Origin of the sequence: Pedobacter sp. N23S346, from assembly GCF_048515415.1 — a bacterium.
Lineage (GTDB): Bacteria > Bacteroidota > Bacteroidia > Sphingobacteriales > Sphingobacteriaceae > Pedobacter.
Window position 1 is genome coordinate 1 of record NZ_JBLYEE010000016.1, and the last position, 96,096, is coordinate 96,096.

Genomic DNA, 96,096 nt, shown 5'->3' on the forward strand with positions numbered 1-96,096 from the left:
TGGTGGTTTGAAAGTTTTTGCAGAAGCTTTAACGTTTTCTCCTTCCATCATCTCCTATGCCGGATAGCAGGGTGGAAATAGCATGGTGCTTAATTAGATCTATGATGTTTTTTAATTTGAATATAGGCTTTTAGGGTATTGCATGAACGATGGGTTAAAGCGGTCGTCATCCTGAACTTGATTCAGGACCTATGTTTTAATATTATTAATTTTTTTAAATTGTTAGCAGCGAAGAATGCTTTTTCCTGCGCCCTTTCCCATCTGGGGAAAGGTGCCGGCAGGCGCATAGGGGCTGTCTTTTTTCCGCTGCGCTGGCTTGCCTCGGCTAGCCGCCGAAGGGCTCTTACTTTTTTGCTTGATCAAAAAAGTAACAAAAAAATCAAGGCTTGGATCTGATGTCGGATAAATTCGTCAAAGCTTTATTTCGGCAGCACAAGCCGCGATGAAAAATCGCAGAGTACGCGCTGCCTTGGGTAGTGGTGGTTTGAAAGTTTTTGCAGAAGCTTTAACGTTTTCTCCTTCCATCATCTCCTATGCCGGATAGCAGGGTGGAAATAGCATGGTGCTTAATTAGATCTATGATGTTTTTTAATTTGAATATAGGTCTTTAGGGTATTGCATGAACGATGGGTTAAAGCGGTCGTCATCCTGAACTTGATTCAGGGCCTATGTTTTAATATTATTGATTTTTTTCAATCGTTAGCTGCGAAAAATGCTTATTACACGCCCTTTCCCATCCGGGGAAAGGTGCCGCCAGACGGATAGGGGCTGTCATTCAGAACGCCAGCGAAGAATCTTCAGCCCATTTCCACTAAAATCAATATGAACCACTATTCTAAAAAGGTCTCAATTAATTTTCAGCCTTCCACTTCAGCTTTTAACTTTCAGCTTTCTGCTTAACCTTAACTTAACACTCAAGCCCGTTCTTTGCCGAAAAACTATTCTATAACATGCTTAAATATTGGTGTATCTGTTTACTATTCAGTCTTTCGTTATCAAATGGTTATGGTCAGGAGGAGGAAGCATTTCCGCTTTTAGATCACGAAACCAGGAAACCAATTGAATCCCTCATTGAGTTGAAAAAAATATATGCGCAGTCGATAGAAAATGGTAATGCAATTTTGGAAGGGAAATGTTTGCAACAGATGGGGAAAGTGTGTTATCGTCAGGGACACTTCAGGCAATCTTTAGATTTTTTTCTAAAGGCAGATAGAATTTTTAATGTGTCTGATAAACCTTTATTGCTTGCTGCAAACCTAACAGATATCGGCGTGCTTTATTATTATGTGAAACAACCTGATAAGGCATTTAAGTTCTATTCCGCTGCATTGAAAACCTATCAGCGTTTGCAAAATCTGCATGGACAGTCAACCGTTTACGGCCATATTGGTCAGCTTTACGAAAAGCGCAGGAATTACGATCGGGCTTTTTATTATCAAAAAATTGCTTTAAAAATGAGCGAAAAAACTGATGACAAGAGCGGGACAGCAAAAATTTATGAAAATATTGGAAGCATATATGAAGATCTCGAAAAGTACGATCTGGCTCAACTGAATTTCAGAAAGTCACTCACGTTATATCAGGCAGATAAAAACCAGATTGGTAGCATCGAAGTGATTAATAATCTGGGTGATGTTTTACGGAAAACAGGCAAGTACCAGGAAAGTATTACACAAACAGAAACCGCGATGAATCTGGCGAACAAAATGGGCAATATCTATCAATTGGCCTCCTGTTGCAGAGATTTAGGAAAAGCCTACGAGCTATTGAAGCAGATGGATAGTGCTTATTATTATGTGAAGCTTGGATACAAACATACCATCGATTTATATTCAGAAGATGGCGCCAGGCAGGTGGCATTTTTGCAGGTGCTCTATGATATAAATAAGAAAACCGATGAGATTAATAAATTACAAAACGATAAAAAAATAAACAGGATCATTACTTTTTCGGCTACCATAGTAGTTGTGCTACTTGTTATTTTGGGTTTTGTCATCTTCAGCCGGCAACGTTTTAAATTGAAAGATCAGCAGATGCTGGCAAAACAAAAAGAAATTGAGCATGATTTAACCAGTCTGGAACTTAAGAACCTTCAGCTTGAAGAGCAGAATCTAAAGCAACAACTGGAAGTTAAAAGCAGGGAACTTTCTAACCACACTTTAAACCTGATTAAGCACAACCAATTTCTCGAAAATCTTAGAAACACCTTACAATTGATGGTGAAAGATGATAAGCGTGACCAGAAAAAGCAAATGAATCAAATCCTGACGGAGATTAATCAAAGTTTTAATCACGAACGCAATTGGAAAGAGTTTACACAAGCATTCGAACAAGTCCATCACCAGTTTCTGGAAAACCTTAAAAAGTTCAGTAATGCACTTACTTCAGCAGATATGAGATTGATCGCTTTGCTTAAAATGAACCTTGATTCTGCAGATATTGCCACGTTACTAGGTATATCAACAGATAGCCTGAGGGTTTCAAGATATCGGCTGCGTAGAAAGCTTAATCTTGCACAAGGTGATAATTTATCAGCATTTATTCAGGCACTTTAAACGTTACAGCTTACGCTGTTTGACCATAAATTTTTATCCTTTTTTCGACTTAACAATTTGTTAATGTAACGGTAATAAAAGCATAACGGCGTTTTTTAATTATAATAAATTACTGTTAATGAGTACATTGTGTATGTATGTTGCCTTTTGGTTGATGGCTTCAGTAACGGTGTTGCCTTTATGTAACCCAAGTAATTTCTTCGTGTCGGTTTCGTGATACACCTTTGTGCCGTCGATAATAAAAGACACACCAAACACAATGAATAAACTGTTACAAATTTTATTTTTCGTTCTCATTTGTGCGGGCACAGCCAACGCCACAAAAATAAAGGGACATGTTTACGACAAGCAAACCGGGGAAGCCATAGTAGGTGCAACGGTAGTGATGGAAAATCCACGGCAGGTAACCAACACCGGGCTCGATGGTACATTTGAATTTAAGGCGGTGGCCATGGGAAGTACCAAAATCAGCGTAAGCTACATTACTTATAAAACCATTACCCAAACAATTGTTGTGGTGAAGGAAGATAACGAACACCTGAAGTTTTACATGGAAAGTGACTCTAAGAGCCTGGACGATGTAATTATTAAATCAAATCCGGTGAGTTCAACTGATCAGGGTGCCAGAAGATTGGAAAAAAATGCCACACAGATTATGAATATTGTTTCGGGGAAATCCATCGAAATATCTCCTGATTTAACCGTGGCGAATGTGATGCAACGGATTTCAGGTGTTTCAATCGAGCGAAACAGCAATGGCGATGGACAATATGCGATTCTGAGGGGGATGGATAAGAGATACAATTATACACTTGTAAACGGTGTAAAAATTCCAAGTCCTGATAATAAGTATCGCTATGTTCCGCTGGATCTTTTTCCATCCGATCTGTTGGATCGTTTAGAAGTATATAAAACACTTACCCCTAATTTAGAGGGTGATGCGATTGGCGGTGCAATCAATATGGTAATGAAAAATGCGCCAGGTAAGTTTCAGGTAAATGCGAATCTTGCTACAGGTTACAGCCAGTTATTTTTTGATCGCAAATTTGCCAGTTTCAACTCATCGGGGATTCAAGCTAAATCACCTTCAGAACTAAACGGGAAGAGCTATAACGCTACTCAAAATGATTTCACAAAAGGAACACTAGATTATAAGTACAAAAGCCCGGCACCAAATCTTATTGGTAGCTTGTCTTTAAGTCAGCGGTTTTTAGATAATAAATTAGGCGTGGTCTTAGCCGGAAGTTATCAGAACACTTATCGCGGCAGCAACAGCACATTTTACAACAATGCGGTTACTGGCACCGATGCCTATGCAGTGATTACCAGCAAAAGTTACCGTGAATTTTCTGAGCAGCAACAGCGCACGGGTCTGCACGGTAAGGTAGATTATGCTTTTAATAAAAATCACCAGCTAACACTTTACAATGTGTATGTTAATCTTAAAAATCAGCAACTTAGAGATGCGGTAACTACTACTTACAATAGTGTTTACAATCCGGTTGCAGGAAATGCAGAACTGGTTTATAACACAAGAAGCCGCTTAACGGAACAACAGATTTATAACAGTACTTTACATGGCGATCATAAATTTTTTGATGAAAAATTCTTGGTACAATGGTCGGCGGTTTACTCTTCGGCAAAAAATGAAGTGCCGGATAATACGAGCATTAGTCTGAATGGATTACAACAAAACTTTCAAAGCAGAAGAACCAGTTTAGTTAATACTTCGCCGGTAAACCGCAGGTGGGAGCGAAATACAGATGAAGATTTGGCAGGCTATCTTGATCTGACCTATCGTTTTAACATTGGAGAGGATAAACTGGATGTAATGGCTGGTGGTTTGTATCGCGATAAACAACGGAGCAGTTTTTTTAATAATTATACCCTTGCACCTGGTGCTGCAGATGCTGGTCGTTTATATGGCGTGGATTTTCAGAACTATACAGATCTGAATTTAATCGTCACTAATCCAACCGGCGCAGTGGCTAACCCATTGACTTATGATGCCTCAGAAAAAATCAGTGCAGGTTATGCCATGTTTAAATATGTTTCGGCAAAGCTAGAATTAATTGGCGGCGCAAGAGTAGAGCATACCAATCAGGGATATAATTTGCTTTTCCCGGCAGGCGAAACTTTTCCAAAAGGTGGGCAGGTGTACACCGATGTATTACCAAGTTTAACGGCGAAATATTTTTTAACCAATAAAGCACAACTTCACGCATCTTATTACAAGGCACTTAATCGTCCTGGTTTTTACGAAATTGTACCTGGAAGAGTAGTAAACGAAGAGTTTCAGGAACGTGGAAATCCGAATTTAAGACGTGCCCTGGCCGATAACTTCGATTTGCGTTATGAGCTTTTTCCTGGCGCATCTGAGCAATTAATGATTGGTACATTCTATAAGAAAATTAAGGACCCAATTGAATATACATTTCAGGCCGATGCCGTTCGTGGACAGGACATTTATTACACACCTGGGAACTTTGGTACCGCCAATAACTTTGGTGCTGAGGTAGATTACATTAAATACTTCAGCAAAATTGGAGTAAAAGCAAATTACACTTACACCCATTCGCGCATCACCACGCCAAAAACCATCAGAACCATTAACGCCACGACAGGTGATATTCAAGCACTTTCTGTTGATCAGGAACGTCCGCTTTACGGGCAGTCTGAACATATTGGAAACCTATCGTTATTGTTTAAAGACACTAAAAAGGGTTGGGATGCTCAGGTAGCTGGTGCTTACACAGGTCCGCGGATTAATACCGTTTCGCAATTCCTAAACAATGATTTATGGCAGGAAGGCTTTGTTCAGATGGATGCATCAGCAGAGAAACGTTTTAAAGGCGGAATCAGTGTTTTTGTTAAAGCAAACAACATTTTAAATACACCTACCAAATTATTCATTAAAGGAACCAACCCGGAGAATGATAAAATTAGCGAAGATCTGATTAAAGATGGACGTACACTGATCAGAAGTGATTACTATGGTCAAAGTTATTTACTGGGCTTTAGATATAAGTTTAACTAATCGAAATTTTAAAACAAAAAATATGAAATCGAATCAGATTTTTAAATTATTCATCCTTTTGGTGCTGGCCCTTGCCGGATGTGAAAAAGCCAATATTGATGTAGATACTTCCGTTGTTGATGGTTCAGCCATTGGAGAAGTTTCTGGTGTATGGGCAAAAGGAAGTACGCAGGTAATAAAGGGCGATATCATTATCCCGGAGGGTAAATCGCTCACTATTGAAGAAGGTGTAACCATATTAATGGATACGGTTGCCAAACCGGAAATTGTAGTGAAAGGTAATTTGTACGCTTTAGGAACAGCAGAAAACCCGATTAAATTTACGGTAAATGAATTCTATAAAACTGCACAGAAGAAGTTCGGAAAACTTTGGGGTGGGATATTAGCCGGGCCAACCTGCGAAGAGTTAGTGCTGGATCATACGATTATCGAATATGCGGGTTCTACTACTTCAGATGCTTCCACTTCAGTTAAAATGGGATTATATAAAGCTGTAGCTGGCGAGAACCTTCCGGCTTTGTGGTTCGCCAATGCAAAAGGCAAATTAGTGGTGCAAAACAGTGTGTTTAGAAATCTTCAGGAAGATTGTACGTATATTGAAGGAGGAAGAATTATTTTCGCCAATAATGTTTTTTATACCACTGGCGTAACGGGCGGCGAGGCGATGAATTTCAAATCTGGCTGTTTGGCAGATATTGCTTATAATCTGATTTACAGCACCAATACCAATGCTTTAAAACTTTCGAACACTGGCGATAAAACACCTCAAACTTACATTATTGCTTATAACAATACGATGGTAAATACAGGTTGGAGAAGACCAACTGCTAAGGGAGGTTCTATTTGGCTGGAAAGTACCGTACGTGCTGATTTGTACAACAACCTATTCGCTAATACGCGTTTTGGTGTAAAAAGAGACCCGAAAAAACCTGAAGATTCCAGATCTGCATACAGCAATAACTGGTACTATGGTTTTGATCAGGTTACCGTAAACCAATTTCAGCCAAAAGGCGATATAGTTGGCGGTAAAAACGATGTGATCGGTACTACTGCGGGTGCAAATGATCCAAAATTTGTAAACTATCCGGTAAATACAGCGGTAACCAATGCAGATTTTAATACGGCATGGGATTTTCATTTACAGGGTAATTCTCCAGCTCTGGGCAAGGGAATTACAAACTTTACCCGTCATCATCAAGCAGGTATTGTCATGAAAAACGGCATCACCTATACTTCACCAGCACCATCAACTTTTATTGGTGCATATGGCATTAAATTATAAAATGAAGAACAAAAATTTAATCAACATCGCAGCAGTTGCGGTGTTAATCTTAATCATTTCTTGTAATGGCGGAGCACAGCAGACAGATGTGACTGCCATCAAACCATTATACGTTTCAGAACCTGTTGATTTTGATACCGATGACCCTGCAATTTGGGTTAACCCGGCAGATCCGGCTAAATCCTTAGTAATTGGAACAGATAAGGATGCCAATGGCGGATTGTATGTATTTGATTTAAAAGGTAAAACAATCAAGTCGAAAACCGTTAAGGGCTTAAAAAGACCTGATAATGTTGATATTGCCTACGGACTGAGCCTGGCTGGTAAAAAAACGGATATTGCCGTAACCACCGAACGCCTCACCCATAAACTGAGAATTTATTCTTTACCAGATATGAAACCTGTTGATAACGGTGGGATTCCGGTTTTCGTTGGCGAAACTGGAGCAGAGTTTCGCGATCTTATGGGTATTTCGATGTACACCGACTCTAAAGGACAAATTTATGTAATTGTTGGCCGCAAATCAGGCCCGAAAGAAGGTGGTTATTTATGGCAATACTTGCTCAAAGATGATGGAAAGGGTAATGTTAAAGCTGATTTAGTGCGGAAGTTTGGAAGCTATAGCGGCAAAAAAGAAATTGAGGCAATAGCTGTTGATAATGAGTTGGGCTTTGTTTATTACTGTGATGAACAATATGGTGTACGCAAATATTATGCAGATCCAGCGAAAGGAAATAAAGAGTTGGCATTGTTTGGTCAGGGCGATTTTGCTGTAGATAATGAGGGTGTTGCCATTTATAAAACTGCTGGTAATAAAGGATATATTTTAGTTTCTGATCAGGGTGCGAGACAGTTAAAAGTGTATAGCAGAACAGGGAAGGCGGATGCTTCTAATCAACATCCATTGTTAACCACTATAAAATATGCAGCCAATCAAACCGATGGGATCGATGTGGTTTCCGTTCCGTTAAATGCAGATTTTAAACATGGGTTGCTGGTAGCGATGAGTGATGATAAAACTTTTCATTTTTATAGATGGGAAGATTTAGCTGGTAAAAAGCTTGATATTAATCGCTAAATGCATCGGCCATCCAGTGGTTGTTGGCTCACTAAGCATTTGTGTTTTTTAATGCGTTTGTTATTAATGAACCCATGGCATGGTGGCTCACCAACCATTTTGTATTTTGTGGCGATAGCATAGTGTCGATCGCTAGGTGAGAAGAATTTTTTTTCTTTCGCCCTTTCCCTCCCGGGGAAAGGTACCGCTAGGTGAATAGGGGCCATTTTTTCCGCTGCGCAGGCTTGCCTCGGCTGGCCGCCGAAGGGTTTTCTTCTTTTCCTTGATGAAAAGAAGCAAAACCGAGCTTTTCTGCGAGCTCATGAATACCTTAAAACATAAACAACTTATGAATAAATCAAGGCTTGGATCTTTGATGTTGGATTAGCACGTCGAAATTTAAATAGCGGTAGCGCAAGGGCTCGATTTGGTTTGTAATAAAGATTTATTTTAAGGAGCCGTTCGCACTACCTTGGGTTTCGGGTATTTGAAAGTGGGTGCAAAAATTTCAACGGCTTCTCCTTCCATCATCTCCTAGGCCGGAGAGCAGGGTGGCGATCCCTGCGTTTCTATACACCACCTTCGTTCAGCACCGAACCCTTTTTCGCATTTGCATGAATGGTGGGTTAAAACGATCGTCATCCTGAACTTGATTCAGGACCTAAAGAAAAACCGTCATTGTAGGGTCTTCATCAGCTGAAGCAATCTCCATTGAAGAATCTTCAAAAAAGATTGCTTCGTCTTACTTCCTAGCAATGACGATTTTGCTAGTAGATTCATCCTCCAGCATAATGCAAAGGTAGGTCCCGCAGATCTAAATGATTACCGCAGATTTTTGCCGCTCGCTTCTGCGGAAATCTTCTTAATCTGCGGGGAAATTATTTAAGCGAGCAGGGCGGCAATAGCAAGGTGCTGATCACTAGGTGCGAAGAATGTTTTTTTCTTGCGCCCTTTCACTCCAGGGAAAAGGTGCCGTTAGGCAGATTGGGGCCGTCTTTTTCCGCTTCGCTGGCTTGCCTCGGCTGGCCGCCGAATGGCTTTCTTCTTTTCCTTGATGAAAAGAAGCAAAAATCAAGGCTTGGATCTGATGTCGGATTAGCGGGTCGAAATTTAATGAGCGGTAGCGCAAGGGCTCGATTTTGTTTTAAGCGAGGATTTATCTTAGGGAGCCGTTCGCGCTACCTTGGGTTTGAGGTATTTGAGAGTTGGTACAAAAATTTCAACGGCTTCTCCTTCCATCATTTCCTAGGCCGGAGAGCAGGGGGCAGATAGCGTGTTGGGAATAGCAGGTTGCTTGTTGCAGGATGTGATTAATATTTTGTCTTGCGCTCTTTCCCTCCCGGGGAAAGGTGCCGCTAGGCGGATAGGGGCCGTCTTTTTTTTCAATCGAAATAAAGCTATGGGACTTTTGACTCCAGAAAGTTATAGATTTTTTACAATTGAAATCTATCATGATTGATTACTTTTACCCGATACGTAAAAAATTATGAAGAAGGATAGCAGTTGCGATCTTAAGACTTGTTTCATGTGCCAGCTCTCTTTACCAGAATGGCACCCTGCAATTGCAAATAATAGAAATAACTTTATAGCTAAGAAAGGCGAAACAATTTTTAATGAGGGCGAGCCTGTTAAAGGCGTTTATTTTGTTACCTCAGGAAATGTAAAAATCCATAAAAAATGGGGCGACAAAGAATTAATTCTCCGCTTTGCCAATGATGGTGCAATATTCGGTCATCGAGGCATTACTACTAAAATCGATGCCTATCCAATCTCTGCTACCGCTTTAGAAACCACCCATTTCTGCGTGGTGGACCTCGAATTTTTTAAGACTACACTGAAAGTAAATCATGATTTTGCATACAACATGCTGATGTTTTATGCAGATGAGCTTCATTCTTCTGAGCGGAAAATGAGAAACTTAGCGCTCATGTCAGTAAAAGGACGTTTAGCCGTAGCTTTGCTTGAATTGAAAGAACAATTTGGTCTGGATCAGGATGGTTTTTTATCGCTGGAACTGAGCCGACAAGATTTGGCCGCTTTTACAGGAGCAACATATGAAACAGTCTTTAGAACCATGAACGAACTTTTAGCAGAACAGCTTATTAAAGTAAATGGCAAAGCCTTAGGTATTTTAAATGAAGCTGGCTTAATCGAACTGGCAACAAGATAATGATAGGCATGGTTTTTTGCGGTGGAAAGAGCACCCGAATGGGTACAGATAAAGGCCTTATTCCTGTTATGGAAGAAAATTGGGCTTCGCTTGCTTGCAAAAAATTAAGCGCATTAGGTATTCCGGTAAAGGTGTCTATCAATTCCGGTCAGGAAAAAGATTATCTAAAATTTTTCAACAAAGAACAACTATTGCCAGATAACCTTTCTCTTAGTATAGCCGGACCATTGCTGGGACTTTTATCCACACATGTTCAATATCCAACAGAAAATATATTTGTTTTAGCCTGCGACCTTCCCTTAATGAGCACCAGCTTATTGAGTCGTTTACAATCAGCGGAAGAGAAAGTACCAGATGCAGATGCCATTGTTTACGTCAATGCAGGTAATATGGAACCGCTTTGTGCTATTTATAAAGCAAAAGGTTTAATCAAAATTATGAATGAACTGAAGGCTGAAAAATTAACCAGACACAGCATGAAGCATATTTTGAGTCTTCTTAAAGTGCATCGACTCGAGATTCCCGAAGGGGAAGAAAAGGCTTTCACTAACTTCAATGTTCATGGCATTACGTAATTGTCGGTCGATTTCGTGACTTTGGTAAACTCATTTTTACTGCTTTCGCATACCGTACAGCAATAGTCATGACGTAAATTTTCAAATGGCGTATGAGGTAAAATACCAGATTCTATCTCCCCAATGGCTTCGCTATAGATGGTAAAACACTTGCTGCACTGATAAAGATTTTCTTGTGCTATCGGGTTAGATTTCTCTTTGTCAGGAGTATTGCTCACTTTTTTGTCCTGTTTAATCTCTTTTCTGAAAACATAAAACTTCATAATCACCCGCCTCAACTGCTCCGGTAGCATCGCTTTTGGGTTACCACTGCTAAAGATTTCTTCCGTTCGTTCATTGGGGTTAAAATCTTTCGCTCTTAAAATATCGTAAACTGGCAAAAGCTTAATTCCTGGCAAATTAATCAGGTAACGTTTGCGAATCAGAATACTGCTAAAAATTTCACTTTTTTTCCTGGTTTTAATACCGAAACAAATGCCGTAAGTGCGGATGTCATCAATACTCAGGTACTTAACCAGATAATTTTTAAGGTCCAGACTTTCAGTGGAATTATCTTCAATCTGAAAATTCAGTTCATTAGCCGCATGCCGCATGTTGATGTTGAATTCTTCCAGCAGGCTGTTCCAAAGTGCTTTATCTTTTTCGTCGATCCCTTTAATAATAATGCTCTTCCAGGATGTACAGCAAATCTGGCCAACTTTAGTTTCGGTACAAAGCAGACAAAGTTTCTTTAAGAAGGTAACCCTAAACAACTCATCTCGTCTGTAAATTCCAAGCCAGTATTTGTTGTTGTAACGGTTAAGCCCTTCATAGTAAGGGAGATTAAACGGCGTAGACGGAGCCCGGTTTGTTGCTGCTTTTGTAATGCAATCATCTGTTAGAATCTGTTTAAAGAGTTCAGCACCACTTGCATTAATATTATCGATAAATTCATCACTGTTCGAGGTAATGAGTGCTTCAATTTGCCTGGTTATCTTCGAAATGCTGTTTGTGTAGCAAAGCTGATCCCATTCGTAAACCACATTGGTTTTAGGGAAACGAATGACCAGGTGCCAGTAATGTTCCGCTTCAACCGAAGCAATCCAGTTAATATTGCCCGTTAACATCGGTGTGAAACTTTGGTTATTGTCGCAAATGTTCACTTTTAAACGCGGTTTAAAATCAATCGCTTCCAATACATCCTGATACACACCTTCCGTAAGCCATGAATTTCTTACAAAAATTTCTTCAGCAGGATAGGAGCTTACGATATTAGGATACTGGCTCTGGTCTACTTCATAATCAATAGCTAAACGGTCGAGCTCATTGGTAAACGTTTCTGCATTGTAACTGATGGTATCTAAAAATAACTGTTGCCGCAAGCCAAACCGTACATATTGGATTTTCGCCTTCGAAGCCGCCACCAAAATGTTATATAGGTTTCCGGGAGAGATAATCCCGCCGGGAAAATTAATGATGATTGTTATTGCTTGCATATCAGTTGATTAACAATCCAAATTCTTTTACCGCTTTGGGGAAATTTTTATTTTCATGCCCGGGTCTGCAAAGTTTTAATAAGGCAAACCTTTGGATATCAGTAAGCCTTTTCCATTGATTTAAAGAAAGATTCAGCTCAATTTCACTCGATTTTTCCATCAACATTTCCGGAATCTGCTGTAAGTTGGCCCAGGCGGGTTGTGTATCTATATCCAGTTTTGTAGCCGCGTTTCCAGTATGTTTTGCAATTAATGCAATTAAATATTGATGATAATAGTCTACCGCTTCGCTTTGATCAATCGGCATTAAGGCCAGTTTTACCCTTTCCTCCGGATGAAATTTGCTCCACTCGCTTAGCTTAAGTTTCACGCCGGCAGCATCCATTTTAAAACGGACAACCATTGGGATGCAACGAACATTATCTTCCATAAAATCTTCTTCAAATTTGAAGTACTCTATTCCCTGTACGTTGATAAATTCAGAAGGCGTGGCGTTGGTGTTTCTTCTCATCTTTTTTTTTTCTTAATCCTGTTCAACCGGAATCTGTATCGGAGCATCTTTAAGCACATTTACAAAAGCATCCAGAATGTTTTTAACTTCTGGTCTGCAACTGCCACAACCCATTCCGGCTCCTGTTAACTGACAAAGCTGTAAATGATCTTTACAACCCTCCTTAATTTTGTTAATTATATTTCCTTCGCCCACATTGTTGCAGCTGCAAATGGTTTTTCCAATAATCGGCTCTGCGGTTTTTCCACTTCTTAATAACTGAAGCCGTTTTTCGCTCAACTCCATTTTGGTCTCAATTAAATTTCTGAATTCCAGAAATTCGCTTTTATCACCAATCAGGATGGCGCCAACCAGTTTGTCCTGATGCACAATGCATTTTTTGTAATAGCGCTTTGCTTTATCTATGAAAATAATTTCCTCGTAACCTTCACCATTATTCGGGATTTCTGCCAAACCAAGTGTACACAGTTCCAAGCTGTGCATTTTGAGAATGTTCATCAGCAAACTCCCACTGTAATATTTTCCAATATCGCCACAAAGGAAACGGGCTACTATTTCGGCTTGTTGCTCTGCGGCGGCGGTAATGCCATAAAGCTGATCATTAAATTCTGCAATTTCACCAATAGCAAAGGTGTCTTTAGCATTGGTTCGCAAATATTCATCTACAATAACACCTCTTTTGCAATCGATGCCGGCCTGTTTTATCAATTCAATATTAGGAACGGTACCAATGGCGATGACTAAAGACTGGCAATCTATCAAACGACCACTTTTTAAACGTATACCGGAAATATCTTTGTTACCTAAAAAACGGTCTACTTCATCATTGTAAATAATTTCGATGCCTTTACCGATGATCTCTTCATGCAGCAGCTGGCTTCCCATCATATCCAGTTGCCTGCCCATTAAACGGGAAATCCTTTGTACAATGGTAACTTTTGCTCCGATTTCGCTAAGCGAGGTTGCCAGTTCAATCCCAAGTAAACCGCCACCTACAATCACTACCTGTTTGTTCGTGCGGTCGATGTGCGCTTTGAAAAGATCGGCATCTGTTCTACTGCGCATGGTAAAAATCCCATTCATTGAGGGCATATCTTTTAAAACGAATGACCTGCTTCCTGTTGCCAGCACCAATACATCGTAATGGTGGGTAATGCCTTTACTATCAGTTACTGTTTTTTCATCTTTCGATATTTTGCTGATTTCTACTCCGCGATGCAATTTGATATGGTAATCATTTTCCTCATCATCGCTCATTTTGATCAGGTTGTGCCAGGGTAAAGTACCAATAATGTAGTCGGGGAGGAGTACCCGGTTGTAAAATGGAAAATCTTCCTTACTAAAAACTTCAATTTCATCATCTACATTTAAAGCACGGTAGCTTTTTACGAAGCCGCATGCGCCTGCACCCGCACCAACAACGATGATTTTCTGCCTTGGCTTTTTGTATAGCTTTACCTCAACAGCGCTGTATTTAAAATCGGGTTCTTTGCTGATAGGATCAACGAGGTTATTGGTTAAGTTGTTTACCCGGTGGAGGTCATAATTATTGATTAATCCCCAGTGCATGGGCATAAAAACCACACCTGGTTTAATGTCTTCAGAGTATTTCACCTTTACCCTTACGTCACCACGCAGGCTGGAAACTTCAACAAGATCGTCATTCTTAATATTTCTTTCTGCGGCATCTGCCGGATTAATTTCTAAAAATGTTTCGCTCAGGTGCTGGTTCAACTTCGTCACCTTACCAGTTTTACTCCGGGTATGCCATTGATCTCTGATTCTTCCCGTAGTAAGAATTAGCGGATGCTCCGGACTCAATTTTTCAGATAAATTCTCATCAGAAAAGGTGTGGATGTTCGCTTTCTCGTCAGCCGTATAAAATTTTAAGTCAGTAAATAATCTGGCGGTTCCGGCTGGAGGAGCATTTTGAGGATATGGCCACTGAACGGCTCTTTTTTCCTTTAAGATATCGTAATTTAATCCACTGATATCGATGTTTGTGCCAGCGGTGAGTGCGGCATGTTCCAGGTAAATCTCCGAAGGATCTTTAAAATCAAATCCGGAATAACCCATTTTCTTCGCGAAACGACAAATGATTTCTGCATCAGGTAAAGCCTCTTCTGGTGCATCAACAATTTTGCTTAGGTGCGAAATGTATCGGCCTGCATTGGTCATGGTGCCTTCTTTTTCGGCCCAGGCCGCTGCGGGCAAAACTACATCAGCATATTTTAAAGTCTCTGTTTTATTGCTAATGTCTTGAACCACCACAAATTTAGCTTTTTTAAGTCCGGCTTCAGCCATTCTCACATCGGGTAAACTGATAAGTGGATTGGTGCATAAAATCCAGATGGCCTTTAGTTTGCCTGAATTTAATTCATCAAACATTTCAGTAGCCGTAAGGCCAGGTTTCGAATTAATGGTGCCCAGCGGAATCTTCCAGAAAGTTTCTACTTCATTTCGGTCTGTCTCATTTGCTAAATTTCGGTGTGCCGGAAGTAAATTGCTTAATCCACCAACCTCTCTTCCACCCATGGCATTGGGTTGGCCTGTTAATGAAAATGGTCCGCTGCCAGGTTTTCCTATATGTCCGGTAATGAGGTTTAAGTTAATTAAAGAAAGGTTTTTATTCGTACCCACTACACTTTGGTTCAAACCCATTGTCCACATGGTAAGGAAACCATTTGCATGGCCTATAAAAGATGCGGCCGTGCGGATATCAGTTTCGGTAATGCCACAAATAATAGCTGCTTCAGTGATGGAAGTATTTAGCACATTATCCCGGTAGGCTTCGAATCCGTTAGTATGCTGATTAATAAAGGTATTGTTAGTTTTACCTTCAGTAATTAAACAATTCGCAATGGCATGATGTAAGGTGATATCAGTACCCGGATTAATCTGTAAGTGTAAATCTGCAAGCGCACAGGTTTGCGTTCTCCGCGGATCGCTTACTATAATTTTCAGATTCGGATTCTTCGCTTTCGCAGCTTCTATCCGTCGCCATAAAATTGGGTGACACCAGGCAGGATTAGCACCAGCTACAAAAATACAATCGGCCAGTTCAATATCATCATAGCTGATGGGCACGCTATCTTCACCCAAGCTCATTTTATAACCAACAACCGCACTGCTCATACATAAGCGGCTGTTGGTATCGATATTATTACTACCGATAAAGCCTTTAATTAATTTATTTACAACATAATATTCTTCTGTTAAGCATTGTCCGCTGGCATAAAATGCCACACTATCCGGACCATGCTTTTCTATCAACGCCTTAAAAACTGCTGCGGTTCGCTCTAATGCAGTATCCCAACTCACACGCTGTAAGGGCATATTTTTATTGTACCGCATCTGCGGATAAAGCAAACGATCGCTTTTATCGTTAACCGTATAATGCAGATTCATCCCTTTGCTACACAACATGCCGCGGTTTACCGGATGCGTTTGATCGCCTTCGACAGTAAGGTTATCCTGCGCATCTTTATTGACCACAATTCCACAGCCCACACCGCAATAGCAGCAGGTAGTTGTGTTTGATTTTAATATGGGCTTTTCTTGTTTCAAAAGGCGACTGAATATAACGGATGAACTATTTTGACGGGTTTAATACTAAATCTTCTACCTGACTTTGTTTTTGTGCCATAACAGTTCTAAAAATGAACACTGCAATGCCAACGGCAAAAATAATATAACCAAGTAAGGTAAAGGCACTGGTATAGTCAATTAAATCTTTGTGCAGGTTAGCACTTTGGCCAGCAACATTTTTGGTGAGGTGACTCGCCTTCGCTTTAAACATAAACGCAATAAGCATAGCGCCAATATTACCACCAGCACCTACAATTCCGGCTACACTTCCTACTGCTTTTGGATTGATAAAGGGAACCAGGCTATAGGTTGCTCCATTTGCCATTTTTAAACTCAGGCCGAAAACAAACATCATAAAAATAGCCATACCGATATTGCCAGATTTGGCGAACCAGATCAATCCAACTCCTTCTAGTAATAATAGGGAAGCTAATAGCAATGTTTTCCCATCAAATCCCCAGGTTTTTCCAATTTTATCTGCCAGTATACCACCCAACGGGCGTGCGAAAATATTAATCCATCCAAAAATCCCGGCTACCATTCCGGCAACGGCAATTGTTGCTCCAAAAGAATCGGTAAAAAAGATTGGAACAAAGTTGTCTACGGTAATCTCTACCCCAAAACAGGCGGCGTAGGCGATGGTTAAAATCCAGGTGCGATAATCTTTAGCGGCAAGAAGAAAGGTGTTTTCTTTAGATTTTTCTTCCATGTCCAGGTTTTTAAAATCTCCTGCGGGACTATCCAGCGTATACCGATGGTAAAGAAATGCACAAACCAGTAACATAATGCCAGGAAAAAGCATCGCATAACGCCAGCTATCTGCAGAAGTACAAAGCCCAACAGCGGTAAGGCCAGATGCAATTAGTGGCATAAAAAAGTTTGCCGCACCTCCGCCTGCGTTTCCAAACCCACCTGCGGTAGCATTGGCGGTTCCTTTAATATTTGGCGCAAACATAATTGAAGTGTGAAATTGCGTAATTACAAATGAAGCACCAATCAAACCAATGGCTAACCTGAAAATCAAAAATGACAGGTAAGACTGGCTGGTGCCAATCAGGATAACAGGTATGGCGCACAACACCAGCAACCAGGTGTAAATAAGTTTAGGACCATACTTATCAATCAATCTTCCGATTAATAAACGGGCAAGAATGGTGGCAGATACGGAAGCAATCTGAATATTTCCAACCTGATCTTTAGTCAGGTCTAATTGCTCTCTGGCTATTTTCATCAGTGGAGCCATTCCGAACCAGGCGAAAAAGCAAAAGAAAAAAGTTAACCAGGTAATGTGAAAGGTTTTCATTTGAACGCCTTTCAAAGAGAATATGTAGAGTTTGCTGAGGGGTTGATTAGTTAAATTCGACATTGCTGATAGTTTGTTTGGTTTGCATGAATACTGTATGCCTATGCCAGGCCTATTTTCCTTTCTGCACGTAATTCGGCTTTTTTTCTACCTCCAGAAAAACGATCCCGATTAAAATTTATCGAAACATCTAAGCTTTTGAATGATAGACGAAAAGTCTTTTATTTGGGTTCGGTTCCGATATAAACTGTTCCGTTTTCTATTTTTACAGGATAAGTTTTAATCGCGCACTCGTCGCCACTTAAACATTCTCCTGTTATTAACGAAAAGTTTTTTTTGTGAAATGGACAGGCTACCTTAGGTTCATCGGTAGCTGTACCAATCATTCCGCGACTTAATGCCATTTGTTTGCGGTGCGGGCATTCATTCTGGGTGGCATACCATTCATTTCTTCTGGTGAAATAAAATAATGCAATTTGATCTTCACCATTCTTTACACAGACACCGCCATTTTCTACAGCATCCTCTACTCTGCAAGCGGCCAACCAATTGTTCGATGTTTCTATCATCTTTTTTGGATAAGGGTTAATATTAAACAATAATATATTTGGCTAGCGTAAAATATGTTAAGTTAATCTCAAACCATTTAAGTTTCCGAGTTCTTACCTAAATGTTTGTTTGTATTAACTATTAAAATCTTTAAATGTGATTTTTGATATTCAAATATACTATAATAGTATATAATTATTAGTGTTTAAATGATTTTTATCATATATATATCAATATAATTAAAATTTTTATATCAATTTTATGTGTATTTATTGATTTAAGTAATTTTTAAGCTTATTAATGTTGTTATTTTTTAATATTAATAAGTTTAATAGGTATTTTTTTTTAGGTTGGATGGATGTTTTTTTTGTTATTATCCTTGTTTATGACTTTTTATTTGTTTTTTAATGTAAAAATTAATGTTTTGTGTTTGATTTTTTTTGATTTTTAATTTTCTAAATTCTAAATCATAGTTTTTAGTATCATTCATCCAGACCGTATTTAAGTAATAATTTAATTCAGATAAGTCTGGTTGCCTAAGTGGTTATTAAAGGGATGGTTGATGAATCAGTTTCCTGTAGATCAGTGTTATGAAAATGTTGTACGTTTCTATAAAAACGTCAAAACAATTCATACATAAATAGGCTTATAAAAGGAAAATATATAGAATGAGCACACAAAAACCAATTGCAAAAGACTTACAAAAATTTATAGATCGTTTTGAGCCTGCTAAATTTAAGATCATGAGATCTGGAATTGAAATAAGGGGGGTAAGCAATATTCACCAGGCCATTCAAACGGCTAAAGATATTATTGAAAAATTAAAGCTTAACCTCAACATTTCGCATAGTGCAGATATGGTGAGTTATGGTGGTTTTGAAGTGAACCTTCGTTAATTACACTTTTAAAGAACTGAGTAGGACAAGCCAGTCCACTCAGTTTTTTACTCGAAGAATTTTAATTCGCTCGCTAATTAATTTCCTGGCTAACATTTAATAGGCCTGCTTAATTACTGTTATTAATCAGATTAAAAGAAAAGCAATAACACCCAAACATGCTTTTTGTACATTGGCTATCTTTTCCTTCTTTATTGTGATGTTACACAATAAAGTCATGTTTAATTAACGAAAAACCTAATCTTCTGTTTATATGTTCTGTTCGTAATAAACCTAAAGGGTATTTTGAAATAATTACATTAAACAGCTTATTATTTATGAATGATTTAACATCTGATAAACCCCAAGATACAATACCTCATGTTTCCCAATGGTCAGCATTTCTGCATGCTAAGTGTCCGCGATGTAGACTTGGATCTGCTTTTACAGGTGCGATGTACGGATTTAAGATTCAGAAAATGAAGGAGGTTTGTGAAGTTTGTGCACTAAAGTTTGAGCGTGAGCCAGGATACTTTTACGTATCGATGTTTGTGAGTTACGCCATGAATGTTGCAGAAATAATCTTCCTGGGTGTAGCTGCCTATGTATTAGGTCTCGATATTATTTATGAAAATTTATGGTATTTTGTGATAATTATCTTCACGGGTGTATTGTTATTCTCTCCGCTAAATTATCGTTATTCGCGTATGGTATTGCTTTACTGGCTTTCTCCTGGCTTGCATTATGATCCTTCAAGAATTAAAAAGCGATGAATCGGTTAGTGGATCCCTCAAGGGAATCCCTTTTATAACAAATCGTCCTGCTGAACTTGATTCACTGTTGTCCGGTAAAACTTTTTGAACAAATTTTTACCGGACAGCCTAATCACAAATGGCTGCAATATTCCTTAACCAAAAGAATATTTTGCAGGATATAGAAGCTATGAGCGGTTTAAAATATTAAAACCTCTGAAAATGATAGTTTTTTACCGGACAGCCGAATTAGTGCAAGATTTTTAGGAAACCTATAAAACAATGGGCTTACCTTTTAAAAATGAGATAAAAACAGCTTTTTTAGCTTGATTTAAAGGATTTAATGGATCGTTTAAACTTTAACCGGACAACAGTGAACTTGATTCAGGATCTTACCTGGATAAGTGTTGAACTAAATTTACTGCGTAGCTTTCCGCTGCGCTACAGGTCAGCATGACGAATCGGTTAGTTTATCCTATGATAAAATTGTCTTTGCGAAGCAGATCATTCATCTGCTGAAGCAATCTTTATCAAAGAAACCTATAAAATAGATTGCTTCGTCGTACCTCCTCGCAATTGCGAGAAACGATTTTTCTCCTTTTCGTGGCAACCTCATTGCTGCTGATGCTGTAGCAATGAGGTTGCCACAAACATTACCGATGAAAAATCGGAGCATGTTCTCGCAAGGACGTTCAAATAGTATAAAAACTAGCAGTAAAACTTACACTTGTTTGCTATTTCATGAAAAAAATGATTATCCCTTTCTCAAATACTTAGTCAAAATTACAATGGTTTGTCCCTCAACTTTACCTTCAATTTGTTCGGTATTGTCGTGTACTAAACGGATATTTTTAACAACTGTGCCTAGTTTTGCACTTAATGTTGATCCTTTCACATCTAATGTTTTAACTAATACAACCGTATCGCCTTCATACAAGCGGGTTCCATTGCTATCCTGATGAAATTCTACTGTTCCATCTGATTCATGGTCGCCGGTTTTTTTAGCCCAATCGAGTGTTTCCTCGTCAAGGTATAAAATATCCAGACTGTCTGATGCCCAACCTTCATTTCTCAACCTGCTTAACATTCTCCAGGCTACAACTTGTACGGGAGGGAACTCAGACCACATGGTGTCAGTTAAAGTTTTCCAGTGATTAATATCTAATTGCTCTGTTTTTTCAACCTGATCTAAACAGGTCTTGCAAACCAAAATACTATTATCGGCATTGGCATTGCTGGTTGGTGGAACTTCATATACGCTTAAACCTGTATCTGCTGTGCATAATTCGCATTTGTTCCCTGACCGTGTTTGGAGTTGTTGTACTAAAGACATAATTGGTGTTGTAATTTTCCGCGAAAGTACTAAAACTTATTGGAATGGAATGTTGGTTGGTGTGTCACCAACAAGGAATAAGAGATTACAGGCCCCTGGGCGGCGACACGCCGAACAGTTTAGTTAAATTTGGATAGTTGTTTGGTGAGAGTTACCAACCAAGGATTCGGATGAAGCTTATTTCTTTGGTAAATGAATCTCGGCCAACATACATCTTGCACTGCCACCACCATTTTTTTCGATCGTATAAATCGGTGCATAAATGATTCGGCTAAAATGCTCCAGGGTGGCAACTTGCTCTTCCGTAAGTGATAAGTAGGCTTGTTCTGACATCACTAATAAACTTTCGCCATTTTGGTTAGCCACCTGCAACATATTACCTGCGAAGTGATTCATTTGATCGAGTGTAATCTCGATAATTGTTTTTCCACTGTTAGTGAGTCTTAACATCACTGCTAATTTTTCTTCTTCATTCCGAATAGAATCGAGGCAAATCACTGCAAATAGATCTCCAATACACATCATCACATTGGTGTGGTAAATTGGGAAGTTTGTATCGTCTACCGCTTGAAATGAAACGGACTCATAACCAGTTAACATGCAAAAGTTATCCAGCACTTCCTGGTCGGTGCGTACACTTAAGCAAGCGTATGCGATTTTATTTACGCGATCTAATACCATGCTTCCGGTTCCTTCTAAAAATGCGTATTGCATTTCATAGAAACTTAAGTCGCTCACATGATTCACTTCAAACTTTTCTTTTAAGCCCTCTAAAATATCTTTTCTGCGTTCCAACCGGCGGTTTTCAGAAAACATCGGGTAAAGGTAAATCGAGCCATCATCGTGAAAGGAAACCCAGTTGTTTGGAAAGATAGAGTCTGGTGTTTCTGGCTGTAGGGTGTCGTCAATAACCGTAACATCAACATCATTTTTCCTGAGCAATTCAACAAAGCCATCAAATTCTTTTAAAGCTTGTGCTTGGATGTCACTCTCAGTAGAAGCAAACTGGAATTTATTATTGGCGGCCGTTTGCTCATTAAATTTGAAATCAACCGGACGAATCATTAAAAGGTGGTTGGTGGTTTGCATTTTAGTATCGAGTAATTAGTATCAAGTATTCAGTATCAGGTATCAAGACATGCAGGGTGCCTTAATAAATAGTTCATTAGTCATTAGTTCAAAAGTTCATTAGTTATTAACTAACTATTAATGTTGTTGTGCAAAGGTTATACACAATGCACCAATATCCAAATTAACCAATGACTAATGAACCAGGTTGTCTCTTAAAATCGGTAAACTCATGCAGTGGAAACCTCCACGGGCACGTGATAATTCTGCTGATGGCATCAAAATCAATGTATCGGTAATGGTTTCGGCATTTGCTTTGCCACTTTCCAGATCCTGAATTAAATCTTTAACATCTACCACATCAAATCCTGCTGCTTTAAATGCTTCAACTGTTTTGTCGTTTCTATCATAACCTAAAACAACACCTTCTTTTATGGCTAGGAGGTTACAGGAATCGGTCCATTGTTCTCTAGAATCGTAAGGGAACTGATTATTTCCACTGTAAATAATTTTAGTTGGTTCAGTGCTTTTTAAATCATTCTGACTAATGTCATTCAACAATGCCTCCACATGCTCAAAATATTTTGGTTCCTGTGGATTTGCTTTTGTAAATTGAATGGCAGTCGTCGATTCTAACTTTTCAGGTTCTTTTAAAAAGTTGATCGGCTCGTAAGGATTGTATTTTGGCGAATGTGCAATAGAATTCAAGATTACCCAAGTGTTGCGCTTCACTTGTGTGAACACGGTGTCGAGGTGCATGTAATCTCGTTTGCTCGGGATTTTTACCACGGTTACTTTCTCTACCACATCATGATCGAATAACAATTTAATGGCTTCATTTGCGCCATGCTCAGAGGTTCTTTCGCTGCAACCAATTAATACATGATTCGGACTTACCATCATTACGTCGCCACCTTCTAACGTAGTGCTAAATGCCGGCTCATCTCCCGGACGCAAGAAATGCATGGTTACATCAGGTATTTCCAATACATTATTACTATAATCAGAAAATAATGGGTGATTGAAGAAAATATAACGCATTAGCAAAGTTTCGCGAACACGTGCTTTCTTTGCTGGTTTGTTTAATAAGATGTGGTTATTGATGGTTATTCCTACATCCCGGGTGAAGATTAAGTTCGGAATGGGTGCAAAAATCATGGTGTCGTTTGCCAAAGTTCCAGAAATGAAAATTTCTGCCAGTTCTTTAGGATCGGTATTCGTTAACTCCATCTGCACTTTATACGTACAGCCTTCTATGGCGCAAACCGCTGCAACCAATTTTTTTCTGATTGATTCATTCTCCAGCATTTCGCTTAACAGATTCTGAATTTCTATTACCGAAGTTGAATTGTGGAAATCGGGGTGGTTTGGCTTGTAAAAGTTTCTGTTTTCTTCAGCTGAATCTATTTGAGCCAGTTTTCCTTTAATTTTCTCAGGATCCAGAAAGTACATCAAAAGCTTAATATAATAATCGTATTCGCCTTTGCGGATGGTATCTAAATGGACAATATCTTCGAAAAGCCAGTCTTGCGCTTTTGATGGCACCACTTTGCCCAAACCACTATCAGGACTATGAATTAATAATTTGCGTAACCGACCGATCTCGGTGCTTACGCTCACATTGAAATTTTGATTTTCTACGCTCATGAATATTTAGTTATTGCAAATCTATTTAATTTTAGAATAGTATCAAGTAGTAAGTATCGAGTAGTAAGTATCAAGTATCAAGATTGAGTCAGCTTCATCTTTAGTCTTTCCGCTTTGGTCTTTCCGCTTTGATCTTTCTGCTTTAGTCTTTCTGCGAAATGAATAATAGTCTTTAATTTTCTTGAAATCTCGGCTATGGAATTAAACCTCCGACTTCTGACTTCTGACTTCGGACTTTTTCCCTATTTTTACCCCATGAATTTTATTATTTCCGAAACACAAAAAGCCATTCTCGAACTTTATCAGGAAGAAGTTGCTGAAAGTGTGATCAATATACAAGAAACCCGTAAAGAATTTGAGGGGCAGGCAACGATCGTTGTTTTCCCAATTACCAAAATTTCTAAAAAATCGCCGGAGCAAACCGCTAATGAAATTGGTGAATACTTGGTGTCTCATGTAGAAAATGTTACGAAATTCAACGTTGTTAAAGGCTTCTTAAATTTAAGTATTGCTGAAAGTTATTTCTTAAATCAATTTAATGAAGAGATTTTAGCTGCTGATTTTGGTGTTTTCCCATCAAATGGAAAAAAAGTGATGGTAGAATATTCTTCTCCAAACACAAACAAACCACTTCACCTGGGGCATGTACGCAATAATTTATTGGGTTATTCGGTCTCTGAATTGCTAAAGGCTTACGGTTACGATGTGGTGAAAGTGAACCTGGTTAACGACCGTGGAATTCATATTTGTAAATCAATGCTGGCCTGGCAAAAATGGGGGAATGGCGAAACACCAGAAAGTTCAGGCTTAAAGGGTGATCATTTGGTAGGAAAATACTATGTGATTTTTGACCGGGAATATAAAAAAGAAATTGAGGCTTTAAAAACTGAAGGTCAGACGGAAGATGAAGCGAAGAAAAATGCGCCTCTAATTAAAGCTGCACAACAAATGTTGCTGGCCTGGGAGCAGGGTGATGAAGCAGTAGTTTCGCTTTGGAAAACCATGAACGAGTGGGTTTATGCTGGTTTCCACGTTACTTATAAGAACCTCGGCGTAGATTTCGACAAATTTTATTATGAAAGCAATACCTATTTATTAGGAAAGGGTACGGTTGATGAAGGTTTGGCAAGCGGTGTTTTCTTCAAAAAAGAAGATGGCTCAGTTTGGATTGATTTAACTGCTGATGGCTTAGATCAGAAATTGGTTTTACGTGCAGATGGGACTTCGGTTTATATCACTCAGGATTTAGGAACTGCAGAGATGAAACACGACGATTTCAATATGGATGAGTCGATTTATGTGGTAGGTAATGAGCAAGACTATCACTTCAAGGTGTTGTTTCTTATACTAGAAAAGCTTGGTAAAAGCTGGGCAAAGGGGTTATACCATTTATCTTACGGCATGGTTGATTTACCAAACGGTAAAATGAAAAGCCGTGAGGGTACTGTGGTAGATGCTGATGAATTAATCGAAAGTATGATTACTACCGCACGTGAGAAAACCGAGGAATTGGGTAAAACAAACGATTTCGCGGAGGCAGATAAAGAAGAATTATATAAAAATATTGGCTTAGGTGCGCTGAAATACTTCTTGTTAAAGGTTGAGCCTAAGAAACGTTTACTGTTTAATCCTGCAGAAAGTATCGATTTCCAAGGCAATACGGGTCCGTTTATTCAATACACACATGCGAGGATAAAATCGTTGTTAAGCAAGGCTGAGTATAAGTCTGAAGTCAAAAGTCCTAAGTCTGAAGATTTACTGCCGGTAGAATTAGAAATGATTCTGCAATTGGCTAAATATCCATCGGAAATTGCCATTGCGGCGAAGGCTTATAGTCCGGCGAGTTTGGCGAATTACTTATATGAACTGGCGAAGCTTTTTAATAAGTTCTACCATGATGTTCCACCAATTGTGAAAACAGAAGAAGGTGAAACCAAACAATTTCGTTTAAATCTGGCTAAAAAAACTGCCGATATTATTAATGCTGGAATGTTGATTTTAGGGATTACTTCGCCGGAGCGGATGTAGTTGAGATGGAAAAAGGAGGATGTAAGATGGGAAGAGGTGGGATGTAAAAGGGAAATAGAAAACAGGTAAAAGGGGAAATGGAAGAGGGGAAATAAAATAGATGATGCAATTTAAAGATATGACCTTAAAATCTGGTGATTCTAAAAATCCTGGCATTCATGTATGAGCTAGTTTTACTTTGCCTAGTTGCTTTTGCAGCGGGTTTTATAGATGCTATTGTAGGTGGCGGAGGTTTATTACAAACACCTGCCACCTTACTTATTTTACCGCATTATCCGGTCGCTACGCTATTGGGAACCACAAAAATCCCATCAATTGCAGGCACCACTTTAGCTGCTTTTAAATATTCCAGGCAAGTTAAATTCAATTTTAAAGTTTTAGCGGCTTGTGCTTTTACTGCCTTTTTAGCGGCGCTTTTGGGTGCTTTCCTGGTGAGCCAGATTGATAATACGGTGATCAAACCAGTGATTCTGATTGTGCTGATTTTGGTGGCACTCTATACTTATTTTAATAAGCAATTCGGCATACATCAGGAGAAGAATCATTCCGTAAAAAAGCAGGTGCTGATGGCTACATTATTTGGTTTGGTTATTGGCTTTTACGATGGCTTGATCGGGCCAGGAACAGGATCTTTTCTGATTTTGGTTTTCATTGCCGTGTTGGGCTTTGATTTTATTGGCGCCAGTGCACATGCGAAGATTGTAAATATCGCCACCAATTTAGCAGCGATTATTTATTTTAGTTACACAGGCCATATTCTTTTTCAGTACGCCATACCAATGGCTGTTTTTAATTTATGTGGTGCTTATTTCGGAACGAGGTTAGCTTTACTTAAAGGAAATAAGTTTGTAAGGATATTTTTCTTAATTGTTGTTTTTGGAACGATATTGAGGTTTGCTTACGATATCTTGCTAAAATAAGGAGATCATGTTTGAAACATTTGATAAAGAAAATTTTCATCAACTTTGTGATCTGCTGGCCAAAAAAGATCCTGATTTAGCTGGCATTTTGGATCGATATGGTTATCCGCCATTTTGGTCCAGACCAAATACTTTTGAATCGCTGATTCACATTATTCTGGAACAACAGGTTTCTCTGGCTTCGGCATTAGCAGCTCTAAATAAACTCAAAGAAAAAATAGGGGATATTACGCCGAAAGCATTACTTCAACTTACTGATGAAGAGTTAAAGGCTTGTTATTTCAGTCGGCAGAAGACTGTTTATGCCCGCGATCTGGCACAGAAAATAGTGCAGGGAGAGTTGTCATTAGCGAAGTTAGCATTACTTCATGATGATGAAATTCGCGCAAAACTCAAAAGCGTAAAGGGCATTGGCGATTGGACAGTTGATATTTACTTGTTGTTTATCCTCCACCACAATGATGTTTTTCCGTTAGGTGATCTTGCAGCCGTAAATGCCATGAAAAGTTTGAAAAACCTTCCAAAGGGAATCATCAAAGAAGAAATGCTAGCCTTAACTGTGATTTGGAAACCTTACCGAACGGTAGCTGTAATGATGCTCTGGCACTTTTATCTTGAAGAAAGAAAGGCTCGTTATTTGCATCATCCACTGAAGGCATGCAAATAAAAAAGCATCGCTGGAATTAACCAACGATGCTTTTAAGTATTTAAAAAGATTTAATTCTTAATTGATCTTAATCTTTAAACTGTCGCTCACCACAATTCCACTAATGGTTGACGAATTATATTTAATGGTATAATTTCCAGCTTTAGTAATTGCATAAGCATCGGCAAGGTTAAAATCAGCACTGGTGCTATCACCCGCATTCAGTTCTTTATAACTATCAGCAGGAGGAGGCATAATTCGTTTTGCCATCGGGCCTTTGTAATCTATTGGTGTATAATCATCCAGCGCAACATCTAGGTATTTGCTCATCAGTTTCTCAAATGGCGTATGCCAGATACAAAATTTAGTTACGGTATCTGTATTATTGTATACTGTGAACCTCATATTAATCGCTCCGAGTTTTGGTTCTCCAATTACAGATAGTTTTCCAAGTATAGGATCGACTTTCTTTTCTGCCGTGGCTTGCGACAAAAGTGTGGTATCATTGTTTCCGCCAGCTTTTTCTTTATTTTTTGAAGAGCTACAGGCGGTAAATAAACCCAGCCCAAGGCCAGCAATAATTATTAATTTTTTCATCATTTATAATTTAATTTTTATCTGTTCCTGATCTGGTTTCAACAGGTTTCTTCTTTCTGAATGCAGGGAAGGTCATCGGGCTCTTAGCCGGACGCTCATCACCTAATAAAACACCCCATTGTTTAAATGAATCTGTACGGTCGAAAATGATTTTTAATACTGCCACAATTGGGAGTGCAAGAAACATCCCGGAGACGCCAGCAATACTTCCGCCGATAAATACCCCGAGGATGGCAAATAAGGCATTAATTTTAACTTTCGAACCTACAATTCTAGGCATCAAAATATTATTATCCAAAAATTGAACGAATGCAATTACACCCAAAACGGTGATAACGGGCCATAATTCCTGAGAAGAAGTAAGTGTTAACAACACGCCAATTAAGTTACCAATCAGTGCACCTACATATGGGATCAGGTTTAAGATGGCGAAAATTACACCAATTAACAGGGCATGTTTGATCCCGATGAGCATCAAAATTCCACCCAATAAAATGGTCATATAAGTGATTTGAATTAACAATCCAATCAGGTAACTTTTAATGATGGATTCCGTTTCATAAATGGCATCTTTCACTTTCGGGTGGTCATCTGTTTGGAACCACATGAAGATGAACCTCAGCAAGATATCTTTGTAGAAAAGCATCAAATAGATATAAATTGGGAGTAAACCGATGAAGACAAAAATACCACTTAAGGTAACTGCGGCGCCACCAGCTAAAGAGGTGCCCATGTTCATCAGATCTTCGCTTTTATCCTGAATAAATGCTTTCTGCTGTTTGTCATCGTAATGCGTAATTTTGCTTACCCAATCACTTAACGAATTGATATGCTGGGTAACGTTGGCTTTAATTTGAGGGAAATCCTGAACCAGCATGCCGATTTGATTCGAGAAAAACCAAACCACCAGTGCAACAAAAAATGCAACCAGTAATATGGGTAAAATGATAGATAACGTTTCCGGAACTTTTTTCCTTTTGAGAAAGCGGTAGACCGGAAGCAGCATGATACTAATGAAGAAGGCCATTAGCATGGGCATAATAATATCTTTTGCGACGACCATAACGGTCACCAGCGCAATCAAGCCGAGGAGTTCTATTGATCGCTTTACAGTTAGTGGAAAATTGTTTATCATATATGGTTTATTTGATTGAGTTTTAAACACCTTCTTCCTTAAAATGTTTTTAAATTAGGATTAAATGGTGTAGAAGGGTATTGGTTTAGCGGGTTAACAGGGTTATAGGGTTTAAGGTATGCTTTAAAAATTACTTCTCTTCCATGATAAAGCCATTTATAAGCCTTAATTTTACGTTTTTGAAATTAAACATGAACGATCAAGATACCATCATTGCTTTATCTACACCATCAGGATCTGGTGCAATAGGCGTTATTCGCTTATCCGGACCGGATGCCATTTCCCTGGCCAACTCAGTTTTTGCAGGGAAAGATCTGGAGAATCAAGCTTCTCATACGCTTCATTTCGGCTTGATTAAAGATGGAGATCATATTGTAGATGAGGTAGTGGCAGGATTATTTGTAGCACCAAAATCGTATACGAAGGAGCATGTTGTGGAGATTTCTTGTCACGGTTCAAATTACATTATTCAGCAGATTATTAACCTGTTGATTAGCAAAGGTGCGCGGGCAGCTAAGCCGGGCGAATTTACCCTCAGGGCATTCCTTAACGGAGCATTTGATTTAAGTCAGGCCGAAGCCGTGGCTGATCTAATTGCGTCAAACTCCAAAGCTTCGCATGATGTAGCGATGCAGCAAATGCGTGGCGGTTTTGCCACTGAATTGAAGGCATTAAGGGAACAACTGATTCATTTTGCATCCATGATCGAACTGGAATTGGATTTTGCAGAAGAGGATGTAGAATTTGCCAATCGCGAGCAGCTTACAAATCTGGTAAACAAGATAAATCACGTTTTAAGAAGATTAATTTCTTCTTTCGAAATGGGGAATGTGATTAAAAATGGGGTTCCGATTGTAATTGCAGGGAAACCAAATGTGGGGAAGTCGACACTCTTAAATGCCTTATTAAATGAAGAACGAGCGATTGTTTCTGATATTGCCGGAACCACCAGAGATACGATTGAAGATGAATTGACCATTGGTGGCGTTGTGTTCCGTTTCATTGATACTGCCGGAATCCGCGATACGGCCGATATTATTGAGGCGCTAGGCGTGGAACGCACTTTGGAAAAAATGAAGCAGGCTAAACTCATCATTTATATGGCAGATGCGGCACAAACCACTGCCGAAATCGAAGAACAGGTGAGGGGCTTAAAACAACTGGAAATTCCTTATCTAATTTTGCTTAATAAGGCTGATCTGATTTCTGCCGAGCAACGAAAAGCTTTTGAAGCTTTGGATGTTTTTTTCCTATCTGCGAGAGAGAAGGTTGGGATTGATGAATTGAAAACCACCCTACTGGAACAGGTAAACCTGCACCACATCAACACCAGCGAAACCCTGGTGACGAATATCCGCCATGTGGAGGCTTTAAAGCAAACGGAAAATGCGTTGCAAAGGGTGCTCAATAATGTCGACAATCCGGTAACTTCTGATTTTCTGGCGATGGATATTAAGCAAGCGCTCCATTACCTGGGCGAAATCACCGGTACGGTGACTACGGATGATTTGCTGGAAAATATATTTACGAAGTTTTGTATCGGAAAGTAATCTCAACTATTAACACATAATAGTCAACCCATGAAACTAATCGCTAATTTTTATTAGTGTTTTTTTTGGTGTCCTGATTTTTTGTCATATTGCACTGCTTTACATAATTGTAGTGCGTATTTAGTCGCGTTTTTAAAGTTTGAAGAAATAATTTCTCAAAATCCTTATTGACCTAATAGCATAGTGTATCCCTTTTTGGATAAAATCTTCAATTGACAAACTGTTCAGAAATAACAGTTGAAATAAAACTGGCAGATAATGAACACCATACAAACATTTTATTTTCTATTGGTTTGAAAGGTTCAATTTTTGATTAGGGATTCAACTTAATTGTAAACATCGCTGGCAGCAAGATAGGGGTATTTGAAATTGCAGGCGGAATTAAATCATATATCAATATACAAAATGGAATTTTATAGAAACAAAAGAAAAACGGTAAATCTAATCCTGATTTGCACAGGCGTATTGTTAGTTTTGGTAGTGATATTTTTATACAGTATTGGCTTATTTACGAATACTTTAAGTGCCAAATTAGCAGCTATAACCGGAGTATTTAGTCTCATCTTAGCTATTGTAATTGTCAATAAGTTACTTTCTTTAAGAGATACCTCGCCACTAATCATCCTCAGCAATGAAGGAATTATTGCAAAAGTTACTGCAGTAAGCAAAGCGGCAGGATTAATTTTTTGGAAGGATATTATAGACATCAGCTTAGAAAAGGTGGGCGGTGATACGCTGGTTACACTTACAGTAGATAAGCCTGATCATTATATCCCGATTATTAAGAAAAAATTATCTGCTATGGTTGTAAACGGAATAGAGGATGCAAATGGAAATTTACCCATTAATCTTACCGCGTCTGAACTCAATTTTGATGCTCAGGAATTATTTACCGTAATTACTTCTTTCAAAAAAGAGGTAGATAGCCCGAAACAGGTAAAAGTTTAATCTATCTAAGATGAGGTTAAAAGGTGTTGATTCATAAATAAAGCATGATGCTTCGAATTAAAATCTAAAACCTATTGCTAAGAATTTGGTTAGAAAGGAAATAATAAATAGATATGGGATTTAATAAAATGCCATTATAGGTCTGGCGATTTTCGAAGTCATTAAATATTTTACCAAAAAGGATGCATTGGTCAATTCAAAGTTTGATGAGATTAAAAAACAGGCTATGTTATGGTTTGATAAAGCAAAAGCAGTGACTACTGACAGTGAAGCCAGGATATTGCTATAAATTTAAGTTATAATATGAGTACAATTGAAAACGCAGCAATGCTTGAGAATTTTATAACAAGCGAAAAAATCCTTAAACTGGAAGCTGCAGCAGCCCGACATAAAGAGCAATCTAATATTTCCTTCACGGTCACAGCTATTAAAGACCATACAATTGAAATTTTAACCGTTCAAAACGAAACACTTTCAGGAAAGTATGCTAGCGAGGCGACTTTGATCAAACGAACAGAAGATCTTTTTAGAAAAATTTCCCCGGAATTTAAGATAGTCGTCTCTGCAGAAACGCATCTGCCTTCACCAGCCAACTTAGTTAATGTGCCATGGATAGAAAAGAAAATGCAAGAAAAAGGCGTGAGAATTAAACAGATTGCTTTTGATTCAGGGATTGACCGCGAAAGTATAGCTGAATGGGTTACCGGAAAGCGGTCGATGAGTCAAATTGTTAAGGCAATGTTTTACTTTTATCTTTCTAAATAAAGAAATACTCGTCACCACGGCTGATTTGTAGCAAACAGGAGATTGCTAATAACATTACCGATGAAGGATCGGGAAATGTTTTCGCAAGGACGCTCGGGGGTTAGGAAAACTAAGCGCTTAACTAACCCAGTCGTCATTGCTGCGACGCATGAAGCAATCTTAATGCTATCGATATATGAGTTAAGTCTTAGCGAGATGCTACAACCAGATTTTTAAAAGATATTCGCAACACATCGTCATTGCAAGAAATTGTTTTTCTCTGTTTCGTGGAAATCTCCTTGCTACTAATCATGTAGCAAGGAACAAATTACAACAAACAATACCGATGAAATCCTAGCATGAAGCTATCCAGGAGAATCCCCGATATCAAACTTTTATCTATTGTATAGTGTTGTTTCAGCATCTATTCAGTATAGACATATTAATTCAGGATAGAAAAATTTAAATTAACGTTGTAGGATCATGAGCATACAGCTACTTTTCCTCATTAAAAAAATACCAGAAATGCATTTTCGCTCTGCACTTTAATGTCAACATTATTAACTCTAAGTATCAGCAAAAAATTATCTTACAGATAGTTGTAAAAAATTTTATAAATGGCGAAACGCGGATTAGTTTGGTTTAAGAATGATTTAAGACTCCATGATAATGAGGCATTATTTCGGGCTCAGGAAGAATGTGACGATCTGCTTTTTTGTTATTGTATGGAGAAAAAAGACTTTGAGAAACTGGAACCTGGCTTCAGAAGGATAGATATAAACAGATTTAAGTTCACGCAGCAGTCTGTTCTTAATTTAAGAGAAAGTCTGGAATCCCTTGGTGGTCATTTAATTGTAGGTGAGATTTCTGCACTTGAAACCATACCTGAGCTGATTGAAAAATATGATATTACAGACGTTTATGCAGAAAAGGAGTATGCGAGTTATGAAATTAACTTAGTTGATCAGGTTGTTAATTCGCTTTCTGATGTAAAGTTTCATTTTTTCTGGGGTAAAACACTTTATCATAAAGATGACATTCCTTTTGAGATCGCAAAGATTCCGCTCACCAGCAAGGCCTACAGGATTCCTGTTGGAACTCATGCCGAACCCCGGACAACTTTTAGCCTTCCGATCAAACTAAATGCTGTTGAAAAAATAAAAACCAAAAAAATACCATCCTACAGTGTTTACGGGTTCAATAAAGATGAATATGAAAATTCTAAACCATTTGTTAAGGGGGGCGAAACCGCGGCATTGGAAAGATTAGAATATTATACCTTCAAATCTGAGCTTTTAACCGGATACAGATGGAGTAGAAATAAATCAGATGGCTTAGATTACAGTTCAAAATTTTCTCCTTATCTGTCCTTAGGCTGTATTTCTGCACGAGAAATCTATAAAAAGGTAAAAGATTACGAATCGAAAATCAAAAAAAATCAAAGCACATGGTGGCTGGTTTTCGAATTGGTATGGAGGGATTATTTTACGTTTAAGGGCATGCGTTTTGGAAATACTATCTTTCAAACAAATGGCTACAAAAATAAGGATATCGTATGGGAAAATGATCCGTTGAAGTTTGAGAAATGGTGTCAGGGTATGACTGGAATTCCTTTTATAGATGCGCACATGCGGCAATTGAACCAGACCGGATATATGAGTAATCGTGGTCGGGTAAATTGTGCAAGCTATTTTGTGCACGATTTAAAAATAGACTGGACCTGGGGCGCAGCTTATTTTGAAGCTAAATTAATTGATTATGATGTCAGTTCCAATTGGATGAACTGGCACATGCAGGCATTTGAGATCTGGTACACTAATCCCGTGCATCAATCTAATAAATACAAATCGCAAGACTTTATTCGTAAGTGGATCCCTGAGCTTTCGGATAGGAGCGATGTAGAAGTTTTAATCCCATGGGAATTCGACATTCCGGCTTATCCAAAGCCTATTGAAGTATATAAAAAGTGGAACAGGGCAATTAACCTGATACAAAAACCAGCAGTTTAATTGGCAGCATCAGTATAATAATAATTCGTAGCAACAAATTCATAATTAACAGCATACGGTTTATTTGCCAATAATTACTTTACGATGCGCTAAGCCCCATTCGGTCAGGTTATTAATGATGGTTTTTAACGTCATGCCATATTCTGTTAGCTGATATTGAACAGATATAGGCTGAGTTTCTAATACCGTTCGTTTTATTAATTTATTGATCTCCAGCTCTTTCAATTCCTTACTCAGCATTTTGTTCGATATTCCTTGTACATCGTTCAAAATATCAGAAAATCTTCTTTTATTATAATAACAGATCGATGAAATGATGGATATTTTCCATTTTCCATTCAGTACGTCCATTGCATCATGCACAGCCATGATCTCTTTTGTGTGTCCTAATTGACAATCATTTTCATTCATAAGTTACTTTGTTACCCAAAAGTTACTGTTACTTTTGGTTACAAAGTAACTGAAATAAATTGATTCGTGATAGCTTTACAGCTTAAACAATTAAAGATTATTATGGATTTTACAAATAAAAACGTCGTTATTACAGGAGGAACTACTGGAATCGGATTTGCAACAGCGAAAGCATTTATTAACGTGGGGGCAAACGTTTGGATAACAGGTAGAAATGCCGACAACCTCCAAAAAGCATCCGCAGAAATAAATCATCCTCAATTACAAACTGTAGTGTCAGACACTTCAAAACTTGCTGACATTTCTGTCCTGGAAAAAGCAATTGCAGCAAGAGGCATAAAAGTAGATGTTCTTTTCCTGAATGCCGGAATTGCAACATTCGAGCCGATAGAAAAAGTTACTGAAGCAAATTTTGATGCACAATTCAATACCAATGTAAAGGGGCATTTTTTTACATTGCAACAATTACTTCCTCATTTGGCCGATGGAGCCGCAGTATTGTTCACTTCTTCAACAGTTGCAACAGCTGCAAATTTAGGATCGAGTGTATATTCTGCCACTAAAGGAGCATTAAATAAAATAGCCCAAATTGCAGCAAACGAACTAGCAGGACGAAAAATTCGCGTTAATATTGTTAGTCCGGGACCGGTGGCAACACCAGGTTTAGAAAATGCTGTACCATCAGAAGCAAAAGAGTTTTTAGCGGCTGCTACAGCTTTACAAAGGCTCGGCGATGCTGATGAAATTGCAAAGACAGTATTATTCTTAGCATCTGATGCGGCAAGCTTTATTACAGGAACAGAGATTATAGCTGATGGCGGTTACCTTAATTATGCACTAAAATAATTTGCAACATCATTTCTGAATAACATAAAATAGAAGAAGCGGCATTGGCTGCTTTTTCTATTTTAAATAATTGATCAATATCTTACCTTAAATACTTCATTTTTTAAGACAAAATTTTTCTTTATTGTAATTGGGGTTCAAGTGATGAAGCCTTAATTAATTATTCTTCAGGAGCTTACCAAGATAGGAGCTGAACTAAATTTACTGCGTAGCTTTCCGCTGCGCTACAGGTCAGCATGACGAATCGGTTAGTACACCACTCGAGAAATACATTTTGCGACGAATCGTCCTCCTGAACTTGATTCAGGATCCACCAAGATAGGTGTTAAACTAATTGTGCCTGATTATATTATTGTTCATTTTCACGGGCATCTTCTTCCAAATCTTGCCTTTCCGTTTTTGTTAGTGAAGCCACCACAAGTTCATATGATTTTTTCAATAAGTCTTTGATGATTTTATCCGGAACATTTTTGTTGAAATGAACACTGATCCAATGTTTTTTATTCATATGATAACCCGGCGTGATATCCTCATATTTATCCTGAAGTTTCTTTGATTCCCCTGGATCACATTTTAAGGTGCAAAAATCAAACTCATCTATATTAAAAAAACAGAACCATTTTTCTTTCACATAAAAAGCCAATAGGTTTCTATCATATTCTGATGTAGCCTTGGTAAATGCCATTTTATCAGTAACTCCCTCAAAGGAAAGACAATATTCTCTTAAACTTTCAGCATTCATATCATTCTTTTTTATCATTCTTCAAAATCTAAACTATTGCTGCTACATTAGAAACGGTAGACAATAAGTAATGGTGTTTAGGGTTTTTTAAAAGTTTAAGGATTATACAACACTTTTTGTTTCATCGAAATTTTTATCCATCGGCCGGATAAACGACCAGGTAGAATGAATAACCCGCCACTGTTCATCTGCTTCTTTCTGGTATACTTCGATACAGTTATATTCCATGTTTATGAGCGTGGTTTTTGCGAAAACCTGAAAAGTAAGCACAGCCATGTCTTGACCTATTTGTACTCGGGGACTACGAAAATCATAGGTGTCGGCAAATAACTTGCCCTCAATCGTTTCTAGAAACTTGGCAATAGTGGCATGGTCATCTACTCGTTCGGTTACAACGGCATCAAAATAAGTGAAGCTTCGCTCAGACCAAAGTTGTTCGTATCCTGAGGTATCACCATTGAACCATTTGTCTAGTGCTGATTTTTCCAGCCCGATGATGTGTTCTGCAATTTTGCGTTCTTCTTCTGTGTAATTTTGCTCGTAAGCAGGTTTTTTTTTGTCATCGTCTCTGTGTTCAGAATTAATTTTCAAGAAACGGATAATCTGTGTATCCTTTTTCACCTCCACCGTACATTGTTGCCGGGTCTGGTTGGTTCAGTTCGGCATCCTGCTCAAATCTTTCTGGTAGGTCTGGGTTGGATACAAACGGCGAGCCAAAAGAAATTATTTTAGCTATTCCTTTTTCCAATTCCGCTTCTCCACTTTCTTTGGTGTAGCCAGCGTTTGCGATTACCAAATGGTTGCTCACACGGCCAAAAGTCTCTATCACATTCTTAGGGTAGTGCGGATAATTATCCAGTGGGAACATTGCGTTCATCAGGTGAATGTACGCTAATGGCAACTCATTTAATGCTTCGATCAATGGTTTAAATTGTGATTCAGGATCATTGTTCTCGATATTGTTATAATAAATGGTTGGTGATAGTTTGATTCCAACTTTATCACTGCCTGATGCATTAACCAATTCCTGCATTACTTCCAGTACGAAACGGTTCCTGTTCTCTACGCTTCCGCCATATTCATCCGTACGGTTGTTTGCACTCTCTGATAGAAACTGATTGGGCAAGTACCCGAAAGCGGCGTGCAGTTCGATACCATCAAAACCGGCTTCAATAGCATGCTTAGCAGCTTGTCCGTAATCTTTAACTATTTGTTTAATCTCCTGGTTGGTTAATTCCCTGGGCGTTTCATAGTCCTTCATTCCCTGGGAGGTAAAATGCTGCTGTCCTTGTATGCCGATTGCCGATGGTGCAACAGGAAGGTTTCCATTTTTATCAACTGAATGACCTACACGGCCAGTGTGCCAGAGTTGGGCATAGATTACGCCACCTTTATCATGAACAGATTGGGTTACTTTTTTCCATGCCTCAATTTGTGCCTGATTATATAAGCCAGGTGTGTATGGGCTACCAATTGCCTGCTCGGATATATTTATCGCTTCTGTAATGATCAGTCCGGTACTAACACGTTGTGTATAGTATAATACGGTTAAATCTTGTACAACGCCTTCGCTGTTTGCACGGCTTCGGGTCATTGGTGCCATTGCTATGGCGTTTTTTAGGGTTTGATTTCCTAATACTACTTCATTTAATAATTTCATGTTTTCTATTTTGATTAACGGTGCTAAACACCATTTGATTTTTGAACTATAATTTTTGATAGCGGTTAACCGCTTTTTAATGCCTCTGACTTAAATTAATCCACGATCACGGCAATAATGGCTTACGCTTTCCTCAACGGTTGGCAGTTCTCCAAAAAGTTTTTTTTGTCGTTGGGGATTACGGCTGACGTAAACTCCTGTATTGATCCACTTAATCATCTCATACATATCGCGTATGTTCCCACTGAATAAAGAGATGACAGGAAAGATAACTTTAAGGATAAAAGATGGGATTACTGGTTTAGGTTTTATTGGCCTTCCCAGAACCTTTGAAAAAGCCTGAGCCAGTATCTTTCCGTTCACGGGTCTGTCCCAACCAATATCAACAGGTTTGTTTAATTCTGTGTCTGGCAATACAACAGCGGCCATTGCAGCATATTTTGCCAATTCTGAGGTATAAACCGCACCATATGTTCCTGTCAGGAAGGTTGGGAAAATTCCTTTTTTTATCTTATCTGGGATATAATCCGGAACCTGATCAAGGAATGCCCCTGGCCTAAGGGCGATAAAGGGTTGTTTCTTTTCTTTGAGATATTGTTCTATCAGGTATTTATTGTGGAAATGGGGCACCGATTTGGCCTTATCAGATTCTAGGATAGAGATTAGGATAAACCGCGGAATACCTGCTGCTTTGGTTGCATCTACCAAGTTTTGAACAGTATCAGTGATCGGACTATCGCCCTTTGTTTTTTTAGTGTATCCGGCTGCACTCGCCACAATAGCGTCAAACCCATAAGTAGGAGTAATGGCTTCAGCTAAAGAAGGTGCATCCATCATGTCGCCCACTACAAAGTTTTTTACACCCATCTCTTCAAGCTTGGTTCTATTGCTGCTTGCCCTCACCATTGCGGTAACTTCAGCACCAAGTTGAATGAGTTCGGCAACGATTTTATTTCCGAGGTATCCGGTAGCACCGGCCACCAGGATTTTCTTTTTATTCATTTTTTTAATCTTTAAATTATGAAATACTTAATCGACTGTAAGGATAACCTTACCATTTATGCCCCCAGCTGTTAAAAAATCCTGCGCCTGGGCAGCTTCTCCCAGCTTGAATATTTTGGAAACAACAGGTTTGAATGTTCCGGCCTTTATTAGGCTGATGCCATTTTCTAAGGTTTGAGCGGAGATGTTGGACGCTACAAAACCGGCTTTGATGTGGTATTGTGCTGCCAGTTCCTGTGATGGTGGAATCACAATACTCAACAAGGTACCACCTGATCTTAACACTTTAAAAAGCTTTGCCTGTGCTTCGCCGCCCGCAGTGTCTGCTACCAGATCCACATCCTTTACCAAAGCCGTTACATCCTCTAGCTTATAATCAATTACTTCATCGGCACCCAGGCTTTTTGCCAATTCCACACCTTTTCCAGATGCTGTAGCAATCACATATGCACCGGTAGCTTTGGCCATCTGCACCATCGCACCTCCGGCTGCACCTCCTCCGCCCTGAATCAATAATTTCTGTCCTTTTTCCAATTTTCCGGCTTTAAACAAAACTGATTGTGCAGTTCCTATATTCACGCCGATTGATGCGGCCTCTACAAAGGATAACCCCTGTGGTTTTGGCAGTACGAAGTCTTCACTTGCTGTTACATACTCTGCATAACCATTTGTTTTGGTTAGGGCAATTACTTCATCACCTACTTTAAATGTTGTTACTGCATCTCCAATGGAGACAATTATTCCCGCAGCCTCACCGCCTGGAATAAAAGGCAATTCCACAGGGCGGGCCGCCTTCATGAAGCCCATCCGGATTTTAATGTCTATTGGATTTACTCCTGCTGCTTTAACCAGAATTAACACATCATGTCCATTCTGGATTGATGGTACCGGAACTTCAACCTGTTCTATTACTTCTGAACTTCCGTAGTCTTTGTATTGTATTGCTTTCATTTCTTTGATATTATGTATGAATAATCAGTACATTCCATCAAAGTGTGATTAACCTTTCTGCTATACTAATTATATAATCAAAGTTATTCGATATTGATTGGGTAAAATAACCCTAAAAGACGAAAAAATAGTCCTATCCGACAAGTGACAGGGTAATATTAAAGATAAGGAGCGCTAAGCTGAGTATGAGAATTTCTTGGGCGTAATGCCGTACTGTTTTTCAAACAGCCTGCTAAAGTGGCTCAGGTTGGAAAATCCCAGTTCATATCCGACCTGGGAAACAGAATGTTTGGCCTGCTTCAATAAAAAGGCAGCCTCTTCCATTCGTGCGCTTTGGTAATAATTATAGATTGTGTCGCCAAATGTCTGCTTGAATAGCTGTTTCAATTTGGTTTCGCTCATTGCCGCGATAGCTGCAAGCTCTCTAATTACTGGAGGAGTGCTAAGATCGCTCAGTATCTCATTGCGGATGATCAGAAGTTTCTCTGCATCGTTGCTATTTATACTTTTAAAAGTAGTGTTCTCCCTAAGTGAAAGCTTGCTGAAAAGCAGATACATCAATTCCTGAACCTTGATTTGTACATAGAAATTACTCATAGAGTTGTTCATATCAACGGATACTATGTTTTTAAGAAGCAATTGCATTTCAGTATCCAAACTTTCGAAAAAGAGAAACGAAGCGTTTTCTCCTGTGATCGTTTTTATAGTACTATTGGGGTTTTCAATGGAAAGAATCGAGCGCAGTCTATCGGCAGCAATTGCAACTACTACATATTGGATATTACTGTTGGCGGGAAAACGGATTTCCGTCTTCAGGTCATTGGTAGATAAAAGTATAGAAGCGTCATTTTTTTGTGAGAATGGTATATTCTCTTCATTCTCATATTTAACTTCAAGATCTTGATTGGTATTATAAAAGAAAAAAGTACGCACGCTACTCGTCTCTGGGGAAGGATTTCGCTTAATGATCAAATCTTCTTTTAACGTGTAACGATGAATGGTTAATTTAAAATCGCTCCCAAAGCCAACTTTACGCACATAGCCTTCTCCCGTTTTACTTGGGATTTCCATGAAATTATCCCTAACAGTTGCATTGATATGCTTTGCGAAAAATGTAATAAAGTCAAAGCCAGGGGCCGTTGTAAATTCAAAAATCATGTTAAGAATGATTGAGCTTAAGGTTAGATAATTTTTTAGTTGATGCCATTTTCTGCCAATTTTTTCATCATTAGAAAATATTTTATTTGAATTTGATTAAATTATAAGAAGCATTTACTTTGATTGTAGCGGGTAATAAAGATGCAGTTTTTTTATTTAAATCGTCGTAAAAAAGTGTTCTGCTAAGAGACTAATAATTGATGTGTATTTTAAGTTTATGGTAGACTGATATCCCTTAATCAATCAATATGACTTTTTGTTGTAATCTTCTTTTTAACCTGAGTTTGATTGATAATATGTATTAGAATACCATGTAGAAATAATTAATTTATAAGATTCTTTTGCCCGCTCTTTGCCACGGGGGCATGGTAATTTTTCACAGTTAATATTGTTTTTAGCGTTGTTCAAGAATGCTGCGCATTTTGGAGCGCCAAAGTACCCAAAGCGCTTTGTCAATCCAGCTATGGGCCTTTCACACCATCCCGTACACATCAAAAAAAGTGGCACTTTGTTTTGTGTTCAAAATTCTTTTAAAAATTGAATTCTTTGTTATTAACACAAAACCACTGGGTTTTAGGTTTGTTAGTGGTATTTATACTATTGTACAACTGTTTTTTTGATTTCTCTAGCCCTTGGGATTGACGGCGTTCTTCGGTATAGACTGTGTTTTATTAAAGTTGGTTTAGCAAAATGTATAAAAAATCATTCCTGGAAAATGTTTTATACTTGATAGTCTTTCAGGGGGAATGGCGATCGCTATAACTAATTAGCAAGGCCAAACCACTGTTTCTTCGTTCTGCTTTTGGACCGGCATGGTCAATTTTTCGGGATGGCACTGACAGAGCCAACCTACTGACTTCCACAGAAAAACGGCGCAGCCCTCATGAATGCAAATAAAAATATAAAAACTATATGAATAATTGCGAGCCGGCAACTTTGCTTCTTTGGTTGCCCAAAGAAGAGAGCCCGTCCGGCTAGGACTAGATAAATCTATTTGAATAAAAATGACAAGATAAATTAATGCTGTATGGTGACCAACCCCGCCTTTCCCGTTCTCCTTCAGCGGATTACCATGTTGATACCATAGATTTATAAAGATTTCTTTTCCGCTCTTTGCCGCGGGGGCATGGTAATTTTTTACAGTTAATATTGTTTTTAGCGGTGTTCAAGAATGCTGCGCATTTTGGAGCGCCAAAGTACCCAAAGCGCTTCGTCAATCCGGCTAGGGGCCTTTTGCAAATCCCACACACATCAAAAAAAGCGGCACTGCATTTTGTGTTCAAAATTCTTTTAAAAAATTAAATTCGTTGTTATGAACACAAAACCACTGCGTTTAAGGTTTGTTAGTGGTATTTATACTATTGTACCTGTTTTTTTGATTTCCATGGCCCTTGGGATTGACGGCGTTCTTCGGTGATTAAAGTTGGTTAGCAAAATGCATAGAAAATGTGCCATACAACAATACTAGAGTATGGAATTACGATCGCTATAACTAGTTAGCTAGGCCAAACCACTGTTTCTTCGTTCTGCCTTTGAACCGGCATGGTCAATTTTTCGGGATGGCACTGTCCAAGCCAACCTACTGACTTCCACAGAAAAACGGCGCAGCCCTCATGAATGCAAATAAAAATATAAAAACTATATGAATAATTGCGAGCCGGCAACTTTGCTTCTTTGGTTGCCCAGAGAAGAGAGCCCGTCCGGCTAGGACTAGATAAGTCTCTTCTACTAAACATAAGGGTGGCAAGATAAATTTATCCTATAAGCTTGACCACCCCGCCTTTCAGGCACCCCTCTGGATGGAGGGGAATTGCGATCACCATAGTTTTCTTCATAGAAAGAGAATGGCGATCGCACTATGACACATCTTAATTAATACACTACAAAAACTTTAAATAACAAATTACATCTATCACTGCAACAAGCTATAACACTGACTTGCAATTTCAAACTCTTCATTGGTTGGGATTACCAGAATCTTTACCTTAGAATCATCTGTACTAATATCCATCAAGCCACCATTGTATTGTCTGTTACTTTCGCGATTCATTTCGATGCCTAAAAATTCCAGTTCTGTACAAACCGCTTCACGCATATCCTTATCATTTTCACCAACACCGGCGGTAAAGATGATGGCATCAATTCCATTTAATACGGCTGCATAGGCACCGATAAATTTTTTAATCCGATAGGCATAAAGTTCTAATGAAAGCAGGGCATGTTCATCACCAGATGCCGCCAGTTTCCGAATATCACGCATGTCGCTGGAGCCACCAACGCCCAATAAACCAGATTGTTTGTTAAATAATGTGCTTAACTGATCCAGGCTGTACCCAGCATGTTCTATTAAATGAAAAATAACGGATGGATCAATATCTCCTGATCTTGTGCCCATCACTAATCCACTCAGCGGACCAAAACCCATACTCGTATCAATAGATTTTCCGTTTTTTATGGCGGTAATGCTGCAGCCATTCCCAAGGTGAATGCTGATCAGTTTCGAATCTTTTTTATCGAGCCACTGAATGGCTTGTTCGCTCACGTATTTATGGCTGGTGCCATGGAAACCATAAACCCTGATTCCCTCTTCTTTATAGTAGCGATCTGGAATGGCATATCGGAAAGCTTGTTGAGGAATGCTTTGGTGAAAAGCGGTATCGAAAATAGCAACCTGTTTGGCATTTTGAAAAGTTTCTTCTGCTACTTCAATGCATTTTAAATTAACTGAATTATGAAGCGGTGCAAGGGAGAAAAGTTTTTTAATCTTTTCCTTTACTTCTTCGGTAATCAGCGTGGCGCCAGAAAAATGTTCTCCGCCATGTACCACCCGGTGGCCAACGGCATGAATATCATCTGGTGAAGCAATTATGGCAAGTTCTCCTTCAGTTAATAAAGAAAGTACCTGTTTTAAGCCTTCGCCGTGATCTGCTATAAACGCAGATTTCTCTGTCACAAATTTTTCGTCTCCTTTGAAAACGGTATGTTTAATGTAAGAGCCTTCGATACCAATCCGTTCAACCAGGCCACTTGAAATGGGCGATTTTACAGGCATTTTAAAGAGTTGATATTTAAGGGAACTGCTTCCTGAATTAATTACTAAAGTGTTCATTTATACTTATTTTATATCCTGGCATTGAATTGCCGTAATCACCACGGTGTTAAAAATGTCATCCACCGTACAGCCACGGCTTAAATCGTTAATGGGTTTATTTAAACCTTGCAACATCGGCCCGATTGCCAATGCGCCTGTTTCCCGTTGTACTGCTTTATAGGTGTTGTTTCCGGTATTTAAATCTGGAAAAATCAGTACACTCGCACGTCCGGCCACTTCTGAGTTTGGCATTTTTTGCTTACCCACTTTTGGATCTACGGCAGCATCATATTGAATAGGTCCTTCGATTTTTAACTCCGGATATCTTTCCCTCACAATTGCAGTGGCTTCGCGCACGCGTTCCACATCTTCACCTTCTCCTGATGTTCCGGAAGAATAAGATAACATGGCAATTCTGGGTTCGATCCCAAACTTTGCACTGCTCTCTGCTGATGAGATGGCAATTTCTGCCAGTTGCTGCGCGGTAGGATTTGGATTTACAGCGCAATCGCCAAAAATTGCTACCCGTTCTGGCAAGCACATAAAGAATATCGAAGATACCACTGAAACGCCTGGTCGGGTTTTTACAAATTGCAAAGCCGGCCTGATGGTGTGCTGTGTGGTATGTACCGCGCCAGAAACCATTCCATCAGCATCTCCTTTATATACCATCATGGTACCAAAATAAGAAACATCAGTCATCATATCCCTTGCCATTTCGAGGTTTACATTTTTAGCCTTCCGAAGCTCATGCAAGGTTTCAACATAATTATCGTAATGCTTCGAATGGGCTGGATTATGGATATGAATGGCATTTATATCCAGGTTTAGACCAAGTCGCTTAATCGAAGTTCCAATCTCAACCGGGTCACCTAGCAAAGTGATTTCAACAATATCCTGTGTAATTAGCTTTTCTACTGCTTTTAAAATTCTTTCATCATTTCCCTCCGGAAGGACGATATGTTTTTTCTCCCGTTTAGCCCATTTCACCAATTGGTACTGGAACATATGCGGGGTAATCCCCTGGTAACTAAAAGTGATAATTTTATCGTCGAGTGCTTTCAGATCTACGTGTCTTTCAAAAATATCGATTGCCAGTTCAATCTTCTTTTTATTGTCGATGGTGATTTTTGAGTGAATAGAACCAATAGTAGTGGTGGTTTCGAAAGTGCCTTTCTGTACAGAAATGATCGGAATAATGGTTTGTAAACCTTCAATCAGGCGAATCATTGGCTCATCGGGCAAACTTCCGGCGGTGAGCACAATCCCGGCTATTTTAGGATAGTTGGCAGATAAGTTGGCTTGCAGCGAACCAATGATGATATCGCCACGGTCGCCAGGCGTAACAATAAGCAGGTTATCTTTAATGTGCCTTAAAAAGTTGGGCAACATCATGGCACCGGTTACGAAATTATCCACCTGGTTATCCATTAAATCTGCTCCGAATAATACTTCCGCATCCAGGGCAGCGGTAATTTCTTTCATGGTAGGGCTTTGCAATCCACTTTCTACGGGGATCACTGCAATTAACAGTTCTGTTGGTAACTGATTGGTTAATGCCTGCTTAATACGTTCGGCTTCTTCGGGGTTAACCATATTGGCCACCACACCCAGCACCTGAACATCACGAAGCAAAAAGTTTTTATAAATATTAATAGCCGATTTAAAAAGCTGACTGGCTGATTTCCCTTTGCCTGAAACCACAATGAGAACCGGAGCACCAAGGTTTTTAGCCATTAAGGCATTAGATTCAAATTCAAAAGCACTTCCTTCACCCAGGAAATCGCTGCCTTCAATCACGGTGAAATCGTAATTATCCTCCAGTTTTTTATACTTGCTGATGATGGTATTAATCATGGCGCCATGATCATCAGACTGCTGCAACATATCCTGCCTGGTAAAAGCAAAGGCATCTTCATACTTCACCGGAAGTGAAAAATAATCCAGCATGGCTTCTACATGTTTGTCCCGTTTTTCGGGATCTTCCTGTGCAATGATGGGTTTAAAATAACCTACCTTTTGTGTTTTAGCAAGTAACATGTTAATCATGCCGAACGCGATCACTGATTTTCCAGTGTATGGCTCGGCAGATGCAATAAAGATATTTTTAGTCATATATAGAAAAGAAGGAACTGAATAAATAACGAAATCGTGCCAATATAGTTGGAAATTTTTTAAATAAATAAAATAGCCATTCAGTTTTAAAAGAATTATGAAAGTTTTAATACACTAATCTCAGGGCATGAATTTCTACAGTAAGCTATTACGATTTAGTTGATGGGAAGGACGTTTTAAGATCAATTGTTAACTGAAAATAAAAATTTCAGGTTGACCAATCACCAGTAAGTCATTTATGTTTTGTTACGCAGTTACTTGGTCTTTTTAAGAATACTTTTGTAACCTGATTAAATTTAAATCTATTGTAATGAATCACAATTCCCTTAAAAATATACCTTATTCAGTGCTCGATCTGGCAACCGTGCTCGAAGGATATCACGCTGCCGATACCTTTAAAAACAGTTTAGAAATTGCGCAACAATCAGAAAGTTTAGGTTATAACCGCTACTGGTTTGCAGAACACCATAACATGGCAGGTGTGGCCAGTTCTGCAACTGCCATTCTTATTGGCTTTATTGCTGGCGGTACCACAACCATTCGTGTAGGTTCTGGTGGGATCATGTTGCCTAACCATGCACCATTAATAGTGGCAGAGCAGTTTGGTACTTTGGCCTCACTTTATCCAAATAGAATTGATTTAGGATTGGGAAGAGCGCCTGGAACGGATCAGGTTACGGCCATGGCTATTCGTGGGGAGAACTTTAATGCTGCTCATAATTTTCCAAGAGATATTGAACGCCTTCAACGGTTGTTTTCTGCCGATAACAGTGGTTCCAATGTAAGAGCGATTCCTGGTGAAGGCCTTGATATTCCAATCTGGGTTTTGGGTTCCAGTACCGATAGCGCAAGGTTAGCAGCCGAAAAAGGATTGCCTTATGCTTTTGCAAGCCATTTTGCCCCAGCTTACTTTGAACAGGCCATTTCCATTTATAAAAATAACTTTAAGCCATCTGAGTTTTTGAAAGAACCTTATGTAATGGCTTGTGTGAATGTGGTGGCTGCAGATACTGATGAGCAAGCCGAGTTTCTATCCAGTTCTGTAAAACGCATGTTTCTGGGTGTGATTACAGGTAAACGGGAGTTATTAAAACCAGCATTTGAAAACATTAATGGTTATTGGGATAGGATGGAAAAGGAAGCCGTAGAGCAAATGCTTTATTATTCATTTATTGGTAGCAAGGAAACGATTAGACAAGACCTGGAAGCTTTCGTTGAAAAATATGGTGTAAATGAGGTAATGAGTACTTCTCATATTTATGATCAACAGGCAAAACTTCATTCTAATAAATTGTTTTCGGAGGTTTTTAAATAATATTTGCTGCCTGAATTAAATCTGTAATTGAAGTAAAACTATCCAAAACCTTATCTCTTTTTTTATTGTTGGTTTTTCTAAAGAATCTATGATGAAAAGAAATACTACTAATCGATTTGAAAAGGGGATAGTGCTTGAGGGAATAAAAGCTGTTGGACATGGATTAGGTATTCACGCAACCAAGCCCGCTATTAGAAATACCGTTGCTAAAAATATGCGTCTGGTTGATGGATTGATGCGAATCGCATTTTCTCCAAGGAATACACCAGCCACAAAAAGTAAAAGGGTAATTGAACTGGTAGGGCTTGGTGCAATTGCTGCCTATACTATTCTTGAAGGTGTTGAGCGTAAAAACAAATCACTGCTTATTCAGGGTGTATTTTTAGGTACGGCATTGGTAGCCGCCAGTTTTGCTTCAGGGAGCTGGAGTAGTAGGATTACCAGGCGGAGAATCAATTAGGCATTGGCTTCAACCAGTAGCTTTAGCATTTTTAAACGGTGAAGAAGCGGCTGATTTACTTTGGAATCTAAATTTAATTTTAACGGTAAAAAATGACTTTCTAAAAAATAGTCGTAATCCGTAATTACAGTCGCTTCATTGAGGTAGATGGGCACTGGTTGTTTGCCTGCATTTGCGAAAAAATCTTCCAGTTGCTGTAATTCTTGTAAGGTCATGCTGCAAATTTACGATTCAAAGGCGATGTATTGACCAGCAAAGCCGATCTATTTTTCATTAGCTTAATTCTCAGTCGAGTAAAATACTAACCCACCCTGCATCGGTCAATGGCCTTCACCCATTCCTGGTTTTTACATTTTTTGCAACTGTGTTTGCCATCGGTAGCTATTTTTTCTACCGTTCCGCAGAAAGAACAGGCATAATGGTCTTCCGCTGTTATTAATTCAATTTTTCTCTCAAATAGATCAGGGAGGATGGGTAATCCGAATCTAACTTCTTCATCAGGATAAAAGTAGACACTCAATACACCAGAAGTTTCCAGAATGGCTGTTTCGATCTGGCCTAAGTGCGAAACACTTTGCTGGCGTAGCTCTGCAAAAAATTCATCTTTTGCGAGTGCTTCCTTTTTAAAATCTTCTATATTAAATTTTCCATCTCGAATCAGGTAAACGCTTTTTCCTTCTATTAGATCATCTATTTTTTCACTTTTTGCCGTTAAGTAGGTGGTGAAGCGATAGGCGCCGACGATAATGAGGAAGATCACAACTGGCGTAAGTAATCCGATTTCTTTATAAAACATAGGATCGCCGGCTGCAGAACCAAGACTTATAATTACAACCAGTTCGAAGACCGAAAGCTGCCGGATTCCACGTTTTCCTAATAACCTTAATCCGAACAAGATGATGAAGTACATGATCACTGTACGGAGTGCAATCTCGATTAAAAATTCAAATTTCTCTTCTCCAATAAGGAATTGTTTCCAGTCTATGTCCAGCAAGTTCTTCGTTTTTAAATTTAAAGGTAAACAAAAACTGGCAAAGGCTTAACGAACATTTGTTCCTTAAATCTTTGCCAGTGGTTGGGGTTTGAAATTCAAACCGCTTTTAGATGCCTACAGAAACAAGTAACGATCTGTAGGGAGATCACGATGCCTGTAAGCAGACAGTCATCTGGTCAAATCGCTTTCTGCGTTTTGAAACTTCGCTTCAAATTCTCTTTGATAATCCTTGGCCTTCTCTTTCCATTCTGGTGCCTTCTCTTTTAAATCATCCACTACCGATTTTCCGGTAATTGGATCTTTTTTGGTGATGTATTTGAAGCCCGCATAAACTGCAGCGCCTATCAATGCTGTTTTTAAAAATCCCATATCTTCTTCTTTTATTTAAAAACAGTACTGTGTCTTAAAGGTTTTAGAAAATAATACAACTTTCTGGTTTTTATTTTATGGCTTTTTAAGCTTTGACAACTTTGCTGGAGCGTTAGAAAAAAATTGTCAAAGCTAATTGGTAAAAAGTGACCCACATCATTTTATAAGGTAATCTAAATCTGCTGCTGGTTTAGCTACATTAAATAGGTTTGTGCATTAAAGAAATTACTATGCCACATACCTTTCATATCCCGGTTTTAGGCCTGGGATATTCTATAGACACCCCCTTAAAAGTTGCCCGATATGGCATTTCCTCTGTATTATCTGTCGTAGACGATGAATTAATTGAGCGAATCCGCGAATACCATACCCGGAAGACGGATCTAAGTTTTTTACCTATTCCAAAATCTTCAACTGATAGCAGGGCATCCAGAATTACCACTTATTTAAATTTTTTAAGCGATGCCATCGCAAACCAAGTATCGGAAATAAAAAAGCAGGCTTTCGAAGCCGGAAACGATATCTGCAGGTATTTTGAACTGTTGCCAGAAGGCTCTAGTTTAAAAAACGGCTATGAATTGATGATGGATTATCCCGAGGGTGAACATAAAATCAGGTTTCAACAGGTGCTCCGCGGCAAAATTAAACCGGGTGCAATTGATGTGAACATCATGGCCAAGGTAGATAAGATGAACTATGTGGATTGCGAATTTTCAGGAGATGAAAATACTGATGCGCTTGCGGCTTTACGTGGCTTTGCACAGAGTAAACTTTCCTCATCGGTAATTTTATCTGCGGGAATGAATCCGCGTTTATACAGTTACCTTACGCAGTTTAAAGATTTCTTTCCCAATGAAAATGGACACATCAATAAGAAGATTATATTAAAAGTTAGTGACTTCCGTTCAGCATTAATTCAGGCTAAATTTTTGGCTAAAAAAGGATTGTGGGTGGCAGAATTCAGAATTGAATCGGGTTTAAACTGTGGCGGTCATGCATTTGCAACTGATGGCTATCTACTTGGCCCAATTCTAGAAGAATTTAAAGCGAAGCGAAAAGAAATGCTGAGTGAACTTTTTACGCTTTACCAGCCAGCGTTAAAGCAAAGGGAATTGGATGTTGATCAAATGCCTCAGCAAAGAATTACAGTGCAAGGTGGAATAGGCACTGCCGAAGAGAACCAGTTTTTAATTAATCATTACGGTTTAGATGCAACAGGCTGGGGAAGTCCATTTCTCCTGGTGCCCGAAGTAACCAATGTAGATGAGGCAACCTTAAATACGCTTGTACACGCCGGAGAAGCTGATTTCTATCTGAGCAATTCTTCTCCATTAGGCATTCAATTTAATAACTTTAAAAATAGCAGCATTGAAAGCCAACGATTAGTAAGGATAGAGAAAAGCAGGCCGGGGAGTGCATGCACCAAGAAATTTCTATGCAATAACACCGAATTTACCGAGCAGGCCATTTGTACAGCATCCAGAGAATATCAGCATTTAAAGATCAAACAGCTGGAATCTCTTGAGTTATCAGAAAACGAATTTAAGCAACAGTTTGATTCGGTAACCGAAAAAATCTGTCTGTGCGAAGGATTGTGTTCCTCAACTTATATAAAATATGGGATCAGTAAACCTAAAGAAAGCAAAGCGGTAGCCATTTGTCCCGGACCGAACCTGGCTTACTTTTCAGGGATTTATTCTTTGGAAGAGATGGTAGGGCACATTTATGGCCGGTTAAATTTGCTTGAAAAAGTGGAGCGACCGCATTTTTTTGTAAAGGAACTGGGCTTGTACATCGACTATCTGCAAGGTGAGTTGCAACAATTATGCAACAATTTCACTGATAAAAAGAAGAAGCAGCTTAATCATTTTAAATTGCAGCTATCTGAAGGGATTTCATACTATAAAGGGCTTTTCAACGAAATTACAGATGATGCTGATCAAACCTTCGAGTTGATTCAAACGCAGTTGAATGTTTCAAAAGAGCGGTTAGATTTGCTTCAGATTGATTAAATTATTGATAGCGGTGCCGATTAAATTTATATTTATAGCCACACAAAAGGCAAAATGGACAGATCGAAATTTTTAGATGCAATTATAGAGAATGCAATTGATGGAATCATTACCATCGACGATAAAGGGATTATTGAACATTTAAACCCTGCCGCATTGCTGCTTTTTGGCTATGAAAGGGCAGAGCTGGTGGGGCAAAATGTATCTGTGCTGATGCCTGCACCAGATAAGCTTCGGCATGATGGATACATCGATAATTATAATGAAACGGGTAAAAAACACATCATTGGAATTGGCAGGGAAGTGCATGGTCAAAAGAAAGATGGTTCTACTTTTCCTTTCAGGCTGGGGGTAAGTGAAGTGAAATTCAGCGACCGTAAAATTTACACAGGCTTTATTCACGATCTTTCGAAAGAAAAAGCAAATGAAGAACAGATTAAAAGCTACACCGAAAAACTGGAAGTGAAGATTAGAGAACGGACTCAGGATTTGGTTAAACTGGTTTCTGAACTAGAAATGGCCAAAGAAAATATGAGTGCACTGTTTGAGAAGGAAAAAGAATTAAACCAACTAAAAACACGTTTCGTTTCTATGGCTTCGCACGAGTTTAGAACGCCATTAAGTTCTATGCAATTATCAGCTTCCCTGATTGATAAATATACGGTGAAACAGGATGCGGCCAATGTAGAAAAACATACGGCTAAAATCAAAAACTCGATTAATAACCTCACTACTATTCTGAATGATTTCCTATCGCTTGAGAAACTCGAAGCCGGTAAAGTAGAAGCCAAAGCACAGGTGTTTAATATCATCAGCTTTGCTGAAGAAATTACAGAAGAGATGCAGTTGATGACCAAGCAGAATCAGCATATCATTTACGAGCATACCGGTACCAAAGCTAATGTATTACTTGATCAAAATTTACTTAAGAACTGTATAATCAATTTAATATCAAATGCAATTAAGTATTCTGGTGAAGATACTTTAATTCAATTCAACACCATTTTGAAAGATGACGAACTGATTCTGGAAGTGAAGGATAACGGAATTGGGATCCCCGACGTTGATCAGCATAACCTTTTCGAACCTTTCTTCAGGGCGCATAATACTGGAGATATTCCAGGAACCGGATTGGGATTAAACATTGTTCGGCGATATGTTAGCCTGATGGATGGAGTAGTCACCTGCAAAAGTGAACAACATTCTGGAACGATCTTTACGCTTACCTTTCCATCTAAATAAACCAGCAATCATTTTATAATATTCCGATGAGTAAAAAAGTACTAATTATAGAAGATAATGATGATATCCGGGAAGGAACAGCAGAAGTGCTGGATTTGGCTGGCTACGAAACTTACACAGCCAAACATGGCAAAATTGGGGTAGATCTAGCCCTGAAGCATTTACCTGATGTGATTCTTTGCGACATCATGATGCCTGAACTTGACGGTTACGGGGTTTTATATCTGATTAATAAAAATCCTCAAACGGCCAACATTCCTTTCATTTTCATCACCGCCAAAACGGAGCGGGCAGACATGAGAAAGGGGATGGAAATGGGTGCTGATGATTATTTGACCAAGCCATTTGATGACCTTGAGCTTTTCAAAGCTATTGAAAGCAGGTTTAAGAAGAAACAACAGTCTAAAACCATTGGTGCCTCCGTTGCAAGTGTTGAAGCTGTTTTGGACGAACTTAAAGCGAAAGGTAAAGTAAGATCGGTTTCGCCCAAGCAAATTATTTACGTGGAAGATGATGAGCCGGCGCATCTTTATTACCTCGTAAAAGGTCAGGTGAAGACCTATAACCGATTTAAAGATGGCAGAGAGCTATCTTCAGGCTTGTTTCATGACGGAGACTTCTTCGGTTACGAAAGCCTTTGTAGCGGTGTGCTTTATAATGAAAATGCAGCTACACTTGCAGCATCAGAAATTATCCAGATTCCAAAAATCGATTTCCTGGAATATCTGCTTAGTCACCAGGCCGTATCCAAAACATTCCTTGCTTTGTTATCTGAAAGCGTTCAGGATAAAGGGAAGCAAATGCTGCAACTGGCTTATTCTTCTGTACGGAAACGTGTGGCAGAGGCATTGTTGCAGGTTGCAGAAAAATTCGGTGGGGCGGAAAGTGATAGCTGTACCATCAAAATCTCCAGAGATGATCTTGCGGCATTGGTGGGTACAGCCAGCGAAACCATTAGCAGGATGCTGGCTGATTTTAAAGATGAAAAACTCATTGATAAGACCGGGAACGCGATTAATATCTTGTCGATTAGTAAATTACGAAATGTAAAACAGTAACGTCATTATTCTATTTCTAATAAAAGTAACTAACATCACTTTTTAGTCTAAGCAGCCTCATCCTATCTGGACGATGGCTGCTTTATTTTTGTGTACAAGAAAATTTGTACATGAAAGCAATCGCATATAACATTAAAGCTGCCGAGAAAGAATGGCTGGTTCTCGCCAATTATAAAAAGCATGATATTACAATAATTGCCAATAGCTTAACAATAGATACTTTATCTTTTGCTACAGGTAAGGAGGCATTGCTGGTGTTCAATCAAGACGACCTGACTGCAGAGATGATAAACGGCTTGAAGGCAATTGGCATCAAATACATTGCAACTTCATCCTCAGAAACCAATCACCTGGATTTGCTGGCTGCCGGGCATGCAGGAATGAAAGTAGCCAATGTGCCTTTGCTTGATGGAAACCAGGATCCGAAGACAAGAATGGAACAGGTGATCAAAAATCTCGATCAATGGTCATCTGGTAAATGTGTAGGCAAAGCCTGCTGTTGTCAAAACAATTGTGGTGTAGCTAAAGCATTGAAATAATGGAAAAAGCTGCACTTCTAAAGAAATATAACGTCGCTGCACCACGATACACCAGTTATCCAACCGTACCCTATTGGGATCAGGAGAATTTTAGCGCAGCTAAATGGGAGAAGTCAGTTCAGCAAATCTACGCGAAGCATCATGAGGAAGGGATAAGCCTTTATATTCACCTGCCATTTTGTGAAAGTTTATGTACTTACTGTGGTTGTAATACCCGGATTACTAAAAATCATGCAGTAGAATTACCTTACATCAAAGCAGTTTTAGCGGAGTGGAATATGTATTTGAACCTGTTGGGGGAGCAACCGAAAATAAAGGAGCTGCATTTGGGTGGCGGAACGCCTACTTTCTTTCAGGCAGAAAATCTTCAGATATTAATCGAAGGCATCTTAGATCATGCCGCATTAACTGCCGAATCTTCACTTTCTTTTGAGGCCCATCCTGCGAACACCACTATAGCGCATTTGGAAACTTTGTATCAGTTAGGATTTAAAAGGCTGAGTCTGGGAATTCAGGATTTTGATCCGAAGGTGCAGTTAATGATCAACAGATTTCAAACGCCGCAGCAGGTTTTTACGGTTACAGAGCAGGCCAGGAGCATTGGTTTTAATTCTATCAACTTTGATTTGATTTATGGTTTACCTTGTCAAAATATCAGTGGCTTAACGAGTACACTTCAAGAAGTAATTCAGATGAGGCCAGACCGGATTGCCTTTTATAGTTATGCACACGTGCCGTGGCTCAAACCCGGCCAGCGGCATTATACAGAAAAAGATCTTCCCGTTGGTGATGAGAAATTTGCACTTTATCAATTGGGTAAAAGGATGCTGATGCATACTGGCTATCACGATATTGGTATGGATCACTTTGCCCTTAACAATGATTCGCTTTTTTTAGCCAGTCAGAAACATCAGCTCCACCGAAATTTCATGGGCTACACCGATCAGCATACGCATTTGCTTATTGGATTGGGTGTTTCTTCTATTAGCGACGGCTGGAATGCTTTTGCCCAAAACCCTAAAACAGTAGAAGCTTATCTGGAGCGTATAAACCTTGGCGAGTTGCCTGTAGAAAAAGGGCATCTACTTTCAGATGAGGATTTGATGATCCGTCAGCACATTTTGAACGTGATGTGCCGGGAAATCACCTCCTACACAGATGGGATTCCAGAGAAAGTATACGAGAGGCTATCTCCGCTAATAGAAGACGGGTTGGCTCAGGTGAATGGCGAAGAAGTTAGTGTAACCCATGCTGGTAAATCATTTCTGAGGAATATCTGTATGGCCTTCGATGAAAAGCTATGGGCTAAACAACCTGCAACCAAAATATTCAGTGCTGCCATTTAAAATATAAACTATGGAAGAACGACATGAAACCGCCATAAAATCGATCTGTTATCATTGCGGAGAGGATTTGCCTGAGGTTACGCATCAACTTGATGACAAAGAATTTTGCTGTGCCGGATGCAAAGGCGTTTACCAGATTTTATCAGAAAATAACCTTTGCAATTATTATGCTTACAATCAAAATCCAGGTCAGCGGTTTAAGCATGAAGCCAGGTTAGAATATTTAGATGAGCAATCTATTATTACGCAATTAATTGACTATAAAGAGAAAGATTCTAGTATCATAACCTTTTATATTCCAGCAATTCATTGTAGTTCATGTATCTGGCTACTTGAACATCTATATAAAATTAATCCGGCTATTTTCAGTTCGAGAATAGACTTCATCAGGAAGCAGGTGACCATCACTTTTAACCATGAAGAAATCTCGCTGAGACATTTGGTAGAAACATTAATTCAGGTTGGTTATGAGCCATTAATCAGTCTTCAGGATGTGGTGAAAGAACACCAGAAAGGATTGGATAAAACCCTGATTTTGAAAATTGCTGTCGCTGGCTTTTTAATGGGAAATGTGATGCTTTTTAGTTTTCCGGAATATTTTGGGTTATCTGGCTTAGAGCAACAGTTTCAAAGTTTATTTGGTTGGCTCAACCTGGCTTTTGCCATCCCGGCAGCTTTTTATTGCGGTAAAGATTATTTCGTATCGGCAATTACCAGTATCAAACACAAACACATTAATCTCGATACACCGCTGGCACTTATTATTGCTGTGTTATTTTTAAGAACTGCATTTGAAATCATTTTCAGCACCGGGCCGGGTTTCGCAGATACGCTCACAGGTTTGGTTTTTCTGCTCTTGATGGGTAAATGGCTGAAACAACGTACCTATAACCACATTTCTTTCGATCGGGATTATCGGTCATATTTTCCTATTGCGGTAACGACTTTAAATGATGGTAAAGAAAAGCCAGTCTCCATTAACGACGTCAAAATTGGAGATCGGTTGTGGATTCGAAATGGCGAACTGGTTCCGGCCGATGCCATTTTAATGAAGGGCGATGCCTGGATGGATATGAGTTTTGTAACGGGCGAATCTGATCCGGTACACAAAGTTTTGGGCGAAATTATTTATGCTGGTGGTCGCCAAACAGGTGAGGCCATAGAACTGGAAGTGATCAAACCCGTTTCTCAAAGTTATTTAACTGGATTGTGGAATAACGAACATTATAAAAATAATGTTCAAAAGCAGAACTTTAACGATAGCATTGCAAAATATTTCAGTTTAGGCGTGTTTTTAATTGCTTTTTCGGCTACAGCTTACTGGGTTTTTCAGCAGGATAGCCATAAGGCCTGGTCGGCCTTTACGGCTGTGATAATTGTGGCTTGCCCTTGCGTACTGGCATTGAGTACGCCATTTACGCTTTCAGCAATTTTGGCTGTGTTCGATAAAAAAGGCTTTTATGTTAAAAACACTGATGCTATAGAGCAATTGGCAAAATGCGATGCCATTGTTTTCGATAAAACCGGGACCCTTACCACCACGAAAAATGCTGCGGTTTCCTTCAACGGATCAATCAATGATCTCGAGAAACAAATTGTGGCTTCTCTATTTAGAAATTCTTCGCATCCGTTGAGCCGGCACATTTTAAAGGAATTGAATATTAAGGATTTCTTTTCGGTTAAAAATTACGTTGAAACTCCCGGAAAAGGCTTATCTGGGATGATTAATGGTGCAAATGTTTATGCAGGAAGCCTGTCTTCGAATTTAAAAGCTTCCCGTCAGCAAGCTATTGGTGGTGTACACGTGGTAATTGATGATGTTTATGTCGGGAATTTTGTAATTGAACAGGAGTGGAGGCCAGGATTGGGTACATTGATGGGCGGATTAGGTCAGTCATTCGATCTTCAGGTACTCTCGGGTGATACCAATAAAGATGAACAACAATTGAGAACAATTTTCCCGGAGAAAACCACGGTCAGGTTCAGGCAAAGTCCGCATCAAAAACTAGAGGCAATTTTGAAGTTACAGGCCAACGGGAAAGCCGTGATGATGCTGGGTGATGGTTTGAATGATGCAGGCGCGCTAAAACAGAGTGATTTCGGTATTGCCATTACAGACGACATCAATAATTTTACGCCGGGCTGTGATGCCATATTAAAAGGGGATTCGCTCAGCCTTTTACCAAATTTTATCAACTTAAGTAAAGATGGAATCAAGATTATCAAAGCAAGTTTTGTCATTGCTTCGCTCTACAATAGCATCGGAATTTTTTATGCTGTTCAGGGTACGCTTTATCCATTGGTTGCTGCGGTTTTAATGCCAATCAGTACGGTAACAATCATTTGTTTTACCACCTTCGCTACGCGGATTCTGGCCCATAAAAATAAGCTGTTTACCTGAGTTCGACTAATGATATACGTTAAATGCTATTTTAATAGGCTTTTTTAACGTTTAAACCACCCCGCCCTTTGGGCACCCCTCCAAAGGAGGGGAATGGCGATCGTAATTCCCCTCTTTTAGAGGGGTGGTCGCAGACCGGGGTGTTAAAATTAATTAATAATTATCCAACTCATATTATTATGAATATTCTCTATTTTTTGGTGGGTTGCAGCGTCTTAATGGCACTCATCTTTCTTGGTGCTTTTATCTGGGCTGCTAAAACCGGGCAAAATGATGATGTTTATACGCCAGGCGTGCGCATCCTTTTTGATGATGAGGTTACGGAAGAAAAAAGTGAAGAAGATCACTTTTCCAGCTAAGCCGCATCATCCTTTACCTGCTCCTCGCAGGATACCTTTGAACTATAAATACAAACAAAACATTTCTGTTTATGCAATTAGAGCGATTTACTTACGATAACAAAATTGTCAGAAACTTCGGCATCGCCACTCTCGTATGGGGGATTATCGGGATGACGGTTGGTTTGCTGGCCGCCATGCAGCTGTTCAAACCTGCAATGAATTTAGGCAACCAATATACCACGTTTGGGAGAATCAGGCCCCTACACACCAATGCCGTAATTTTCGCCTTTGTGGGGAATGCCATCTTTATGGGCGTTTACTATTCCTTGCAACGCCTGCTTAAAGCCAGGATGTTTAGCGATGTTTTAAGCAAAATTCATTTTTGGGGTTGGCAACTCATTATAGTTTCGGCCGTAATTACGCTACCATTGGGTTATACCACCTCACATGAATATGCCGAACTCGAATGGCCTATAGATATTGCCATCACAGTAATCTGGGTGGTATTTGGGGTGAATATGTTCGGCACGATCTTGAAAAGGAGGGAACGCCATTTATACGTAGCCATCTGGTTTTATATTGCCACCTTCGTTACCATTGCGGTATTGCACATTGTAAATTCATTTGAACTACCAATTTCTTTCCTGAAAAGCTATTACGTTTATGCAGGTGTTCAGGATGCGCTGGTACAATGGTGGTATGGACATAACGCAGTGGCTTTCTTTTTAACCACGCCTTATTTGGGGATGATGTACTACTTTCTGCCAAAAATGGCCGGAAGACCGGTGTATTCATATAAATTGAGTATTCTTCATTTCTGGTCGCTGATTTTTATTTACATCTGGGCAGGTCCACACCATTTATTATATACCTCTTTACCAGGTTGGGCGCAATCTTTAGGCGTAGCCTTTTCCATCATGCTGATTGCACCAAGCTGGGGTGGAATGATTAACGGTTTACTCACACTCCGTGGTGCATGGGACAAGGTTCGGGAAGATGTTACCCTGAAATTTATGGTAGTGGCTTTAACGGCCTACGGTATGGCAACTTTCGAGGGACCATTGCTTTCCTTGAAACAAATCAATGGCGTAGCGCACTTTACCGACTGGATCGTGGCACACGTACACGTTGGAGCATTGGGTTGGAACGGGTTTTTAACCTTCGGCGTAATGTATTGGTTAATCCCAAGAATTTATAAAACTGAGTTATATTCTAAAAAACTGGCTGGATTTCACTTCTGGATTGGTACGCTCGGGATTCTTTTTTATGCCATCCCGATGTATTGGGCAGGTTTTACTCAAGGTTTGATGTGGAAAGAGTTTACTGCTGAAGGATTACTGAAGTATCCAAACTTCCTGGCCACCACGTTACAGATAATTCCCATGCATGTATTGCGATCAATAGGTGGTGCAATGTATCTGGCAGGTGTAATCGTAATGACTTATAACCTGGCCAAAACCATGAGAAGTGCAAAACTGGTTGCCAATGAGCCAGCTGAGGCCATGCCATTATCGAAAGAAATTGTAGACCATTCTGCTGCCGACAAAGCATGGCACAGGGTGCTGGAACGCAAACCAATAAAGTTTATGGTGTTCTCATTGATTATTATCCTGATCGGCGGAATGGTGGAAATGATGCCAACATTTACGATTCAATCGAATGTGCCTACTATTGCCAGTGTAAAACCTTATTCAGCGCTGGAGTTGCAGGGAAGGGATCTTTACATCCGCGAAGGTTGTGTAAACTGCCATTCTCAAACCGTTCGCCCATTTCGCTCAGAAACCGAACGTTATGGCGAATATAGTAAGGCTGGGGAGTTTGTATATGATCACCCTTTCTTATGGGGAAGTAAACGTACCGGACCAGATTTGCATCGCATTGGTGGCAAATATTCTGATGCCTGGCATTACAATCACCTGGTCGATCCGACGTCAATGTCGCCGGGAAGTATTATGCCACCTTACCCTTGGTTAGTTGATCAGAAACTGGATATCAGCACTACCGCAAGCAAAATCAGGGCAATGCAAACGCTTGGTGTGCCTTATGCAGCAAATTATGATCAGCAGGCAAATGAAGATCTTAACATTCAGGCAGAAAAAATTGCTGCCGAGTTGAAACAGAATAACATCAAAGTGAAAAGCGATCGGGAGATCGTGGCCATCATTGCCTATCTGCAACGTTTGGGTACGGATATCAAAGCGAATAAAGAGAAAATTCCAACAAATTAAAATTATGTTCAATCAAATAAAAGACCTGGCCGGAGGGGAGCTTTACCTCATCAGTTCGCTGATTATGTTTATGGTATTTTTCATTATCGTAGGCATTTACCTCCTTAAATTAAATAAAAAACATATCGAAGTGATGAGCGAATTGCCACTTACAGAAAATCAATCTACCGCGCATGAAGAAGATTAGCTTATTTATTTTATTGCTTGTTAGTCAGCTTTCAGTTTTTGCTGCTGATGAGAAGGCGATGGTCGAAACTGTTCAGCCGTCAAATCCCTCATTGGGTTTAACGCAGACCGAAATGTTGATTGTAATTCTATTATTATTCCTTGTGGTTCTGGTGTTTGTGTCTGTTACCTTACTCAACGCTTTCAAGGTCATGTATCAGGAACAGCTCAATCCGACACCCTACCTTGAGCCGCTTAAAACAAAACCGTTGAATTACGACGACTGGTTGAAAGATCAGAAAAAGGGTACTTCGATCTGGGAAAAGTTATTGAGTTTAAAGCCAATGGCACAAGAGAAAGAACTCGAAATCGATCATGCTTACGATGGTATCAAAGAACTGAATAATCCTGTTCCGGCCTGGTTTAATTACCTCTTTTTTGGAACGATGATTATTGCTTTTGCTTACCTTTTCTATTACCACATTGGCGGTTATGGCGATCTTCAGGATCAGGAGTATGAAAATGAAATGGCTCAGGCAAAAATCGAAAAGGCTGCTTATCTCCAAAAATCTGCAAATGCGATTGATGAGACAACAGTAAAAGTTGACAACACAGAGGCTGTTCTGGCCGAAGGTAAAAATATCTTCGATGGAAATTGCAAGGTGTGCCATGGCGACAAAGGCCAGGGAATTATTGGTCCGAATTTAACAGATGAATTCTGGATTCATGGCGGCGGCATTAACAATGTTTTTAAAACCATTAAATATGGCGTGCCCGAAAAGGGGATGATCAGCTGGGAGAAAAACCTCAGTCCGAAACAAATCAGCGCCGTGGCAAACTTCATTCTATCTCTTGCAGGCACGAATCCGGCAGGTGCTAAAGCAGCTCAGGGCGAAAAGTATGAAGAGAAAAATCCACAGGATAATGCAATGAAAGAACCAGCTGATAGTTTAAAAGCCAATGCTACAGAAAGAAAATAACAGCAAGCTTAAAGGTTTTTTATATCCTAAAAAGCCTTCAGGAAAACTATATGCTTACCGCAAGTGGGTGAGTTATACGTTGCTCTTGCTTTTATTTGCTTGTCCGTTTTTAAAAATGAATGGTGAGCAGTGGGTGTTGCTGAATTTCATTGAGCGGAAATTCGTATTCTTCGGACTCATTTTTACGCCGCAGGATTTTTATTTATTTGCCCTGGCGATGCTCATTTTCGTCATTTTTATTGTCTGTTTTACGGTGGTTTTGGGCAGGCTTTGGTGCGGTTGGGCCTGTCCGCAAACCATCTTTATGGAAATGGTGTTCCGCAGAATAGAATATTGGATTGAAGGCGATGCCCCACGTCAGAAAAGATTAAATGCGCAAAACTGGAATACAGAGAAGATTTTAAAAAAGGGTGCTAAACATTTTATTTTTCTGGTGATTTCTTTTGCCATTGCCAATACGTTTCTGGCATACCTCATTGGTTCTGCTCAACTTTTCAAAATTATCATAGAGCCTGTTAACCAACACATTTCTGGTTTTATTTCCATCTGGCTTTTTACCTTCATCTTTTATGGTGTGTTTGCCTATTTAAGAGAAACAGTTTGTATAGTCATCTGTCCTTACGGAAGGTTACAAGGCGTTTTGCTGGATAATCAGAGTCTGCTAGTGGCATATGATTCGAAGCGGGGAGAACCCAGAGGGAAAATTCAACGGCATGATGCAGAAGAGAAAAAAGGCGACTGCGTAGATTGTGGCCTGTGCGTACAGGTCTGCCCAACGGGTATCGACATTAGAAAAGGAACACAAATGGAATGCGTAAACTGCACCGCCTGTATTGATGCCTGTGATGAGGTAATGTTCAAAATTAATAAGCCAGAAAGGCTGATTGGATTTTATAATCAGGATTATATCAGCGAACAGAAGCCTTTTAAAATTGGGTTAAAAGCATATGGTTATGCCGCTGTGCTGTTTGTTGTTTTTATGGTTTTTTCTGCACTGATTTATAAAAGAGAGGCGATAGAAACTACCGTTTTAAGAGCCAGCGGCACGCTTTATCAAAGCAGAGGTACAAATCAAACCAGCAATCTGTACAATGCAGAATTGATTAATAAAACCAATAAAACAGTGCGGTTTGAATTCAGGGCAAAAAATAAGGAAGATAAAATTGAGTTTATTCAGGCCGCCAGTGTGCTTCCAAAGGATGGCTCAGCACAGATCACTTTTTTTCTGATCAGGGATAATAAAACCATTACAGCATATAAAATGGACGCTACCTTCGAAGTTCTGGTAGATGGAAAAGTATTAAGCAAGGCCAATACGAGCTTTTTCGCACAGCCGGATAATCATTAAAATAATTGACAGATGAATATGAATTGGGGAAGTAAGATCTTATTGGGAATGGGTTGTTTTATGCTGTTCATTATCGCAATGGTGGTTTACATGTTTGCTAAACATGATGGCGATGCATTGGTAGACGAAGATTATTATGAAAAAGGAATTACCTATAATTCTATTTATAACGCAGAACAAAATATGCTGAATGAGGATGCGCAACCTAAAATTGTAGTGAACGAAAAACAATTGATCATCAGCATGAAAGATAGTGCCAACTATCATTTAGTCTTCATGCGTCCCTCAAATAAAGCCGAAGACCTGAAACTGGAAGGGGAAACCATCGAACCTGAGCATTTAATTTTAGTTAGCAGGGCGCATTTGCAAAAGGGCATCTGGTTTTTAAATATTCAATGGCGTATTAAAGGGAAAGATTATTTGTACAAAACTAAGCTTACACTGTAATGGATTTCTTGCCATTAGCATTTTTAATGGGCCTGTTTGGCAGTTTGCATTGTGCCGTAATGTGCGGACCCATTATGCTGGGCATGCCTTTTCAAAAACAAAACCTGTCTGCCGCGGCCTTCCAATTGCTCTTATATCAGTTCGGGAGGGTTTTTGTTTACAGTTTGCTGGGAATGTTAGTTGGCGTACTGGGAGAGAGTATCACTGTTTTTAGTAACCAGCAGACACTCAGTACTATCATCGGTATTTTATTGATTGTTTTTACCTTATTGCAGCTTGTTCCAAATTATGTAAGGCGATTTTCTGCCTTACAGAACCATTTAATGCATCCCATCAGTAAACTCATGGGCTACGTTTTCAAGTTGCCGCTCTGGGGATTTTTTGCCGGCGCTTTAAATGGGATCATTCCCTGTGGAATGGTTTATCTGGCGTTGGCCACCGCCCTCAATACAGGAAGTTTCAAAGACGGAGGGGTATTTATGTTTTTATTCGGAATCGGCACCACTCCATTGATGTTAATGGTTTCCCTGGGCGGAATTTTTATTAAAAGATATATTTCCTTTAACACACAAAAACTCATTCCATGGTTTATGTTTGCCATGGGATTATTGTTAATTATCCGTTCTGCAAATCTTGGTATTCCATATTTATCTCCGGCCCCAACAGGGTTATATGGTCAGGCAGTGGATTGTAAATAATTTTTTGTGTCCATTTCTCAAAAATTCCGTATGCTTCAGGAAACTATTTTTAATCGTTTTCGAAAAAAATAATCTTTTGGATTGATTGTCTGCTGATCGACCTGCCTTAATAATTTTTCTCCTAAAATTATTAAGTATGTAAGTGTATGGATACGATTTTAATGAGCATGTTTTAAGTGATGTGGCGAACAGCTATGAGTTGAAAGTGCTGTTTTTCTGTGTTTTTTGCAATACTAAAGGGTTTAAGGGCTGAAATAAGTCTAGGCCTTATTTGGACTTGATCTAAATAAGATTTATATTTGAGCCATAAAAAAATGCCACACGGTTCAGACCCGTGTGGCTACCGGAAAACCGGCTCACCTTTAATCTCCATTAAAAGTTATGCAAATTAAGAAAATTTTGCTATTGGGCATGCTATGTGCCTGTGTAATTTTTGCCTCCGCCCAAAACCGAATTTCCGGTATCTCGGGGCAAATCAAAAGTGCTTCCGGCCAGCCCATTTCAGGGGCAACCATCAAGATCCATAAAACCAATTATGGAACGGTATCTGATGAGAACGGAAATTTCAAAATCACTCAAGTTAAAGCCGGAAATTATCAAATTCAGATTTCTGCCGTTGGTTTCAAAACGATTAGAAAAGAAATCATCGTATCCGAAAATCAGGAAAACAAATTGAGCTTAAATCTTACCGAATCATCAGAAGATATGGAAACGGTAAACGTAATCGGCAGAACGGCGAATCAGCAGGTAAACCGACAAGCCTTCAATGTCACTTCAATTGATGCTAAGAAATTGCACAACAGTACACTTGATATTTCTCATGCCCTGGATCGTGTATCTGGCGTTCGTGTGAGAGAGGCTGGGGGACTAGGTTCGAGAATGGATTTTTCTTTAAACGGATTTACTGGTCGGCAGGTGAAGTTTTTTATCGATGGTGTACCTATGGATAATTTTGGATCTTCCTTTCAGATAAATAATATTCCGATCAACCTGGCGCAACGTGTAGAAGTGTATAAAGGGGTGGTTCCGGTATGGTTGGGTTCAGATGCTTTGGGTGGCGCCATCAACATTGTAACTGATAATACTACAAAAAGTTACCTGGATGCTTCTTATTCTTATGGTTCCTTTAATACCCATAAAACGGCCATCAATGCTGGTTATACCTCGCCATCTGGATTTAAGGTGCAACTGAATGCTTTCCAGAATTATTCTGATAACGATTATAAGGTAACTACCGATGTGGCTTCTTTTGATGGTCGTTACTTTAGAAATCAGGTGGTTAAAAGGTTCAATGATACTTATCACAACGAAACCTTAATTGCAAGTGCAGGCGTGGTTAACAAATCATTCGCAGATCAACTGATGTTCGGTTTAACCGTTGGAAAAAATTATGCTGAAGTGCAAACGGGTGCCAGAATGGTAAGTGTTTTTGGCAACTGGCACAGAAGGGGAAGCATTTTAATGCCAACTGTAAAATACCAGAAGAAAGATTTATTTACTAAAGGGCTTGATCTTCGCGTAAATGGTAATTTTAATTTTGGTACTGAGCAGAATATCGATACGGTATACCGCCGCTACAACTGGTTTCAGGAGTATAAAGAATATCCGGGTGCCGGAAGTGAACGTGAGCGTTCAATGTATAAATTTCGCAATAATAACGGTTTAGCAACAGCAAACTTAACGTATACCATTAACGAGCAGCATTCCCTGTCATTAAATAACGTTTACAATTCGTTTAACAGAAAAGGTGCTGATGAGCTTTTTCCACAGAGTCAGAACTATGAGCAGCCGCGTAAAAACAATAAGAACGTTTTAGGTCTGGGTTATAAATTCAGTCCTTCAGAGAAATGGAATACCTCCGTTTTCGCGAAGCAATTTTATCAATCTAATAAATACGCCCAAAGTTATAATCCAAGCGGGAACTGGGGTGATGTGGCTTATCTTCAGCAGGAAAACAGCTACAGCAAAACAGGCTACGGCATTGCATCTACCTATTTCATTGTGCCAAATCTACAACTGAAGGCTTCTTATGAGAAAAGTTACAGACTACCGGAAACGGATGAACTTTTTGGTGATTTGTTAAATCTTGATGGAAACATCAGCCTGAAACCAGAGCAAAGTAATAACTATAACCTGGGCTTTAGCTATCAGGCACAGTTAAATCAGATTCACCGCTTTAGTTTTGATGGGAACGTGATGTATCGCGATGCGAAAGATTTCATCAGGCCGCAATTAAATAACAACCAGACCAAACAGGTTATGGGCAACCTGGCTGATGTAACCAATTTGGGTTTCGAATCTGAAGTAAGGTATTCTTATAAGCAACTATTTACTGCAGGGGTAAACCTGACTTATCAGAATTTAAGAAATAATACCCGCTTTGAGCAGGGGCAAACGATGGAAAGTCCATTATACAAAGATCGCATTCCAAATATGCCATATCTTTTTGGTAACGCAGATGCATCACTTTTCTTCAATAACGTAGGCAAAAAAGGTAACACGCTAACCCTTGGCTATAATGTGCTTTATGTTCATGCCTATTATTTATCATGGCCAAGCCAGGGAACTGCAGATACTAAATACGACATTCCAAGACAGTGGATGCAAGACGTAAATGCAGTGTATACGCTCGGCGGTGGAAGATACAATATCGGTTTAGAATGTAAAAATCTGGTGAATAACCGCATTTATGATAATTTCTCTTTACAAAAACCGGGCAGGGCATTTTATGCCAAAGTGCGATATTTTTTCAGTAGCAACAGATAATTAAATTTCAAAAAATACGAATATGAAAACTAAATATTTACTACCATTTTTAAGCTTATCGTTGGTTGCTTTGTTTGCAGCTTGCGATAAAGAACTGGATTCATCAGAAATTGTTGATGTGGATACAGAACTTACCGGCGCAACAAAATACATCATTTCAGCAACCCCAATTGGTACTACTGGCATTGCAGATTATTTGCTAACTGCCAATAGCCTGGAATCTGGTGTGGTGACCACACAAGGTAACGGAATTGAGCAAGATGGTTCTTATCGTTATTATTTAACCCATAAAAACCGATTTTTTAGCTTGTTGTACGGACAAGGAAATCCTGGGGCGGTAACCACTTATCGATTAGATGGAACAGGGAATCTGAATAAGCTTACTAATTTTCAAACGGAAACGGTACAGCTTTTTGCACCAGCAAAGGATGATATTTTTATTGCTAAAATCCCAAGATCGGGAAATGAATTTTCAAGTTTTTTTCGGATTGACGCCCGCAAGTACCAAATCGTTGGCGAACAGCAGGTGAACATTGTAAAATTGGCTGGAAACAGAGAGCGTGCACATTTTACCTGGGCAACTCAGGTAGGTGAGAAACTTTTTATCCCTTATATGAGCATCAAAGGTGTTGCACCTGATGTTTTCGGTACTGCTTATCCGGATAGTTCATGGGTGGCTGTTTACAGTTATCCGGAATTAAAACTGGAAAAGGTAATTAAGGATAACCGAACCAGCTATATAGGTGCCTACTTTACCAACGGTTTAGTGGAAATTGAGAATGGAGATGCCTATGCTTTTTCTTACGCATCAGCCACAAATTCCGGAACGCCAAGTTCTAAAAATCCTTCTGCGGTGATTCGTATTAATAAAGGAACCACAGAATTTGATAAAAGCTATTTCTTTAACGTGGAGGAGCTTTCTGGAGGATACCATATGGCAGGCCAGAGTTATCTGGGGATGGGGAAATTTGTATTGCAAATGTATGCACAGCCCCGTTCAGTTACCGGTGCGGCCAGAAGGTTCGCTATTGTAGATGTAATTAATAAAACATTTAAATGGGTAACAGGCGTGCCTAATGATGTAACCAGAACAACAACAATTAACAACTACGCACCGAAAGATGGCAGAACGGGATATATCGGAATCACAACAGCCAGTGAGGGAAGTTATGTTTATGTTTTCGATGCAGATATCGCTGTTGCGAAAAAAGGTTTAAAGGTTGAAGGCGGAACAATTACCGCAATCAATGCGCTTCAATATTAATTAAGGATTTCTCATTTCAATTAACAAGACAATGGCAACAGTAAATAACACCAACCCGGCGAAGAAAAAAGTGAAAGATTCGCAATTTACCAGAATTAACAAGTGGCTTCATCTCTGGCTCGGTCTTGTATCTGGCGTCATTGTTTTAATTGTTTGTATAACAGGTTGTATCTGGGTTTTTAATGAAGAAATCACAGGATTACTTGAGTCTGAAACTAAAATAGAAAAGCAAGATAAACCGGTAATTACGCCAGCTCAACTCACATCAATTGCAGCAAATCTTTTTCCAGATAAAACGCCAACTTACGCAAACTATCAGCAAGGCAGGGCAATTAACCTGAACCTGAAAGGGGCTAAAGAAGAAGGACGCAGGGGTGGAGGAACAACTTTAACTATTAATCCCTATACAGGTGAAGTGATCAGCAAAGTGGTTCATAAAAAAGGTCAGGTAGATTTCTTCCGCTTTATTCTGAACGGACACCGGTTTCTTTGGTTGCCTTATGCTATCGGGCGTCCGATTGTAAATTATGGTACGCTGATATTTGTGGTTCTCTTGATTACGGGTTTGATTTGGTGGTATCCTAAAAAATGGAACAAATCTACCCGCGATAAAAGTTTTAAAATCAAATGGGGGGCTTCGTTTAAGCGTGTGAATTTAGATTTGCACAATGTATTGGGTTTCTATTCCCTTATATTTTTACTTTTTATTGCATTAACCGGAATGGTCTATGGCATCAGGTGGTATAGCGAAGGCTTATACTGGGTAACCAGTGGTGGCGATAAATTAGGTGAATTCGACAGACTAGAATCTGATTCTTTACAGGCCGGAAAGTTCTACACGCCTGCAAAAGCAATGGATCTGGCTTGGAATACGGTGATTAAGAAGCATCCAAAATCAGAAGGTTTCTACTATACTTTTCCCGATTCTTCTAAAGCAAAAGCAGTGATTAACATTACTGTTTACCCGAATAAAGGCCAGTTTTATAATAACCTCAGTTATGCTTTCGACCAACATACGCTTCAGGAATTGAAAGGCAAAGGTGTTTACGCTGTTCCTTATGAAGCTTCTGGTTTCGGCGGAAAGCTAAGGAAGATGAATTACGATATTCATGTGGGCAGTATTTTGGGTTTCCCTGGGAAAGTGCTGGCTTTTCTGGCTTCGCTGATAGGTGCAAGTTTACCGATAACGGGTTTCCTGATCTGGTATGGACGAAAGTTTAAGAAAAAAGGGAAAGCGAAGGAACCTTTAAAAACAGAAGGTGCAAATCTAATTCAAAATAGTAAGCCAAGAGCTAAAATTCCAGTTCGAAAAATAGAAAATGTTATAAATTAAGGTATCCTTGATCGTCCTCCTGAACTGTACAGGTTGTAGCGTCCCGCTACGATCAATACGTCCTCCTGAACTTGATTCAGGATCTATTTTCATATTACAAAGACAACATCATAAAAAGGCTGCAAAATCAATCAAAATTAGATCTTGCAGCCTTCTTCTCCTAAAAACAAACGTTACGCTTGTTTTACTTTTTTCGCCCGGCTGCCTTCGGCTTTTTCGGGTTGTTGTATAGATAAGATCAAATCGATGCTTTCAGAATTAACTTCATATTCAGCTGCAATTTTTTCCCATTTTACTAATTCTGACTGCAGATTTTCAATCTCCTTACTTAAAGATTCTATCTTGGTTTGTATCGATTTTCTCACGTTTAAATTTGCCATAACACAAAATTATCATTTGAATATTAATTGAATAATGCTTTTATCAACACCGCTCGAATAAATATGATTATCTGCTGGTTTCCAGTTGATTAGAATTGTAAAGAATTTTCAACATTTCAAATTTTCCTGGTGTGGGTATTTTTATTCCCTGTCACACAGTGGATAAGCATCTTTACTGCACAAAATCGACTTTGAAATGTCTAATGCATTGCGGCAAAATGTTAAATTTGAGCTTTGCTTTGATATTGAAAATATCCTGGTATAAAAGAAACCGAACAACTTTACTATTGCAACTTTCTATTTTATCTTTTCAGCAAGTGGAACATACGCCTACGCTCGATCTCCGGTATTTTGTTACTGAGGCGGCACATTATGTTATGGCGTTAAATTTTCAGCAGGAATTTGAACTTTTATGTATAGATCTTAATTTCAAATCAGAAGGTAAAAAAGGTATCGTTGGATTAAAATTCATTAGAGATGCTAAAAAGACCATGCATCCTAATATTTACGATCACCTGGCCTTAATTGATATCTCCTCCGTTTGTGCAGCCAGTATTTATAAACATGGAAAGGACATCATCGGCATAGAAAAATTTAATTTTCCGGCAGATGCGGCCATGATGGTTACGGAGGGTTGTGGTGAAGATTACGAACGTTTCAGTAAACACTTGCTTCCGGTTTCCAGGCACTTTTTGCTTCGTCCACTTCATACCCAATGGAACACCATTTTAAAAGCATTTGATTTTTTTCTGATGGATGGTGTTTGGGATGCCGTGATTTTTATTGCCGAATTAATCGCTGAAAATAAAAGCCTCAGTGTCATTAGTCATGCTCAAATGTTAGAAAATCTAAGCAAACAGGCCTGCTATCCAACATTTTGTGCCGCTATGGAAAGTTTCTTGTTGGCTCGATATCCCCTCACAAAGAAAAGCCTGCAATTAAATAGCTAATTCCCTAAAAATACTTGTCGATACTTAATCCATAAGTAAGGTTAAGATTCTCCCGACCGGTAATATTTAACCTGTTGTAATTTAAGGCTGTAGTCAGGCTGATCCATTTCCTTAATTTCAAACCAATCGATGTCGTCGATCTGATAATGTGATCACCTTTTCTGTCAAATGAATTCTGAAGGAAGTGGCTACCGTCAATTACGATAATTTCTTTGATTGCGAAATGATATTGTAAACGTAAAGAGTTACGATAGGTATTATAGCTTTCGCCAACAATGAGGCTACTCTGATCAAACAAAATTCCATCACTCAAATTCACGTAAGCATCTGGTTTATCCAAAATGCTATAGGCAATTCCACCGCCGGCAAGCAATTGATTTTTAAGTTTCAAGGAATAACTCGTGTTATAATTTACCAATCCCCAGTAATAAAAGTGAGGAAATGTTTTGTAAAGATTGAAGTTTAACGTGCTTGAAAAATCATTATTGCTCAGGCTACTATTTTGTTTTCCATAGAGCCAGCTTGATGATGAATTCAGAACGAAAGCCTTTTTTTTCATTCCTAAATTCAAAACATTATTTAACAGATATGCCTTGTCTTCATTGGTTCGGTTAATGGAGCCGGTAGAAGAGAGTAGGATATGATACTGTGTAGAATCGCTGTATTGTGCTTTTAGTTCGATGTGGAAAAGCATGCCTAAGATCAGGAGTAAAGGTAGCCGCATTTAATTCTAACAGCATTACGCATTCGATGTTTGGGATTTTTAAAAATGATTGATGTTTAACACTACTGAAGAAATTATAACTAAAAACCATGTTTTCAGTTTCTATGTTATTTTATCATCAGAATTTATCAAAAACCAAATAAAATGGAAAAAGCAGAAGGCGCCTGCAAAACAAGATAGGCAAAACGGCTAGGTTTATCCATGAAAAATAGCTAACATTATATTCAAGGGGAAAAATCTTAAAGGTTTTTCCCCTTTTTAAAACTTCTTGAAAACATAAATTTTTAAATTAAAAGTGAGCAAAGAACATATCAAGCCAGATTCAAATACCGACTGGCGATTTAAACTTCACGAAATTATATACGAATCGAATACACCTGCCGGAAAAGCTTTCGACATTGGTTTACTTCTTGCCATATTTACCAGTATTATCATCATTATGCTGGATAGTGTGCAAAGTATCCATGCTCACTACGGCCCCTTATTTAATACGCTGGAGTGGATTTTTACTGCATTGTTTACTGTAGAGTATATTTTAAGATTGGTGAGCATCAGAAAGCCATTCCGGTTTGTATGGAGCCCACTGGGCGTTATCGACCTGATTTCGCTGCTGCCATCATATTTAAGCATCTTTTTCGTTGGTGCGCAATCGTTACTTGTATTCAGGGCGTTGAGATTGCTCCGGGTTTTCAGGATTTTTAAGCTTGGACAATTTTTAACAGAGATTAATTTCTTAACGCATGCATTAAAAAATAGTTTAAGGAAAATTAGCATTTTCCTGCTCACCGTACTCACCATTACGGTAATTTTAGGGTCGATTATGTACCTGGTCGAAAAGAAAGAGAATGGTTTTTCTAACATTCCTGAGAGTATTTATTGGGCCATCGTAACCATTACAACTGTTGGTTATGGTGATATTTCTCCAATTACACCAATGGGAAAATTTGTTGCTTCAGTAGTGATGCTAATTGGCTATGCCATTATTGCGGTACCTACAGGAATCATTACCCATGATATTGCGCTTGCAGCAAGGCAAAAAAAGGAAATGCCAGAATCTTGTCCAAACTGTAGCAGGGAAGGGCATGATAGCAATGCATTGTTCTGTAAGTTTTGCGGCTCTTCTTTATATCGGTAGCTTCTACCTGTAAATTAATTGTTTTAAATAGTTTGTGAGCGATAGGCAGTTTAATTCTGCCTCAATATTGCTGAAACTTTTTTTATCTGAACCCGGTTATCATTTAAGATTAAAGAAAGCAATTATGAAAAATATCATCTCTACTCTGGCAAAAACCGCTGTCGTTTTATTATCCATTACCAGTTTTGATCAAATGGCATTGGCCAATGATCAGCAACCAGTTTATAAATCTGCAGCAAAAGCTGATATAACTGTAGAAGATTTCATCAGGCAGGCCAAACTAATGGGCATGAAAGAAGTGCAGCTAAGTGGTGTGGCGAACGAAAAATCTACAGATCCGAAAATAAAAGCTTATGCGAAGATGATTATCGATGATCATACCAAAGCGAACGAAGAATTGAAAACTTTAGCTAAAGCCAAGAATGTAACTTTACCAATGAGTACCCTTCCGGGTAATTTAAGACCGGATGGTCGGGTTGATTCTGCACCTGAAAATATGAAGGATACGACCAGGAATCAAAATCAGCCAGAGGCAGCAGGTAATGTGAAAAGTGATGCACCCAATCAGGAAAGTGAAATATTAAGATCGGTAGATGATTTAAAGAAATTGAGTGGTTCTGCTTTAGATCAGGCCTATATAGTTGCAATGATTGCTGATCATCAGAAAGCCATTGCTTTATTTGAAGAGGCTGCAAAGTCATCAGATGCTGCGGTAAGAAAGTATGCATCGAAACAACTCCCAAAATTGAAAGCACATCTTAAACAAGCCAATACTTTCAATCTATAATTAACATAAAAGAATTTATTTTTCACTAATTATCTGCCGTTCAGAATAATGTTTGATATACACAACCTAGTGTTTTGCATTAGCATGAACGGTGGGTTAAAGCGGTCGTCATCCTGAACTTGATTCAGGACCTTTGTAATAAAACATAAATGGCGTGCATCAATTGCACGCCATTTATGTTTACTCATCATTATCTTCGTCTTCTTCATCAATCCATTCATCCAGTTTAGTTCCCTCACCATCCGCAAAAGGGATCTCCTCTTCCGTATATTCAGAATCATCCTGTTCTTCCCCAGCATTTCCTTCAGCACTATGAATTTGAGACTGATCTGAATCTTCATTTTTTTTCTCGTCTTTCGGTGTTTCTTCCTGATCTCTCATACCTTAAATCTTTATTTTGAGAACAGCATAATCTTGCAATAAGTTTTTGATTTCTATAAAAATGAAAGTCATTAGAAAATCTTTTTATGTAGAAAGCAATCCGTTTACTTAAACATTACGTTGTTATTTAACATATAAAACTTTTTGATTAGATATATTTTTGCTTTATTGCCAGATATTATCAACGTTCCACTAAATGAAGAATCCCTCCATCAGTTTAACTCCGGCTAAATGTGAGCTTTTGGATAATATCCTAAATGAATTTGATGAAGAAGTTTACATCAAATCAGACCGTGTGCTTAAAATATTCAGAGGTAACGGCAGCCTGGCTTCTGATTATTTAGACTTTTTAGTGCAGATGAATTTAGTGATACTGGTTGGGCAGGTTGATGGGATTTTCCTGCCTGCAATGGTGGGTAAACAGGCAGGTGTTGACATGTTTATTAGTGAAGGTGGATTCAAGCGTCGTTATGCACTTAAGAAATTAGAAGAAGATACAGGGAAAAGCGTTTTTGATTTGCAGAATGAAAACCTCGATCTTAAAGAAAAAACACTGAAGCAAGATCAGTTGCTTAAAAGTTTGGAAGAAAGCATCACACAGCAAGGCAAGAATATTTTAAACATGTGGTTAATAAGGATGTTGTGTTTTTTTGCAGGCATTTTAATTACCTACGCCTATTTTAAATTATTCGGCGAACTTTAAAAAAGCGTGCTTGCACCAAGAAACTCATTTACGATTTTCAAAATTTCTCTTCCTAAATCTACAGCATTTCCAATTCCAACACCTTTTACTGCAGCCAGTTGATCAGTTGATCTCGGCGGTTTAGCGGCAACATTCAATAGGGCAAGGTCTGATAAAATGGTATGCGCCGGAACGTTACGCGCTTCGCTGACGGTCTTTCTCCAGGCCACCAGACTTTGATATAATTTTTGGTTAACAATTTCTTTCGGAAGCACGGCTTTTACCACGCTCGTTTTTTTAGGGCGTTGATCGAATTTATTTGTGGAGGCCAGGTAAGTCTTCGTGTATTCATCAAGCGAAAACGGGCTCCAGTTAAATTTAAAGAGCGAAAATTTAACATTCAGTGCATTGGCACAATTGCTCAGGGTAGCCAAAATTTTTTCCGATTGTTCGTCCAGGTAGATGCTCAGACCTGCAAATTTGCTCATTTCGTTAATTACCGTCTCCAGTTTTGGAATGAAATATTTTGCTGCTTTAGCCAGTCGTTCTAAAAATATTTCATCATCATCCAGATTTGTATTCTTATTTATTTTAGCAAGTTCCTGATCTTTAAACTTTCTGGCAATTCGGATAATATCTTTTTCTAAAAGATCAGTAACGGCCATTTGCAGGTTGTTTAATGCGGCGTTTTCATCATTTGCCCTAAATTTCGATATTTTTAAAATCTTCCAATAAGCCTCAATAGCATTAAAATCAAACAAATCATCGACCAGGTTCCATGCATATTGTTTCTGGAAAGATACCAAATCATCGGTTACGGGTTTCCTGCTTACCGCATCTGCCGTGAAAGCAATAATCCGCTTATCCGTCATAATGTTTTCCATTTTAACCGGAGATTTTAGCAGCAGGCCCTCTAAACTCTTACATCGGCTTAAGGCCACATAAGCCTGGCCATGCGTAAAAGATGAACTAATGTCTACAATGGCTTTTTCGAAAGTCAGGCCTTGACTTTTGTGAATGGTAATTGCCCAGGCAAGTTTGAACGGATATTGAGCAAAAGTCCCGGTATTAGTTTCATTTATCTTATTTTCCTCCTGATCGAGGGCATATTTAACATTTTGCCATTCTTCCCGTTCTACTTCAAAAGCCTGACTATCATCTAAAAATTGTACCCGAACACGATCATTTTCAATCCCGACAACTTTAGCGGCTTTTCCATTGTAATACAGCCTTTTTCCTGATGAATCATTTTTAATGAACATCACCTGGGCACCGACCTTTAAATGAAGGACATCATCAACCGGATAAGCATCTTTAGGGAAATCGCCTGTAATTTTCGCCTGAAAGGCATGGGTTTGGCCAGCCAGTTTTTCAAGGCATTCCGTATTAATCTGGCCAACAAGATTATTATGGGTGGTCAAGGTAATGTAGTCCTCTTTCCAGGCATCAGCAAGCGTAGGATCGTAGTGCTCGTTTAACTGATCAAGGAGGGCAGGAGTGAGCGTATTTTCTCTGATCTTGTTTAAAATATCCAGAAATAGTGGATCAGACTGGCGATAAACTTTTTCAAGTTCGAAGGTTACGAGTGAAATCTGCTTAAGAATTAAGCTATCAAAGAAATAGGGGCTGAGGTAATAATCTTTCAGTATATGCCAGGCATCATGCGCTATTGGCGAAAGTTGGTAAAGATCACCAATCATCAATACCTGAACACCACCAAAGGGTAAATTAGATGCCTTAACATTCTTTAAGGTATAATCAATAAAGTCGAGCATATCTGCCCGCACCATACTAATTTCATCGATAACGAGCAGTTCAAGGCATTTAAGTAACTTAATTTTATCTTCAGAATATTTTAAATCTTTAGCTGCCTCTCCAGATTGCTGAATTGGAATAATCGGCCCAAAAGGCATTTGGAAAAAAGAATGAATGGTTACCCCGCCAGCATTTATCGCTGCTACCGCAGTAGGCGCCACAACTGCGAAATTCTTTGCAGTCGTTTCTTTGATTTTTCGGAGTAGTGTTGTTTTTCCGGTACCTGCCTTACCTGTTAAAAAGATAGGTTGGTTGGTGGATTTAATAAAATCGAGGATGAGCTGGTTATCTTGATTCGAATTTTCTGAATGATTATTGGTGTGCATCTTTACTTACTGATCTCCTAAAAAAAAGCCTTTGCTTAACTTCTGCAAAGATGCATAGAATTGAGATGAACTAAGTGCTGTTTGCGGGAGATGTTATTCACAATTTGGAACTAAAACGTCCTTCAGAAATTAATTCTATTGTTTATTTTTCAAGATCTCATTTTTTTTTATTTCACTCGCCAGATAAAAAAGAGGCTTTTGTATTAGTATGAACGGTGGTTTAGCACGGCCATCCTCCTGAATTTGATTCAGGATCTATTTAAATAGCTATTGATTCATTCTCTTTGGCTTAGAACAGCACTGGCTAACTCGCTATCTCATTGACTTACAGTACGGTTTTTCAAAATGACATTCAACTAAAAAAAATAACAGATAATATTTTTGTTTGCTAATTATTTTAGTATAAATTTGTTTGTCTCACATGGAGATTATATTGATTATTAAGCGAAGAAAGCAGGTTTTCTGTTTTTGAAGAATAGGGAATAATATGACGGTTACAGTTTTAGCGATATTAGAAACAGATTTTCGACCAGATCTTTCGCTGGGCAAGATTATGAATGAGCGACTTCGGGTAGCGGCAGATGATTTACGCGATATTCATTTACAAGCGCTCGAAACTGTTGGTCAACGTAGTGATGATTTAGTGGTTTACATTAGCTACAATCCCAAATATAAAATCAGGTGGCGTATTGTTAATGATGTGCCGGAGGAAATAGAACATTTTGTTGGTCGCGTGTGTGGCGATTTAGGTTACATTCAATGGAAAACTGCGGTAATGAATGTTTTTAAGGGTAATGAATAGTAGTTTTTTCAAATGCAATATGCATTATTAGGTGGCGATAAGACTGCGGCAGCAAAAGGAGCCCATGGAATTTGTATTGGCTGCGGCAAAAAGGTAATCGCAAAATGTGGTGCCATCAAAATTCACCATTGGGCGCATGCCGTTGCTGCCAAATGTGATTCCTGGTGGGAAAACGAAACCATCTGGCACCGGGAATGGAAAGAGAAATTTCCAGTTAGCTTTCGTGAGGTTAACTTTTTTGATGATAAACTTCAGGAATACCACCGTGCTGATATTCATACAACAGCCGGAGTAACCATTGAATTTCAAAATTCCCCAATTACTTTTAAAGAATTACAGGCACGTGAAGCATTTTATCCTAAGTTGATTTGGATCGTAAATGGCTTAAAATTCAAAGGCTTTAAAATCTTGAAAGCCTTGCCTAAACCCAATCATCCGGCGTTAGAAAATTACGAGTTTCGCAATTCAGAACATCTTTCGATGATTCGGAAGATAGATGCCCTCCGTCAAAATCCAAATGCTGAAGTGCTTAACTTCTACCATCGTGATTTAAACACAATTCCGATTACTTCAGAGTTTTATGCTTTTAGCTGGCGAAATCCGCATCAGGCATGGCTTAATGTGGCCTGTCCGGTTTTTATAGACTTCGGTGGCCATTTTTTGTATCGGCTGAGAACGCGTTATCAGGTCTCCGAAAATTATAGCTATTTGCAAATGGTGCTGAAGAAAACGTTTTTAGCGAAATATGGGGGCTCCTGATTTTCGTAGCAGTTAGGCAATTACGTCAATGGTATTTAGTTCATCACCTATTTTGGTAGATCCTGAATCAAGTTCAGGAGGACGATTCGTTGCAAAATGGATTTCTCGAGGGATGCACTAATCGATTCGTTATGCTGACCTGTAGCGCAGCGGAAAGCTACGCAGTAAATTTAGTTCAGCACCTATCTAGTTAAGATCCTGAATCAAGTTCAGGAGGACGATTCATAGCAAAATGGATTTCTCAAGGGATCCCGAAAAAATGACCATGCCGATCTAAGAGCAGAACGAAGAGACAGTGGTTTGGCTTTATCGGGCTTTTATAACGATTGTTATCTGCGTATTGCAATTCCCCTCCTCCGGAGGGGTGCCTGAAAGGCGGGGTGGTTATCTCACCATTTGATTGTCGTTGGACTAAACAAACCTTGATAAACCTACCTTCCTTACCCATTACGCATCCGGCCTAGCAGGATTTCGCCGAAAAGCACATTGAAATTCTTGCACAAATTTACCTACCCCGAATGGCCAAGGAAATATGCAGCGAGGGCGGGTTTAAGTAAGGGCTAAGCCTCATATTTCCGCTTTAAGAATTTCGATGCTGCTATTCAAGAAAGGATGCAAGCCTTGGCTTTTGTTTCTTTTTGCCAAGAAAAAGAAAGACGCCCGTCTGGCTAAGACAAAGAAGATATTATTCATTGCAGTTCCATTCTCGTCCTTTTGCGAAAAGGCTCCTTCAGCCGACGAAGCAATCTTACTACAATCGCTATATACGTATTGAATCGTAGCGAGACGCTACAACCAGATTTTTTTCTTCGTATTCAAAAGATTTTATCTCATCCCAGCCAGATGGGTTTATTCTCTTTTGGCACCAGATGATCATACCAGTTTAAAGGAGAAAGCAATTGTAACTTTGTAAGTCAGGTGAATAAAAAGTTAGAATTTTTGAATAGAATTAATCTTTAAAATCTGATCTTTAGTAATGAGAAAAATTATACTTCCCTCACTCTTCCTGTTTTTATTTCTTTTCTTTCAAAAATCTATGGCACAGCAAACACCAGCAGTTTTAAATCACATCGCGGTTTATGTCACCGATTTAAGCAAATCGACTACTTTTTATGGAAGTGTTTTTAATTTTAAAGAAATTCCAGAACCATTTAAAGATGGCAAACACACGTGGTTTTCACTAGGGAATGCCGGTGCATTACACCTGATCCAAGGGGCAAAAAGCACGCAAAAGTTTGATAAAAACGATCACCTTTGTTTTAGCGTTCCGTCTATCGAAGCATTTATTAAAAACTTAAGCGGTAAAAACATTCCTTTTGAAGACTGGACGGGCAAATCAGGTGCAATCAACGTGCGCGTTGATGGTGTTAAACAAATTTATTTTCAGGATCCGGATGGGCATTGGCTGGAAACGAATGATATGAAATAACCCTTTTTTGATACAACAACCATAATAATATCTAAATTTTCTTAATCCTTCAATTACAGTATGATTCATCTCCCTTCCTTAAAAACATTAATTGTTTTAGCTTTTTTTCTACTTCAGTTTGGCAACGCAAAAGCGCAATATGAAGTAGCCGAAGCCGACTTTAAAAAGGTGATGGATAAATTTAGTGCCGTTGGCGCTTCAGTTGCTGTAGTTAAAGAAGGGAAAATCATTTATACCCATTCTTTTGGTTTAAAAGATTTAGAAAATCAAACACCATTAACAGATGCTGATATTTTTCGAATCGCATCCATTTCAAAATCTTTTTCAGCCACCTCAATTTTGCAATTGGTTGAATCTGGCAAATTATCTTTAGACGATGATTTTGGAGATTTAGTGGGCTTCAAGATAAGAAATCCGAAGTTTCCCGATCAAAAGATCACCTTAAAGATGGCGCTTTCACATACTTCCAGCCTGAATGACAGTCAAGGATACCTAAATCTGGATTTGATTAATCCAGGTAAAAATCCTGATTATGCAAAGTGTTATAACGATTATGCACCCGGTAAAGGCTATCAATATTGTAACCTGAATTTCAATCTTATTGGAACAATCATCGAAAAAAAATCAGGTGAGCGTTTTGATCAGTATGTCGAAAATCATGTTTTAAAGCCACTTGGTCTGTATGGCGGCTATCGTGTTGACGCTTTAGATAGTACCCGCTTTGTGAAGCTATATGAATACCACACCGATACCAAAAGCTTCACACCATCCCCAGCGGCGTATGCGCCACGCAGAGAAGAAATTAAAAAATATGTGATGGGTTACAGCACGCCAATTTTTTCACCAACCGGTGGTATGAAAATCTCCGCTCCCGATCTGGCGAAATACATGATCATGCATATGAACTATGGGACAGGAAATGGTATCAAAATCATCTCCAAAAAGCACGCTAAGCTGATGCAAACTAAAATTACCGAGGAAGAAGAATATGGTTTAGCCCTTCGGCAATCCAGTACTTTAATCCCGGGAGTGAAGCTCATCGGCCATACCGGCTCGGCTTATGGACTCTACAGCACCCTATTTTTTAATCCAAAAGAAAAATTTGGTTTCGTTATCATCACCAATGGAATAAATGCCACCTACACGGGTGATTTTCCTGATTTTACCAGAGCGGCAATAAATACTTTGTACCAACATTTCGTGAAGTAGATCGGTGTGCCAGTTACTTCAAGCATATTATTTTCACTTTAAATAGGGTACGGAAAACATGTTTTCCGTTTGTGAATTTATTTTTGTTAAAACTTTTAGGTGTTAATTTTACTTGTAAGTAGGTTAATCAGGAGAATTATTTAATGAAATTTTAAATATTTCTGCATTGGCGATATCGTTATATATACCAAACTTAATTTAAAATAATGCCCGAACTTTTACAATTTCCAGGAGAAGCTTATCCATTAGGTGCCACATGGGATGGTGAAGGAGTTAATTTCGCAATCTTTGCGGCGAATGCCACTGCAGTTGAACTCTGTTTTTATGATAGTGAACATGCAGAGACCGAAACAGGCAGCGTAACAATTTTAGAAAGGTCTCATGAAATCTGGCATGCCTATATTCCAGATATCAAACCGGGGCAGCTTTATGGCTACCGTGTACACGGACCTTATCAACCGGAAAACGGATTTAGATTTAATGCAAATAAAGTTCTGCTCGATCCTTATGCAAAGGCGATTGCAGGTAATATCAGATGGGATAATGCGCTGTTTGGATATGAACTTGGTCATCCGCTTATGGATCTGAGTTTCAGCGAAAGTGATAATACCGCATTTATTCCCAAATCAGTTGTGATTAATCCGGCATACGACTGGACGGGTGATGTTCACCCTAAAACTGATTATCACGAAACCGTGATTTATGAAATGCATGTGAAAGGTTTTACCAAAACCCATCCAGATATTCCCGAAAATATTCGTGGTACATACGCGGGGCTGGCACATCCGGTTGCCATAGATTATTTAAAAAAACTAGGCGTAACTGCAGTGGAGCTGATGCCGGTACATCAATTCATTTCTGATCATCACTTGCAAGAAAAAGGACTTACCAATTATTGGGGTTATAATACCATTGGCTTTTTCGCTCCAGATTCTCGTTATGCCTCTTCTGATATACGTGGAGGACAAGTGAATGAGTTTAAGGATATGGTTAAAGCATTGCATGCGGAAGGTATTGAAGTGATTCTGGATGTGGTTTATAATCATACAGGAGAAGGAAATGAGTTTGGCCCAACCTTGTCTTTTAAAGGAATTGATAATAGCGCCTACTACCGGTTGGAAGAAAATAAACGATACTATACCGATTACACCGGAACTGGAAATACCTTGAATTCTATGCTTCCAAACGTGCTTCGTTTTATGATGGATAGTTTGCGGTATTGGATTCAGGAGATGCATGTAGATGGATTTCGCTTCGATCTGGCATCTACATTGGCCAGAGAGCTACATGAAGTCAACCGGTTAAGTGCTTTTTTTGATATTATTCACCAGGATCCTGTAATTTCTCAGGTAAAACTGATTGCAGAACCCTGGGATGTGGGCAATGGCGGCTATCAAGTGGGTAAATTTCCGCCGGGCTGGGCAGAATGGAATGGAATGTACCGCGATGTCATGCGCGACTATTGGCGTGGAAACCCAAATATGCTCGGAGAATTTGCACAACGCTTTTTAGGTAGTCCAGATTTATATCAGGAAGATTACCGCAGACCAACAGCCAGTGTTAATTTCATTACTGCGCACGATGGCTTTTCGCTTCATGATTTGGTGTCCTATAATGAAAAACACAACGAGGCAAATCTGGATGATAATACGGATGGTGAAGACCATAACAGATCATGGAACTGTGGGGCAGAAGGAGAAACAGAAGATTTGCATGTTGTCAATCTCCGCCAGCAACAAAAGAGAAATTTTCTGGCAACCTTATTTTTATCACAAGGCATTCCGATGTTGGTTTCTGGTGATGAAATGGGTAAAACACAAAAAGGAAATAACAATACCTATTGTCAGGATAACGAATTGTCATGGTTGGATTGGGCTTCGATCGATGAATCACTATTGTACTTTACACAGCAATTAATTCAGCTCCGTTTAAATCATCCGAGTTTAAGAAGAAGGAAATGGTTTAACGGACAAGAAGTTGGTGAGGATGGATTGAAAGATATTGCCTGGTTTACACCTGATGGCAACCCCATGAAAGGCTATAACTGGGAAAGTGATTTTGCCCGCTCCATCGGGATTTATTTCCATGGTGAAGGAATACAGAGTAAAGGACCAATGGGCGAAGATATTCTGGATAATCATTTCTTCATTATTTTTAATGCGCACTATGAAGGCATAAATTATAAATTGCCTAAAGAAGACTATGCGAAAAAATGGAGAAAAGTATTGGATACGTCAACTGGAGAAATTTCGAAAAATGACTTAACCTTACACGAAGCATCAGAAATACTTGTTGTTGGAGGCAGATCAATATTGGTCTTAAAATCAGAGGAATAAAAAAAACAGGTTTTTCTAAAACCTGTTTTTTTGTGATTAAAGCAAATTAGCCAATCCGTTTTTTGGATACGAAAAGGTTAATGTTCTAATGATTGCATTTGGATGCTTAATGGCATCGGGTTTAGTTTTGTTGGTAAAAGCTTTACCCTGAACAGGTAAATCAACTAACTGGTTTTTACTGACAATTTTACTGGTCACGTTTCCACTGCTCATATTATTCTCTTCAACGATCATGATTTATTATTAGGAATTTAAGAAACGCTGGTAGGTACTTGCCGTCTTAATTTTTTCCATTCTCAAATGGTCTTTCAATTTTGAAAATTCCATGCTTTGAACGGCCTTAACGGTCGATTTTAATTTTTCACAACTTACACCAAGGCGTGTTGCCCAGTAATTGCGATCTTGTTCATCGGAAATGTCGATTAACTCTTTACGAGCTGTGGTCGAAATATTTTTAATTTCCATAGGTCTATAATTTGGTTAATTGATACTTAGTAAACACCAAATCCTATCTGGAAGTTTTGTTCATTTTAAAGGATTTGTTTTCTTATTGTCAGGATTTGAATTTTGATGATCTTACATAACACAGTTTTGAAAACTTAATCAGAAAGTCGCTCAGAAGTAGCCAAAATTTAAATCTAAGCTTTATATGTCCCTAACTCACCTATAAAACCTTTTAGGTTTTAATACTGTTTTAAAGTTTCTATATGATATACTGTTAATCAATAGAAATTTCACGAAAATAAAATCATCATGGGCCTGAAACAATACGAATCTAAACGCAATTTTTCTAAAACTGCCGAGCCTAAAGCCGGAAAAAGTAAGGATAAGAATAAATTACAATTCGTTATTCAAAAACACGATGCTACACGGTTACACTATGACTTTCGGTTAGAAATGGATGGTGTACTTAAAAGTTGGGCCGTGCCGAAAGGCCCGTCTACTGATCCAAAAAATAAACGCCTGGCTATGATGGTCGAAGACCATCCGTTTGATTATAAGGATTTTGAAGGCACAATTCCAAAAGGAGAGTACGGCGGTGGAACAGTGATTGTTTGGGACGAAGGTACTTATGAGCCGATAGAAGAAATCAAGGGTAAAAAAGCACAGGAAAAACACCTGTTAAAACAACTTGCAGATGGCTCAGTAAAAATAAAACTCAATGGTGAAAAACTAAAGGGCGAATTTGCTTTGGTGAAAACAAAAGGTATGGGCGAAAATGGTTGGCTTTTAATTAAGCACAAAGACGACTTTGCCTCTACAAAAGAAATTACTAAACAAGATAAATCTGTGCTTTCCGGAAAAACCATCAGCGCGATGGAAAAAACATCTGAAATGGTTTGGAAGGATGGAAAAGAACAAAAAGTTAATGATTCTAAAAAAACTGTTGTAAAAGAACCAGATGCAGAGACAATTGGTGAGCAGGAGGATGTGGATGTAAAAAGCATCCTCAGGAAAGCTCCAAAATCAGCAATTCCTACAGCCATTAAACCCATGTTGGCCACCTTAGTTGACGAACCATTTGATGATGATGCCTGGCAATATGAAGTGAAATGGGATGGCTACCGGGCATTGGCTTTTGTAAATAAAGGTAATGTAGATTTATTATCCAGGAATAATAAGTCTTTTAACGACAAATTTTATCCCATATATGATTTACTGTCCGAATGGAAAATCAATGCAGTACTTGATGGTGAAATTTTAGTGTTAAATGATAAAGGCATTTCCCAGTTTGGTGCCTTACAAAACTGGCGAAGTGAGGCCGATGGTGAACTTATTTTCTATGTTTTTGATTTGTTGTGGCACGATGGGAAAAACCTGATGGATCTGCCACTCTACCAGCGTCAGGCTATTTTAAATGACGTTCTGCCGAGTGATGATGATCGTGTTCGGCTCGGAAAAGTCTTTAAAGCCAGCGGAATCGATTTCTTCGCGGCGGCAGAAAAAATGGGATTGGAAGGTATTATCGCTAAAAAAACAAATAGTACTTATATACCAGATCGAAGATCAAAAGATTGGCTAAAGATTAAAATAAGTAAGCGCCAGGAGGTTGTTATTGCAGGATTTACTAAAAATGAAGATACCTCAAAAGCATTTAGTTCTTTATTGCTTGGAGTTTATGAAAAAGGAAAATTACAATATGTGGGTAAGGTTGGAACGGGCTTTTCTGAGCAGTTACAAAAAGCGATGATCAAACAATTTGAGCCTTTAATCATCGATAAAAGTCCTTTTGATGAACTTCCTGATGTGAATAAGCCATCGCGTTTTAGACCAAACCCGCCAAAAGTTAAGGCAACCTGGCTAAAACCAGAGCTGGTATGTGAAGTTGCATTTGCAGAAGTTACTAACGACGGGGTTTTCAGGCACCCATCTTTTCAGGGCATGCGTGAGGATAAAAAAGCGAAAGATGTGATTCGCGAAGAAGAAATTGCAACCGAAGAAGTGGTTGCACAGCAGGAAACCGAACCAGAGCAACATCGTGAAGCCATCAAAGCGCCGAAGCAGGGTGAGCGCAAAACCTTACTCAATCCAAAAGAACAAACCCAGGTGCGCAAGGTAAAGGGGCACGAGCTTAAGTTTACCAATCTCAGTAAAATTTACTGGCCGGAAGATAAAGTAACCAAACGCGATATGTTCAACTTCTATTATCAAATAGCAGATTATATTTTACCTTATCTGAAAGACCGGCCGCAATCGCTCAACCGTTTCCCTGGCGGCATCCATGGGAAAAGTTTTTACCAGAAAGATGTAAAAGGTAAAGCGCCGGAATGGGCAAAAACTTTCCCATACGAAAATGGCGATGGTGAAAAAAAGGAATATCTGGTCGGGACAGATGAATCTTCCTTACTCTGGATGGCGAGTCTGGGTTGTATTGAAATGAATCCCTGGTTTAGCCGGATTCAAAGTCCGGATCATCCGGATTACTGTGTGATCGACCTCGATCCCGATAAAAACACTTTTGATCAGGTAGTGGAAGCTGCATTGGAAACTAAAAAGATTCTCGATGCCATTGATGTACCGTCATATTGCAAAACATCAGGTTCCACCGGCATGCACATTTATATTCCCCTAAATGCAAAATATACCTACGATCAAAGTCAGATGTTTGCCAAACTGGTGGTGAATTTAGTTCATAAACAACTTCCGGAATATACCTCTCTCGAAAGAATGATATCGGCCAGGAAAGGTAAAATGTATTTAGACTTTTTACAGAACAGACCAGGTGCAACAATTGCTGGTCCGTATTCGCTCCGGCCAAAAATCGGTGCTACAGTCTCCATGCCTTTACATTGGGATGAAGTGAAAAAAGGATTAAAAATGAAAGATTTCAATATTTTTAATGCGCTGGATCGTTTAAAAGTAGAGGGAGACATATTTAAAGGCGTTTTGGGTAAGGGTATCGATTTAAAAAAGGCGGTTAATAAGGCTAAAAGTGTTTTCGGATAGCCCGAAATCATCTTCTGCTTTCTTATATTTGAAAAAAAATAAATAAATGATAGCACACCACGTTTTATTTTGGCTTAAAGCCGATACCACCGAAGAGCAAAAAGTAGCTTTCCGTAAAAGTTTAGAAACCCTTGAACAAATTGAAGTGGTGAAAACTTTTCATCTTGGAACACCAGCGCCAATTGAGCGTGCAGTAGTAGACATTACTTACACCTTCAGTCTGCTTTTACTTTTTGAAGATATGGCAGGCCACGATATTTATCAGGTTCACCCTTTACACAAAGCTTTCTTAGATGAATTTAAAATCTATTTCGAGAAGGTGATTATCTATGATGCCAACTAAGAAGCTGTCTAAAAATTAGAATTTATCAACTTACGAAATTTCCAAAGCCTGTGCGCTGAAGAATTTCGTCAGTTTTGATGATAATACCACAAACTTTCGAAATATTTCCCCCAACAACGGCCACCAAAACCTCGCAAGTTGATCTTCATTAATGAAATGTAGACAGTTTCTAAGAAAAAATAATCAAAAAATGCCGGATGTCCTCCGGTATTTTTTTTTGCAGTAATCACCTCAATTGGTTGTTTTGGTAAAGGCATAGAAAATATTTTAAATATTATTTGGAATTATTCTAAATAATATGCTATTTGCTTTTATTAAAAATCAAATTAGATCAGCCATGTGTAACACCAGTATACTTGCTCAAAGTCAAAACATTATCATTTCACAATGTAAAAACTGTAAAGTATTAAACATCTGGCGTGCGGGTGTATTGATGAATTTTTCTTTTGAGCAGTTCGATGCTTTTCATTCAGCAACCAAAAAACTGCATTTTGATGATTTTGTAGAGCGCCACCCAAATGGTAAAGATGTGGTGATTCTATCCACTCCATTTCCAGATATCAGCCTGGTTTTTACACGGGATGAATGGCAGGAATTTTTTGTTAAAATCGACGAAGCACTATACATGAAGCGGGTATATGAGCTTGTCCATTATTAAACCTGACTATTATCTTATACTCATTTATTGGTATTTTCTGCCCGCTAAAAACCAGTCACTTTTGTATTTCGTATATTTTTTCCAAAGCGCAATCATGGAAAAATTTACTACACTAATTAAAAGGTCATCTACCAGTCTGTTTCTACTTGAAAAAATTAAAGTTGGAGATTTTGTGGAAGATGAATTTGGAAAATCAGGACGGGTATCTGATATCGAAAAAATTCGTTATACAAAAGAATCACACTATTATTTCTACCTCGGAAAATCAGGAACAATATTAGTGATTATTTAAAGGCCAGAATTCTTATCAGAAATGGCGATTTATTAAGGCCCGTTAGCCACAAAATATTTTATTTCGTCTTCCTTCAATACAAGGCATTGCGTATATTGTAGCAGAATTATTTTCTATGCCTTTAAATCAGGATCATTTTTATTCAAATTTAACCATTAGCAGGCTTAATTTAAGTAGGTTACTGCTTAAGAAAAATCTCTTCTCTGATGTTCCGGAAGATTGGTTTGTGATTATAACTGATATAAAGAGTTCTACAAGCGCTGTTGATGCTGGCTTGCATGAAGATGTAAACCTGATTGCTACAGGCAGTATCGTAACGGTGCTCAACATTGCATTTAAAGCGGACATTTTAGTTCCGTTTTTCTTTGGTGGCGACGGAGCTACCTTCATCGTACCATCCAGTATTGTAGATGATGCAATGAAAGCACTATTGAAATACCGGGCCAATTCTTTAACAAATTTTAATCTGGAATTGCGCACAGGAATTGTCTCGGTCAAGGAAATCTATGATCATGGCTGTTTACTTAAAATCAGCAGATTTAACAGTGGCGAAACATTTTCCATTCCAATTGTTCTGGGCGATGGACTGGATTATGCCGAAAAGTTGATAAAAGGAGATGATTACCTGCTTTCCGGACATGACAGTACAGAGGAGGAGATTGATCTCACCGGAATGCAATGTAGATGGGATAAAATTCAACCGCCAGAAAATAGCGAGGAGGTGGTTACCCTTATCGCTATAGCACAGGATAGTAATAAGCAGGCTGAAGTTTTTAGTAAAATTATTCAGCACCTGGATCAGATTTACGGATCAGCAGAAATAAGGAAGCCGATTTCAATTCCAAAGTTAATTTTTCGAACCAGCTTTAATAACCTGGGTAAGGAAATGAGACATCGTTTAGGTAAAATAAAAACTTTCGAACTGATTAAAAACTGGTTCGTAAACCTGTATGCCTTTGTCTATTTCAGAACCGATAGCGGAAAGAAATACCTGCAACAACTGGTAGAAATGTCTGATACGCTGGTGATTGATGGCAGAATTAATACTGTAATTACAGGAACAGAAAAGCAGCGTTTAGTTTTACAGGAGGCTTTGGATCGCTTAGAAACCGATGGAGAAATTTCTTACGGAATTTATGTGAGCGGTGAATCGGTGATGTCTTGTTACGTCCGTGATTTTGAAGATGAACATATTCATTTTGTAGATGGAGCGGATGGGGGCTACACTAAAGCCGCAGGTGTTTTAAAACAAAAACTGAAAGTAAAACAGGGTTAACCTGAAGGATTTGTAAACTGAGAAGCTAAAACTTTCTAAGTATTTCCCACAGCAAAGGCCACCAAAACTTCGCAAGTTGATATTTAAGTGAGTTCCTCAGTTTCTGAATTCACAGATTGAGGCTGAATGATCACAAATTTGATGATCGAATATTCAGTCTTAATCTTGCTTCTTAAGCGATCTATTGCTGCCGTTAAGTCTTCCGTATCTAACTCAGGCTGGAAGGTTAAAACCAGAATTAGCAGCACTTCTTTAGGTGATTGATAGGTAGAAAGGATACTTTTTACTTCAATTACATCCCCATCATTTTCCATCAATACTTTCAACTTCTGTTGCGTTTCAGGACTCAATCCTTCGCCCATTAATAAACTTCTGCTTTCTCTGGCCAAAATAAAGGAAACAAAAATAAGTAGGATCCCAACTAAAACAGAAGCCAGACCATCCAGAAATGGCATGTTTAAACTATGACTTAATAGCATTAGCACAAATACAATCAGTAAACCCATCACGGCCGCACCATCTTCAAACAGCACCAGAAATCCGGAAGGATCCTTACTCTTAATGATCGCTTTCCACCAGGTTAAGCCATTTCTGGTTTTGTTAAATTCCTTAATGGCTACCATAAGCGATATGCCCTCAAACACAAAAGATAAAGCCAGAACAGCATAGTTCCAGCCTGGATTAACCAATTCTTCCGGATGGCGAATGTGCATAATACCCTGCAAAACGGATAATATGCCACCTAGACCGAAAATCATAATAGAAACAATGAAAGACCAGAAGTAAAGTTCTCTCCCATAACCGAATGGACGGTATTGATCAGGCGGTTTGGTACTTCGCTTTAAACCATAAAGGAGCAATAATTGGTTGCTGGTATCAACGGTTGAGTGAATTCCCTCAGCAATCATAGAAGAGCTGTTGGTAAACGCCCCGGCAATAAATTTGGTAACCGCAATAAGTAAATTAGCAGCGAGTGCGCTGTAAATAGATTTGTTGGCTTTGGCCATAAGGGAAAATATAAATTAATATACCTTAAACCAAATGCAGCACCTTTAGTTTGCCTTGTTTCACCTGTATGAAAAAAAATGAGGCTGCATCATAAATTCGAAATGTCATCCTAAGCCTGTCGAAGGATTTATAGAAAAAATGTCCTTAACGATGTTTCGACAAGCTACCATTGATATAATTTATTAAATAACTAAAAATGAATTAATTACAAAAACGTCACTTATATTGATTTTTATGAAATAAATTATCCCTCAACTTGACAGGATTATTTCGCCGCTGGATTAGCACTTTGCGCTATGCATCCTGCTATCCGGCCTAGGAAATGATGGAAGGAGAAGCCGTTGAAATTTTTGCACCCACTTTCAAATACTTCAAACCCAAGGTAGCACGAACGGCTCTTAAAATAAAATCTTTATTAAAACAAATCGAGCCCTTGCGCTACCGCTATTTAAATTTCGACGAGCTAATCCGACATCAGTTCCAAGCCTTGGACTTTTGTTACTTTTGGGCCAAGCCAAAAGTAAAAGCCCTTCGGCGGCTAGCCGAGGCAAGGATGAAAGCGGTTGGTGAGCCACCAACCACTGGATGGAGTTGATGCCTTTTTTAAAAAAATAAGCCGGCAAAAAACAAAGGGTTCTTTTGCCGGCCTGGTATGTAGGAGCATTTAAGCTAAAATCAAATCGATATTTTTGAGCTCTTCTTCACTAAAAGTGTTATTATCTAAAGCCAATATGGCATCTGTTATCTGCTCTGGTTTACTGGCACCAATCAATACGGTAGTAATGCGGTGATCTTTCAAAATCCATGAAAGTGCCATGTGCGATAACTTTTGTCCGCGTAATTTTGCTATTTCATTTAACCTGGAGATCACCTCAATTTTTTCTGGCGTAATGCTGCTCTCTTTCAAAAAGACACCACTTGTTGCCACGCGGGAATCTGCCGGGATGCCATGTAAATATTTGTCCGTTAACAAACCCTGGGCGAGTGGAGAGAAGGGAATGCAGCCTACACCATTGGTTTCCAATACATCAAGCAAGCCACCCTCTACCCAACGTTCGAACATGGAGTATTTGGGCTGATGGATCAAACATGGAGTGCCATTTTCTTTTAAAATTTGAATGGCTTTTTCTGCTTCCGGTGCCTTGTAATTAGAGATACCCACATATAATGCCTTGCCCTGTTGTACCATCAAACTCAGGGTATCCATCGTTTCTTCAAGCGGGGTATCGGGATCCGGACGATGATGGTAAAAAATATCCACATAATCCAGTTTCAGGCGTTTTAAACTTTGATCAAGGCTGGAAACCAGGTATTTCTTAGATCCCCAGTCGCCATAAGGCCCATCCCACATCGTGTATCCGGCTTTGGTGGAAATGATCATTTCATCGCGATAACCCTGGAAATCTCCCTTTATTATGCTGCCGAAAATCTCTTCTGCTGAGCCTGGAGGCGGACCATAATTGTTGGCCAAATCGAAATGCGTAATTCCATTATTAAAAGCGGTAAAGATCAGGTTTTTACTGTTCTCATAATCATTTACATGCCCGAAATTGTGCCAAAGCCCAAGTGAAATTGCAGGTAATTTTAAGCCACTGTTGCCACAGCGGTTATATTTCATTTTTTGATATCGATCGGCTGAGATGTTGTTATTCATTTTGGTTAGGTTTGATCTGCAAATTAGGAAGATTCTATTAAATACCCATTTCTAATTTTAGTTCAAACCAATTTTTTTTCCTGAGAAATTATTTCGTGTTAAAATAATTGATTTAAGGCCGGGTCGTTATAGTCCTCAATAAAGGCAATAATATTATCGTAGGCTGAAAATTCATCAGCAGTATGCATAGTTGTTAAAGCGACGCACCTCATTCCGGCATTATGAGCGGCTTCTACACCTTTTGGTGCATCTTCAAATACAATGCAATCTTCAGGAGCAATACCCAAAATCTTCGCACCTTTAGTAAACGTTTCCGGATCTGGCTTACTTTTTTCTACATCTTCTGCACTTACTACTGTTTCGAAATAGGAGCGGACATTTAAATTATCCAACACGAAATTGATATTGAAAGGGATGGCTGCAGAGCCAATTGCCATTAAGATATTGGCTTTTTTGGCTTTATCCAGGAAATGATCCAATCCGGGAATTAAAGTTAAATGTGCCTTGTAGGCCGCCTGATAACGGTGTTCCTTTTCAATAGAGATCTGGTCTATTTGTTCCTGAGAAAAATGCCCAACACCAAAAACCCGTTCTAAAAGATCCTGATTTTTGCCATACATTTCTTTTTTTACGCCTTCAAAGCTAATATTAGCACCCAAATCTTTTGTTAAAATCTCGTGCCACGCGTGATTATGAAACTCCATATCATTGATCATCGTGCCATTTAAATCAAAGAGAAATGCTTTCGGTTTATTGTCCATCATGAAGGCAAAAATATTAGATTTTTTTTAGCAATAGGTCAGTTAGTTCTCATACTTTATTCAATATTGAATGCTCGAATATGAATCTGTTTGTTCACTGGAAATAACGCTTGTATTAATTTTCTTCAACTGGTTTATTTCTGAAATAGAAATAGCATAGCGGGAATAAACAAATGATACCCAAAAGTACACCGCCTACCGTATCGGTAAACCAATGGGCACCCAGGTAAATTCTGGAAGGCGCAATCATCACCACTAAAAACACTGAAATTGCAGTAGTGATGTTTCTGGTGGTTTTTGGGATATGCTTCAATGTGCGCATTAAAATAATGAGGAAACCAAAAAATAGCACATAGGAAAGTACATGGCCACTAGGATAGCTTTGAAACCTGTTCACTTCCACTAATCGCACATAAGATGCTGTTGGCCTCGGTCTGTTAATAACGCTTTTTATGCCCAGAATAACTAAACCCGAAAGGAGTATGAGTGAGATAAAAAGTGCCTCACGTTTAAACTTTTGCCAGTAAAATATAGTGGCAACCACTAAAACAGAAAGCAAAGAAAAAGGGAGTTCGCCAAAAAAACTAATGGCTAACATGATTTTATCTAACCACGCTGTCTGGTGTTTCTGAACCATTAAAGAAACTTCCACATCAAATGGTAAGATAGGATGTTTTGCTATAAATACACTCAACGTAGTAAATGCGAGGATCAGGAGAACGAGTACAGATAGCAGAATATTAGGTTTTAACCTCATTTGGGTATACTAGTGAATTTTTCAAAACTATTAAATTATAAGATAGGTCTGTAATTTTTTGTTTAAATATTATTTTTTAATACAAGGATAGCGGCACTTTAATTATTTCACTTAAGTTCTACATTGCTTATTTGATTTTTTAAGAAGGTCTGGTTTTGAGCTTCATCCCTATAATTAACCTTTCTATCAAGGAAATAACCCTGTCTATATAACATTTTTGGAACAATCAGACCAATCAATAATCTTTGATTTGAAATATATTAAAACTGCACAATCAATGAATAGTTATTTTTATTGATCATGCAACCCCCGGCAAATCATTAACTCATTTATATTTAACCTTAACACTCCAATTAATTGGCCTTCCATAAAATGTGGAAGGCACAATTTGCTTATTTTGAATGGTACCTATTTTAGTTTATTAAATAAAAAAAACCTAATTGCTCATGTCAATCAGGTTTTTATAAAATATCAAAGTAGCGTGCAGGAAAGTCTTGCTGCAGCTTTTTCTTATTATTTCACAATAATCTGTTTTGGTTCAGTAACCACAATTTGTTTTTTACCTTTAAATTCTGTTACTATTCCGGTAACGCAAATATGATTTCCTAAAAACATGCTCTCTGGTTCGGAAGTAAATTTAGCTTCATCTGCCTTGTTAATTACAATTGTAATCAACTCTTTAGGGTAAGCACCACCCAGATTGATCAATGTTAATTTATCCAATGATTTTGCTGAGAAAACCGAATCGCAAATGGTTACTGTTTTGCCTAGATATTGCCCTGCATCTTTGGCTAAAACGAGTGTCTGGCTTTTTGCAAAGTAGAAAGAAAGGATCAAAGTGAATAAGAGGGCGTACTTTTTCATATGGGATGTGATTTTTAGACCAATAAGGATGATCATTGGTTTATTTAGCAAATATATAAAGCAGTTTATCAAAAAACAATGTCTGTTGTGTAACTACTCAGATGGATTCATATCAACTATGGTGTAAATAATATCATCCGGAATGATTTTAACATTAACAAATTATCCATTCATTTGTATGTTAGTAAATTTTATTCACCACATGTTAATCTAGAATCCAATGAACAAATTATTCTTAAGTATTTTATTATTCTCTGCAGGCATTGCAAATGCACAATTAAAACCGGTTAGTTATGCTGATGGGACACAGAAACTAAGCGGAATGGTTACCACAAACACAGGGAAAAAATTGCCTGGGGTATTAATTTTACCAGCCTGGAAAGGAATAGATGACGAAGCAAAAACGGCGGCACTCGAACTTCAAAAACAAGGTTACATTGCGTTCATAGCCGATATTTATGGAGAAGGAAACACTCCTAAAGACAATGCAGCAGCAGCTCAAATTTCAGGTAAATACAAAAAAGATTATCAGTCTTATCAGAAACGGATCTCACTAGCCTTAGCAGAATTGAAGAAAGCAGGTGCATCAACTGATAAGTTAGCGGTGATTGGTTACTGCTTCGGTGGGGCAGGAGCATTAGAAACCGCTCGTGCGGGTTTCCCTGTTCTAGGTGTGGTATCTATCCACGGGAGTTTAGGTAAAGCGGCCGACAGATCGAATGTGGCGCTTAGCACAAAAATGCTGATTGAAAATCCAGCTGATGACCAAAGCGTTACGCCTGAGGATATGAGTAACTTAATTAAAGAGATGAATGAAGGAAAGGCAGATTGGCAAATCATTACTTATGCCGATAGTAAACACACTTTCACTGATCCTAAATCTGCTGATTATAATGAAGTAATGGCAAAAAGGGCATGGAAACACACTTTATTGTTTTTAGGTGAGATCCTGAAATAATTAATAGCTGAAAAAAGTTACTCCTTTTCTGTTTATGTCTTTGAAATGTCATCCAAATGTTTTAGCTTGGAGTTCCTAAACTTTATGAACCTATGGATGACAGAATCAATTTAATCATGGGAGTATTTTTTATACTCAGCTCACTGGGCGTATTTTTTCAGATATTCAGAGCTAAAAAAGCCGATAAGCGGTACTAAAGAAATAAAAAAGCTGATTAATAACCATAATCAGCTTTTTTATGCCCTTATTTTTTATGCAGTTGTCTTAAATCAATTGTTGAAGTTTGATTCAATATTTGCTTTCCATCTATCAGTTGGTTCTCAACCAACATAAACACATGCCTATAAATAAACTTGTGTTGGTTGGTGTAACACCAGACCGGTAGGTTAGTCTAATAATTTGCCCACTGATCCAGAAGATTTCCGCAGAAGCGAAAAGTAAAATCTGCGTTGATCATTTTGATCTGCGGGATAACCCTTATAATGCGATCGCTTAAATATTTACAATAGTAAGTATTATCAACATCGCTTGAGCTAAACTATACTTTGCTGATCTTACTTTTTCCATCTATCTAGTTTGTTCTCAATCAACATAAAACATATGCCTATAAATTAAACTTATGCTGGTTGGTGGGACACCAGACCAGTAGTTTAGGCTAATAATTTGCCCACTGATCCAGAAGATTTCCGCAGAAGCGAAAAGTAAAATCTGCGGTAATCATTTTGAT

84 protein-coding genes are annotated in these 96,096 nt (G+C 38.8%); 50 read left to right on the forward strand and 34 right to left on the reverse strand.

Annotated elements, in window-relative coordinates:
- The first annotated feature begins 950 nt into the window (after positions 1-950).
- The 6 genes from ACN1CD_RS20995 (at position 951) to mobA (ending at position 10,676) form a co-directional block, all read left to right on the forward strand.
- The gene (locus tag ACN1CD_RS20995) at positions 951-2,555 is read left to right on the forward strand and encodes a tetratricopeptide repeat protein (RefSeq protein ID WP_419132374.1); all 1,605 of its coding nucleotides are present in this window, start codon (positions 951-953) and stop codon (positions 2,553-2,555) included.
- A 259-nt stretch (positions 2,556-2,814) separates the two neighbouring features.
- Positions 2,815-5,592, forward strand: a complete 2,778-nt coding sequence (locus ACN1CD_RS21000) for a TonB-dependent receptor domain-containing protein (protein ID WP_419132375.1) — start codon at positions 2,815-2,817, stop codon at positions 5,590-5,592.
- A gap of 22 nt (positions 5,593-5,614) precedes the next feature.
- Positions 5,615-6,874 carry a right-handed parallel beta-helix repeat-containing protein gene (locus ACN1CD_RS21005; RefSeq protein WP_419132376.1) on the forward strand — a complete coding sequence of 420 codons (1,260 nt, stop codon included), beginning with the start codon at positions 5,615-5,617 and terminating at the stop codon, positions 6,872-6,874.
- 1 nt (position 6,875) lies between these two features.
- Entirely contained in the window at positions 6,876-7,952 is a 1,077-nt protein-coding gene (locus ACN1CD_RS21010) for a phytase (RefSeq protein ID WP_419132377.1), read from the forward strand.
- Positions 7,953-9,456: 1,504 nt separating this feature from the next.
- A complete protein-coding gene (locus ACN1CD_RS21015; protein WP_419132378.1) occupies positions 9,457-10,101 on the forward strand; it encodes a Crp/Fnr family transcriptional regulator in 645 nt (214 codons plus the stop codon).
- Positions 10,102-10,109: 8 nt separating this feature from the next.
- Positions 10,110-10,676: a molybdenum cofactor guanylyltransferase gene (gene mobA, locus ACN1CD_RS21020; protein ID WP_419132455.1), complete on the forward strand. Its 567-nt coding sequence runs from the start codon at positions 10,110-10,112 to the stop codon at positions 10,674-10,676.
- Here the strand turns inward: mobA and ACN1CD_RS21025 are convergent.
- The 5 genes from ACN1CD_RS21025 to nirD form a co-directional block, all read right to left on the reverse strand.
- Positions 10,661-12,151 (reverse strand): rubredoxin, encoded by a 1,491-nt coding sequence (locus tag ACN1CD_RS21025; RefSeq protein ID WP_419132379.1) that lies wholly within the window; start codon positions 12,149-12,151, stop codon positions 10,661-10,663. The two genes, mobA and ACN1CD_RS21025, sit on opposite strands and share 16 nt — an antisense overlap.
- A 1-nt stretch (position 12,152) precedes the next feature.
- Positions 12,153-12,662 (reverse strand): nitrate reductase associated protein, encoded by a 510-nt coding sequence (locus ACN1CD_RS21030; protein ID WP_419132380.1) that lies wholly within the window; start codon positions 12,660-12,662, stop codon positions 12,153-12,155.
- A 12-nt stretch (positions 12,663-12,674) separates the two neighbouring features.
- On the reverse strand, positions 12,675-16,229 hold the full coding sequence (locus tag ACN1CD_RS21035; protein WP_419132381.1) for a molybdopterin-dependent oxidoreductase: 3,555 nt from the start codon (positions 16,227-16,229) through the stop codon (positions 12,675-12,677).
- A 25-nt stretch (positions 16,230-16,254) separates the two neighbouring features.
- Positions 16,255-17,553 carry an MFS transporter gene (locus ACN1CD_RS21040; protein ID WP_419132382.1) on the reverse strand — a complete coding sequence of 433 codons (1,299 nt, stop codon included), beginning with the start codon at positions 17,551-17,553 and terminating at the stop codon, positions 16,255-16,257.
- A 221-nt stretch (positions 17,554-17,774) separates the two neighbouring features.
- Positions 17,775-18,122: a nitrite reductase small subunit NirD gene (gene nirD / locus ACN1CD_RS21045; protein WP_419132383.1), complete on the reverse strand. Its 348-nt coding sequence runs from the start codon at positions 18,120-18,122 to the stop codon at positions 17,775-17,777.
- 648 nt (positions 18,123-18,770) lie between these two features.
- On the opposite strand from nirD, the gene ACN1CD_RS21050 reads away from it, so the two are divergent.
- Together ACN1CD_RS21050 and ACN1CD_RS21055 are read left to right on the forward strand one after the other, a co-directional pair.
- Complete coding sequence (locus ACN1CD_RS21050; protein ID WP_419132384.1) at positions 18,771-18,998, forward strand: hypothetical protein; 228 nt, start codon at positions 18,771-18,773, stop codon at positions 18,996-18,998.
- A 317-nt stretch (positions 18,999-19,315) separates the two neighbouring features.
- Complete coding sequence (locus ACN1CD_RS21055; RefSeq protein ID WP_419132385.1) at positions 19,316-19,750, forward strand: DUF983 domain-containing protein; 435 nt, start codon at positions 19,316-19,318, stop codon at positions 19,748-19,750.
- Between the two features lie 733 nt (positions 19,751-20,483).
- Here the strand turns inward: ACN1CD_RS21055 and ACN1CD_RS21060 are convergent.
- From ACN1CD_RS21060 to ACN1CD_RS21070, 3 genes are all read right to left on the reverse strand, one after another.
- Positions 20,484-21,062 carry a PhnA domain-containing protein gene (locus ACN1CD_RS21060; RefSeq protein ID WP_419132386.1) on the reverse strand — a complete coding sequence of 193 codons (579 nt, stop codon included), beginning with the start codon at positions 21,060-21,062 and terminating at the stop codon, positions 20,484-20,486.
- A 177-nt stretch (positions 21,063-21,239) separates the two neighbouring features.
- Positions 21,240-22,151 (reverse strand): citrulline utilization hydrolase CtlX, encoded by a 912-nt coding sequence (gene ctlX / locus ACN1CD_RS21065; protein WP_419132387.1) that lies wholly within the window; start codon positions 22,149-22,151, stop codon positions 21,240-21,242.
- A 174-nt stretch (positions 22,152-22,325) separates the two neighbouring features.
- Complete coding sequence (locus ACN1CD_RS21070; RefSeq protein WP_419132388.1) at positions 22,326-23,777, reverse strand: arginine deiminase family protein; 1,452 nt, start codon at positions 23,775-23,777, stop codon at positions 22,326-22,328.
- Positions 23,778-24,032: 255 nt separating this feature from the next.
- Between ACN1CD_RS21070 and argS the strand changes: the two genes are divergently transcribed.
- The 3 genes from argS (at position 24,033) to ACN1CD_RS21085 (ending at position 27,392) form a co-directional block, all read left to right on the forward strand.
- Positions 24,033-25,805 carry an arginine--tRNA ligase gene (gene argS, locus ACN1CD_RS21075; protein WP_419132389.1) on the forward strand — a complete coding sequence of 591 codons (1,773 nt, stop codon included), beginning with the start codon at positions 24,033-24,035 and terminating at the stop codon, positions 25,803-25,805.
- Between the two features lie 158 nt (positions 25,806-25,963).
- Positions 25,964-26,725, forward strand: a complete 762-nt coding sequence (locus ACN1CD_RS21080; RefSeq protein WP_419132390.1) for a sulfite exporter TauE/SafE family protein — start codon at positions 25,964-25,966, stop codon at positions 26,723-26,725.
- Between the two features lie 7 nt (positions 26,726-26,732).
- Entirely contained in the window at positions 26,733-27,392 is a 660-nt protein-coding gene (locus ACN1CD_RS21085; protein WP_419132391.1) for a DNA-3-methyladenine glycosylase family protein, read from the forward strand.
- A 57-nt stretch (positions 27,393-27,449) separates the two neighbouring features.
- On the opposite strand, the gene ACN1CD_RS21090 is transcribed toward ACN1CD_RS21085, so the two are convergent.
- Positions 27,450-27,971 (reverse strand): protease, encoded by a 522-nt coding sequence (locus ACN1CD_RS21090; protein WP_419132392.1) that lies wholly within the window; start codon positions 27,969-27,971, stop codon positions 27,450-27,452.
- Between the two features lie 7 nt (positions 27,972-27,978).
- Positions 27,979-29,103 (reverse strand): AI-2E family transporter, encoded by a 1,125-nt coding sequence (locus ACN1CD_RS21095; RefSeq protein ID WP_419132393.1) that lies wholly within the window; start codon positions 29,101-29,103, stop codon positions 27,979-27,981.
- 191 nt (positions 29,104-29,294) lie between these two features.
- Between ACN1CD_RS21095 and mnmE the strand changes: the two genes are divergently transcribed.
- The 4 genes from mnmE to ACN1CD_RS21115 all read left to right on the forward strand — a co-directional run bounded on the left by mnmE (position 29,295) and on the right by ACN1CD_RS21115 (position 34,354).
- Positions 29,295-30,653, forward strand: a complete 1,359-nt coding sequence (gene mnmE, locus ACN1CD_RS21100; protein WP_419132394.1) for a tRNA uridine-5-carboxymethylaminomethyl(34) synthesis GTPase MnmE — start codon at positions 29,295-29,297, stop codon at positions 30,651-30,653.
- A gap of 405 nt (positions 30,654-31,058) precedes the next feature.
- Entirely contained in the window at positions 31,059-31,601 is a 543-nt protein-coding gene (locus ACN1CD_RS21105) for an STM3941 family protein (protein ID WP_419132395.1), read from the forward strand.
- A 303-nt stretch (positions 31,602-31,904) separates the two neighbouring features.
- Positions 31,905-32,366, forward strand: coding sequence for an XRE family transcriptional regulator (locus tag ACN1CD_RS21110; RefSeq protein ID WP_419132396.1), 462 nt, complete (start codon positions 31,905-31,907; stop codon positions 32,364-32,366).
- A gap of 596 nt (positions 32,367-32,962) precedes the next feature.
- On the forward strand, positions 32,963-34,354 hold the full coding sequence (locus ACN1CD_RS21115) for a DASH family cryptochrome (RefSeq protein ID WP_419132397.1): 1,392 nt from the start codon (positions 32,963-32,965) through the stop codon (positions 34,352-34,354).
- Between the two features lie 60 nt (positions 34,355-34,414).
- Here ACN1CD_RS21115 and ACN1CD_RS21120 read toward each other — a convergent pair whose 3' ends face one another.
- The gene (locus ACN1CD_RS21120) at positions 34,415-34,765 is read right to left on the reverse strand and encodes a winged helix-turn-helix transcriptional regulator (RefSeq protein ID WP_419132398.1); all 351 of its coding nucleotides are present in this window, start codon (positions 34,763-34,765) and stop codon (positions 34,415-34,417) included.
- Between the two features lie 102 nt (positions 34,766-34,867).
- Here ACN1CD_RS21120 and ACN1CD_RS21125 point away from each other — a divergent pair, with 102 nt between their 5' ends.
- Positions 34,868-35,611 (forward strand): SDR family oxidoreductase, encoded by a 744-nt coding sequence (locus tag ACN1CD_RS21125; RefSeq protein ID WP_419132399.1) that lies wholly within the window; start codon positions 34,868-34,870, stop codon positions 35,609-35,611.
- A gap of 349 nt (positions 35,612-35,960) precedes the next feature.
- Here ACN1CD_RS21125 and ACN1CD_RS21130 read toward each other — a convergent pair whose 3' ends face one another.
- The 8 genes from ACN1CD_RS21130 to pta form a co-directional block, all read right to left on the reverse strand.
- On the reverse strand, positions 35,961-36,371 hold the full coding sequence (locus tag ACN1CD_RS21130; RefSeq protein WP_419132400.1) for an MmcQ/YjbR family DNA-binding protein: 411 nt from the start codon (positions 36,369-36,371) through the stop codon (positions 35,961-35,963).
- A gap of 84 nt (positions 36,372-36,455) precedes the next feature.
- Positions 36,456-36,944 (reverse strand): DUF4440 domain-containing protein, encoded by a 489-nt coding sequence (locus ACN1CD_RS21135; RefSeq protein WP_419132401.1) that lies wholly within the window; start codon positions 36,942-36,944, stop codon positions 36,456-36,458.
- On the reverse strand, positions 36,934-38,013 hold the full coding sequence (locus tag ACN1CD_RS21140; protein ID WP_419132402.1) for an alkene reductase: 1,080 nt from the start codon (positions 38,011-38,013) through the stop codon (positions 36,934-36,936). Before ACN1CD_RS21140 ends, ACN1CD_RS21135 begins: the two co-directional genes overlap by 11 nt.
- Positions 38,014-38,103: 90 nt before the next feature.
- A complete protein-coding gene (locus ACN1CD_RS21145) occupies positions 38,104-39,015 on the reverse strand; it encodes an SDR family oxidoreductase (RefSeq protein ID WP_419132403.1) in 912 nt (303 codons plus the stop codon).
- A gap of 27 nt (positions 39,016-39,042) precedes the next feature.
- Positions 39,043-39,966: an NADP-dependent oxidoreductase gene (locus ACN1CD_RS21150; protein WP_419132404.1), complete on the reverse strand. Its 924-nt coding sequence runs from the start codon at positions 39,964-39,966 to the stop codon at positions 39,043-39,045.
- Between the two features lie 174 nt (positions 39,967-40,140).
- The gene (locus tag ACN1CD_RS21155) at positions 40,141-41,124 is read right to left on the reverse strand and encodes a helix-turn-helix domain-containing protein (protein ID WP_419132405.1); all 984 of its coding nucleotides are present in this window, start codon (positions 41,122-41,124) and stop codon (positions 40,141-40,143) included.
- A 1,912-nt stretch (positions 41,125-43,036) separates the two neighbouring features.
- Positions 43,037-44,233, reverse strand: coding sequence for an acetate/propionate family kinase (locus tag ACN1CD_RS21160; protein WP_419132406.1), 1,197 nt, complete (start codon positions 44,231-44,233; stop codon positions 43,037-43,039).
- A gap of 6 nt (positions 44,234-44,239) precedes the next feature.
- On the reverse strand, positions 44,240-46,330 hold the full coding sequence (gene pta, locus ACN1CD_RS21165; protein ID WP_419132407.1) for a phosphate acetyltransferase: 2,091 nt from the start codon (positions 46,328-46,330) through the stop codon (positions 44,240-44,242).
- Positions 46,331-46,640: 310 nt separating this feature from the next.
- Between pta and ACN1CD_RS21170 the strand changes: the two genes are divergently transcribed.
- Both ACN1CD_RS21170 and ACN1CD_RS21175 read left to right on the forward strand, forming a co-directional pair.
- Entirely contained in the window at positions 46,641-47,645 is a 1,005-nt protein-coding gene (locus tag ACN1CD_RS21170; protein WP_419132409.1) for an LLM class flavin-dependent oxidoreductase, read from the forward strand.
- An 88-nt stretch (positions 47,646-47,733) separates the two neighbouring features.
- Positions 47,734-48,105, forward strand: a complete 372-nt coding sequence (locus ACN1CD_RS21175) for a hypothetical protein (RefSeq protein WP_419132410.1) — start codon at positions 47,734-47,736, stop codon at positions 48,103-48,105.
- On the opposite strand, the gene ACN1CD_RS21180 is transcribed toward ACN1CD_RS21175, so the two are convergent.
- The 3 genes from ACN1CD_RS21180 to ACN1CD_RS21190 form a co-directional block, all read right to left on the reverse strand.
- On the reverse strand, positions 48,102-48,320 hold the full coding sequence (locus ACN1CD_RS21180) for a DUF6965 family protein (protein WP_419132411.1): 219 nt from the start codon (positions 48,318-48,320) through the stop codon (positions 48,102-48,104). The genes ACN1CD_RS21175 and ACN1CD_RS21180 overlap by 4 nt on opposite strands.
- Positions 48,321-48,406: 86 nt before the next feature.
- The gene (locus tag ACN1CD_RS21185) at positions 48,407-49,099 is read right to left on the reverse strand and encodes a DUF421 domain-containing protein (protein ID WP_419132412.1); all 693 of its coding nucleotides are present in this window, start codon (positions 49,097-49,099) and stop codon (positions 48,407-48,409) included.
- 168 nt (positions 49,100-49,267) lie between these two features.
- The gene (locus ACN1CD_RS21190; RefSeq protein WP_419132413.1) at positions 49,268-49,468 is read right to left on the reverse strand and encodes a YtxH domain-containing protein; all 201 of its coding nucleotides are present in this window, start codon (positions 49,466-49,468) and stop codon (positions 49,268-49,270) included.
- A 230-nt stretch (positions 49,469-49,698) separates the two neighbouring features.
- Here ACN1CD_RS21190 and ACN1CD_RS21195 point away from each other — a divergent pair, with 230 nt between their 5' ends.
- The 16 genes from ACN1CD_RS21195 to ACN1CD_RS21270 all read left to right on the forward strand — a co-directional run bounded on the left by ACN1CD_RS21195 (position 49,699) and on the right by ACN1CD_RS21270 (position 69,636).
- Complete coding sequence (locus ACN1CD_RS21195; RefSeq protein ID WP_419132414.1) at positions 49,699-51,480, forward strand: hypothetical protein; 1,782 nt, start codon at positions 49,699-49,701, stop codon at positions 51,478-51,480.
- Between the two features lie 54 nt (positions 51,481-51,534).
- Complete coding sequence (locus ACN1CD_RS21200) at positions 51,535-52,722, forward strand: PAS domain S-box protein (RefSeq protein ID WP_419132415.1); 1,188 nt, start codon at positions 51,535-51,537, stop codon at positions 52,720-52,722.
- A gap of 26 nt (positions 52,723-52,748) precedes the next feature.
- The gene (locus ACN1CD_RS21205; protein ID WP_419132416.1) at positions 52,749-53,780 is read left to right on the forward strand and encodes a response regulator; all 1,032 of its coding nucleotides are present in this window, start codon (positions 52,749-52,751) and stop codon (positions 53,778-53,780) included.
- 110 nt (positions 53,781-53,890) lie between these two features.
- Positions 53,891-54,319: a lactate dehydrogenase gene (locus ACN1CD_RS21210; RefSeq protein ID WP_419132417.1), complete on the forward strand. Its 429-nt coding sequence runs from the start codon at positions 53,891-53,893 to the stop codon at positions 54,317-54,319.
- Positions 54,319-55,665: an oxygen-independent coproporphyrinogen III oxidase gene (hemN, locus tag ACN1CD_RS21215; protein WP_419132418.1), complete on the forward strand. Its 1,347-nt coding sequence runs from the start codon at positions 54,319-54,321 to the stop codon at positions 55,663-55,665. The genes ACN1CD_RS21210 and hemN overlap by 1 nt, the downstream gene beginning before the upstream one ends.
- Positions 55,666-55,675: 10 nt before the next feature.
- Positions 55,676-58,066, forward strand: a complete 2,391-nt coding sequence (locus ACN1CD_RS21220) for a heavy metal translocating P-type ATPase (protein WP_419132419.1) — start codon at positions 55,676-55,678, stop codon at positions 58,064-58,066.
- Between the two features lie 179 nt (positions 58,067-58,245).
- A complete protein-coding gene (ccoS, locus tag ACN1CD_RS21225; RefSeq protein WP_154283014.1) occupies positions 58,246-58,425 on the forward strand; it encodes a cbb3-type cytochrome oxidase assembly protein CcoS in 180 nt (59 codons plus the stop codon).
- Between the two features lie 71 nt (positions 58,426-58,496).
- Positions 58,497-60,635: a cytochrome-c oxidase, cbb3-type subunit I gene (gene ccoN / locus ACN1CD_RS21230; protein ID WP_419132420.1), complete on the forward strand. Its 2,139-nt coding sequence runs from the start codon at positions 58,497-58,499 to the stop codon at positions 60,633-60,635.
- A 4-nt stretch (positions 60,636-60,639) separates the two neighbouring features.
- Complete coding sequence (locus tag ACN1CD_RS21235) at positions 60,640-60,822, forward strand: hypothetical protein (RefSeq protein WP_320466144.1); 183 nt, start codon at positions 60,640-60,642, stop codon at positions 60,820-60,822.
- On the forward strand, positions 60,809-61,780 hold the full coding sequence (locus ACN1CD_RS21240; RefSeq protein ID WP_419132421.1) for a cbb3-type cytochrome c oxidase N-terminal domain-containing protein: 972 nt from the start codon (positions 60,809-60,811) through the stop codon (positions 61,778-61,780). The genes ACN1CD_RS21235 and ACN1CD_RS21240 overlap by 14 nt, the downstream gene beginning before the upstream one ends.
- The gene (gene ccoG / locus ACN1CD_RS21245) at positions 61,761-63,128 is read left to right on the forward strand and encodes a cytochrome c oxidase accessory protein CcoG (RefSeq protein WP_419132422.1); all 1,368 of its coding nucleotides are present in this window, start codon (positions 61,761-61,763) and stop codon (positions 63,126-63,128) included. The genes ACN1CD_RS21240 and ccoG overlap by 20 nt, the downstream gene beginning before the upstream one ends.
- Positions 63,129-63,140: 12 nt before the next feature.
- On the forward strand, positions 63,141-63,575 hold the full coding sequence (locus tag ACN1CD_RS21250) for a FixH family protein (RefSeq protein ID WP_419132423.1): 435 nt from the start codon (positions 63,141-63,143) through the stop codon (positions 63,573-63,575).
- Complete coding sequence (locus ACN1CD_RS21255; RefSeq protein WP_419132424.1) at positions 63,575-64,273, forward strand: sulfite exporter TauE/SafE family protein; 699 nt, start codon at positions 63,575-63,577, stop codon at positions 64,271-64,273. Before ACN1CD_RS21250 ends, ACN1CD_RS21255 begins: the two co-directional genes overlap by 1 nt.
- 381 nt (positions 64,274-64,654) lie before the next feature.
- Positions 64,655-67,039 (forward strand): TonB-dependent receptor, encoded by a 2,385-nt coding sequence (locus tag ACN1CD_RS21260; protein WP_419132425.1) that lies wholly within the window; start codon positions 64,655-64,657, stop codon positions 67,037-67,039.
- Between the two features lie 22 nt (positions 67,040-67,061).
- A complete protein-coding gene (locus ACN1CD_RS21265) occupies positions 67,062-68,303 on the forward strand; it encodes a DUF4374 domain-containing protein (RefSeq protein WP_419132426.1) in 1,242 nt (413 codons plus the stop codon).
- Between the two features lie 31 nt (positions 68,304-68,334).
- Entirely contained in the window at positions 68,335-69,636 is a 1,302-nt protein-coding gene (locus tag ACN1CD_RS21270) for a PepSY-associated TM helix domain-containing protein (protein ID WP_419132427.1), read from the forward strand.
- 173 nt (positions 69,637-69,809) lie between these two features.
- Here the strand turns inward: ACN1CD_RS21270 and ACN1CD_RS21275 are convergent, their stop codons facing one another.
- On the reverse strand, positions 69,810-70,016 hold the full coding sequence (locus ACN1CD_RS21275) for a hypothetical protein (RefSeq protein WP_419132428.1): 207 nt from the start codon (positions 70,014-70,016) through the stop codon (positions 69,810-69,812).
- A gap of 239 nt (positions 70,017-70,255) precedes the next feature.
- Here ACN1CD_RS21275 and ACN1CD_RS21280 point away from each other — a divergent pair, with 239 nt between their 5' ends.
- A complete protein-coding gene (locus ACN1CD_RS21280) occupies positions 70,256-70,966 on the forward strand; it encodes a hypothetical protein (RefSeq protein WP_419132429.1) in 711 nt (236 codons plus the stop codon).
- A 4-nt stretch (positions 70,967-70,970) separates the two neighbouring features.
- Here the strand turns inward: ACN1CD_RS21280 and ACN1CD_RS21285 are convergent, their stop codons facing one another.
- Positions 70,971-71,690: a DUF481 domain-containing protein gene (locus tag ACN1CD_RS21285; protein WP_419132430.1), complete on the reverse strand. Its 720-nt coding sequence runs from the start codon at positions 71,688-71,690 to the stop codon at positions 70,971-70,973.
- 295 nt (positions 71,691-71,985) lie between these two features.
- Here ACN1CD_RS21285 and ACN1CD_RS21290 point away from each other — a divergent pair, with 295 nt between their 5' ends.
- Both ACN1CD_RS21290 and ACN1CD_RS21295 read left to right on the forward strand, forming a co-directional pair.
- Entirely contained in the window at positions 71,986-72,825 is an 840-nt protein-coding gene (locus tag ACN1CD_RS21290) for an ion transporter (protein WP_419132431.1), read from the forward strand.
- 124 nt (positions 72,826-72,949) lie between these two features.
- Positions 72,950-73,612 carry a DUF4142 domain-containing protein gene (locus ACN1CD_RS21295; protein ID WP_419132432.1) on the forward strand — a complete coding sequence of 221 codons (663 nt, stop codon included), beginning with the start codon at positions 72,950-72,952 and terminating at the stop codon, positions 73,610-73,612.
- 180 nt (positions 73,613-73,792) lie between these two features.
- On the opposite strand, the gene ACN1CD_RS21300 is transcribed toward ACN1CD_RS21295, so the two are convergent.
- Positions 73,793-73,993: a hypothetical protein gene (locus ACN1CD_RS21300; RefSeq protein WP_419132433.1), complete on the reverse strand. Its 201-nt coding sequence runs from the start codon at positions 73,991-73,993 to the stop codon at positions 73,793-73,795.
- 196 nt (positions 73,994-74,189) lie between these two features.
- Between ACN1CD_RS21300 and ACN1CD_RS21305 the strand changes: the two genes are divergently transcribed.
- Entirely contained in the window at positions 74,190-74,696 is a 507-nt protein-coding gene (locus tag ACN1CD_RS21305; RefSeq protein WP_419132434.1) for a hypothetical protein, read from the forward strand.
- On the opposite strand, the gene ACN1CD_RS21310 is transcribed toward ACN1CD_RS21305, so the two are convergent.
- Complete coding sequence (locus tag ACN1CD_RS21310; protein WP_419132435.1) at positions 74,693-76,816, reverse strand: HRDC domain-containing protein; 2,124 nt, start codon at positions 76,814-76,816, stop codon at positions 74,693-74,695. The two genes, ACN1CD_RS21305 and ACN1CD_RS21310, sit on opposite strands and share 4 nt — an antisense overlap.
- Positions 76,817-77,303: 487 nt before the next feature.
- Here ACN1CD_RS21310 and ACN1CD_RS21315 point away from each other — a divergent pair, with 487 nt between their 5' ends.
- The 5 genes from ACN1CD_RS21315 to glgX all read left to right on the forward strand — a co-directional run bounded on the left by ACN1CD_RS21315 (position 77,304) and on the right by glgX (position 83,351).
- The gene (locus ACN1CD_RS21315; protein ID WP_419132436.1) at positions 77,304-77,618 is read left to right on the forward strand and encodes a hypothetical protein; all 315 of its coding nucleotides are present in this window, start codon (positions 77,304-77,306) and stop codon (positions 77,616-77,618) included.
- A gap of 12 nt (positions 77,619-77,630) precedes the next feature.
- Complete coding sequence (locus tag ACN1CD_RS21320) at positions 77,631-78,377, forward strand: competence protein CoiA (protein ID WP_419132437.1); 747 nt, start codon at positions 77,631-77,633, stop codon at positions 78,375-78,377.
- 976 nt (positions 78,378-79,353) lie between these two features.
- Positions 79,354-79,806 carry a VOC family protein gene (locus ACN1CD_RS21325; RefSeq protein ID WP_419132438.1) on the forward strand — a complete coding sequence of 151 codons (453 nt, stop codon included), beginning with the start codon at positions 79,354-79,356 and terminating at the stop codon, positions 79,804-79,806.
- Between the two features lie 60 nt (positions 79,807-79,866).
- The gene (locus tag ACN1CD_RS21330; protein WP_419132439.1) at positions 79,867-81,015 is read left to right on the forward strand and encodes a serine hydrolase domain-containing protein; all 1,149 of its coding nucleotides are present in this window, start codon (positions 79,867-79,869) and stop codon (positions 81,013-81,015) included.
- A gap of 206 nt (positions 81,016-81,221) precedes the next feature.
- Positions 81,222-83,351, forward strand: coding sequence for a glycogen debranching protein GlgX (gene glgX, locus ACN1CD_RS21335; protein WP_419132440.1), 2,130 nt, complete (start codon positions 81,222-81,224; stop codon positions 83,349-83,351).
- A 36-nt stretch (positions 83,352-83,387) separates the two neighbouring features.
- Here the strand turns inward: glgX and ACN1CD_RS21340 are convergent, their stop codons facing one another.
- Complete coding sequence (locus ACN1CD_RS21340) at positions 83,388-83,585, reverse strand: hypothetical protein (protein WP_419132441.1); 198 nt, start codon at positions 83,583-83,585, stop codon at positions 83,388-83,390.
- Between the two features lie 9 nt (positions 83,586-83,594).
- On the reverse strand, positions 83,595-83,816 hold the full coding sequence (locus tag ACN1CD_RS21345) for a DUF3606 domain-containing protein (protein WP_419132442.1): 222 nt from the start codon (positions 83,814-83,816) through the stop codon (positions 83,595-83,597).
- Positions 83,817-84,104: 288 nt separating this feature from the next.
- Between ACN1CD_RS21345 and ligD the strand changes: the two genes are divergently transcribed.
- Both ligD and ACN1CD_RS21355 read left to right on the forward strand, forming a co-directional pair.
- Complete coding sequence (ligD, locus tag ACN1CD_RS21350) at positions 84,105-86,798, forward strand: DNA ligase D (protein ID WP_419132443.1); 2,694 nt, start codon at positions 84,105-84,107, stop codon at positions 86,796-86,798.
- Between the two features lie 46 nt (positions 86,799-86,844).
- Positions 86,845-87,141: a Dabb family protein gene (locus tag ACN1CD_RS21355; RefSeq protein WP_419132444.1), complete on the forward strand. Its 297-nt coding sequence runs from the start codon at positions 86,845-86,847 to the stop codon at positions 87,139-87,141.
- A 68-nt stretch (positions 87,142-87,209) separates the two neighbouring features.
- Here ACN1CD_RS21355 and ACN1CD_RS21360 read toward each other — a convergent pair whose 3' ends face one another.
- Entirely contained in the window at positions 87,210-87,398 is a 189-nt protein-coding gene (locus ACN1CD_RS21360) for a hypothetical protein (protein ID WP_419132445.1), read from the reverse strand.
- A gap of 80 nt (positions 87,399-87,478) precedes the next feature.
- Here ACN1CD_RS21360 and ACN1CD_RS21365 point away from each other — a divergent pair, with 80 nt between their 5' ends.
- From ACN1CD_RS21365 to ACN1CD_RS21375, 3 genes are all read left to right on the forward strand, one after another.
- Positions 87,479-87,799 (forward strand): hypothetical protein, encoded by a 321-nt coding sequence (locus ACN1CD_RS21365; RefSeq protein WP_419132446.1) that lies wholly within the window; start codon positions 87,479-87,481, stop codon positions 87,797-87,799.
- 94 nt (positions 87,800-87,893) lie between these two features.
- A complete protein-coding gene (locus tag ACN1CD_RS21370) occupies positions 87,894-88,091 on the forward strand; it encodes a hypothetical protein (RefSeq protein ID WP_419132447.1) in 198 nt (65 codons plus the stop codon).
- Between the two features lie 115 nt (positions 88,092-88,206).
- Entirely contained in the window at positions 88,207-89,367 is a 1,161-nt protein-coding gene (locus ACN1CD_RS21375; RefSeq protein WP_419132448.1) for a DUF3095 domain-containing protein, read from the forward strand.
- 83 nt (positions 89,368-89,450) lie between these two features.
- On the opposite strand, the gene ACN1CD_RS21380 is transcribed toward ACN1CD_RS21375, so the two are convergent.
- Complete coding sequence (locus ACN1CD_RS21380) at positions 89,451-90,374, reverse strand: cation diffusion facilitator family transporter (protein ID WP_419132449.1); 924 nt, start codon at positions 90,372-90,374, stop codon at positions 89,451-89,453.
- 323 nt (positions 90,375-90,697) lie between these two features.
- Here ACN1CD_RS21380 and ACN1CD_RS21385 point away from each other — a divergent pair, with 323 nt between their 5' ends.
- On the forward strand, positions 90,698-90,970 hold the full coding sequence (locus tag ACN1CD_RS21385; protein WP_419132450.1) for a hypothetical protein: 273 nt from the start codon (positions 90,698-90,700) through the stop codon (positions 90,968-90,970).
- Between the two features lie 69 nt (positions 90,971-91,039).
- On the opposite strand, the gene mgrA is transcribed toward ACN1CD_RS21385, so the two are convergent.
- The 4 genes from mgrA to ACN1CD_RS21405 form a co-directional block, all read right to left on the reverse strand.
- Complete coding sequence (gene mgrA / locus ACN1CD_RS21390) at positions 91,040-92,029, reverse strand: L-glyceraldehyde 3-phosphate reductase (protein ID WP_419132451.1); 990 nt, start codon at positions 92,027-92,029, stop codon at positions 91,040-91,042.
- A gap of 98 nt (positions 92,030-92,127) precedes the next feature.
- The gene (locus ACN1CD_RS21395; protein WP_419132456.1) at positions 92,128-92,790 is read right to left on the reverse strand and encodes an HAD family hydrolase; all 663 of its coding nucleotides are present in this window, start codon (positions 92,788-92,790) and stop codon (positions 92,128-92,130) included.
- Between the two features lie 115 nt (positions 92,791-92,905).
- Entirely contained in the window at positions 92,906-93,547 is a 642-nt protein-coding gene (locus tag ACN1CD_RS21400) for a phosphatase PAP2 family protein (protein ID WP_419132452.1), read from the reverse strand.
- A 513-nt stretch (positions 93,548-94,060) separates the two neighbouring features.
- The gene (locus ACN1CD_RS21405) at positions 94,061-94,411 is read right to left on the reverse strand and encodes a hypothetical protein (protein WP_419132453.1); all 351 of its coding nucleotides are present in this window, start codon (positions 94,409-94,411) and stop codon (positions 94,061-94,063) included.
- A gap of 220 nt (positions 94,412-94,631) precedes the next feature.
- On the opposite strand from ACN1CD_RS21405, the gene ACN1CD_RS21410 reads away from it, so the two are divergent.
- A complete protein-coding gene (locus ACN1CD_RS21410; protein ID WP_419132454.1) occupies positions 94,632-95,369 on the forward strand; it encodes a dienelactone hydrolase family protein in 738 nt (245 codons plus the stop codon).
- Positions 95,370-96,096 lie beyond the last annotated feature (727 nt).

What these genes read in the sequence shown, in the direction of transcription:
- ACN1CD_RS21240 (WP_419132421.1), top strand. Translation starts at nt 60,809, where the DNA reads ATGAAGAAGATTAGCTTATTTATTTTATTGCTTGTTAGTCAGCTTTCA.
- ACN1CD_RS21275 (WP_419132428.1), bottom strand. Translation starts at nt 70,016, where the DNA reads ATGGCAAATTTAAACGTGAGAAAATCGATACAAACCAAGATAGAATCT.
- ACN1CD_RS21265 (WP_419132426.1), top strand. Translation starts at nt 67,062, where the DNA reads ATGAAAACTAAATATTTACTACCATTTTTAAGCTTATCGTTGGTTGCT.
- ACN1CD_RS21325 (WP_419132438.1), top strand. Translation starts at nt 79,354, where the DNA reads ATGAGAAAAATTATACTTCCCTCACTCTTCCTGTTTTTATTTCTTTTC.
- ACN1CD_RS21070 (WP_419132388.1), bottom strand. Translation starts at nt 23,777, where the DNA reads ATGAGCGTAGAAAATCAAAATTTCAATGTGAGCGTAAGCACCGAGATC.
- ACN1CD_RS21355 (WP_419132444.1), top strand. Translation starts at nt 86,845, where the DNA reads ATGATAGCACACCACGTTTTATTTTGGCTTAAAGCCGATACCACCGAA.
- ACN1CD_RS21170 (WP_419132409.1), top strand. Translation starts at nt 46,641, where the DNA reads ATGAATCACAATTCCCTTAAAAATATACCTTATTCAGTGCTCGATCTG.
- ACN1CD_RS21305 (WP_419132434.1), top strand. Translation starts at nt 74,190, where the DNA reads ATGAAGAATCCCTCCATCAGTTTAACTCCGGCTAAATGTGAGCTTTTG.
- ACN1CD_RS21205 (WP_419132416.1), top strand. Translation starts at nt 52,749, where the DNA reads ATGAGTAAAAAAGTACTAATTATAGAAGATAATGATGATATCCGGGAA.
- ACN1CD_RS21115 (WP_419132397.1), top strand. Translation starts at nt 32,963, where the DNA reads ATGGCGAAACGCGGATTAGTTTGGTTTAAGAATGATTTAAGACTCCAT.
- ACN1CD_RS21410 (WP_419132454.1), top strand. Translation starts at nt 94,632, where the DNA reads ATGAACAAATTATTCTTAAGTATTTTATTATTCTCTGCAGGCATTGCA.
- ACN1CD_RS21155 (WP_419132405.1), bottom strand. Translation starts at nt 41,124, where the DNA reads ATGATTTTTGAATTTACAACGGCCCCTGGCTTTGACTTTATTACATTT.
- ACN1CD_RS21095 (WP_419132393.1), bottom strand. Translation starts at nt 29,103, where the DNA reads ATGATAAACAATTTTCCACTAACTGTAAAGCGATCAATAGAACTCCTC.
- ACN1CD_RS21220 (WP_419132419.1), top strand. Translation starts at nt 55,676, where the DNA reads ATGGAAGAACGACATGAAACCGCCATAAAATCGATCTGTTATCATTGC.
- ACN1CD_RS21405 (WP_419132453.1), bottom strand. Translation starts at nt 94,411, where the DNA reads ATGAAAAAGTACGCCCTCTTATTCACTTTGATCCTTTCTTTCTACTTT.
- ACN1CD_RS21365 (WP_419132446.1), top strand. Translation starts at nt 87,479, where the DNA reads ATGTGTAACACCAGTATACTTGCTCAAAGTCAAAACATTATCATTTCA.
- ACN1CD_RS21125 (WP_419132399.1), top strand. Translation starts at nt 34,868, where the DNA reads ATGGATTTTACAAATAAAAACGTCGTTATTACAGGAGGAACTACTGGA.
- ACN1CD_RS21340 (WP_419132441.1), bottom strand. Translation starts at nt 83,585, where the DNA reads ATGATCGTTGAAGAGAATAATATGAGCAGTGGAAACGTGACCAGTAAA.
- ACN1CD_RS21195 (WP_419132414.1), top strand. Translation starts at nt 49,699, where the DNA reads ATGCCACATACCTTTCATATCCCGGTTTTAGGCCTGGGATATTCTATA.
- ACN1CD_RS21380 (WP_419132449.1), bottom strand. Translation starts at nt 90,374, where the DNA reads ATGGCCAAAGCCAACAAATCTATTTACAGCGCACTCGCTGCTAATTTA.
- argS (WP_419132389.1), top strand. Translation starts at nt 24,033, where the DNA reads ATGAATTTTATTATTTCCGAAACACAAAAAGCCATTCTCGAACTTTAT.
- ACN1CD_RS21005 (WP_419132376.1), top strand. Translation starts at nt 5,615, where the DNA reads ATGAAATCGAATCAGATTTTTAAATTATTCATCCTTTTGGTGCTGGCC.
- ACN1CD_RS21000 (WP_419132375.1), top strand. Translation starts at nt 2,815, where the DNA reads ATGAATAAACTGTTACAAATTTTATTTTTCGTTCTCATTTGTGCGGGC.
- ACN1CD_RS21375 (WP_419132448.1), top strand. Translation starts at nt 88,207, where the DNA reads ATGCCTTTAAATCAGGATCATTTTTATTCAAATTTAACCATTAGCAGG.
- ctlX (WP_419132387.1), bottom strand. Translation starts at nt 22,151, where the DNA reads ATGCAAACCACCAACCACCTTTTAATGATTCGTCCGGTTGATTTCAAA.
- mobA (WP_419132455.1), top strand. Translation starts at nt 10,110, where the DNA reads ATGGTTTTTTGCGGTGGAAAGAGCACCCGAATGGGTACAGATAAAGGC.
- ACN1CD_RS21010 (WP_419132377.1), top strand. Translation starts at nt 6,876, where the DNA reads ATGAAGAACAAAAATTTAATCAACATCGCAGCAGTTGCGGTGTTAATC.
- ACN1CD_RS21330 (WP_419132439.1), top strand. Translation starts at nt 79,867, where the DNA reads ATGATTCATCTCCCTTCCTTAAAAACATTAATTGTTTTAGCTTTTTTT.
- ACN1CD_RS21090 (WP_419132392.1), bottom strand. Translation starts at nt 27,971, where the DNA reads ATGATGAAAAAATTAATAATTATTGCTGGCCTTGGGCTGGGTTTATTT.
- hemN (WP_419132418.1), top strand. Translation starts at nt 54,319, where the DNA reads ATGGAAAAAGCTGCACTTCTAAAGAAATATAACGTCGCTGCACCACGA.
- ACN1CD_RS21055 (WP_419132385.1), top strand. Translation starts at nt 19,316, where the DNA reads ATGAATGATTTAACATCTGATAAACCCCAAGATACAATACCTCATGTT.
- glgX (WP_419132440.1), top strand. Translation starts at nt 81,222, where the DNA reads ATGCCCGAACTTTTACAATTTCCAGGAGAAGCTTATCCATTAGGTGCC.
- ccoN (WP_419132420.1), top strand. Translation starts at nt 58,497, where the DNA reads ATGCAATTAGAGCGATTTACTTACGATAACAAAATTGTCAGAAACTTC.
- ACN1CD_RS21050 (WP_419132384.1), top strand. Translation starts at nt 18,771, where the DNA reads ATGAGCACACAAAAACCAATTGCAAAAGACTTACAAAAATTTATAGAT.
- ACN1CD_RS21025 (WP_419132379.1), bottom strand. Translation starts at nt 12,151, where the DNA reads ATGCAAGCAATAACAATCATCATTAATTTTCCCGGCGGGATTATCTCT.
- ACN1CD_RS21270 (WP_419132427.1), top strand. Translation starts at nt 68,335, where the DNA reads ATGGCAACAGTAAATAACACCAACCCGGCGAAGAAAAAAGTGAAAGAT.
- ACN1CD_RS21295 (WP_419132432.1), top strand. Translation starts at nt 72,950, where the DNA reads ATGAAAAATATCATCTCTACTCTGGCAAAAACCGCTGTCGTTTTATTA.
- ACN1CD_RS21255 (WP_419132424.1), top strand. Translation starts at nt 63,575, where the DNA reads ATGGATTTCTTGCCATTAGCATTTTTAATGGGCCTGTTTGGCAGTTTG.
- ACN1CD_RS21260 (WP_419132425.1), top strand. Translation starts at nt 64,655, where the DNA reads ATGCAAATTAAGAAAATTTTGCTATTGGGCATGCTATGTGCCTGTGTA.
- ACN1CD_RS21235 (WP_320466144.1), top strand. Translation starts at nt 60,640, where the DNA reads ATGTTCAATCAAATAAAAGACCTGGCCGGAGGGGAGCTTTACCTCATC.
- ACN1CD_RS21160 (WP_419132406.1), bottom strand. Translation starts at nt 44,233, where the DNA reads ATGAACACTTTAGTAATTAATTCAGGAAGCAGTTCCCTTAAATATCAA.
- ACN1CD_RS21210 (WP_419132417.1), top strand. Translation starts at nt 53,891, where the DNA reads ATGAAAGCAATCGCATATAACATTAAAGCTGCCGAGAAAGAATGGCTG.
- ACN1CD_RS21040 (WP_419132382.1), bottom strand. Translation starts at nt 17,553, where the DNA reads ATGAAAACCTTTCACATTACCTGGTTAACTTTTTTCTTTTGCTTTTTC.
- ACN1CD_RS21200 (WP_419132415.1), top strand. Translation starts at nt 51,535, where the DNA reads ATGGACAGATCGAAATTTTTAGATGCAATTATAGAGAATGCAATTGAT.
- ACN1CD_RS21250 (WP_419132423.1), top strand. Translation starts at nt 63,141, where the DNA reads ATGAATATGAATTGGGGAAGTAAGATCTTATTGGGAATGGGTTGTTTT.
- ACN1CD_RS21085 (WP_419132391.1), top strand. Translation starts at nt 26,733, where the DNA reads ATGTTTGAAACATTTGATAAAGAAAATTTTCATCAACTTTGTGATCTG.
- ACN1CD_RS21150 (WP_419132404.1), bottom strand. Translation starts at nt 39,966, where the DNA reads ATGAAAGCAATACAATACAAAGACTACGGAAGTTCAGAAGTAATAGAA.
- ACN1CD_RS21315 (WP_419132436.1), top strand. Translation starts at nt 77,304, where the DNA reads ATGACGGTTACAGTTTTAGCGATATTAGAAACAGATTTTCGACCAGAT.
- pta (WP_419132407.1), bottom strand. Translation starts at nt 46,330, where the DNA reads ATGACTAAAAATATCTTTATTGCATCTGCCGAGCCATACACTGGAAAA.
- ACN1CD_RS21015 (WP_419132378.1), top strand. Translation starts at nt 9,457, where the DNA reads ATGTGCCAGCTCTCTTTACCAGAATGGCACCCTGCAATTGCAAATAAT.
- ACN1CD_RS21370 (WP_419132447.1), top strand. Translation starts at nt 87,894, where the DNA reads ATGGAAAAATTTACTACACTAATTAAAAGGTCATCTACCAGTCTGTTT.
- ACN1CD_RS21080 (WP_419132390.1), top strand. Translation starts at nt 25,964, where the DNA reads ATGTATGAGCTAGTTTTACTTTGCCTAGTTGCTTTTGCAGCGGGTTTT.
- mgrA (WP_419132451.1), bottom strand. Translation starts at nt 92,029, where the DNA reads ATGAATAACAACATCTCAGCCGATCGATATCAAAAAATGAAATATAAC.
- ccoS (WP_154283014.1), top strand. Translation starts at nt 58,246, where the DNA reads ATGAATATTCTCTATTTTTTGGTGGGTTGCAGCGTCTTAATGGCACTC.
- ACN1CD_RS21030 (WP_419132380.1), bottom strand. Translation starts at nt 12,662, where the DNA reads ATGAGAAGAAACACCAACGCCACGCCTTCTGAATTTATCAACGTACAG.
- ligD (WP_419132443.1), top strand. Translation starts at nt 84,105, where the DNA reads ATGGGCCTGAAACAATACGAATCTAAACGCAATTTTTCTAAAACTGCC.
- ACN1CD_RS21190 (WP_419132413.1), bottom strand. Translation starts at nt 49,468, where the DNA reads ATGGGATTTTTAAAAACAGCATTGATAGGCGCTGCAGTTTATGCGGGC.
- ACN1CD_RS21120 (WP_419132398.1), bottom strand. Translation starts at nt 34,765, where the DNA reads ATGAATGAAAATGATTGTCAATTAGGACACACAAAAGAGATCATGGCT.
- ACN1CD_RS21130 (WP_419132400.1), bottom strand. Translation starts at nt 36,371, where the DNA reads ATGATAAAAAAGAATGATATGAATGCTGAAAGTTTAAGAGAATATTGT.
- ACN1CD_RS21060 (WP_419132386.1), bottom strand. Translation starts at nt 21,062, where the DNA reads ATGTCTTTAGTACAACAACTCCAAACACGGTCAGGGAACAAATGCGAA.
- ccoG (WP_419132422.1), top strand. Translation starts at nt 61,761, where the DNA reads ATGCTACAGAAAGAAAATAACAGCAAGCTTAAAGGTTTTTTATATCCT.
- ACN1CD_RS21140 (WP_419132402.1), bottom strand. Translation starts at nt 38,013, where the DNA reads ATGAAATTATTAAATGAAGTAGTATTAGGAAATCAAACCCTAAAAAAC.
- ACN1CD_RS21175 (WP_419132410.1), top strand. Translation starts at nt 47,734, where the DNA reads ATGATGAAAAGAAATACTACTAATCGATTTGAAAAGGGGATAGTGCTT.
- nirD (WP_419132383.1), bottom strand. Translation starts at nt 18,122, where the DNA reads ATGATAGAAACATCGAACAATTGGTTGGCCGCTTGCAGAGTAGAGGAT.
- ACN1CD_RS21360 (WP_419132445.1), bottom strand. Translation starts at nt 87,398, where the DNA reads ATGCCTTTACCAAAACAACCAATTGAGGTGATTACTGCAAAAAAAAAT.
- ACN1CD_RS21385 (WP_419132450.1), top strand. Translation starts at nt 90,698, where the DNA reads ATGATGGAAGGAGAAGCCGTTGAAATTTTTGCACCCACTTTCAAATAC.
- ACN1CD_RS21180 (WP_419132411.1), bottom strand. Translation starts at nt 48,320, where the DNA reads ATGACCTTACAAGAATTACAGCAACTGGAAGATTTTTTCGCAAATGCA.
- ACN1CD_RS21105 (WP_419132395.1), top strand. Translation starts at nt 31,059, where the DNA reads ATGGAATTTTATAGAAACAAAAGAAAAACGGTAAATCTAATCCTGATT.
- ACN1CD_RS21285 (WP_419132430.1), bottom strand. Translation starts at nt 71,690, where the DNA reads ATGCGGCTACCTTTACTCCTGATCTTAGGCATGCTTTTCCACATCGAA.
- ACN1CD_RS21400 (WP_419132452.1), bottom strand. Translation starts at nt 93,547, where the DNA reads ATGAGGTTAAAACCTAATATTCTGCTATCTGTACTCGTTCTCCTGATC.
- ACN1CD_RS21110 (WP_419132396.1), top strand. Translation starts at nt 31,905, where the DNA reads ATGAGTACAATTGAAAACGCAGCAATGCTTGAGAATTTTATAACAAGC.
- ACN1CD_RS21395 (WP_419132456.1), bottom strand. Translation starts at nt 92,790, where the DNA reads ATGGACAATAAACCGAAAGCATTTCTCTTTGATTTAAATGGCACGATG.
- ACN1CD_RS21145 (WP_419132403.1), bottom strand. Translation starts at nt 39,015, where the DNA reads ATGAATAAAAAGAAAATCCTGGTGGCCGGTGCTACCGGATACCTCGGA.
- ACN1CD_RS21345 (WP_419132442.1), bottom strand. Translation starts at nt 83,816, where the DNA reads ATGGAAATTAAAAATATTTCGACCACAGCTCGTAAAGAGTTAATCGAC.
- mnmE (WP_419132394.1), top strand. Translation starts at nt 29,295, where the DNA reads ATGAACGATCAAGATACCATCATTGCTTTATCTACACCATCAGGATCT.
- ACN1CD_RS21300 (WP_419132433.1), bottom strand. Translation starts at nt 73,993, where the DNA reads ATGAGAGATCAGGAAGAAACACCGAAAGACGAGAAAAAAAATGAAGAT.
- ACN1CD_RS21320 (WP_419132437.1), top strand. Translation starts at nt 77,631, where the DNA reads ATGCAATATGCATTATTAGGTGGCGATAAGACTGCGGCAGCAAAAGGA.
- ACN1CD_RS20995 (WP_419132374.1), top strand. Translation starts at nt 951, where the DNA reads ATGCTTAAATATTGGTGTATCTGTTTACTATTCAGTCTTTCGTTATCA.
- ACN1CD_RS21310 (WP_419132435.1), bottom strand. Translation starts at nt 76,816, where the DNA reads ATGCACACCAATAATCATTCAGAAAATTCGAATCAAGATAACCAGCTC.